101 protein-coding genes, 6 pseudogenes and 1 other annotated feature (2 of these 108 only partly in view) are annotated in these 115,343 nt (G+C 43.6%); of the genes and pseudogenes, 78 read left to right on the top strand and 29 right to left on the bottom strand.

All coding sequences use genetic code 11. From position 1 onward, the window contains the following. The 5 genes and pseudogenes from MKX30_RS01820 to MKX30_RS01800 form a co-directional block, all read left to right on the top strand. Positions 1-319, top strand: the final stretch of a protein-coding gene (locus MKX30_RS01820) for a tyrosine-type recombinase/integrase (protein ID WP_341062377.1). It extends 638 nt beyond the left edge of the window; the window shows 319 of its 957 coding nt (coding positions 639-957); its start codon lies beyond the left edge, outside the window; its stop codon occupies positions 317-319. Positions 320-774: 455 nt separating this feature from the next. After that, complete coding sequence (locus MKX30_RS01815; protein ID WP_341062375.1) at positions 775-1,776, top strand: ROK family protein; 1,002 nt, start codon at positions 775-777, stop codon at positions 1,774-1,776. 11 nt (positions 1,777-1,787) lie between these two features. After that, positions 1,788-2,071, top strand: a pseudogene (locus MKX30_RS01810) (MFS transporter); the annotation flags it as partial. Positions 2,072-2,540: 469 nt separating this feature from the next. Then, positions 2,541-3,347 (top strand): HAD-IIB family hydrolase, encoded by an 807-nt coding sequence (locus tag MKX30_RS01805; protein WP_341062374.1) that lies wholly within the window; start codon positions 2,541-2,543, stop codon positions 3,345-3,347. 60 nt (positions 3,348-3,407) lie between these two features. After that, the gene (locus tag MKX30_RS01800) at positions 3,408-4,310 is read left to right on the top strand and encodes an ROK family protein (protein WP_023988912.1); all 903 of its coding nucleotides are present in this window, start codon (positions 3,408-3,410) and stop codon (positions 4,308-4,310) included. Between the two features lie 359 nt (positions 4,311-4,669). Here the strand turns inward: MKX30_RS01800 and MKX30_RS01795 are convergent, their stop codons facing one another. Next, entirely contained in the window at positions 4,670-6,631 is a 1,962-nt protein-coding gene (locus MKX30_RS01795; protein WP_076295087.1) for an endonuclease MutS2, read from the bottom strand. Between the two features lie 694 nt (positions 6,632-7,325). Continuing rightward, positions 7,326-8,510: pseudogene (locus MKX30_RS01790) on the bottom strand (IS1380 family transposase); the annotation flags it as partial. Positions 8,511-8,615: 105 nt separating this feature from the next. Here MKX30_RS01790 and MKX30_RS27375 point away from each other — a divergent pair. The 10 genes and pseudogenes from MKX30_RS27375 to MKX30_RS01745 all read left to right on the top strand — a co-directional run bounded on the left by MKX30_RS27375 (position 8,616) and on the right by MKX30_RS01745 (position 16,044). Continuing rightward, entirely contained in the window at positions 8,616-8,801 is a 186-nt protein-coding gene (locus tag MKX30_RS27375; protein ID WP_444850690.1) for a competence protein CoiA family protein, read from the top strand. A 351-nt stretch (positions 8,802-9,152) separates the two neighbouring features. Further along, positions 9,153-9,422, top strand: coding sequence for a hypothetical protein (locus tag MKX30_RS01785; protein WP_340958618.1), 270 nt, complete (start codon positions 9,153-9,155; stop codon positions 9,420-9,422). Between the two features lie 182 nt (positions 9,423-9,604). After that, a complete protein-coding gene (locus tag MKX30_RS01780) occupies positions 9,605-9,775 on the top strand; it encodes a hypothetical protein (RefSeq protein WP_341062373.1) in 171 nt (56 codons plus the stop codon). 368 nt (positions 9,776-10,143) lie between these two features. Further along, on the top strand, positions 10,144-10,839 hold the full coding sequence (locus MKX30_RS01775; RefSeq protein ID WP_013310135.1) for a response regulator transcription factor: 696 nt from the start codon (positions 10,144-10,146) through the stop codon (positions 10,837-10,839). A 1-nt stretch (position 10,840) separates the two neighbouring features. Beyond that, positions 10,841-11,896 (top strand): HAMP domain-containing sensor histidine kinase, encoded by a 1,056-nt coding sequence (locus tag MKX30_RS01770; RefSeq protein WP_341062372.1) that lies wholly within the window; start codon positions 10,841-10,843, stop codon positions 11,894-11,896. Positions 11,897-12,117: 221 nt separating this feature from the next. Next, positions 12,118-13,299, top strand: coding sequence for an alpha/beta hydrolase family protein (locus MKX30_RS01765; RefSeq protein WP_023988906.1), 1,182 nt, complete (start codon positions 12,118-12,120; stop codon positions 13,297-13,299). Between the two features lie 90 nt (positions 13,300-13,389). Then, positions 13,390-14,340: an ABC transporter ATP-binding protein gene (locus MKX30_RS01760; RefSeq protein ID WP_254347406.1), complete on the top strand. Its 951-nt coding sequence runs from the start codon at positions 13,390-13,392 to the stop codon at positions 14,338-14,340. Then, positions 14,340-15,056, top strand: coding sequence for an ABC transporter permease (locus MKX30_RS01755; RefSeq protein WP_316243771.1), 717 nt, complete (start codon positions 14,340-14,342; stop codon positions 15,054-15,056). Before MKX30_RS01760 ends, MKX30_RS01755 begins: the two co-directional genes overlap by 1 nt. Positions 15,057-15,430: 374 nt before the next feature. Then, positions 15,431-15,678, top strand: a pseudogene (locus tag MKX30_RS01750) (YdeI/OmpD-associated family protein); the annotation flags it as partial. A 72-nt stretch (positions 15,679-15,750) separates the two neighbouring features. Then, positions 15,751-16,044, top strand: coding sequence for an ROK family protein (locus tag MKX30_RS01745; RefSeq protein WP_023988903.1), 294 nt, complete (start codon positions 15,751-15,753; stop codon positions 16,042-16,044). 159 nt (positions 16,045-16,203) lie between these two features. Here MKX30_RS01745 and MKX30_RS01740 read toward each other — a convergent pair whose 3' ends face one another. The 4 genes from MKX30_RS01740 to MKX30_RS01725 form a co-directional block, all read right to left on the bottom strand. Beyond that, positions 16,204-17,592: a sigma-54 interaction domain-containing protein gene (locus tag MKX30_RS01740; RefSeq protein ID WP_069080625.1), complete on the bottom strand. Its 1,389-nt coding sequence runs from the start codon at positions 17,590-17,592 to the stop codon at positions 16,204-16,206. 190 nt (positions 17,593-17,782) lie between these two features. After that, positions 17,783-18,742, bottom strand: a complete 960-nt coding sequence (locus tag MKX30_RS01735) for a DUF561 domain-containing protein (RefSeq protein ID WP_023988901.1) — start codon at positions 18,740-18,742, stop codon at positions 17,783-17,785. Between the two features lie 83 nt (positions 18,743-18,825). Continuing rightward, the gene (locus tag MKX30_RS01730) at positions 18,826-20,070 is read right to left on the bottom strand and encodes an L-lactate MFS transporter (RefSeq protein WP_023988900.1); all 1,245 of its coding nucleotides are present in this window, start codon (positions 20,068-20,070) and stop codon (positions 18,826-18,828) included. A gap of 117 nt (positions 20,071-20,187) precedes the next feature. Next, positions 20,188-21,795, bottom strand: coding sequence for an acyl CoA:acetate/3-ketoacid CoA transferase (locus MKX30_RS01725; RefSeq protein WP_023988899.1), 1,608 nt, complete (start codon positions 21,793-21,795; stop codon positions 20,188-20,190). Between the two features lie 832 nt (positions 21,796-22,627). Between MKX30_RS01725 and MKX30_RS01720 the strand changes: the two genes are divergently transcribed. After that, a complete protein-coding gene (locus MKX30_RS01720) occupies positions 22,628-22,924 on the top strand; it encodes a PTS sugar transporter subunit IIB (protein WP_023988898.1) in 297 nt (98 codons plus the stop codon). A 101-nt stretch (positions 22,925-23,025) separates the two neighbouring features. Here MKX30_RS01720 and MKX30_RS01715 read toward each other — a convergent pair. Then, a protein-coding gene (locus MKX30_RS01715) for an IS3 family transposase (RefSeq protein ID WP_110455586.1) occupies positions 23,026-24,170 on the bottom strand; the annotation gives its coding sequence in 2 pieces (ribosomal slippage) (positions 23,026-23,897 and positions 23,897-24,170; 1,146 coding nt in all). Positions 24,171-24,572: 402 nt separating this feature from the next. Between MKX30_RS01715 and MKX30_RS01710 the strand changes: the two genes are divergently transcribed. The 4 genes and pseudogenes from MKX30_RS01710 to MKX30_RS01695 all read left to right on the top strand — a co-directional run. Further along, positions 24,573-25,247, top strand: a complete 675-nt coding sequence (locus tag MKX30_RS01710) for a response regulator transcription factor (RefSeq protein WP_023988895.1) — start codon at positions 24,573-24,575, stop codon at positions 25,245-25,247. Next, on the top strand, positions 25,244-26,611 hold the full coding sequence (locus MKX30_RS01705) for a sensor histidine kinase (protein WP_341062371.1): 1,368 nt from the start codon (positions 25,244-25,246) through the stop codon (positions 26,609-26,611). Before MKX30_RS01710 ends, MKX30_RS01705 begins: the two co-directional genes overlap by 4 nt. Positions 26,612-26,839: 228 nt before the next feature. After that, the gene (locus MKX30_RS01700; protein WP_202404184.1) at positions 26,840-27,802 is read left to right on the top strand and encodes an alpha/beta fold hydrolase; all 963 of its coding nucleotides are present in this window, start codon (positions 26,840-26,842) and stop codon (positions 27,800-27,802) included. Positions 27,803-27,991: 189 nt separating this feature from the next. Further along, positions 27,992-28,196: pseudogene (locus tag MKX30_RS01695) on the top strand (ABC transporter ATP-binding protein); the annotation flags it as partial. A gap of 134 nt (positions 28,197-28,330) precedes the next feature. Here the strand turns inward: MKX30_RS01695 and MKX30_RS01690 are convergent. Beyond that, positions 28,331-29,548, bottom strand: a complete 1,218-nt coding sequence (locus tag MKX30_RS01690; protein WP_028541653.1) for an MFS transporter — start codon at positions 29,546-29,548, stop codon at positions 28,331-28,333. A gap of 389 nt (positions 29,549-29,937) precedes the next feature. On the opposite strand from MKX30_RS01690, the gene MKX30_RS01685 reads away from it, so the two are divergent. Continuing rightward, positions 29,938-31,041, top strand: a complete 1,104-nt coding sequence (locus MKX30_RS01685) for a DUF3900 domain-containing protein (RefSeq protein WP_028541652.1) — start codon at positions 29,938-29,940, stop codon at positions 31,039-31,041. A gap of 118 nt (positions 31,042-31,159) precedes the next feature. Here MKX30_RS01685 and MKX30_RS01680 read toward each other — a convergent pair whose 3' ends face one another. Further along, a complete protein-coding gene (locus tag MKX30_RS01680; RefSeq protein WP_053325554.1) occupies positions 31,160-32,089 on the bottom strand; it encodes an L-lactate dehydrogenase in 930 nt (309 codons plus the stop codon). 232 nt (positions 32,090-32,321) lie between these two features. On the opposite strand from MKX30_RS01680, the gene MKX30_RS01675 reads away from it, so the two are divergent. The 11 genes from MKX30_RS01675 (at position 32,322) to MKX30_RS01625 (ending at position 42,689) form a co-directional block, all read left to right on the top strand. Continuing rightward, positions 32,322-33,713, top strand: coding sequence for an amino acid permease (locus MKX30_RS01675; RefSeq protein WP_023988889.1), 1,392 nt, complete (start codon positions 32,322-32,324; stop codon positions 33,711-33,713). A gap of 164 nt (positions 33,714-33,877) precedes the next feature. Next, a complete protein-coding gene (locus MKX30_RS01670; RefSeq protein ID WP_341062370.1) occupies positions 33,878-35,128 on the top strand; it encodes a WD40/YVTN/BNR-like repeat-containing protein in 1,251 nt (416 codons plus the stop codon). Positions 35,129-35,281: 153 nt separating this feature from the next. Then, entirely contained in the window at positions 35,282-35,464 is a 183-nt protein-coding gene (locus tag MKX30_RS01665; RefSeq protein ID WP_028541651.1) for a hypothetical protein, read from the top strand. 188 nt (positions 35,465-35,652) lie between these two features. After that, positions 35,653-36,048: a DUF2500 domain-containing protein gene (locus tag MKX30_RS01660; RefSeq protein WP_013371386.1), complete on the top strand. Its 396-nt coding sequence runs from the start codon at positions 35,653-35,655 to the stop codon at positions 36,046-36,048. 134 nt (positions 36,049-36,182) lie between these two features. After that, on the top strand, positions 36,183-36,932 hold the full coding sequence (locus MKX30_RS01655) for an SDR family NAD(P)-dependent oxidoreductase (RefSeq protein ID WP_341062369.1): 750 nt from the start codon (positions 36,183-36,185) through the stop codon (positions 36,930-36,932). Positions 36,933-37,052: 120 nt separating this feature from the next. Continuing rightward, the gene (locus MKX30_RS01650) at positions 37,053-37,475 is read left to right on the top strand and encodes a cell wall hydrolase (protein WP_023988885.1); all 423 of its coding nucleotides are present in this window, start codon (positions 37,053-37,055) and stop codon (positions 37,473-37,475) included. 56 nt (positions 37,476-37,531) lie between these two features. Beyond that, positions 37,532-37,987, top strand: coding sequence for a spore coat protein GerQ (gene gerQ, locus MKX30_RS01645; protein ID WP_023988884.1), 456 nt, complete (start codon positions 37,532-37,534; stop codon positions 37,985-37,987). Between the two features lie 388 nt (positions 37,988-38,375). Then, the gene (locus MKX30_RS01640) at positions 38,376-39,677 is read left to right on the top strand and encodes a hemolysin family protein (RefSeq protein WP_175405309.1); all 1,302 of its coding nucleotides are present in this window, start codon (positions 38,376-38,378) and stop codon (positions 39,675-39,677) included. A gap of 203 nt (positions 39,678-39,880) precedes the next feature. Further along, complete coding sequence (bioB, locus tag MKX30_RS01635) at positions 39,881-40,888, top strand: biotin synthase BioB (RefSeq protein WP_023988882.1); 1,008 nt, start codon at positions 39,881-39,883, stop codon at positions 40,886-40,888. A gap of 36 nt (positions 40,889-40,924) precedes the next feature. Then, positions 40,925-42,043, top strand: a complete 1,119-nt coding sequence (locus MKX30_RS01630; protein ID WP_023988881.1) for a glycerol dehydrogenase — start codon at positions 40,925-40,927, stop codon at positions 42,041-42,043. A 154-nt stretch (positions 42,044-42,197) separates the two neighbouring features. After that, positions 42,198-42,689, top strand: coding sequence for a hypothetical protein (locus MKX30_RS01625; RefSeq protein ID WP_028541648.1), 492 nt, complete (start codon positions 42,198-42,200; stop codon positions 42,687-42,689). 76 nt (positions 42,690-42,765) lie between these two features. On the opposite strand, the gene MKX30_RS01620 is transcribed toward MKX30_RS01625, so the two are convergent. Next, on the bottom strand, positions 42,766-43,998 hold the full coding sequence (locus tag MKX30_RS01620; protein WP_025722749.1) for an aminopeptidase: 1,233 nt from the start codon (positions 43,996-43,998) through the stop codon (positions 42,766-42,768). A 162-nt stretch (positions 43,999-44,160) separates the two neighbouring features. On the opposite strand from MKX30_RS01620, the gene MKX30_RS01615 reads away from it, so the two are divergent. The 9 genes from MKX30_RS01615 to MKX30_RS01575 all read left to right on the top strand — a co-directional run bounded on the left by MKX30_RS01615 (position 44,161) and on the right by MKX30_RS01575 (position 54,664). Next, a complete protein-coding gene (locus tag MKX30_RS01615; protein WP_028541647.1) occupies positions 44,161-44,457 on the top strand; it encodes a hypothetical protein in 297 nt (98 codons plus the stop codon). 126 nt (positions 44,458-44,583) lie between these two features. Next, positions 44,584-45,387, top strand: a complete 804-nt coding sequence (locus MKX30_RS01610) for an MBL fold metallo-hydrolase (RefSeq protein ID WP_053325550.1) — start codon at positions 44,584-44,586, stop codon at positions 45,385-45,387. Positions 45,388-45,524: 137 nt separating this feature from the next. Continuing rightward, positions 45,525-46,544, top strand: coding sequence for an aldose 1-epimerase (locus MKX30_RS01605; protein ID WP_028541645.1), 1,020 nt, complete (start codon positions 45,525-45,527; stop codon positions 46,542-46,544). A 154-nt stretch (positions 46,545-46,698) separates the two neighbouring features. Beyond that, positions 46,699-47,400 carry a FadR/GntR family transcriptional regulator gene (locus MKX30_RS01600; protein WP_053325549.1) on the top strand — a complete coding sequence of 234 codons (702 nt, stop codon included), beginning with the start codon at positions 46,699-46,701 and terminating at the stop codon, positions 47,398-47,400. A 102-nt stretch (positions 47,401-47,502) separates the two neighbouring features. Further along, positions 47,503-49,050 carry a 2-isopropylmalate synthase gene (locus tag MKX30_RS01595; protein ID WP_053325548.1) on the top strand — a complete coding sequence of 516 codons (1,548 nt, stop codon included), beginning with the start codon at positions 47,503-47,505 and terminating at the stop codon, positions 49,048-49,050. A 165-nt stretch (positions 49,051-49,215) separates the two neighbouring features. Beyond that, positions 49,216-50,604, top strand: coding sequence for a class II fumarate hydratase (fumC, locus tag MKX30_RS01590; protein WP_341062366.1), 1,389 nt, complete (start codon positions 49,216-49,218; stop codon positions 50,602-50,604). Between the two features lie 198 nt (positions 50,605-50,802). Next, positions 50,803-52,269 carry a potassium/proton antiporter gene (locus tag MKX30_RS01585; protein ID WP_341062364.1) on the top strand — a complete coding sequence of 489 codons (1,467 nt, stop codon included), beginning with the start codon at positions 50,803-50,805 and terminating at the stop codon, positions 52,267-52,269. Between the two features lie 221 nt (positions 52,270-52,490). After that, positions 52,491-53,612 carry a phosphodiester glycosidase family protein gene (locus MKX30_RS01580; RefSeq protein ID WP_023988872.1) on the top strand — a complete coding sequence of 374 codons (1,122 nt, stop codon included), beginning with the start codon at positions 52,491-52,493 and terminating at the stop codon, positions 53,610-53,612. A gap of 38 nt (positions 53,613-53,650) precedes the next feature. Continuing rightward, a complete protein-coding gene (locus tag MKX30_RS01575) occupies positions 53,651-54,664 on the top strand; it encodes a copper amine oxidase N-terminal domain-containing protein (RefSeq protein WP_341062363.1) in 1,014 nt (337 codons plus the stop codon). Between the two features lie 212 nt (positions 54,665-54,876). Here MKX30_RS01575 and MKX30_RS01570 read toward each other — a convergent pair whose 3' ends face one another. After that, positions 54,877-55,440: a recombinase family protein gene (locus tag MKX30_RS01570; RefSeq protein WP_034095184.1), complete on the bottom strand. Its 564-nt coding sequence runs from the start codon at positions 55,438-55,440 to the stop codon at positions 54,877-54,879. Between the two features lie 318 nt (positions 55,441-55,758). Between MKX30_RS01570 and MKX30_RS01565 the strand changes: the two genes are divergently transcribed. The 6 genes from MKX30_RS01565 (at position 55,759) to MKX30_RS01540 (ending at position 61,393) form a co-directional block, all read left to right on the top strand. After that, complete coding sequence (locus tag MKX30_RS01565) at positions 55,759-56,181, top strand: MarR family winged helix-turn-helix transcriptional regulator (protein WP_023988869.1); 423 nt, start codon at positions 55,759-55,761, stop codon at positions 56,179-56,181. Positions 56,182-56,307: 126 nt separating this feature from the next. Further along, positions 56,308-57,336, top strand: coding sequence for an NADH:flavin oxidoreductase/NADH oxidase (locus MKX30_RS01560; RefSeq protein WP_341062361.1), 1,029 nt, complete (start codon positions 56,308-56,310; stop codon positions 57,334-57,336). A 44-nt stretch (positions 57,337-57,380) separates the two neighbouring features. Next, positions 57,381-58,124: an SDR family oxidoreductase gene (locus MKX30_RS01555; protein WP_023988867.1), complete on the top strand. Its 744-nt coding sequence runs from the start codon at positions 57,381-57,383 to the stop codon at positions 58,122-58,124. Between the two features lie 221 nt (positions 58,125-58,345). After that, entirely contained in the window at positions 58,346-58,981 is a 636-nt protein-coding gene (locus MKX30_RS01550) for an NAD(P)H-binding protein (protein ID WP_071558682.1), read from the top strand. Positions 58,982-59,082: 101 nt separating this feature from the next. Beyond that, positions 59,083-59,457 (top strand): nuclear transport factor 2 family protein, encoded by a 375-nt coding sequence (locus MKX30_RS01545; RefSeq protein WP_023988865.1) that lies wholly within the window; start codon positions 59,083-59,085, stop codon positions 59,455-59,457. Positions 59,458-60,247: 790 nt separating this feature from the next. After that, positions 60,248-60,500 (top strand) — a binding site (T-box leader). A gap of 68 nt (positions 60,501-60,568) precedes the next feature. Further along, complete coding sequence (locus MKX30_RS01540; protein WP_023988864.1) at positions 60,569-61,393, top strand: hypothetical protein; 825 nt, start codon at positions 60,569-60,571, stop codon at positions 61,391-61,393. A gap of 246 nt (positions 61,394-61,639) precedes the next feature. Here MKX30_RS01540 and MKX30_RS01535 read toward each other — a convergent pair whose 3' ends face one another. Together MKX30_RS01535 and MKX30_RS01530 are read right to left on the bottom strand one after the other, a co-directional pair. After that, positions 61,640-64,609, bottom strand: coding sequence for a Tn3 family transposase (locus MKX30_RS01535; protein WP_341062360.1), 2,970 nt, complete (start codon positions 64,607-64,609; stop codon positions 61,640-61,642). A 146-nt stretch (positions 64,610-64,755) separates the two neighbouring features. Further along, positions 64,756-65,295, bottom strand: coding sequence for a helix-turn-helix domain-containing protein (locus tag MKX30_RS01530; RefSeq protein ID WP_023988862.1), 540 nt, complete (start codon positions 65,293-65,295; stop codon positions 64,756-64,758). Between the two features lie 269 nt (positions 65,296-65,564). Between MKX30_RS01530 and MKX30_RS01525 the strand changes: the two genes are divergently transcribed. Both MKX30_RS01525 and MKX30_RS01520 read left to right on the top strand, forming a co-directional pair. After that, entirely contained in the window at positions 65,565-65,978 is a 414-nt protein-coding gene (locus tag MKX30_RS01525; RefSeq protein WP_013310427.1) for a DoxX family protein, read from the top strand. A gap of 49 nt (positions 65,979-66,027) precedes the next feature. After that, positions 66,028-66,894: a VOC family protein gene (locus MKX30_RS01520; RefSeq protein ID WP_341062358.1), complete on the top strand. Its 867-nt coding sequence runs from the start codon at positions 66,028-66,030 to the stop codon at positions 66,892-66,894. A 73-nt stretch (positions 66,895-66,967) separates the two neighbouring features. Here the strand turns inward: MKX30_RS01520 and glsA are convergent, their stop codons facing one another. Continuing rightward, a complete protein-coding gene (gene glsA, locus MKX30_RS01515) occupies positions 66,968-67,906 on the bottom strand; it encodes a glutaminase A (RefSeq protein WP_339200196.1) in 939 nt (312 codons plus the stop codon). 135 nt (positions 67,907-68,041) lie between these two features. Between glsA and MKX30_RS01510 the strand changes: the two genes are divergently transcribed. Further along, entirely contained in the window at positions 68,042-69,100 is a 1,059-nt protein-coding gene (locus MKX30_RS01510; RefSeq protein WP_341057666.1) for a DUF1835 domain-containing protein, read from the top strand. Between the two features lie 110 nt (positions 69,101-69,210). Here the strand turns inward: MKX30_RS01510 and MKX30_RS01505 are convergent, their stop codons facing one another. Continuing rightward, on the bottom strand, positions 69,211-69,513 hold the full coding sequence (locus MKX30_RS01505; protein ID WP_023988858.1) for a hypothetical protein: 303 nt from the start codon (positions 69,511-69,513) through the stop codon (positions 69,211-69,213). A gap of 292 nt (positions 69,514-69,805) precedes the next feature. Here MKX30_RS01505 and MKX30_RS01500 point away from each other — a divergent pair, with 292 nt between their 5' ends. From MKX30_RS01500 to katA, 5 genes are all read left to right on the top strand, one after another. Continuing rightward, positions 69,806-70,711: an NUDIX hydrolase gene (locus MKX30_RS01500; protein ID WP_341062357.1), complete on the top strand. Its 906-nt coding sequence runs from the start codon at positions 69,806-69,808 to the stop codon at positions 70,709-70,711. A 28-nt stretch (positions 70,712-70,739) separates the two neighbouring features. Then, positions 70,740-71,222, top strand: a complete 483-nt coding sequence (locus tag MKX30_RS01495; protein WP_023988856.1) for an NADAR family protein — start codon at positions 70,740-70,742, stop codon at positions 71,220-71,222. Between the two features lie 5 nt (positions 71,223-71,227). Further along, entirely contained in the window at positions 71,228-72,127 is a 900-nt protein-coding gene (locus MKX30_RS01490) for a TIGR02452 family protein (protein WP_028541637.1), read from the top strand. Positions 72,128-72,187: 60 nt separating this feature from the next. Then, the gene (gene cysC, locus MKX30_RS01485; protein WP_209942420.1) at positions 72,188-72,790 is read left to right on the top strand and encodes an adenylyl-sulfate kinase; all 603 of its coding nucleotides are present in this window, start codon (positions 72,188-72,190) and stop codon (positions 72,788-72,790) included. A gap of 290 nt (positions 72,791-73,080) precedes the next feature. Beyond that, a complete protein-coding gene (gene katA / locus MKX30_RS01480; RefSeq protein WP_028541635.1) occupies positions 73,081-74,538 on the top strand; it encodes a catalase KatA in 1,458 nt (485 codons plus the stop codon). Between the two features lie 119 nt (positions 74,539-74,657). Here the strand turns inward: katA and MKX30_RS01475 are convergent, their stop codons facing one another. The 7 genes and pseudogenes from MKX30_RS01475 to MKX30_RS01445 all read right to left on the bottom strand — a co-directional run bounded on the left by MKX30_RS01475 (position 74,658) and on the right by MKX30_RS01445 (position 82,626). Beyond that, on the bottom strand, positions 74,658-75,968 hold the full coding sequence (locus MKX30_RS01475; protein ID WP_023988853.1) for an MATE family efflux transporter: 1,311 nt from the start codon (positions 75,966-75,968) through the stop codon (positions 74,658-74,660). Next, a complete protein-coding gene (locus MKX30_RS01470; RefSeq protein ID WP_068938778.1) occupies positions 75,935-76,777 on the bottom strand; it encodes an ABC transporter ATP-binding protein in 843 nt (280 codons plus the stop codon). Before MKX30_RS01470 ends, MKX30_RS01475 begins: the two co-directional genes overlap by 34 nt. Continuing rightward, positions 76,770-77,604, bottom strand: a pseudogene (locus MKX30_RS01465) (ABC transporter ATP-binding protein). Before MKX30_RS01465 ends, MKX30_RS01470 begins: the two are co-directional and overlap by 8 nt. A gap of 7 nt (positions 77,605-77,611) precedes the next feature. After that, entirely contained in the window at positions 77,612-78,466 is an 855-nt protein-coding gene (gene nikC, locus MKX30_RS01460; protein WP_076295099.1) for a nickel transporter permease, read from the bottom strand. Next, positions 78,463-79,407 carry a nickel ABC transporter permease gene (nikB, locus tag MKX30_RS01455; RefSeq protein WP_068938781.1) on the bottom strand — a complete coding sequence of 315 codons (945 nt, stop codon included), beginning with the start codon at positions 79,405-79,407 and terminating at the stop codon, positions 78,463-78,465. Before nikB ends, nikC begins: the two co-directional genes overlap by 4 nt. A gap of 1 nt (position 79,408) precedes the next feature. After that, positions 79,409-80,944 carry a nickel ABC transporter substrate-binding protein gene (gene nikA, locus MKX30_RS01450; RefSeq protein ID WP_341062356.1) on the bottom strand — a complete coding sequence of 512 codons (1,536 nt, stop codon included), beginning with the start codon at positions 80,942-80,944 and terminating at the stop codon, positions 79,409-79,411. Between the two features lie 209 nt (positions 80,945-81,153). After that, on the bottom strand, positions 81,154-82,626 hold the full coding sequence (locus MKX30_RS01445; RefSeq protein WP_071558684.1) for a DHA2 family efflux MFS transporter permease subunit: 1,473 nt from the start codon (positions 82,624-82,626) through the stop codon (positions 81,154-81,156). Between the two features lie 126 nt (positions 82,627-82,752). Between MKX30_RS01445 and MKX30_RS01440 the strand changes: the two genes are divergently transcribed. Both MKX30_RS01440 and MKX30_RS01435 read left to right on the top strand, forming a co-directional pair. Further along, positions 82,753-83,322: a TetR/AcrR family transcriptional regulator gene (locus tag MKX30_RS01440; protein WP_023988846.1), complete on the top strand. Its 570-nt coding sequence runs from the start codon at positions 82,753-82,755 to the stop codon at positions 83,320-83,322. Between the two features lie 202 nt (positions 83,323-83,524). Then, positions 83,525-83,776, top strand: a complete 252-nt coding sequence (locus MKX30_RS01435) for a YolD-like family protein (RefSeq protein ID WP_023988845.1) — start codon at positions 83,525-83,527, stop codon at positions 83,774-83,776. A gap of 207 nt (positions 83,777-83,983) precedes the next feature. Here MKX30_RS01435 and MKX30_RS01430 read toward each other — a convergent pair whose 3' ends face one another. After that, a complete protein-coding gene (locus tag MKX30_RS01430) occupies positions 83,984-84,313 on the bottom strand; it encodes a DUF3817 domain-containing protein (protein WP_023988844.1) in 330 nt (109 codons plus the stop codon). A 626-nt stretch (positions 84,314-84,939) separates the two neighbouring features. Between MKX30_RS01430 and MKX30_RS01425 the strand changes: the two genes are divergently transcribed. Beyond that, entirely contained in the window at positions 84,940-86,991 is a 2,052-nt protein-coding gene (locus tag MKX30_RS01425; protein ID WP_076265290.1) for a stalk domain-containing protein, read from the top strand. Between the two features lie 86 nt (positions 86,992-87,077). Here the strand turns inward: MKX30_RS01425 and MKX30_RS01420 are convergent. Beyond that, positions 87,078-88,041 (bottom strand): annotated as a pseudogene (locus MKX30_RS01420) (aldo/keto reductase). 113 nt (positions 88,042-88,154) lie between these two features. Next, positions 88,155-88,550 carry a MerR family transcriptional regulator gene (locus MKX30_RS01415; RefSeq protein WP_076265291.1) on the bottom strand — a complete coding sequence of 132 codons (396 nt, stop codon included), beginning with the start codon at positions 88,548-88,550 and terminating at the stop codon, positions 88,155-88,157. Between the two features lie 269 nt (positions 88,551-88,819). Between MKX30_RS01415 and MKX30_RS01405 the strand changes: the two genes are divergently transcribed. From MKX30_RS01405 to MKX30_RS01385, 5 genes are all read left to right on the top strand, one after another. After that, a complete protein-coding gene (locus MKX30_RS01405; RefSeq protein ID WP_335582797.1) occupies positions 88,820-89,929 on the top strand; it encodes an MFS transporter in 1,110 nt (369 codons plus the stop codon). Positions 89,930-90,271: 342 nt separating this feature from the next. Further along, a complete protein-coding gene (locus tag MKX30_RS01400; RefSeq protein WP_028541627.1) occupies positions 90,272-90,877 on the top strand; it encodes a pentapeptide repeat-containing protein in 606 nt (201 codons plus the stop codon). Between the two features lie 18 nt (positions 90,878-90,895). Next, entirely contained in the window at positions 90,896-91,390 is a 495-nt protein-coding gene (locus tag MKX30_RS01395; protein WP_028541626.1) for a hypothetical protein, read from the top strand. Between the two features lie 12 nt (positions 91,391-91,402). Then, a complete protein-coding gene (gene uvrA / locus MKX30_RS01390) occupies positions 91,403-94,240 on the top strand; it encodes an excinuclease ABC subunit UvrA (RefSeq protein ID WP_028541625.1) in 2,838 nt (945 codons plus the stop codon). 89 nt (positions 94,241-94,329) lie between these two features. Beyond that, positions 94,330-95,457: an NAD(P)/FAD-dependent oxidoreductase gene (locus tag MKX30_RS01385; protein WP_053325533.1), complete on the top strand. Its 1,128-nt coding sequence runs from the start codon at positions 94,330-94,332 to the stop codon at positions 95,455-95,457. A 78-nt stretch (positions 95,458-95,535) separates the two neighbouring features. On the opposite strand, the gene MKX30_RS01380 is transcribed toward MKX30_RS01385, so the two are convergent. Then, positions 95,536-96,402 (bottom strand): MurR/RpiR family transcriptional regulator, encoded by an 867-nt coding sequence (locus MKX30_RS01380; protein WP_053325532.1) that lies wholly within the window; start codon positions 96,400-96,402, stop codon positions 95,536-95,538. A gap of 181 nt (positions 96,403-96,583) precedes the next feature. Here MKX30_RS01380 and MKX30_RS01375 point away from each other — a divergent pair, with 181 nt between their 5' ends. Both MKX30_RS01375 and MKX30_RS01370 read left to right on the top strand, forming a co-directional pair. Further along, the gene (locus tag MKX30_RS01375) at positions 96,584-97,603 is read left to right on the top strand and encodes a Gfo/Idh/MocA family oxidoreductase (RefSeq protein WP_028541623.1); all 1,020 of its coding nucleotides are present in this window, start codon (positions 96,584-96,586) and stop codon (positions 97,601-97,603) included. A 1-nt stretch (position 97,604) separates the two neighbouring features. Beyond that, positions 97,605-98,597 carry a Gfo/Idh/MocA family protein gene (locus tag MKX30_RS01370; protein WP_068938806.1) on the top strand — a complete coding sequence of 331 codons (993 nt, stop codon included), beginning with the start codon at positions 97,605-97,607 and terminating at the stop codon, positions 98,595-98,597. A 39-nt stretch (positions 98,598-98,636) separates the two neighbouring features. On the opposite strand, the gene MKX30_RS01365 is transcribed toward MKX30_RS01370, so the two are convergent. After that, positions 98,637-99,179 (bottom strand): TetR/AcrR family transcriptional regulator, encoded by a 543-nt coding sequence (locus MKX30_RS01365; protein WP_233903720.1) that lies wholly within the window; start codon positions 99,177-99,179, stop codon positions 98,637-98,639. A 198-nt stretch (positions 99,180-99,377) separates the two neighbouring features. On the opposite strand from MKX30_RS01365, the gene MKX30_RS01360 reads away from it, so the two are divergent. The 3 genes from MKX30_RS01360 to MKX30_RS01350 are packed head-to-tail and all read left to right on the top strand — an operon-like array spanning position 99,378 to position 101,484. Beyond that, positions 99,378-99,707, top strand: coding sequence for a carboxymuconolactone decarboxylase family protein (locus tag MKX30_RS01360; RefSeq protein ID WP_023988831.1), 330 nt, complete (start codon positions 99,378-99,380; stop codon positions 99,705-99,707). 24 nt (positions 99,708-99,731) lie between these two features. Next, on the top strand, positions 99,732-100,478 hold the full coding sequence (locus MKX30_RS01355; protein ID WP_068938807.1) for an SDR family oxidoreductase: 747 nt from the start codon (positions 99,732-99,734) through the stop codon (positions 100,476-100,478). Positions 100,479-100,500: 22 nt separating this feature from the next. Next, a complete protein-coding gene (locus tag MKX30_RS01350) occupies positions 100,501-101,484 on the top strand; it encodes an aldo/keto reductase (protein ID WP_023988829.1) in 984 nt (327 codons plus the stop codon). 145 nt (positions 101,485-101,629) lie between these two features. Here the strand turns inward: MKX30_RS01350 and MKX30_RS01345 are convergent, their stop codons facing one another. Then, entirely contained in the window at positions 101,630-102,547 is a 918-nt protein-coding gene (locus tag MKX30_RS01345) for an AraC family transcriptional regulator (protein ID WP_341062354.1), read from the bottom strand. Positions 102,548-103,052: 505 nt separating this feature from the next. Between MKX30_RS01345 and MKX30_RS01340 the strand changes: the two genes are divergently transcribed. The 10 genes from MKX30_RS01340 to MKX30_RS01295 all read left to right on the top strand — a co-directional run bounded on the left by MKX30_RS01340 (position 103,053) and on the right by MKX30_RS01295 (position 114,715). Continuing rightward, the gene (locus MKX30_RS01340; RefSeq protein ID WP_341062788.1) at positions 103,053-104,039 is read left to right on the top strand and encodes an aldo/keto reductase; all 987 of its coding nucleotides are present in this window, start codon (positions 103,053-103,055) and stop codon (positions 104,037-104,039) included. A 461-nt stretch (positions 104,040-104,500) separates the two neighbouring features. Then, on the top strand, positions 104,501-105,556 hold the full coding sequence (locus tag MKX30_RS01335; RefSeq protein WP_179085483.1) for a LacI family DNA-binding transcriptional regulator: 1,056 nt from the start codon (positions 104,501-104,503) through the stop codon (positions 105,554-105,556). A 52-nt stretch (positions 105,557-105,608) separates the two neighbouring features. Beyond that, entirely contained in the window at positions 105,609-106,781 is a 1,173-nt protein-coding gene (locus tag MKX30_RS01330; RefSeq protein ID WP_028541615.1) for a Gfo/Idh/MocA family protein, read from the top strand. Between the two features lie 35 nt (positions 106,782-106,816). After that, complete coding sequence (locus tag MKX30_RS01325; protein ID WP_341062353.1) at positions 106,817-107,545, top strand: ThuA domain-containing protein; 729 nt, start codon at positions 106,817-106,819, stop codon at positions 107,543-107,545. Between the two features lie 237 nt (positions 107,546-107,782). Then, the gene (locus MKX30_RS01320) at positions 107,783-108,889 is read left to right on the top strand and encodes a Gfo/Idh/MocA family protein (protein ID WP_341062352.1); all 1,107 of its coding nucleotides are present in this window, start codon (positions 107,783-107,785) and stop codon (positions 108,887-108,889) included. Positions 108,890-109,636: 747 nt separating this feature from the next. Continuing rightward, complete coding sequence (locus MKX30_RS01315; protein WP_023988822.1) at positions 109,637-110,674, top strand: aldo/keto reductase; 1,038 nt, start codon at positions 109,637-109,639, stop codon at positions 110,672-110,674. A 101-nt stretch (positions 110,675-110,775) separates the two neighbouring features. Then, positions 110,776-111,348, top strand: coding sequence for a TetR/AcrR family transcriptional regulator (locus MKX30_RS01310; protein ID WP_341062351.1), 573 nt, complete (start codon positions 110,776-110,778; stop codon positions 111,346-111,348). A 310-nt stretch (positions 111,349-111,658) separates the two neighbouring features. Further along, positions 111,659-112,411: an SDR family NAD(P)-dependent oxidoreductase gene (locus tag MKX30_RS01305; RefSeq protein ID WP_053325521.1), complete on the top strand. Its 753-nt coding sequence runs from the start codon at positions 111,659-111,661 to the stop codon at positions 112,409-112,411. A 47-nt stretch (positions 112,412-112,458) separates the two neighbouring features. After that, positions 112,459-113,538 carry an alkene reductase gene (locus MKX30_RS01300; RefSeq protein WP_075154238.1) on the top strand — a complete coding sequence of 360 codons (1,080 nt, stop codon included), beginning with the start codon at positions 112,459-112,461 and terminating at the stop codon, positions 113,536-113,538. A 178-nt stretch (positions 113,539-113,716) separates the two neighbouring features. Further along, positions 113,717-114,715: an NADP-dependent oxidoreductase gene (locus MKX30_RS01295; RefSeq protein ID WP_075154237.1), complete on the top strand. Its 999-nt coding sequence runs from the start codon at positions 113,717-113,719 to the stop codon at positions 114,713-114,715. A 302-nt stretch (positions 114,716-115,017) separates the two neighbouring features. Here MKX30_RS01295 and MKX30_RS01290 read toward each other — a convergent pair whose 3' ends face one another. Next, on the bottom strand, positions 115,018-115,343 hold the 3' end of the coding sequence (locus tag MKX30_RS01290; protein ID WP_053325519.1) for a mannitol dehydrogenase family protein. It continues 1,282 nt past the right edge of the window; only the last 326 of its 1,608 coding nucleotides appear in the window; its start codon lies off the right edge, out of view; the stop codon is at positions 115,018-115,020.

Genomic DNA, 115,343 nt, shown 5'->3' with positions numbered 1-115,343 from the left:
AGGTAAAGAGGATGCGATGTTCATATCCCAAAAAGGCCGCCGTCTGGCAGTGCGCACCATTCAACAGATCGCTACAGAAACGTTCGAACGATTCCAGCAAGATAAAAGTATAGAACGCCGGGAGGCTTATTCCAGCCATAAGCTGAGACATACATTTGCGACAATGCTATTACGTAAGGGAGCAGATCTGCGTACTGTACAGGAGCTACTGGGGCATTCATCCATTCAGACAACCACAGTATATACACATGTCACTGATCGGGAAAAAGAAAAAGCAATGGATAAGCTGGATATTCAGATACCGATATCAGGATTGTAAGTATAGCATGAAAGTTGAGATTAAATGAAAAATAGTTTACATAATAATCATTATGTAAACTCGTCAGAGGAAATTACATCCTGACTTGAAAATCACATCAACGGCTTTAGGTCATTATGATCATGAACGTAGTATTCTTTTTCATAGCGTTAGTTTTGTTTTTGATTGATTTGCTCCAACCTGATACTGATTAGCTGCCACCCAATCATTTTGCGCATACGATTCGATTTTGGTTCTTCAACAGCATTCTTCAATAGATTAGCCTCCTTATTTTAGCGATCATCTTATGTTAAGCATGAGAATAATTCAGAATAAGCTGGAAAGCAATAGTGAATTAAAGGTTAGTACGATATTACCTTGACAAAGGTAATATTTTACTGCAAAATTAGTGAAACAAATTTATAAATATGGTTTATAAAGTTGTTTTATGATGTTATAAAAAGAAGGTGCTATGTATGGAAAAAGCTAATACAAATTTAATTAAAGAAATAAATCTGAACCTGGTTCGCAAAGTATTGAAACAGATCAGTAAGACAACAAAACCCCAACTAGCCGCATTGACTGATTTAAGTGTGGTAACTATCAATACCCTTATGCAGGAATTGCTTAATAATGGAGAGATCTTTGAAGATGAAATCGTCCCTTCAAACGGAGGCAGGCATGCGTTAACCTATCGTTTTAATTATGAGTATAGTCTAGCACTGATTATACATATTAACGAAAAACAAGGGACAGATGTAGTGTCTACTACGGTAGTGAATTTAAATGAGGATGCTCTGATGAAAGAAGAGCATCCCTTTCAAATTTTTAATGCTACACAATTTTATTCCACGATTCAAGACATCATTTCCCTCTATCCTTCCATTAAAGTTATTGGAATAGGAATCCCGGGACAATCTGTAAATGGAGAAATTACAGTCAGCAGTCATGAAAGATTAAATGGAATTCGGTTGGCAGAGGATGTGCAAAGCAAATTTGGTTTGCCGGTTATTGTGGAGAATGACGTAAATGCCGCTGTATGTGGTTACGTCTATAGAGAACAAATAGATGAAGATCAATGTGTACTGGCTATTTATTTTCCTGAGAATTCTCCACCAGGAATGGGGATTTATTTGCGAAATGGGGTTTTAAAAGGCAAACATGGATTAGCTGGTGAAATCAAATTCCTTCCGTCGATAGTTTGGGATGAGAGCAAGGGAACGGAAGTTTTCTTCAATAGTATATGTGAAATTATTCAAATATTACAATCTGTATTTGATCCTGATCGAATTGTGATCTATAGAGAGAATATAGAAGAAGTGTCTTTCTTTCGTTTTTTAGAATCCTACAAATCTAAACATAAGATGCCTTTGTACCCTGAGGTTATTTTCTCAGATTTATTTTATGAAGATTTTAAAACAGGTTTGAGAGGGTTAACTCTAAAAGAATTGGAACGTCCAATCATTGTCTTTAAATAATGTATATATGATTACCTGGGTTTATTCTTATTGGTTAGGACTTGCGCCGATTTACCCTGGACTTCTTCATGAAACGCCAACTCGGTTTGGTAAAGAGAATTCTTCCAAACTCATGAGATATCAAATGGCAGTTGCTTATACAGGAACGACATTACTTCCTCCCATTTTTGGGGTTATAGCTTCTCAGACAAGTATTCATTTTTTCCCGATTGCCGTCATTGTTTTCCTTCTTTTTATGCTGTTCAGTTCAGAACAAGTGAATCGTACATTGAAAAAGAGAACTTTGAACGGTTAACCCAAGATTATATCTTAAATCATAAACATCCATGACAAAAATGTGCTTTTCTATAAATTATCGCTTGACCTGAAACGCGTTTCATCAGCTAAAGTAAACGTGTAACCTAAAAGAGAAAGCGAGGGCACTCTATGATCTCACTGATTTTACTTTGCTCAGTCATATGGATTGGTACTTATTGGTGCTTAACATTATCCGGGCAGCCTAAGGAAGTAAAACCTTACCGCTCCATCGATGATTTTTTTGAATAACTTTGTATGTCCACTTAATAAAGAAACTTTTTTTACTCACTTTATTAATATGTTTAATTAAATGGTTTAATAAGTGTACAGGGTATGTAATGCACCTATTAAATGAATGTTTGAAGATTTTAATAGAGATTTTGATGTTGATCCATGGAAAGAAAATGAAAAGCCGTAAATTAAACTTGGCTAATAAAGATCTTTATATATTAAGGGAGGATTTATATATGTTTAAACTGGTAGTAAGTGATCTGGATGGTACTTTTCTGAATAATAGTAGCACTTTCGATGTCGAATTATTTAATCAGGTGTATGGAGAAATGCAAGAAAATAATATTTCCTTTGTAGCCTGTACAGGCAAGCAGTGTGAAAGAGTAGAAGAATTATTTGGCGAGCACGGAAAAGGGATCTGGATCTTAGGGGACAGTGCTACGCGGATTAAAAAGGATGGAGTCGTCGTCAAAGAGTTTACGATTGAACGCAATTTAGCTTTACAAGCGATAAGAGATATCGAAAGTTTTTCCAATGATTTCATTATCATAGCATGTACAACGGAAGCAGCATTTGTTCATTCTTATATTCAAGACGAATACTATAAAATTGTGAAAGGCTCGTATAAAGAAGTGATTAAAATTGATTCATTTGATCAAATCAACAGTAGCTTTCTTAAAATAACTGTATATGATCCAACTGGAAGAAGTTCCTTATTAAGAAAACATGTTGAAAAGACTCTAATGGATCAAATTTATATCGTTGATTCTGAAGCAAATTGGCTGGATATTACAGCCCTTCATACCCATAAAGGGGAGACGGTAAGAAAACTCCAAGAGATATTGGGGATTACTGAGGATGAGACCCTGTCTTTTGGAGATGGTGAAAATGATGTGGAACTTATGAGTATAGCAAAATATAGTTTTGCTATGAAAAACGCATGTGATAATACTAAAAATGCAGCCAGTTTTATCACTAAATCCAACGAAGAAAACGGTGTCTTATTAACGATAAAAAAAATGATGGATTTACAAAAGCAATAATATTAATTATCGTTATGGAGAGAAGACCCCAAATTGCCTCATGAAAGGACTATACGTAGCATGAAAAATAAAATACTGGTTTTTGATATTGGTGGCTCTTTTATTAAATTTAGTTTGTATTTTCAAGGTGAATTTATGTGCAAGGGGAAAGTTAAAACTCCATTGGACTCACTTGAGAATCTGCTTGTAGCTTTGAAGCAAATTCATAATCAGTTTATGGATGAATGTGAAGGTATAGCCGTCAGCATGCCAGGTATTGTGAATTCGGAAAGCGGTCACATGGTGCATGGCGGTTCATTAAGATATATAAATGATATAAATATGCTTGACGTTTTTAAGAAAGCGTTTCACAAACCTGTAGCGATTGAAAATGATGGAAAGTGTGCTGCTCTTGGAGAAGCATGGCGTGGTTCATTACAAGGGATTACCGATGGTGTCGTTCTGGTCGTTGGAACAGGGATGGGCGGTGGAATCATCTCTCAAGGGAAATTGTTGAAGGGCCATCATTTATCAGCTGGGGAGTTCTCCTTCATTAGAACGAACAACGAAAATGCAGACAATGATGATTATCTGCTTGGTATGCAAGGGAGTAGTTTTGTTTTAACTAAAACCGTTGCGAAAGCCAAAGACCTTCCTGCAGATTCTATGACAGGTGAAAAGATATTCAAGTTCATTGAAGAAGGTGATGGCACGGTCCAAACGATTTTTCGAGAATACTGTAGGAACATCGCAACACAAATCATTAATTTGCAATCCATACTTGATCCTGAAAAGTTTGTAATTGGGGGAGGCATATCTGAAAATCCTTTACTGGTTATTACCATTAGGGAAGAGCTAGAAAAGCTTTATAAGGATTCTTTCTATAATTTTGTGCGTGCAGATATTGAACAAAGTAGATTAGGCAATGAAGCGAATTTGCAAGGTGCTATATATAACTACAAACAATCCTATCATCTTGAATGATAACAAAAGTTATATTTCGATGAGCGCGGGATTGAGTATTACAAACAAATAAAATAACAATAAAAGAGCGTGCCTTAACTTTGGACACGCCTTTTTTGCATTACAGACGTTTGATATAGGAGCTTTATATAATGAAGCTGGATTGAAGGTTAGAAGCCGAGTTTTACATGAACTTGGATGTCTGATTTATCTTGTCCTATCTAGTAAGGAATCATTAAGTTTACATAATATATATTATGTTTTTTTGTGTGGTAAAATCTGCAAGTGGATCACTCTTATCAAGTGTCCGCTTGCAGATTCAAGTTTCACTGACAATATAAAAGTAACTTATTTTTTATATTGAGAATATACGCATGTGTCTATATTTCATTTTCCGGGGGAGATTCAATCATCACTCCTTCGACATGCTTGCGTCCCAGCAGTTTTCGTTTTTTGCGGTTTTCCTTGGTTTCTAAAACAATATCCAGATCATAGTCGTCAGGATACAATTCAGTAGCAGCGATGTGAAGGGCGAGCCTCTTTTTGTTTATGGTTAGCTTCTGTCCTTGGATTAAAATCCCGACATTCCCCCGTTCATCCTCGGTTTTGTATACAATTCCAGTTCGATCCAGGTAGCCTACGTAAACACTATCACCAAGGGCAAATGGCTTGGTTTTGAGAGGAATTTCTTGTTTCCCCCGTTTTGTGACTGTACCGTCTAAAGCTGCTTTTTTAGGGAGAGGCTTATTTGCATCATCAGACTTTTCATCATCTACAGAAGGGGGAATAACAAACGATTCCTGTGTTTTCCGAGACACTCTGCCTGCAGAAATGGCCTCAGAACGCTCGATAATACGTGTCCACATGCCCAGCTTCAAGGCAATCGCATATGCATAGCTTTCTCCGGCCTCTCCAATGCGAAGTCGGTACAATGGTTGCAGCGTTTCGGTATCAAACTCCATACGAGCATTCTGAAATCCCGGTGTGTTTTCAGCAAAATGCTTGATTTCGCTAAAGTGGGTTGTAGCCACTACTGTCGCCCGGCGACGGTGGAATTCTTCTAGCAACGCGATAGAGAGCCCTACCCCTTCTCCCGGATCGGTACCAGATGCCATCTCGTCAATCAGGATCAGAGTAGAGTTGCCCGTCGTTTCTAAAATGCTAATCATGTTGCGGATGTGTGCAGAAAAGGTGCTCAAAGCATGTTCAATGCTTTGTCCATCCCCGATGTCAACCACAATTTCCTCGAATACAGCCATTCGGCTGCCATGCAAAACAGGTACCAGTAGCCCAGATTGCACCATTAATGTTAATAGACCGACGCTTTTGAGGGCCATCGTTTTTCCGCCTGTGTTCGGTCCGGTGATGATGAGTGAGGAATATCCTTCACCAATTGAGAAATCAAGCGGCACCATGGTATTGGACATCAACGGGTGACGTGCACCTCGGATGTCTATAATCCCGTCAAGGTTAAGTTCGACAGGGACAGCATCCAGAGTCATGGCGTATTTGGCTTTTGCCAATAAAAAATCCAGTACACCTACCGTCTCTGTATTGATGCTTAGTTCCCGATTGTATAACTCAGCCATTGCCGTCAGGTCTCCCAGTACTTTCATTTCTTCTTTTGATTCTTCTGCCATGTTCGCGCTCTGATCGAATTGCAGATTCGTGATCTCGGCAGGTTCAACGTAAACCGTTTGACCACTTCCCGATTCATCCAGTACATTGCCTTTCACTTGTTTACGGAATTCTTTTTTGATTGGAAGCACGTAACGGCCATTGCGCTGACTAATCATATTTTCCTGCATAATGGATCGGTGACGGCTGGTGAGAGAGTCAAGTTTTCTCTTGATACGTTCTTCAGTAACCGCAATTTTTTTGCGAATTTTAGCTAGTTCTTTACTGGCGATATCCGTCACACGTCCCGAATGAATACATCTTTCGATTTCGGATAGAAGTGGCTCCATGCTATACATGGAAGATGCATAAGCGCTGACGGTTGGAGCAGCGTCCGCCTTGGAATGCATATATTTTATTAGTTGAATGCAGCTTCTAATGAATTGAGCCATATGAGAAAAATCGAGCTCGCTGAACATATACCCGGTTCCGAGCAGATGAAGAATGTGCTCCATTCCTTCCAACGAAGGAACAGGGACGCTTGCTCCATGGCGAATGATCTGTAAGGCTTCGTTCGTTTCGTCAAGACGAATCTTAATTGTACGGATATCAGCAATTGGCCGCATAGAAGCAGCGTGACGCTTACCCAGGTAAGAAAAAGCACATTCGGAAACTCTTGTTTTAATTTGATCATATTCCAAACGCAGCATTGTAGTTTCGTTCATGAATAAATCGCTCCTTTAGTTGTGTAGTGTCAGGATTTTGGAAACCTTGCTGTTAAAATAAAAAAGGGCGGAGAATGAACAAAACGTTCATTCTCCGCCCTTAAAGAAAGAGGGAATTTATCATCAAATAAGCCTGTTATGCAGCTTTTGTAGTTCCGAGTTCCGTGTTTCCAATTTATTCACGCAACAGCTCTTTTCTAAGCTATTTGGATCGAATGGAAGACGTTTAAAGGGAAGTTACAAAATCTGAAAACAAAAAAACCGCGCTGAACACAGCACGGAATAGGGCCTGGATGAAGATAATCCCGAAGGCGATTTATGATATCCGCATGTTCTTAACTAATATCAGGGTAACAACAAAGCAACAAACAAACCTGTCCCCGAAGGGTACAAGCGCCTGATGATACTCCCTGAATATGCAATTGCTTAGTTAAGAACGTTCACCGACATCAAAATCTCTCCCTTAATTGAAGATATAACCATACTATACGATTGGACAGGCGTTGAAGTCAAGGTCGACTTCTTTAATTCGATACAATGGTGATCATAAAAATAACATAATATATATTATCCTGAATTTCGAAAGCCCGTAAGATCAAAGAAGCCAGAGACTCACCGCTCAAAAAACCTGTAAGAATCAGGGTGTATTAACAGGGGGAATATTCCAAAACGGCTTACCAGCACGTAGATTCCGGAAGAATTCCAGACGAAACCTTGCAAACGTGTAGCCCCTATGAACCGGTTCGCAGCAATCTTGTTTGAATCGCTCGTACAGGTTATAGGCCAGTAATTTGACGAGCAGGTCAATTTCATTGGCTTCAAAAGAGCCCGTGGCGATTTTATCGATGGCAAATCCGCACTTGGCTTCCTGGATGTAGTTTTCCATACAACACCGCTGGTTGTAAAAGCGCCACAAATCGATGGATTCCCACTCCAGGCTCGTGACGATCGCTTCATACTCCCAATCGGTATCCAGCAGGAGACAAGCTTGGTCGTCCTGAACGACTTTCGCCTTGCGGATGACGGCGACCCGCCGTGGTTTCTTCCAAGACGTGGCTTGGTACCAAAGGGCGATGCCTTCAATGATCCAGTCTTCGTCCACGTAACGTTTCCAATACCGACAAGCGGCCACTTCAGCCGCCAAACGTTTGGTCCATTTCATTTTGCCCACATAGCCGATCTGCCGTCCTTTCCAGAGCGAATAGAAGTCTTCGCCGCCAAAGCCCTTGTCAAACCGGGCGTATTGGACCGGGTGCTGACCTAAGAGGTCAAAGGTCTCTTTCAGAAAAGGGGCGGCCTCGGTGGACGAGTGAACGTTTCCTGCCCGTAGCACGGCATTCAGGCAAAGGCGGGACTGTCCTTCAAAAGCGAGCAAGGGATGATAGCTTTTGCGCCCCGGCTTATGGGCATTCACGCCTTTCGCCGCTTGGGCCTGATTGCCGTAGACCGTCTCCACGGTCGAATCCAAATCGAGAATGAGCTTGGAGGGCAGACAAGGCCGGATCACTTCGAGGTTCACTTGCCGGAGTTCCATTCGTACATTAGGATTCGTTTTTCCCAGCCGATCCAGTTCCTTGTACAGAAGCGAGTGGTGTGGACAGCGTCCACCGAGAAACCGCTGAAGGAGGGAGTCCTTTTGCCATCGGCGAAAGTGAAACAGACGCTCACAGCCCAGTATCCAGCCGACGATGAGGTATAGCAGAATGCGGTGCACTGGGAACAGTGCATTGTGAGCTTTGCCTCCGGATAAGGTTTGGAGCACCTGGCTCAGTTTAATTTTTTCGAGATAATCGAGGAAGATCTTGCTTCCTCCGATGTTTGTGGACTGGTTTAGGGGAAATTAGGTCTTGATTTTATGGATGGGTGTGGTAGACTTCACCTAAAAGGTGCTCCTCTCTTTGGGTGATTTTGTTCTCGACAAACACCATTCTACCAAAGATTTGAGCCCTTTTTTTATTTTTTATAGAAGGTTACTTTCAGGATAATGTACAATTGGTTAAAAGGTAAATTTCCTAATGCAATTGTGGAATTTGAAGTGTATATCCCCACTACAAGGCAAATAGCAGATATTTATGTTGAGCATCAAGATGGAGAGTATGAGGGAATGAAATGGGCTTTTGAATTTCAGCATAGCCCCTCTTACCATTGCCCAATGGGAAGAACGTCATAATTTATTTGAGTCCGTTAGTATTCAAGATTTCTGGATCTTTGATAAGTCCAAATTCATAAAATTTTCTTCGGCTAGAGACTATACAGATGCTAGAAAAAGAGTGGATTTCGATGAATACATTTATAAAAAAACAGGTTTGGTATATTTCTCGATGTCGAAGAAGCCAACTTAACCATTGAGTTCAATTACTCTTTAACATCAAGAACGACCAATGTAAACGGCCACGATAGAAAACAATATTTTACTTATCATAATCCTGAAGATATTTCGGTTCCAATATCTAATGTGAGAGTAAGAAAATGCAAAACATACGATTATTGTGTTTTGGTTTCGGATAGTTTAGAACCATTCATGGAAGATCGATTGAGATATATCCTGAATCTTCTTTTACAAAAAAGTTTACAAGAGCGGGAAGAACTTTTTCTAAAAAAACTGCAAGAAATGGTTAGCTTTGCTAGCGCTATCTATGGAGAAAAGTTTATGAATCGCTTAAAGGTAATTATTGGGGATAGTGATAGGGAATTTTCTTATTATCAAACTTCAGTAGGTTCATTTGATGACGGATCTTATGATAAAGAGAGAACTTCAATAAATTTAAAGATAGCGAAGATATTTCATTAAGAGCATTAACAAAGCTTATTTCCCCTAGTGATTTTGTGCTGATTGGTGCTTTAAAGAGACAGGGGGACATGACTCTACGAGAGTATGTAACAAGTAAACACAAAAATGAGATCTCGTTAGTGGAGTATGTGTATACAGAGCACAGAGACACTCTGGATAGATTAACAAGGAGAAATAAAATCTTGGTAAATAAAATGCTGGAAGAGGTTAGTATCAAGCTTTGTGTTCATGGTGGTGCACGTACTTCTACGGACTATGCAATTCAATATTTATACCTTGATTCTATTTACGAAGTGGAGAATTGCATCAACAAGATTAAGGAATTATTATTTATATCAGATCCGTTTGCGTAATTCTGATCATCAATTGTTTAAAAATAGCCTACAATAGCCGGTACCAAAGAATCCTGAATCATGAAATTCATGAACACCGCATAAGAAGAAAGATTTTGCGCTGGTTGTTGATATTATTTATCCGAAAGGAATAAATGTTCGTATATTTATCTGTTCTAAATTGACACTGACGCCCATAACTCGACCGCTATTGAAGGGCATACCAGCTTGTTAAATCCAGAATTCCCCAAGGCGTTGCTCAAGCTCTTATTCCAGCGTATCCGGAACTGGAGAGGCGCTTTGAGCGCGACTTTTTTTGTCAATTCGAGTCCATGCGGTTCTTGTGTTATATAAATGCAGTCCATTTAAAGAGGTTGGGAGGTATAAAGATGCCGAAAACGATATTAGTTGTAGACGACGATGAAGAAATCGTAAAACTCATCACAAAGAGTTTAAGGTACGAGCAATTTGCAATAATTTCGGCATGTTCCGGGAAAGAAGCCTTATCTGCATTGGAAGAAAATCACATTGATTTCATCGTTCTTGATATAGTGATGCCTGATATGGATGGACTTGATGTCTGCAGAAGTATCCGAAATTCTTATAATGTCCCAATTCTGTTTTTAAGTGCGCGTGATAAGGACATTGATAAAATCGTCGGGCTCGAAATAGGAGCAGACGATTACATGACCAAACCTTTCAGTATTCAGGAGCTTGTCTCCAGGATAAAGGCTCACTTCAGAAAAGTGGACAGGCTTTTTAAAGAGTGGGATGAACTTAGTCCCAGTAACGAAAAGGCGGATGCTCCGCTCATTTTGAACGATAAGACGTTTGAAGCATTTCTGAATAGCAGGAAGCTCGACTTATCAACGAAGGAATTTCAGATTCTGTCTATCCTCATGCGCCACCCGAATCATGTATTGACTCGTGAGCAGATATATGAAAACGTCTGGGGAGACGAATACGGAGAAATAAATACCGTAACGGTTCATATAAAAAATATCCGTAAGAAACTTGGTTCTGAATATGACTTTATTAAAACAATATGGGGCATAGGATATAAATACACGGAAAGAGAGCAATAGTATGAAACTGAAAATAAAGCTTCCTCTTTTGTTCCTGCTGATGTTTATAATATTCATGTTTTCGATTGGAATGTATCTGAAGCTTGTCTTTGCAATATATTCCCCTATACGCAGTTCATTGCTGGACTCGCGATATATAGTATTGCTCCTGCCCATATTTGCAATTGCCTGTTTCATATTTATTATTCTGATTATCTATATTCATTTTTGCATAGAGAAACCCATTCAGCTTCTGAATACCAGGCTTGAGGAAGTAAATATTGTACATCCACTGCCTCCGCTAGCTCTGAGAAGTAATGATGAGATCGGAGAACTTTATAAGCACTTCAATAAGATGGAGCATCGGCTTCAACTCGCGCACAAAGAGCAGATCGATATGATCGCGGCAATTGCCCACGACTTGAAAACACCCTTGACATCTATTAATGGTTTTACTGAACTGCTGGCTACACACAAGGATTTACCAGAAACTGAAAAGCAGGAATATTATGATTTGATTCAAAAGAAGTCAGGATATATGGTCGAACTCATCAATGATTTCTCCAGCTTCACCAAAGAAAAACTGGAGTTGGAATCTATGGTAGCTAAACCTGTAAAAGCATCAAAATTATTTGAAAACATTGCCCTTGAATATGAGTATGAGTTGGCGGGACTTGACAACGAGCTTACTTGCCGCCATTCATTCACGGAAAATATATTGCTGATGGTCAATGAACCGATGATCCGTCGGGTTTTCGGTAACCTCTTTAGCAATGCTGTAAGATATGGAGGGAAAAATAAACTGAAAGTGTATATGACCGGATACCCGCTAGGACAGTATGCCTTTTTTCAAATCGAGGATAATGGAATTGGAGTGCCAGATAAGGATATATCTTCTCTGTTCCTCAAATTTTTCACTGTGGATAAATCGCGGCAAATCCAAAAGGGCGGGCTGGGTCTGGGTCTTGCAAGCTGTAAATCCATTATTGAACATCATAGGGGCGAAATTTGCGCCTACCCTTCCGAATATGGCGGTTTGGGGATAAGATTCAGCCTTCCCTTGGCCGCACAACACTGATTTTATTTTTGCACATTTTCTTTTACTACAGGAGTTAAAGGCTGCTGCCAGGTGTGAACACCCAGGCAGCAGCCTTTTTTGTTTTTTCAGCGGTTTATAGTTTTTTATATTCTCTTTATAAACATTTATTTTTCTTTTAAAGAAGCTTTATCTTTGTGTTGTAAAAATTACTTGTAGTAAAAAAACTACAATCACTAGAACTGGAAAAGGAGGATGTTGCAATGTCAATTGAGTTCAGCCGTTGGCCCAATAACTACATGATGTCATACCAAGTCACCAAAGCTTTAGGTATGGCAAGCCTCGGTGCTACGGACGTCACCGAGATCTACGAGGCCTGCAAAAAAATCGACCCCGATGACAAGGACACGTGGCACAGGGAATGGCTCATAACGGCTCAGGCATTGGAAAGACACGGCAAGGAGGCCGAAACGGCTGGAAACTGGTATACAGCACGAAACTGCTACATTCGTGCCTGCAATTACTACAGAATTGCGGAATATGTGGTGATGGATGATGACACCGAGAAAATCCGTATATTTAAGAAAGTAAATGAACTCTTCGAAGCTGCCGGAAAGTACTTCGATGTCCAACCGGAGAAGATCCAAGTCGATTACGAAGATGTCAAGTTGGATGGTTACTTCTTCTCCCCTTCCTGGATAAAAGGTCCGAAGCCGACCCTTTTTGCTCTCAACGGTGGCGACGAGTGGTCAATTGAAAACTATTTCTGGCTAGGTCCCGCTTTTATTTCGTGTGGATATAACTTTCTGGTCTATGACCAGCCTGGCACCGGCCTCTCGCTGTACGAAAAGGGAAAAGGAAGACGAGCGGACAGTGAGGCTTTCCATTCCCGAGCAATCGACTTTCTTCTAACGCGGCCGGAAGTCGATCCCGATAAGATTATCGTGCACGGGGAGAGTTTTGCGGCTTACGACTCGCTGCGATTCGCTTCGTTCGATCACAGGATTGCTGCCGTCATCTCCGACGGCGGTACGCACGCCTTCGACTGGGATGCCATGCTTAAATGGATGCCGCCGAGTCTGGCCGCACACGGCATGAGAATTCTGGGGGCAAAAAGCTTGGAGGATTTTGCGGGGAATCCGCGTTTTGCCTATGATCTTGAGGGCGTGCTCCACCAGATAGAATGTCCGCTTCTTGTAATGCACGGAGCGGAAGAGATATTGGTTCAGCCAAATCCGCTGACACAAGCCTTGAAGAATTACGAGCAAGCGGGTTCGAAAAACAAGACGTTCTACCCGATAGAGGATAGACGACTTGGCGGATTAGAACACTGTCAGGTAGACAACATCAACGTGCTGCATGAGGTAGTGCTGAATTGGCTCTGCTCAATTGGGCTTGGGCCAGCCTCGCCTCGCTTAAGCGATTGCCAGGACATCATAAAGTAGATTTATTGAAAAATTTCTGATTGAGCTTGTTCAGGAGTGTCGTACTTAGAATCCTGAATAAGCTCTCTCTTTATGGAGGAGTTGAAGGCTATGAGTATTTTATCAAAGGAAAAAAATGGAGGAACGCCCGCCATACAAATTGAGGGAGTGCACAAAAAATTTGACGACTATATCGCATTGAACAATCTTTCGCTGGAGGTGAGCCGAGGAGAGATATTTGGATTTTTGGGACTGAATGGCGCTGGAAAGACAACGACCATAAAGATGCTCTTGGCGATGCTCAAGCCAACCTCCGGCAAGCTCTATATGTTAGGTGAAAAGGTCGATGCCGGAAACTATAAATTATGGGACAAGGTTGGATATTTGGAGAAGGCTACTTTTTATCCCGATTTAACTGTAGTTGAAAATCTTGACATAGCACGACGCATGCAAGGGGTGCCTGACAAAGATTCCGTAAATCGGGTTATCTATAAGTTGGGGCTTGAGCCGCACAAACAGAAAAAGGCAAAGAATCTTTCTTTAGGAAACAAACAGCGCCTGGGACTTGCGAAGGCAATGATTCACAATCCGGAAATTCTAATATTGGATGAGCCGATAAATGGCCTCGATCCCGCAGGCGTGGCGGAGATACGGAATATGTTATATGGCCTAGCGAAAAATTTCGGCGTAACTGTTTTTATATCCAGCCATCTGTTAGAGGAGCTCTCGAAAGTTTCCACACGCATTGGGATTATTCACAATGGCCATCTTGTTAAAGAAGTCGCAATGGATAAGCTGGAGCAATCGTTACAGAAAAACTTAGTGGTGAATGGCCGCGACAAACATGCCTTAAAGGAGGTGCTTGAAGAGCATGGATATGAATTTGAGGAGACAATAGACGGCTATATTAAACTAACCGATGACCACGCAGCGGATAGTCCTGAACGACTGGCCGAACTGCTGGTTAAATCCAATCAACCGCCAACATTGCTTCGAGTGATTACGGAGGATTTGGAAGGATATTTTCTCCGCACAATTGGTATGACAAGGGGGAATATATAATGAATATTTTTTCTGTCTTACATTGTGAGATTCGCAAGATTATCCGCGCCAATGTGTTTTGGTTGGTATTTCTTATTTTTGCATTTGGGCCAATCATGATGGGTGTCGGAATTATTTTATCCAGTGACGCCGGCGGCATCAATTGGAAAATGTATTTAACCGAATTGCTTGATAGTCTTGCCCCGCTGGGACTTATCGGGTACACCTTTATCGCGGCATGGGTATTTGGACGAGAGTTTTCGGATAAAACAATTAAAGATTTGCTTGCAAAGCCCGTTTCCAGATCGAAAATTGTACTTTCCAAATTTATTGTAATTTTAGCATGGAGCCTATTACTTTCCATGTATATGTTTGCCATAGGTTTTGCCGTGGGGGGTATTCTAGGAGTTGCGGGCGGGTCAGCTTCTTTTATTTGGAATATCTTCTTTAAATTCATTATAACATCGCTATTGTTTATTATTGTTACCACACCAGGCACTCTTCTGGCCAATGTGAGCAAGGGATACTTGGCACCATTAGGACTCATCCTGATAATCGTCATTCTCTCAAATGTTTTGGCCTCTTTTGGATTCGCCCCCTATTTTCCGTGGACCATCCCGTCGATATTTCAAAGCACCGGGTTTTTAAAGTTGAGTAGTATAATCATTCTTGCGTCTACGGGAATAGCCGGAATAGTCGGAACATTTGCCTGGTGGAGATTTGCCGAGCAGCAATAAACGCGCTACATGCACTGAGTTGTAGATATATCAATTATGAAAAGGAACAACAATCTCTCCGCTGCTCGCACGTTCATGCTTGACGATAAACTAAGCGCTGGATTGGAGAGTGTACCACCATATCTATCAAAGCGGCCGTAAACTTATAAAACTGCCAGTGACAAAGGGCATAAATATAACGATCAGAGCAAGTTTTCGAGAATTATTGAATCCAACGGCTCGCATTATTTCATTACATTAAATTATCCCGGTATTGTTAAATTGAATATGGAAGATCACCGTATAGAAATTATAGACGAGCGGATAGAACCCGTTCAAAAGATGATCTTTGACCCTGAGCGCGGCTATTTGTCCAACAGTGTTTAGGAGGAGGCGCTGTTTGGATGGAGGAAGCCGGTCTTGCAGTGGAACTGAAAAACATGCCGAGTATACGGTTCCCGAAGAACTGCGGCTTAAATTCGAGGAGCGACCGGTCCTAAAAACGGCGTTTGAAGCGTTGACGCTCGGACGCCAGAGAGCGTATCTGCTGTATTTTTCAGAACCGAAGCAGTTCAAAACGCGCGTTTCAAGGGTTGAAAAATACACACAGCCCGTTCTGGAGGGCAAAGGGTTGAACGATTAGAACGGACAAATGGATCGGATAGTCTCAAGAAATACGAAAGGGGAGGAACATCTGCCGAAGAGCAGGTGTTTTTTGCTTAGAATTACAGAGGGAGCAGCAACGATTTTTCAAGAATACTGTAGAAACATTGCAACTCAGATTATTAATTTACAAACAATTCTTGACCCTGAAAAGTTTGTAATTGGGGGAGGTATATCTGCGAATCCTTTACTCGTAGTTACCATTAAAGAAGAGCTAGAGAAGCTATATCTAGATTCGATCTTAAATTTTGTGCGTGCAGATATTGAGCAAAGTAAATTAGGCAATGAAGCCAATCTGCTAGGCGCTATATATAACTACAAGCAAACACATGATCTTGAAGTATGACATTCATTTTATTTTGACGGGTGCATAATTGAGAAAAATAAACCGTTACAAAAAAGAGTGCCTTTAACCTGAGACACGCTTTTTTGTATGAAAGCCACTAGTATAGGTGACTTCTATGAAAATGGGAAGGATAGGCCCTGTGTGCTCTGTACTTCGTAGTTAAACCTTCAGCTTTGCAAGAATGTCCTCCATCTTCTTCAGCTTACGATAAACAGCGGAGCGATCAATTCCTAGCTGTCTGGCTGCTTCGGCACTATTGCCACCACAGACCTGCAGCATCTGCTGAATGTATCGTCCCTCGGTTAACGCCGTATATTCCTTCAGCCCGCTCAGTTGACTGCGATTGGCCTGAATGAAATGGTCCAATGTGAACCAGTCTGTAACTTGTTCGACCGGCTGCTGCTGGCGCAGCACGGTCTGATCAGTTACGATCAATCGTTCGATGTAATTACGAAGCTCACGCGCATTCCCATGCCATGGCTCGGCTAGCATTCTTTGAAATTCGTCCGCTGGCAATACATACTTTTTATCATATACCTTATTGAAATGAGCAATAAAGCTGGAAATCAGTCCGACGAGATCCAGTCTGCGACTACGTAGCGGCGGGATATGGATCGGAATGACATTGATTCGATAGTACAAGTCCTCGCGAAACAATCCTTTTTTCACCATACTCCATAGATCACGATTGGTAGCAAATATCATCCGGCATTGAATGAGAATGGCTTCGGTGCTCCCCACACGCCGGAATTCACCACGCTCAAGCACATCAAGCAGTTTGGCCTGTATTTCCAGTGGAAGCTCGGCGACCTCATCAAAGAACAAAATGCCTCCTCTGGCCACCTCAAACAAGCCTTGCTTCTCGTCCATTAAGCCGGGCATAGCCCCCTGAACATATCCGAACAGCTCATATTCGAATAATGCGGCTGGAATAGCGGCACTATTAATCGGAATGAAAGGTCCGTTCCACTTCGCGCTCTGGCGGTGAATGTATTTGGCAATTACTGATTTGCCTGTCCCTGATTCGCCCAAAATCAGTACTTTGCTATCGTAAGAAGCGATCTGGTCACACACCTGAATAATTTGCTTCATCGCCAGGCTCTCAGCAATGATCCCGTTATTCTTAAGTACAGAGGCTGAAGTGACTGAACGTTTGCTGTTCTCATACGCATGTGGCAGCGTAGGGGCAGCTATGATGGATAATCCACCTTTATAGTTGTTAGTACTGGTAACAACGAGCTGCACCTCATCTGTACTATCAAGTATTGGAAGAGCAGTGGACTTGAGCTTAAAGCCACGTACAGTGTTGATATACTGAGTTACCTTTTGTTTGGACTGTATTGCTTTCATTGTTATTGATTCCTTGTAGTAGCCGGCTTTCACCAGGTCCTGTACATTGTAGCGCAACAGCTCCTCCAACGGAATGCCGATAGTCAAGGCAGTGAATTCATTGGAGATTAAAATATTACCTTTGGAATCCGTGACAAACAGAGGGGCAGGGGACTGATCGCTCTCATCGGTGGAACGTTTATCTATACGTCGGGTCATGATCGATCAACTCACTTTTGGATTATCGAGGCTATGCTGAAGTGATTGTTTCATTTTTATTATATCTGCTTTACGCTACGAACAACAGAGGTTACCCAGATAAAAATTAGCACGCAAATCTAATCAAAAAACGGACCGTTTCCTATTAAATATGGATATGGTCCGTTTTTTTCTTTGTTTACAAGTTATATTATACTGATGCTATCTGCTCACCGGTAATCTGTGTCTGTCCAAGACGATTTAGCAGTGCCTGCGCTTCGCTGAACATTGTCGTAATCATCTGCTCAACTGTCGTAATCTCGTCGCACAGGCCGCATATTTGTCCTGCCATGACCGAACCGCGATCTGTATCACCTTCGAAGACGGCTTTGCGCAGGGAGCCAAGGCTGATCTTCTCCAATTCGTCACGGGAGGCATGCTCTTGCTCCAGCTTGAGGTATTCGGCGATCATGCTGTTCTTGATGCTGCGGACGGGTCCACCGATGCTGCGTCCAGTAACCGTAGTGCTGGTATCGTCGGCGTCAATGACGGCTTGCTTGAAATTGTCATGCGTCGGGCATTCGACGGTGGTGAGGAAGCGCGTTCCGACCTGAACTCCCTGTGCGCCGAGTGCAAAGGCTGCTGCAATTCCGCGTCCATCGGCAATGCCGCCTGCGGCAACGACAGGGATGGATACGTTGCTAACAACCTGTGGAACGAGTGCCATGGTGGTTGTTTCACCGACATGGCCGCCTGCTTCTGTACCTTCGGCCACGAGGGCATGTACGCCGATAGCCTCCATTTTTTTGGCAATCTTGACGGAAGGGATGACGGCGATCACCTTAATGCCATGCTCCTTGAAGATTGGCATATACGGAGCTGGTGTGCCCGCGCCCGTCGTAACAATGTTGACTTTTTCCTCGACGATAACCTCGATCAATTCGGGAATATTATGCATCATCAGCATCAGATTTACGGCAAACGGCTTGTTGGTGGCTGCGCGAACCTTGCGAATTTCTTCACGAAGTACCTCAGCCGACATGCCGCCAGAGCCAATAATGCCCAGCCCGCCAGCATTGGATACAGCACTTACGAGTGGTTCACGGGCAATTTGGGCCATAGCACCTTGGAAAATAGGGTACTGGATACCGAGCAGTTCTGTAATATTCATGGTTAATTCCTCCAATATAAATTTATAGGTTGTACTATACTTAATACTAAAAATAGTGATTTGCTAATATAGCAACGGATTGATCAAACGGTTTCAACAGCAGCTGGTGCAGGGTTCTTACCATTTTCCAAGGCCTTATACAGGAATGTCAGCGCGAACCCGACCAAGGCAATAACGAGCGCAATGTAAAAGGCGTTGGTGAATATGCCGTTATTGGCGGCAGCTACCGAGTTCGCAATTCGCGGTCCAAAGAATGCGGCACCGGAATAGCCTATAAAGGTTATTCCGTAGTTGACACCATAGTATTTCATGCCAAATTTCTGTCCGACGATTGAAGGGAAGACGCCCATCGTACCACCAAAGCACAGGCCGATGCCAATAATGGCAATAGCAAATCCAACTATGGAGCCGGATAATGCAAGTGTCAGCATCATGGTGGCAATGACCAGATAGATCATCATCAGACAACGCAGATGGCCAATCTTGTCTGATATGGCTCCCCAGAAAATGCGTCCCAGACAGTTGCTAAGCGAATAAAGACTCACGAACAAGGCTGCTATACTGGCCGATAGACCGAACATCGTCTGGCCAATGACGGAAGCATTGGATGTAACCATCATGCCAGATAAAGCGCCGATCAGGAACAGGCAAGCAATGACGTAGAACAGGGGTTGCTTGATCATCTGCCGCCAGTTCAAGTTCACGGCAACCGGACGTAAACCTGACGTCTGCGGTGGTGTCCAACCAGCAGGGATATATCCTGCCGGACAAGCTTGAGTAAATAGCCCACCTGCCAAAATGACGATCAGAAAGGAGGTGCCAAGGATCATCATAGTGGTCTGAACTCCTGAGTGGGTAATCATCGCGTTTGCAAGTGGGGCAATGATTACTGTTCCACCGCCATAACCTGCGGTCACGATTCCAGCCGCGAGTCCGCGTTTGTCTGGGAAGAACTTGATGGTGTTACCGATTGTTGCCGCATAGACGACACCTTGTCCAAGACCAGAAATGATGCCATACGTCAGATATAGCATCCAAGGTGCAGTCGCAAGGCCAGTCAAGATGAAGCCAAGTCCAAACATGGTACCGCCAATGAAGATGGCAATTCTGGCACCTCCCCGGTCTACGAGCTTTCCGCCAAGAATCGCCGGAATCGGTGCAATTGCGCCGTTAATCGTAAAGGCCATCATAATTTCAGGCATGCTCACTGCAAGCATTTTACTCAGTGGCAGTGCAAAAATGCTGAAGGCGTAAATAGAGCCGACGCAAATATTGATCAGGGTCGCGGCGATTAGAATGCGCCAGCGATTCAGTTGTACATTTTCCATTTCGTGTTGGTCCTTTCTGATGCAGGATCAGTGCGCGTGGGATGAAGCATTACTCCGCAATTCCATAATTCGTGTCTGGTAGTCCGTTTGACAGCTACCGGTATCTCCTGAGCTGTACTATACAGTAGTCAAAGCGACATCCTCATGCTTCGCTTGCTCGCTACCCTTGATCGTAATCACGTCATGCAGCTTACCCCAATGTTCACAGAACATGCCGGCGTCCATTTCCTTCAGTTCTGGTGAGATGACAGGCATGAAGTCCATCTGATCGAGAATCTGGGTCTGCAAATCAATGCCAGGCGCGATCTCTGTCAGTGTCATTTTTCCATCTTGCAGCTGGAATACCGCACGTTCCGTCACATAGACGACCCGCTGCTTGACCTTGGTCGCATAAGAGCCACTGAAGGTAATTTGCTGGACCTCCTTCAGGAATTTCTTAGTTTTACCCTCCTGTACAATCCGAAGCTTGCCGTCCTCAACAGCAATTTGCAGGCCTCCTGCTGTGAAAGTTCCGGCAAAGACGAGCTTTTTGGCTGATTGGGAAATGTTGATAAAGCCGCCACAGCCCGTAACACGGGTACCGAACTTGCTGACATTCACATTCCCGGATTCGTCGGTCTGAGCCAGCCCTAGCACGGATAGATCAATACCACCACCGTCGTAAAAGTCGAACTGGGACACATGATCTACGATGGCCTCAGAGTTGTACGCATGCCCAAAATCCTTGATGCCTGCTGGTACGCCGCCGACTGAGCCTGCTTCGGTTGTCAGAATCAATTGGTCGCTGACGCCTTCCTCTGCCGCAACCGTAGCCACACATACCGGAATACCCACGCCAAGATTCAGAACGGTATTTGGTACTAGCTCAGCTGCGGAACGACGGGAGATAATTTTACGCTCGTCGAGCGGAATCACTTCCATGGCGTCCATCGGTACCTTCACATGTCCTGCGAAGGCAGGGCTGTATTGTGTGTTTTCAGTCTGGAAATGATTTTTCGGTTCGGAGATAATTAGATGATCGATCAGAATGCCTGGCACTCTAACATCCTTCGGATGCAGGGTCCCGTTCTTGGCCACAGTCTCTACCTGAGCAATTACGATACCGCCAGAATTGCGCACTGCCTGAGCAATCTGTAGAACCTCCATATGCAGGCCTTCCTTTTCCAGCGTCAAATTCCCGTTCTCGTCAGCTATGGTACCGCGGATCAATGCGACCTGAATCGGGAAGCTCTTATAGAACAGCCATTCTTCGCCTTCCAGTTCAATCAGCTTGACGATCTCCTCCGTTGTGCAGGCTGACATTTTGCCGCCTTCCACACGAGGGTCGACGAAGGTCTCCATGCCTATCTTGGTAATGACACCTGGGCGCTTGGCAGCAATTTCACGGAACAGCTGTGTGATTACGCCTTGCGGCAAATTGTAGGCTTCACATTTATTGTCTTCAATTAATTTAGCCATAGCAGGTGAAGCAAGGGCGATCCCGCCGATCCAGCGTTTGATCAGACCTTCATGACCTAGATGGCTCATTCCCTTGGTCCGGCGGTCGCCAACCGCACTGGCATGAACAACTGTTAGGTTGCGAGGATGACCAGATTCCAAGAATCGTTCTTCGATGGCGATACCCATCTCCTCGGCCCAACAGGAGAGCCCAAAGCCGCTTGCGGCAATGGTGACTCCATCCGGGATAAGTGCTGCTGCTTCACTCGCTGAAATGATTTTGGACATAGAGTGCTCACTCCTTCAATAAAATGGATTGAAATTATATGGATATAAGTACATAGATTAGAAGTTCACATTACGTGCGGGCAAGCTGCCGAGTGTCATGTGCAAGCTAATTGCCGTCATCACGGAATAAGTAGAAAAATAGAAAAGCGGATATTCTGTTTATTGTGTGAAAACATTCGCTTTCACTCCGGAATGAATTGTGAATATTTTCACTTGAATCATAATGCGTGTTTTTTTTCTCGTCAACGGGGGGCCAACGACTCGGGATAGAGGTGAGGAAGTGTAGCAAAATTGCGAATATGATGAGGGGTGAAAGGTTAGAAAAGCATGCAAATAAGGAAGAAAAATTGTTTATGGCAAGGGGCCTGAGCATAATAGAGCCTTGGAACACGGGATATAAAAGGAACGATGCCTTGTTTCAATAAGAAGAATCAAGGGGAGCCGAGGGAAAGTCTGGGGAAGTTATTATGCGTTGGCAAAAATGCAACACTTTCTTGATCTTGTGAGAATGGACGATGGGCAGAGGAGCCATTAAACCTTGAGGGTACTGGGGATATTCAGCAAGTAAGCACTATGTAAGTCCAATACATAACAATTCATATACCCAGGGTGAAGGGAGAATTCTGCATGAACAGTTTAAGGAGTTCAAAAATAATGAAAAAATTTATGTTGTCTGTCGAGGTAGATTTTTTCGCAATTTTGCTACGATAGACTTTTTCGGAAATGGAAATACTTGACTGTAGAAACTTGGTATTACTTAGCTATCACAGTCCGTCCCGAGCTAAGAGCTACGTTTCGAGCCCTGTCCTCGAAGGAAGCAAACGCCTGATAAATGAAAAAGATATTGCTGGCTTGCGCAGGAGGATTTTCTACAAGTATGCTGGTGGAGAGAATGAAAGAGGCGGCTCGTGCACAAAATGTGGAAATTGTAATCGAAGCTTGTAGTGAGAGTAGCATAAGAGAGCATATGCCGGTCAATATTGTTATGCTGGGCCCCCAAATGGGACACGCGGAAGATGACGTGAAGAAAGAAGTGGGCAACGAGATTCCAGTCACTGTAATCAATATGATGAATTATGGAATGATGAATGGAGCGAATGTGCTGAAAACAGCGCTGGATATGATTTAAATCGCCAACTTTATAAAGCGTTATCATTCCTCACATTTAAACCTTTAAGACTACGGGACTGACCCCCGTTTGTGAGACAGGGATCAAAACACCTTGCAAGTTTAAGCAGCCAGTCGCCTGTAATCCACCGGCGACTGGTTATTTAGTTTCGCTTGAATCCGAATTGAGTTATAGTAGGTGATGTAGTCTCGAACGGTCTGTTCAACGATTGCAGTCGTTGTACACATGAGATCTTCGAGGTAGAACGTTTCAGACTTTAATGTGGAATGAAACGATTCGATGGGGGCATTATCAGCGGGCGTTCCTTTACGGGACATGCTCATGGTAATGCCTTTTCCCTTTACTGCAGCTTGATAAGCCTGTGACGTATATACGCTTCCCTGGTCGCTATGGAGCAGCATACTTGTCCGTTTTGGAAGTTGATTCAGCGTATCCAAAACCAAGGACGTATCTTGCTTGTCCGCTATACTGTAAGCCACAATCTCCCCGTTGTACAGATCTAGAATGCTGGAGAAGTACAACATCTTTCCGCCAAATGGTAAATAGGTGATGTCCGTGACGAGCTTTTGCAGGGGCGCCTCTGCATGGAATTGCCGCTTCAACAGATTTTCTGCTGGATGAGCGGGCTGCCCAGTGGCCTTTCGTTTCTTCATCCTCACGCGGCACTGTAGCCCCTCACGCTGCATCATCCGCTGAACTCGTTTGTGATTCGTTCTTTGCTCTCTCCGAAGGAGTGCGGCGATTTTCCGGTAACCATACCGAAATTTATGACGGATGCAAAGCTGCCGGATTTTCTCTACCGTAGCATCTGTACGCTCTGTCTCCACGCTTGCTTTCCAGCGGTAGTAGGTAGCTCTTGCGATCCCGAGCCATGCACAAGCCTCAGACACCGTCACTTCTTCTCGAATGGACTCGACCCAGGCAATGACGACTTGAGGTTCCACCTCCTTTCCAGTTCCTTGTACTTTTTTAGCAGGTCCAGTTGCTGCTTCAGGAACCGGTTCTCCGCTTTTAATTTTTCGAGCTCCGAAGAGTGTTCCGGACCTTTTCCGTAGCTGTACTGTTTACCCACAGGTTGCTCCAGACGATGCACTTCGCCTTTTCGATACCACCTCATCCATGTTTTTAGCTGTGTCTTATTCCGTATTCCCAATTGCTCCATAACCTCTCTTACTGGAACTCCTGCCAATCTCATTTCAATAGCTTTCATCTTTATTTCTAAGGGGTAACTCACTCTCGTTGCCAACGTAAAAACACCTCCAAGGTTATCTCCATATCTTACGACATGGCTCGATTCTCTTGAAGGTGTTTTGATTTGTCTCACGTTATGGGGTCAGTCCCCCCCATCCCCATTAATGCTAGTAGGGTGTTTTTAATTAACAGGAGTGTCCTTATGACAAATGATAAGCATTCCTGGTTACAAGAAGCAAAAAAAGTATAACCAAGGCAGGGATTTAAGACGTCCAGCATTGCCCGCCCTTTGGGTATTGGTAAATCAGGACAACAGGGCCATGATGAGGGCTCTGAGACCTGCGGAAACCGGGAGGAATAACACTGTAAAATTATAGGAAGAATAGGAGCGATTCAATTTTATTTATAGTATAATGGTTACTTCAATATGGGATGAAAACAGGGAAAGAGGAAACGAATGCCTACTATACTGGTTGCTGACGATGATGCGAACATTCGCGAACTCGTCTGTTTATTTCTACGCAACGACGGATTCGCAACAGCCGAAGCCGCAGACGGCAAGGAAGCACTGACCGTCTACGCTACAACGCATGTCGATCTTGTCGTGCTCGATATTATGATGCCGATAATGGATGGTTGGACGTTATGCAAGGAGCTCAGAAGAGCCAATCCTGATCTTCCCTTACTTATGCTGACTGCGAGAGGCGAAACATGGGAGAAAGTGAAAGGTTTCGAACTTGGAACAGATGATTATTTGACGAAACCGTTTGATCCACTGGAATTGACAGTTCGGGTCAGAGCACTGCTGAAACGCTATCGGATTGGCACCACGCAGATGATCCAGTTCGGCAACGTCATCCTTGATCGGCAGACCTATAAGGTGATGAGAGGGACGGAGTCGCTCACGTTGCCGCTCAAGGAGTTCGAATTGCTGTATAAGCTCGCTGGAACACCTGGACAAGTGTATACGCGCGAGCAGTTGATCGATCAAATTTGGGGGATCGATTATACTGGAGATGATCGAACGATAGACGTACATATTAAACGCCTGCGCGAACGGTTCGCTACAACACCCGATTTTCGTATCGAGACGGTGCGTGGACTTGGCTACCGGCTTGAGGTTTACGAATGATCAGATCCTTATATACACGTGTTGTCCTGACATTTCTGGTCTCCGTCCTCGCGGGCACGATCATTTCTTTTTTTGTAACATTTTGGGTGTTTGAAGAGAAATTGAACGAAAATTTGCAAACCACCTTATTTAACTTTGGTCAGGACATTGTCCGGGTTTACGAAACCATTCCGTTACGTGAAGCGGACTTATTCGTAAGTGGAATGAAACAACTCGATTCCTATTATATTCGAATTTTTGATGAAACGGGGCAGTTCCAGTCTTACGGAACGCTTAACGGACAAAAACCTGTTACTGTGACGATGGATCAAGTAAGGAAAGTATTGGGTGGAGAAGTTGTTCAAGTTAATCCGAGTAGTGTTTCAATGAACCTCTTGGGACTGAGGTTGAAAACGGAAATGGGAATGAAAGCGATGTTTGTGGAGCCGCTTATGTATCCTTCCGTCTCTTTTGCCCAAAAATGGTTATTTACTTTTTTGACCTATTCGTTGGTAACAGGAAGTCTATTGATTTTGGTTGCCTCTATATTCCTAGTCAGACCGATCAAAAAACTGACAAAAGCGACCAGACGTATAGCAGTTGGAGATTTCAACGTCAAGCTGAATATTAAGCAAAAGGGTGAGCTAGGTACTTTGGCTCGCAGCTTTGAAGAAATGATGCATGATCTACAGCAACTTGAGCAGATGCGTAGGGAGTTCGTCACGAATGTGTCGCATGAAGTTCAGTCGCCGCTCACCTCGATATCCGGTTATGCTATAGCACTCAAGCAAGTAGACATAGCAGATAACGAGCGAAGCCGTTATCTCGATATCATCATCGCGGAAGCAGATCGGATGTCCAAAATGAGCGATAGCCTGCTAAAGCTGAGTTTGCTTGAATCGCAGTCACAGCAGATGCGGCTGGTCACGTTCAGCCTTGATGAACAGATCAGACGAGTCATCGTCGCGATCCAGCCGCAATGGTCGGCTCGCAACATCCGTTTCGAGCTCAATTTGAAGACCGTTCGCCTATTGGCGGATCAAGATCAATTAAACCAGGTATGGACGAACATACTCGGTAATAGCATCAAATTTTCCAAGGATGGCAGCGTTATTAACGTCAGCATCAAGCAAGATATCAAAAGCGTAACAGTCCGAATATCCGATACGGGCATTGGTATTTCCCTTGAGGACCAGAAGCGTATATTCGAGCGATTTTTTAAAGCTGATCGTTCCCACAGTCGTAAATATGGCGGTAGCGGTATGGGACTCGCCATCGTTAAACAGATCGTATCGCTTCATCAAGGCGACATTCGAGTGGAAAGTGAACCCGGCCAAGGAACGACCGTCATTGTCACCTTGCCAATCACAACGCCACCAGATTAGTTAGATTCATAGGGTATCATTCGGATTATCTAAACCGCATTTTCCATGATACAGCATAATGTGCAGTTTCCTTGGACAACGTAGCATTTTTTTGCTTGTTCATACTCCGTTCATATTGTCGTCATAGGGAGTACATCTTCTTTCGTTAAGCTTTCATTAGCGGCTCGTTAAGGTAGCCCAACAAACAGAATGGGACAGGAGAAGTTGAGCGTGAAACGAAGAGAGGTAATGAAAATGAGGAATGGAACGAGAACAAATAAAGTACGAAGCATTTTGCTTAAAATAATAGGAACAATAATTATAGCAATCGTGCTTTTTCTAGCCGTTGTCTATACAGTTAATATTATCAGCAGCAAATCAGAGCAAGGAAAAATACAATCCTATGGTCAGTTCGTACCTGTAGATGGGAAAAAAATGAATGTTTTGATTCAAGGAAAAGGCGAAGAGACCGTCGTGTTACTACCAGGTTATGGAACAGCAGCACCAGCACTTGATTTTAAACCGCTAGTAGAAGAGCTATCTCCATTTTACAAAGTCATCGTTATTGAGCCTTTTGGTTATGGATTAAGTGATCTAACCGAAAAGGAACGAAACACAGAGAATATTGTAAGTGAAATTCATGAAGCTTTACAGAGTCTTAAAATTGACCGATATATTCTAATGGGTCATTCCATTGCAGGCATTTACGGACTGGATTATGTGAACAAATATGAAAACGAAGTGAGTGCTTTTGTCGGGATTGATAGCAGTGTTCCAACGCAAGGTGGTATGGATGCTGAATTACCAATAAAAACGTTTAAATTTCTCAAAAAATCAGGTTTAGCCAGATTGGTAATGAAACTAACTGGTGACCCATATGCTGGACTACCCTATGATGATGAAACAAAAGAACAAATGAGAATTCTTTCTCTAAAAAACATGTATAATTCCAGCACCTCAAACGAAATGGAAAATATTTATCCTAATTTTAAAGCAGCTAAAAATTTAACATTCCCAAAAAATCTGCCCCTTATTTTCTTTATACAAGCGAATAATACAGATGTGGAAAGATGGATACCACTACATGAAGAGCAAGTCAAAAATTCTGTTCATGGAAAAGTAATGACACTTGAAGGAGAACATTATTTACACCATACCAAATCAAAGGAAATCGTTGAAAACTTCAGGAGCTTTATGAAAGAAATAAAATAAGTGCACTGAAAAAGACACCTTCACTATTTTCTACAAATGTATAAGTGATATAAAAAACCGTCCTTTGGTCATATCCCTGTCAAGTAGACAGATGAAAGAAGCTATGCAGCCAGCGCGTGCGGATACTCAATCGGTGCGCGCTGTTTGAGTTAAGACTGAAATCACTCGTAGTTATAAAAGTAGAGACAACAACAGGCAGGTGAGCGTATCGTCCAATTGCTGAACGAGCCAGTGATGCTGGGTGACCAGCTGCCTTCGGAAAGACACGACATTGAGCTGAGGCGCATAAGTTTTGGGTATGGTGACCAGCCTGTACTGCGGGATGGTGAGCATGTTTATGCCATTCCGTTCTTTCACAGCGCTTGTAGGGCCTTCTGGTAGCGGAAAAAGTACGGCCTGTATGCACGATTATGGAAAAGACAGCATGAAGGAAGAGAGTCATAATCTGTATGAAATCATGATACAAACATTAAGAAACCGCCCCCGGAGGATGCCATATCATATCTCCAGGGGCGGTTTCTTGTGCTGTTATTTAGAATCATCGGCTATGACAGCTTGTACGGGCTGCCTGTCACGAAGCAATGGTAACAATAGCATCGCTCCGACCAAAAACAAGCCGGCGCTCACGGTATATACGGTGTTCAGGGAGGATTCGTGTTTGAGTGTTCCGCCGATACTCATACCGACGACCATCATCCCAGAGAACAGGGGAGAGAGGGCACCACCGACGCGGCCGATAAAAGCAGCTTCGGCGTTTTTCATCATCATTGTGTTGATACCGATATGAATGCAAGGATAAAATAGGCCGCTGAAAACTTGTAGTGCCATTGTCAGCACAATATTGTGTGACCATCCGACACCAAAGGTTGTCAGTGTGCTGACCAAAAGTCCGGCCACCAGCAGCAATTGCGGCTGTGCTTTTTTGGCAACCCCCATAATCAGGCCGCCTCCCACCAGCATAGCCGCTCCGTTCGCCATTAACGGCCATTGCAGGAATTCCTTGTTTTGTCCAAGGTTCTCGATGGCGACAAAAACCATTAATGGTTGAATAAGTCCGACCGCCAGCCCAATTACGGTAAATGTTCCCCCAAGCGTGCGAAGTGTGCGGTTATTCCATACATAACGTATTCCTTCTTTAAGCTCTTGAATGAAATGAGTTGGTTGATCATCTATCTCAAGTGATTGTTCATCTTGTGGAATGCGAGTCAGAACAAGCGCCGAGATGAGAAACAATATTCCGGTTATAGACATTGAAGTGAAAATTCCAAAGTGTTGATAAATAAATGTACCGATAACAGGGCCGATAACCATAAATAATGCCATGAGAGATTGAAAAAGGGCCATCACTCCCTGTAGCTGTTCTGGTGCTACATGCTGCTTAAATATCTTCATCGCAGACGGCTGAGAAAATTGAGATAGAATGGCTGAAAAGAAAGTGGACAGCAAAAGCACCTGCCATGACCCGTACCATAATGCCAACAAAACAATAAAAATAGAGGCCGCGGATAGCAAATCGCAACTAATCATGGTCCGTTTGGGCCGCCAACGGTCCGCGAATGTTCCTCCAATGATAGCGAACAGAAAAATAGGCATGAATTCAGCAACCGAAATGAGCGATACGTATACGGGATCATTATTAGTCAAATCTGTTACATACAACAGTATGGCAAAGTTGCGCACCCAAATGCCCAAATTTAGCAGCGCATTGGAGGCGATAATGGTCCTTATATATGGATTTTTAAACAACAACAAACTCTCCTTTCCTGTTTTCAGGGCGCAAACCCCTTGAAATATCATTTTTATAAACAAAATATATTTTTGTCTATATAATAATAGATAATATAATAAATTAACTACTGATTAGTCAAATGTGTTTTGAAATCATGAAGAAAGTAGAGCATGGAAAATAAAGAGGTCAATGATACTTAAGGACGTGAATTAGAATAGTGGTAAAAGTACTCACTTTAAACTTGTGAATTGGGAATGATAACTAAACGAAAAAAAAGATCAACATAATAAGTATTATGTTAACTAAAATGTTTATCTAGTAATAGGGATCTGAATCCGATGTACCTTTTAAAATCATAGTGATATAATTACGCGTACATGCCTGAAAAGGAGCGAATGGAACGTAAATGAACTTTCAAGTAGATTTTTTATCTTTTTTTGTAATTCAGGTAGATGGAAAAGAAGGACAGGGTGGTAAGTCCTATAAGCATTACGCTACAATGGACGACTACGATTATGACGAAAGCGATGTTAAAAAATTTCTGGACGGGGAATTTGCTCGTATTAGCAAGCGTAAGGTTGAAAAAAACCCCAGCACAGAGCAGGCACCGACCAAAATCGGCCGCTTTATCGTCGAACCGGAGCATGAATTGAGCAGTAATCCGAATTTCAATATGTTCGCCCGACTGCGGGCAGCAGAGGATAAGGAAGATTTTAAAAATGCTTGTGACGATCTGGTGCGGATGTATCTGGATACGAGCGCAGTACGCGGCGGAGCGCTAATCATTGTACAGGCTACCTTGAATACACACTCGGATGATCCGTTTATTTTTGTGCTTAAATGTGATTTTGAACCTAAAATTGCCAGAATTACTGAAAGCAGTCTGGTGAGTGAGGTCGAAATGGCTATTTCTGCCCGTAATATGAAATCCATCATGTATCCTTACATGCTTGAGGAAGGGATGAACGATGAGTGGGAGCTTAAAATTCACCAGTCTTCGCATGCCCGGTATTTTGAAGATTTTTTGAAATTCGTGACCTATGAGCAATCCATGCCGGAAATCGTCAATGAGCATGTCATGGGCTTCGTTCAGAACTATGTAGAAACCAAATGGCCGGATGCATCTAATGAGGAAAGACAGCAGGAAGAGCGCGATCTGGAATTGTGGGCGGCTAGCGAAAAACGGGATCTGCAAGGGAAATGGGAACCCCTTCAGGTCGTAGAGGCTGCACAGCATATTGTCGAGCTGAAACCAGAAATTGAAGTTCGTTTCAAACTAGATGATACTGCCGTGCGTGGGCTACTGTCCGACTTTGGCGCCAAACTGCATATCACGAAACTTCATGATAGATATGCACTTATTATTGAAGGTGATGCATTTACGTTTGAAAAGGGATTTTCACCGATTGAGTTGCTCCAACCTGAATCGTTTGAAACGGTGGCTGAGCGGCTAAAAGAGAAACGCCAGCATGAAAATGAGGACGTGGATGGCGATACGCCACCTTGGTAATTCGAATGCATAGCAGGACGACAAACTGAACTTTTACATTATAATGACTAAAAAACTGGCCTCTCAACGGATATTACCGCTGTGGAGGCCAGTTTTGTTTAGTATTTATGTTCGCGATCTACATATGAACTTTGCTAATTTGATCCTTCAGCTTGTCCGCAGATTGAAGCAATCTTGCACGTTCCTCGTCATTGAGCGGAAGATCCAAAATTTCACGTACCCCATTGTGATCTACGATACTTGGAACACCTAAATATACGTCAGATACTCCGTTATAATTTTCCAGCAAGGTGGACACATTAAGTACCGACCCCTCGTCCCCGAGAATGGCGGCTACGATTCGGTCGAGAGCCAGCCCGATAGCATAAGAAGTTGCGCCTTTAGCATCTATAATTTCATAGGCAGCATTCTTGGTATTTTCAAAAATTTCATTTTTCGTTTCTTCACCCAGTTCCAGTGGAGTTCCAGCTACGTTGGCTGTGCTCCATACAGGTAACTCGGAGTCACCGTGTTCTCCAATAATATGGGCGTGGATGCTTCGTGGATCGATGCCCTTTTGCTTCCCGATCAAATAACGGAAGCGTGCGCTGTCCAGCAACGTACCTGACCCAATGACTCTGCTTGAAGGCCAACCACTGCGTTTCCAAGAGATGTAGGAGAGAATGTCCACTGGATTGGTAGCGATCAGCAAAATGCCATGTGTATTGACCTTGACGATATTATCAATAATACTTTCAAAAATTTCGGCATTACGCTTCAGCAAATCAATGCGCGTTTCTCCCGGCTTTTGTGAAGCACCTGCTGTAACAATAATGATATCTGCATCACGGCAGTCTTCATAATCACCTGCCCACACTTTGACACCACCGAGAAAGGGAAGCCCATGATTCATATCGAGCATTTCCCCCTTCGCCTTTTTGACGTTGACATCAATAAAGACAAGTTCTGACATGCGTTGGCGCAGCAGTAGGGTATAGCCGGTTGTTGTACCAACCGCTCCCATGCCGACAATGGCCACTCTACTTCGTTTGTAAGGTTTTAAGCTCATAAAATCCTCATCTCCTTCTCGGGTTGAATACCTTTTCATTTTGGGGTATTTCTTAAAAATTTATCTTTCCAACTTAGTGTACCGTATATATTTACCCACCGCAAAGAAATATGACATTTTTCCTTGACTTCAAAGACGAGCTCGCTAATAATTAATCGAATGATAAGAACACGCACTAAAGCGTTGCAGCACCGATATTGACGCATGAAATTATGGAAAGAGGATTCGGCATATGGACTTATTTCGAAAAAAAACAGGACTGCTCCCGCATGAGGAAAGCGGATCTACAGGTCACTTAAAGAGAACAATGGGTGCCTTTGATCTCACCATGCTAGGTGTAGGATGTATTATCGGTACTGGGATTTTTGTTATTACTGGCAAGGCAGCAGCAGAAAATGCAGGTCCTGGATTGATGCTCTCCTTTGTTATTGCAGGTATTGCCTGCGTACTAGCAGCCTTGTGTTATGCGGAGCTTTCATCTACAGTTCCCGCAGCTGGGAGCGCTTATGCGTATAGTTATATTGTATTTGGAGAAATTTTGGCCTGGGTACTGGGTTGGGACCTGATTCTGGAATACGGAGTGGCGGCCGCCTCTGTGAGTAGTGGATGGTCTGCTTACTTTCAAGGCTTGCTGGCTGGATTTGATGTACATTTACCGCTGGCTTTAACCGCAGCCTTCGATTCAACTAAGGGAACCATTATTGATCTACCAGCCGTGTGCATCATTATGCTCATCACACTGTTACTGAGTCTCGGAGCCAAGGAGACGGTCCGATTCAATTTAATAATGGTTTGTGTTAAAGTCGGAGTTGTATTGCTATTTATTGGGATCGGTATCTTTTATGTTAAGCCTGACAACTGGACACCATTTTTGCCTTATGGTTTTTCTGGTGTTTTGAGTGCTGCGGCAATCGTATTTTTTGCTTATCTGGGTTTTGATGCCATCTCAACTGCAGCCGAAGAGGTTCGCAATCCGCAGCGGAATATGCCCATCGGCATTATTTCTTCTCTAGCGATCTGCACGGTACTGTATATTGCGGTTTCAGTTGTACTAACAGGAATGGTACCTTATACGCAGTTGGGGGTAAGTGATCCTGTTGCGTTTGCTCTCCGCTTTATTCATCAGGATTTTGTTGCCGGATTGATTTCAGTCGGTGCGATTGCGGGGATGACCACCGTTTTACTGGTGCTGTTGTTTGGTCAAACGCGGTTAATTTTCTCTATGTCACGTGATGGCCTTTTACCCGTTTTTTTATCCAAAATAAATGCCAAAACTCAAACACCGATACGAAGCACTTGGCTGGTGGGCAGCATTATCGCATTGGCTAGTGGATTGTTTCCATTACATGCACTGACCAATTTGACGAGTATTGGAACCCTGTTCGCTTTTGCTGTGGTATCGGTAGGGGTTATCGTGTTGCGCAAGAAACGCCCTGATTTGAAAAGAGGCTTTACCGTGCCGTGGGTGCCGTTGCTCCCGCTTTTAAGTGCTTTGGTTTGCATCGGTCTGATGCTTCAGCTTCATATTAGCACCTGGATTGGATTTATTGTGTGGCTCCTGCTTGGATTGCTGATCTATTTCTTCTATGGATACCACAAAAGTTTGTTGAACCGTAAATCTTAATAAATTCTAGTATAAAAAAAGCCGGCATCCTGCACTTTTGTGAAGGGTCCGGTTTTTTTTGACATTACGCGAAAAGTGTCACATAGAGGCGTTTATGGTATAATTCTGTTTCAGATAAGCTTTTGGCACGTGATTACAGCATGCCATCGAGGGAGGATTTTTATATGAAACTGCGCTGGCGTGCGCTCTTAGGGGGAGTACTGCTACTGACGGGCACTCTACTGACTGCCTGTTCTGCTGAAGCCCCAGAAACGTTAACTAAACCTCCGATTGAGGAACCTGATGACCAGGGTCAGACGATTACTATTAATCCACCAGTGACTCCAAAGGTGGGCGATCCCAACGCCAAATATGTAGTTCAGACGCGAATAGCGGATTTTCATTTAATTGATAACAATAAAGGGTTAGTTTGGGGAGTTACCCATAATGAGCTCCGGCTTTATGATACTCATGATGGCGGAAAGACATGGAATAATATTTCCCCCTCCGAAAATGTCCAATTTCAAGACAAACTTGAATATGGAAAGGACATCAGTTTCACTGATTCTCGTCACGGTTGGGTTGTCCGTCAAAATTTGGACAAAACAGCAACCGTCATTCTGAGAACAGCAGATGGAGGACAGAGCTGGGATGTTTCAGCGCTTCCAAGCGGGGATCATGTGAGCTCGATTCAATATGTAAATCCAACTACTGGCTGGATCATGGCATATGTAAAACTGAATGAGCAGGATCAACAAAAACTGTTGTATCACACCACTGACGGGGGAGCCACGTGGAATAAAGTTGCGCAAAGTTCTGGTACGACATCCAACAAAACAGGCTCAGGTTTACCCGATCGGGGCAGTCTGGCAGGAATGAGCTTTTCTTCCAACAATCAGGGATTTGTAGCGATCAATCTGGATAGCAGTGTTAAGTTATACAAGACTTCGAATCAAGGGAAAACCTGGACTCCGGTAGCTAACAGAATACAAGGCTGCCCTCAGGCCAAAGCAGAAGCTCAGCAGTCTCTGAAAGGGAGCAGTTCCTCGTATTGGATTCCGGTTCTTTGCTATGGGGCTAACGGCACAAAATATAATGGACTGTTTACAAATGATACAGGGGCCCAATGGAGCGGTGTGCCTTTGGGTCTGAGTAGCAACATTAATTCTATTATCCCTGGACGTACGTTTCTAAACGAAAAGGAAGGGTGGATCATAACTGAAACCGGAATGAGCCGTACATTGGATGGGGGAAAGACGTGGACAAGTCTCACAGGCAACAAAGTGCTACCTTTGAAGCTAAAAGACTACCCACGATCGGTCAAGCTCCGTTTCGCTTCTTCTTCGGTGGGTTGGCTCCTTTTGGAACGCCTTGATGATAAGAAGTCACTGCTGCTGAAGACGACGGACGGCGGTGCGAACTGGAGAATTTTATAATCGCTATAAAGCTGATTGCCCTGGGGTGTTTTTCCCAGGGCGTTTTATTTTTAAAAAATTTAAATTTTATACGACTATATGTGAAAAAAATCACAAACCAACGAATAAGCCGCTGTTATACTAAACCTGTAAACAACGATAGGAGTGATAATCATGACAGCGAATCAGGATCATATGTTAACCCAATACTACCTTCAATTTTGTTATACTTGCCAGGATGCCTATGGTTGCACGACTGAAGAGGACTGCAAGCAGTGTGCAGAGCGTTACGCTGAAGACGAAGATCATGAAGTTCTGGATGAAACACAACGTTATCTCCAGCTTGTACATGTGTAAATTGATGCATCATTCTGATATCGCCATATCTTGAGCCTCCCGGACTATTCCGTGGGGGCTCTTGGCGTTCTTGAGAGTTGCTATCAAATTTGGGCAGGAACATACATATACTGTTATAGAAAGCTTAGGTCAGGTCAGGATGCCCGGTAGTTTCCCTGTGGAATGCCTGGCGGAGAGGAGTGCGGTGCATGGGATTTGAGTCATTATGGATGTTCGATTGGCTGGGCACGGTACTGCCCGTATTTTTCGTTGTCGTGTTGGGAATTGTCGTGTTGTCTGCAGGTAGGGAAGTCATGGAATGGAGTCGGAATAAAAGACAGCCTGTATTGACGGTCGGTTCCCGAATTACAGCCAGAAGGACACATCTCCAACAGAGGCGGCAGGAGGAACAAGGGACTCGTACCTATACTTTCTATTACGTAACCTTCGAGGTGGAGAGTGGCGACCGGATGGAGTTCAAGGTATCTGGGGAAGAATATGGTCAATGCGCTGAAGGTGATGAGGGACGGCTTACTTTTCAGGGTACAAGGTATATCGGGTTTCAGCGTCTTAATCGCTATAGCTTGGAACAGGTTAAAATGTAGATTTCAGTCTAATGTTCTTGGATTCATTTACAGCCTTCTGCGAGAAATCAGGGTAGGGGGCTGTAGATGTTTCTTGTACAGCACATTTTGGTACATATATACTAGAACAGAGTAGTTCAGAGGAGGAATGATTTGTGTCATTTGAGGGACAAGTTGTTATTGTAACAGGAGCGGCGCATGGCATCGGGAAAGAGGTCGCTTTTGCCTACGCTGCTCAGGGTGCCCATGTTGTATTTGCGGACCACAATGAGGAAGAGGGTGCCGCAGCCGCTGCAGCAGCCCGGAACGAGGGCTATCAGGCCATTTTTATTCCTTGTGATGTGCGGAAGGAAGAGGATATTGTAGCGCTAATCCGTGCCACGGAAGAAGAATACGGTACGATTCATACGCTAATTAACAACGCTGGCGTGTCCAAATGGAAATCTCCATATGAGTTAACGATAGAAGAATGGGATGACATTTTGAATACAAACGTACGCAGCTGTTTTATTGCCACTAGGGAAGCGGCTAAGGTAATGAAACGAAACGTAGAAGGTGGCTCTGTGGTCAATATGACCTCTACACGAGCTTTCATGTCAGAGCCGGATACAGAAGCCTACGCGGCATCCAAAGGAGCCATTGCGGCCCTTACACACGCGATGGCTATGTCGCTAGGAAAGGACGGGATTCAGGTCAATTGCATCAGTCCAGGGTGGATTGAAACCGGGGATTATGAGCAACTGCGTGCAGAAGACCATCAACAGCATCCGTCTGGGCGAGTAGGAACCCCTAAAGACATCGCACGGGCCTGTCTGTATTTGACACAACCCGGCAATGATTTTGTAACAGGCACGAATCTGGTAGTAGATGGTGGCATGACGCGCAAAATGATTTATGAGCCATAATAAAAGCCTAAATGAGTAGTCCCAGTCTTGGGGCTATTTTTTTGTTTTTCTGGACTGTCACCCATTGGGCATTTGTACCATACGATAGGGTATGTGATGGAGAAGCGAGGAGGGGACGCGGTGGCTGTAATCAAGACCAACTCAGAGGATGTAAGGACCCTCGCCCGACTGATGCGGGCTGAGGCCGAAGGCGAAGGAGAGCAGGGAATGCTCATGGTCGGTAATGTTGGGGTGAACCGGATTTTATCCAATTGCCTGGATTTCCAGGGCATACGTATGATGAATGACATGGTGTTTCAAAGCCCCGGCGGGTTTGAGGCTACTCAGAAGGGGTATTTTTATCAGAAAGCCCGTGATCGGGACATTCGACTTGCCCAGCGTGTAATCAATGGAGAGAAAATACGTCCGGCATCCAATTCATTATGGTTTTTCAGACCTGCCGGAGACTGCCCAGATACCTGGTATAGCCAGGTCAATACCGGACGTTTTAAAGCCCACTGCTTTTTTAGCCCGACTGTACAGGATTGTCCTAATGTATATTAGACAATTTACAGAATGGCTTGAAGAATTAAATTTAAACCATTTTAGGAGGAATTTACATGATTTCACAGCAAGCTTACCGTCCCGTATCTTATGCTTCCGGCAATGGGTATCCCGAATGGCCAAGAGGGATGACTCCAATCGGAACCATGCAGCCTATGACTGGCTTTCCACCTCAAGTAAGTAGTGGCAGCCCTATGACACCAACGGGTACCGTAGTGCAGGTTCAGACTCCGCAATACGAGCAATCATACATCGAAAATATTTTACGCTTGAACTTAGGAAAAACGGGAACCTTTTATATGACCTATGAAAATAACCGGGAATGGAATGCGAAAATATTCAAAGGCATTCTGGAAGCAGCAGGTCGGGACCACATTATTATTAGTGATCCGGCGACGGGCAAACGGACCATTCTACTAATGCTAAACCTGGACTATGCAACATTTGATGAGCCGTTGTTGTACCAATATCCCGGCGTCATCGGGAACCCGGGTGCATCCCCGGTTCGCTGATGCCTTCATATATATGAGTCTACATCCTCTGCCAGACGGCAGGGGATGTATTTTGTTTATAATCTTTCTCAAATATAGTAGCTTTCTTGATGGTAAGCGGCGAAAACGAGAGCTTTACAACCTAAATGATAGAGGAGCTGTTTTTTCTGACATTGCTTGTGGTTTGACTGTATAGAGTATAGTTATATAATTAAATATAAGCTGATGAATGATCTAATCATTTATGCGGAATATGGCTTTGGAAGCCGGAAGGAGTGAATGTGTTGGGAAGTTGACGCTGCTTATGATGTGTTATCGTTCTGTCTATGATGAAACTATCCGAAGGAGGTGCGCCTGTCTGCCGTAATGACGGCTGATGGGGAGCATATTGAGTGACCCTTTACCGAGTATGTTTAACTTATTTATTGTTTTTGCATTAGTACTATTGAATGGTTTTTTTGTATCTGCGGAATTTGCCATGGTGAAGGTCAGAGGCAGCCGTATTGAAACATTGGTGGAAGCGGGCAATAAAAAGGCCGTGTACGCCGCCAATATGTTACACAACTTGGACGCTTATTTGTCTGCCTGCCAGTTGGGTATTACACTAGCATCGTTGGGACTAGGATGGATCGGAGAGCCGGCCATCGCACATTTGATCGAACCTGTATTTACAGCCGCCGGATTAGGAGCGGTATATGTGCACGGTACTGCCGTGGTTATTGCATTTATTGTCATTACGATTCTGCATATTGTCTTGGGTGAATTGGCGCCCAAAACGATAGCTATTCGTAAATCTGAGACCATTACGCTGTATTCAGCCATGCTGATGACTTGGTTTTACAAGTTGATGTATCCATTCATATGGGCGTTGAATGGAATGGCGAACAGCCTGCTGCGTTTATTCCGTCTGGAGCCGGTATCCGAGAATGACGATTCCGCGCATACCGGAGATGAAATACGCATTCTGATGAAAGAAAGCAATAAGAGCGGACTAATTGATAATACGGAATTGGCGCTTGTTGATAATATATTTGATTTTACCGACACGACCGCCAGGGAAATCATGATTCCGCGAACTGAGATGATCTGCTTATACAGTAATGAGTCCACAGAAGAAAATCTCGCGATTGCGACGGAAAGCATGAGAACCCGTTATCCAATCTGCGCCGAAGATAAGGACCATATTATCGGCTTTATCCATATTAAGGACCTTCTACGGGCGAACACACTGGATACCCGTACGATGATTCGACCGATTCTTGCTGTCCCTGAATCTACGCAAATTAGTGATCTGCTCAAACGTATGCAGCGTAGCAAGACGCAAATCGCAATTTTGATTGATGAATATGGCGGTACATCGGGTATGGTAACACTGGAAGATATTATGGAAGAAATCGTTGGTGAAATTCAGGATGAGTTCGATCAGGAGCGTCCAAGTTGTGAGCAGATTAATGACGAGGAATTTTCCATTGACGGCATGTTATTAATTGATGAAGTGAACGATCGCTTTGGACTGGATCTTGATCATGAGGATTATGATACGGTAGGGGGCTGGCTATACTCACATGTCGAGGTTATTCCCCCACTGCCTGGCCAGTCTGTAGTGTTTGAGGGATGTATGTTCACGGTAGAAGAAGTTGAAAACAAGCGGATTTCACGTATTCGGCTGATAAAACAGCCTATCATCGTGGAAGAAGCAGGAGTCTCATAACGGAATAAATCTAGAGAGCGACCTTGAACGATGTGGGGTCGCTTTTTATTTTGTCTTCTTTACAGAATGGACATGAATTGATATGATGTTCGTGTAATTGTCAACCTTATTATAATTCTTTAGGTTGACAATAAAAAAAGAACTTCTCTACGCTGAAAATCTTATCCATTTACCTGATCATTAAATTTTGGGAGGCAAGAAGTATGAATTTACTAAACAAGGTTATAGAATGGGACTCGTTGGCTGAAAAAGCAATACACGGCAGCCGTGTATTGCTGGAAGAAGGCATAGCGGTACTGGAAGCCGACGATGAAGAATTATTACCGATTATGCAAGCTTCATTTCGGGTGCGGCATCATTTCTATGAAAAAAAAGTAAAGCTCAACATGATCATCAATGCCAAAAGTGGCCTATGCCCGGAGGATTGCGGTTATTGCTCACAATCTATCGTATCCACGGCGCCTGTGAGCAAGTACAGTATGTTGGACAAGGAATCACTATTGGCTGGAGCTAGGGAAGCAGTAGCGCGGAGAGCAGGGACCTATTGCATCGTAGCTTCCGGCAAAGGTCCAACAGATCGAGAACTGGATCAGGTGATTGAGGCAGTACAAGAAATTAATCGCACGATGCCGCTCAAAATTTGCGCCTGCTTAGGGATTCTCAAGGGAGATCAGGCACGGCGGTTGGCAAAGGCTGGGGTACATCGATACAATCATAATTTAAATACAAGTAAGGCCAACTATCCCTCGATTACAACCACACATACATACGATCAACGCGTCGAAACTGTGAAAATGGCTCAATCTCACGGAATGTCTCCATGCTCTGGCGTTATTATCGGGATGGGGGAAACGAATGAGGAAATCGTTCAAATGGCTTATGCCTTACGGGAGTTAGATGCTGACTCTATTCCGGTTAACTTCTTGAATCCAGTCCCTGGAACCCCGTTGGAGGGAGCAAAGCGAATATCACCTATCCAAGCTTTGAAGGTGCTGGCACTGTTCCGCTTCATCTGTCCATCCAAAGAAATACGCGTTGCAGGTGGACGAGAGTTGAATTTACGCTCGTTACAACCGCTATGCCTGTATGCAGCGAATTCAATTTTTGTAGGAGATTATTTAACGACAGAAGGCCAAGAGGTCACATTTGATCATCAAATGATTGAAGATCTTGGTTTCGAAATTGAGATGTGTGCCCTTTCAGCCGTATAATAGAAATTGTACAAACTTGGAAGGGAGAGTTAAACGATGAGCGAAAAAGTATTTATTAGTCCAGGTAAATATGTGCAAGGGAAAAATGTGATTGATAAAGCTGGTGAGTATGTTAAGCCATTTGGTCATACTGCCTTGGTTATTGCGGACAAGCTGGTTTGGGAGATTGCAGCCGACCGCGTGGTAAAAAGTCTGGAACAGACTGATATTACGGCGGTTAAAATTGAGTTTCAAGGGGAAGCATCCAAAAATGAAGTCAACCGCATTGCGGATCAGGGACGAAGCGCCCAGGTCGACATTGTCATTGGTGTAGGTGGTGGTAAAACGCTGGATACTGCCAAAGCCGTTAATGAACTACTCGGTTCCTCGGTTGTGATTATTCCAACAACCGCTTCTACAGATGCCCCTACTAGTGCACTATCTGTTTTGTACACTGATGAGGGTGCATTTGATACGTATACCTTTTTCAGTAAAAATCCGAGCCTGATCCTGGTGGACACGAAAGTCATTTCTCAAGCGCCGCCCTTGTTTCTCTCCTCAGGTATTGCAGATGCCATGGCGACGTGGATTGAAGCCCGTGCGGTCATTGAAGCTCGCGCAACGACAATGGCTGGTGGTTTGCCAACCTTGGCGGCAGAAGCCATTGCGTCCAAGTGTGAGGAAGTTCTTTTCGATTACGGACTGCAGGCTTACGAATCCGTGAAACGCAAAGTCGTCACACCTGCGCTTGAAGCGGTAGTGGAAGCCAATACGTTGCTAAGCGGTTTGGGCTTTGAAAGCGGCGGTTTGGCAGGCGCACATGCGATTCACAATGGTTTTACCGTTCTGGAAGGAGACATTCATCACCTGACACATGGTCAGAAGGTAGCTTTTGGCACCTTAGTCCAGCTTGCCTTGGAAAAAAGACCTTTGTCCGAGGTGGAGCGGTATATTGACTTTTATCTAAAACTCGATCTGCCTGTCACGCTGGAAGACATTAAGCTCCAGGAAGCTTCCCGAGAGGATTTGTATCGGGTAGCTCAGGCTGCTACCAAAGAAGGCGAAACTGCTCACAATCTACCATTTGCTGTCACAGCGGATGATGTGCTTGATGCGATTTTAGCGGCTGACCAGTATTCACTTGCCTACAAGGCTAAAATTGGATATAGAAACTAACCCCATACGAAATAAAGTAGAATCAAAGGTCGCTGATCAGCGGCCTTTTTCCCATTATTTAACTTGCAGCTTATGTTATGATTTTTATGGTACATAATCAGGAAATGCCGGGAGTATATTTATGGCTCCCCTAAAATTTGAGAGGGGTTTAGCGATGGCAAAATGGAATGTAGAAGATCAAGGTACTCAATATAGTATTGAGTACAAGCGTAGCTTAACTGGCGGAAAAATTATTGTAAATGGAAGCGAGCAGAAGGTTAAAAGCCAGAACGCATTTTTGAACTTGATTGATTTTCCAATTAGATTGAAAGAAAAAGCTGTAAATGTTGTTGTCATTGGCAACAAAGCAGATTTAGCCGTGGACGGTGTGTATCTTGGGTCCAATCAACCTTATGTTCCTGTGAGTAAAGTTCCCGGCTGGAGTTGGGCTTTTGTCGTGGTCAGTTTGGTTATAGGATGGCTATTTGCTGGCATCTTTGGTCTGTGTTTGGGGATATTAGGCAGTATGTTTTATGTGAAATCATCTTTATCCATGCATCAAACCACCAATCGAAGAGTTGTAAATTGTCTTATTGTCTTTTTTATCATCAGCGTGGTACAAATTGTTTTTGGAATTGCAGCGAATTCTTGGATTAACACGTTGTAAAATAGATCTAACATAGCCTATAGGATGAAGCAAGAAGGCTCTCACGCATGAAGCGGTGAGAGCCTTTTTTGCCGTGTTAGATCGCCCAATTTCCTTTACGGAAGATAGGTTCCTCAGTACCGTCCTCGGTAACGCCGTTGATGTCCATTTCACCTGAACCGATCATAAAGTCGACGTGTGTCAGGCTGGAATTCAGGCCGTTGGCAGCCAACTGCTCTTGAGTCATATCCTTGCCGCCTTTAAGGTTAAATGCATAGGCATTACCGATAGCCAAATGGTTAGAGGCATTTTCGTCAAACAACGTATTATAAAATAAAATATTTTTATCAGAGATAGGTGACTTATGAGGTACGAGAGCAACCTCGCCCAGATAGTGTGAACCTTCATCCATTTCTACGAGATGCTGAAGAGTTTCCAAACCGGTCTCTGCCTGTACATCGACAATACGTCCATTTTCAAAAGTCAGTGAAAAGTTGTCGATGATATTTCCGCTGTAGCTAAGTGGCTTGGTGCTGCTGACCTTACCGTTCACTCCCGTTTTGAGCGGAGCTGTAAACACTTCCTCAGTAGGCATATTGGCTACAAAAGTATGTCCCTGTTGGTTGACGCTTTCGGCTGCTACCCACAGATGATCTTTTGCCAATTCGATGGTGAGGTCTGTGCCTGGAGCCAGATAATGCAGCTTTTTATAGCGTTTGGCATTTAAAATATCAGATTTGCTGGAAAGGGTTTTCAAATGCTCTTTCCACGCCTCCACGGGGTTATCCAGATCCACACGCACGGTGCTGAAAATGGCATCCCACAGTTTATCCATTTGCTCTGAAGCTGGCAGATCAGGGAATACTTTGGCAGCCCACTCTGCTGAAGGATAAGCAATCAGAGACCAACTGAATTTGTCGGCCATTTGATATTCGCGGTATTGACGTAATTCATGTGACCGCACGCGCTGGGCAGCAGTAATTCGGCTGGACGGAATCCCTTTAAGCAAATCCGGATTTTCTGCAATGACATGCAGTACAGCTGCGCCATTTTCGACCTCTTCAGTCATTTCGGCTGCATACCATTTGGGAGCAATATTAAAAGTTTCATCAGGAGCTAGTTCATACTGTAATCGAGTAATGGTCTCATCACTCCATTTTACTGTAACCAGCTTGGCTCCGGCAGTATACGCTGATTTGACGATAAGTCTCACGAGTTCGGCGGACAAGATTGGCGCATGAACGATGAGTGTCTGCCCAGGATGTACATTGGCGCCGACCCGAACGGCTAACTCGGCATATTTTTGCAATTTTTGTTGAAAATCTGACATGTAACTTTCCTCCATTTCACGAAAAGCCTTAAACAAGGCTTGGGTAACTTGCACAGTTTTTTTGCAAATTCCACACATAGCTTATATATTGTACAATGTAACGAAAAGGTTCACAAATCAGTTTTGGTACTATTTAGTGAAAATGAAAGGGCGGATAGATGAATGACAGAGCAAAATTCACCTCAGGAAGTGAAAGAAGTACATATTCAACAGGCACAAATGACAAAAGATGAGAATGGTGCTTATCTGGGCCAAGTGGTATTTGGAGTAGACGGACAGAGTTCTGTATATGAAATCACATTCCACAGTAAAAGGGGAAAGGAATGGGATTACAGTCTCCATTTTGCAGGAGAGCCACGGGTGGAGGAAGAGATGCTGCAAATGGATAGCTGGATTGAAGAGAACGATGATTTGTTCGATTATTTACTAGATACGGCATGGAGCAAATTACCCGAGTAATGTAAACATGGTCTATTTTCGTGACAAGCGGATTATATTTAGCAGTGTCCGCATAATCTGCTGACATGGGGGAAGCCTAAAGGTCGATATTAACAGGAAATTCCATGTGAATAGGAGGGTGAAGCTTTGGCAAATCATCTGTTCACCGAAGGAATGACGGCAAATGAAGAGGCTGCTCCCGATCTCCTGAGCTTACGGACGCTGTTTGTAAATATGTGTTTTATTGGAGAGCCGGGAAGCCGCTCCTGGGTGCTGGTGGATACGGGGATGACAGGATTTACAGACTCGATTATACGCCTGGCAGAGGAACGGTTCGCTGGCCCTCCGATCGCTATTGTGCTTACACATGGTCATTTTGATCATGTAGGTTCGGTTATTGAGTTGGTACAGCATTGGGGTACACCTGTTTATGCACATCCTTTGGAATTACCTTATTTGACGGGAATGAAGGATTATCAAAAACCTGACCCTAGTGTAGGGGGAGGTTTAATGTCGGGCATTTCCTTCTTATACCCCAATGATGCTATAGATCTCGATGATCGCATCACATCCCTGCCCCAAGATGGCAGTGTCCCCGGTGCCCCTGGTTGGAAGTGGCTGCATACGCCAGGACATACACCTGGTCATGTATCGCTTTTTCATGAGCGAAGAAGGTTAATGGTGGCCGGTGACGCTTTTATTACGGTGAAACAGGAATCGGCACTGGCCGTTATTTTACAGGAAAAAGAAATACATGGACCTCCTGCGTATTTTACAACAGATTGGCAAGCTGCGCAGCGTTCGGTGGAAATGCTGGCCAAGTTAAAGCCTGAGATTGCAGTCACAGGACATGGTCATTACATGCGTGGTGCTGAGCTGACAGATCAGCTGGAGCGACTGGCGGGAGATTTTGAGCACATGGCTGTACCCAAACAGGGACGTTATGTGTAGTGATGTGTGAAGGACGATGCCTTGCGGGGCATCGTTTTTTGTGTGGACGTGGAATTTTTTTGCTCAGCATGGTATAGTCAAGCCAAAAGCTAAACGCTTTCATTAAACATCGTCATTTCATCAAGGAGGATTTTTTGATGACACAACAACATGCTGCAATTGGTGATCTTTATTATGGAATACCGGCGATTCGTCTTAAATTTGGACGATATGAAGCGGTTGCCCTGCCGGGAAACGGCGCAAATCTGATTTCTTTTCGTGACAATGAAACGGGATATTCTTTTCTGCGTGAGCCAGATGCTGAGAGCATAGAGGCTTTTAAGCAAAGCCCGTCCGTTTACGGAATTCCTTTCCTGTTCCCTCCGAATCGGTATGAGGATGGAAAATTCCTGTGGAATGGTGTTACATATGAGCTGCCGATAAATGAAGAGGCGACCCACAACCATTTGCACGGCTTTTTACACACTGTTCGGTGGGAGGTTGAGGACTACGGTTCCGGGGAGCAAGGTAGCTATGTGGTAATGAATCAGCATGTAAGGGAAGGACATCCCATGTTCCGCTATTTACCCTTCACCTTTACCATGAAGTTAACGTACAGCCTGGACGAATTTGGCCTGCATCAGCGTTATGTGATCCATAACGAGGGCGATCAACCGATCCCCAACTTATTTGCCTTTCACACAGCGATTCGCGTTCCGTTCGTACCCGATAGCTCGCCTGAGGATTACAAGATTAAGGTCACAATCGGTGAGCGTCGTGAGCTGACGGAACGGTTGTTGGCCACAGGTCAGTTCCAGCCTTTATCTCTGGAAGAGGAACTGCTGAAGACGACGGGAGTTAGTCCTTATTTTGCCTCTATGGATAATCATTACACGGCAGCTCCGCAAAATGGACGCAACTACATGGAACTGACACACAGTAAGACAGGGGCTACCCTCGTATACGATGTAGGTACAGCTTATAAGCATTGGATGATCTGGAATAACAAAGCGAACAAGGAATTCATCTGTCCTGAACCGCAAATGAACATGATCAATGCACCGAATCGTCCGGACCTACCAGCTGAGGAGATCGGATTGATTGCACTGGCTCCAGGCCATATTTTTGAGGCAACCAGCCGTTTGTATTGTATAACACCTAATAAATCGAAATCCTAGCATTTAATTTATCCTTATAAGCCTGTATCGTGTCCAACGGTGCAGGCTTTATTTGGGTATGTAAAGCACAGGTAAGGGACAATGGGGAAGGAGGACGAAAAAGGTTGCAGAATGCCAAGCAGTCATAGTATGATACGAAACAGGAGATGATCAGATGAATTTTCCTTTTCAAGCCGTCAAACGCAAGCAAATCGCCGATGAAGTAGCTGAACAGCTGCAACGAAAAATTGCTGCTGGTGAATGGAATGTGGGCACAAAGATTCCAACCGAGCCTGAGCTCATGAAGCTATTCGGAGTCGGGCGGTCTACAGTGCGTGAAGCGGTTAGCGTTCTGGTACATGCCGGTCTATTAGAGAAAAAGCAAGGACACGGAACTTTTGTCTGCCAACCGACGACTTCTCAAGAGCCATTGGATTACCGTCTAAGCCGTGCTGAAATTATTGAAGTTTATGAAGTACGGAGTGTATTGGAACTAGAGATTGCCAGATTGGCTGCATTACGTCGTAATGACGAGGATTTACACTTAATGCGTGCGGCGCTGGACCGTCGTGCTGCAACTTTGGCCGCTGGAGATTTGTCTGGGTACTTAGATGCGGATATCATTTTTCACTTGGCTGTTGCCGGAGCTACACGCAACAAGGTGCTTACAGACGTATATGGCAGCTTTGTAGAGGCCATTCGCAAGGCATTGAACAATCTCATTACCGATCCAGCGATGCAAAATCATTTTACTTTGCAGCATGAAAAAATATATGAAGCAATCCGGGATCAGGATGGCAAGGCTGCCGAGCTGTATAGCATTCAACATTTGGACGGCACCAAGCTGGAGCTGCAAAAGCATATGGGAAGTTCATAAATTTTTTTACTCTTAAACATCAGATGATCAGATGAATGATAAAACGGATTTTAAGTCTTCTACTCGAACATCTCCTAAAATCAATCCAAAGGTGGTATCTGTATGCGTAAAATATGGGTGTTGGACACAACGTTAAGAGATGGAGAGCAATCACCAGGAGTTAGCTTAACCAGCACAGAAAAGGTGGAAATTGCTCTTCAGCTGCAAAAGTTAGGCGTAGATCGGATTGAGACTGGCTTTCCAGCAACCTCGCCTGGTGAGATTATCAGCATGCAGGAGATTGCCAAACAGGTTACCCAAGCAACACTGGTTGGTTTTGCACGCTCGAAGGAACAGGATATTGATGCAGTCAGAGAGGCGCTACAAGGAGCTGAGGATGCCTGTCTTCATTTGTTCCTGGCTACCTCGCCCATTCACCGCCAACATAAGCTGCGAATGGATAAAGCGAAAGTATTAGAGACCGCTGCAGCTGCCATTCGTTATGGACGCAAGTATTTCAGCAAGGTAGAATTTTCAGCAGAGGACGCCAGTCGTACCGAGCTGGACTTTATTTGTGAGGTCGTGGATATGGCGATTCGTGCTGGAGCGACAGTCGTCAATTTACCGGATACGGTGGGATATGCCTCGCCGGACCAGTTCGGTGAAATGTTTAGAATTGTAAAACAACAAGTGCCCGGTATCGAAAAAATACAACTTAGCACACATTGTCATGATGATCTTGGTATGGCAACAGCTAACACGCTGGCGGCTATCCGTAATGGTGTAGACCAATTTGAAGGTACCATCAATGGCATCGGTGAGCGAGCCGGAAATACACCTATCGAGGAAGTTGCACTGGCCCTTGACACTAGAACCGAGCTCTATGGTGCACAAACGAGTCTGGTTTTGGAGGAGTTGTATGCCACCAGTCGCCTGGTGAGCAAACGTACGGGGATGTCGGTACCGGGAAACAAGGCCATTGTTGGAGCCAATGCGTTTGCGCACGAGTCTGGTATACATCAGGACGGAATGCTTAAAGAGCGTACAACGTATGAGATCGTGTCCCCTGAGCGTATTGGTCTGAAGACAAGTAAACTTGTATTGGGCAAGCACTCGGGTAGACATGCATTTAAAGAAAAACTGGCGGACATGGGGTTTGAAGCTTTGACGGAGGAACAGCTGCAAGAGGCGTTCCGCAAATTCAAGGACTTGACGGATAAGAAAAAACAGGTGTTGGATGAAGATTTGCTCGTCCTGATGGATGAAAGCCGCAATGCCTCGCCTCAAATTTACACACTGGATTCCATTCAGGTGTCCTATGGCAATCAGTCGGTTCCAGTCGCATCCATTCGGTTGAGTAAACAAGATGGGACAGCAATTGATGAAGTAGCAATGGGTAACGGTTCTGTAGATGCGATTTTCCATGCTATAGACAAGGCCAGTGGTGAAGAAGAGGTGGAGTTGGAGGATTATTCGATCCAATCTGTAACATATGGCAAAGATGCGTTGGGGGAAGTACACGCCATTTTGAGGCAAGGTGAGTACACAGCACTGGGAAGAGGCACAAGTACTGATATTTTGGAAGCTAGCGCCAAAGCTTACATCGATGCGCTGAACAAGCTACTGAGTAGAAAAGAAGTCCATGGCAAAAGAAATATCACCATTAGCTGAACTTAGTGACCCAGGATAGTAGCCGAAATCTCCTTTTGCCTCCTCTGGCCTCATCGTAAAAAAGCGCTTGCAAAATAAATGATAACATTTGAAATTTAATGTATAATAGGCAAGAGAGATCACCATATTTTGTCTGAATTACATAGGCCAAGAGGAGGAAATGAGTTGAACTACCGCATCGAAAAGGATACGTTGGGCGAAATCAAAGTACCGGCAGACCGTCTGTGGGGAGCGCAAACACAGCGCAGTAAGGAAAATTTCCCGATTGGTTCGGAGAAAATGCCATTAGAGGTCATACAGGCGTTCGCGGTGCTTAAAAAGAGCGCGGCGATCAGTAACTATAAGCTGGGTAAGCTATCACAGGAGAAGCAGGATGCCATTATTTATGCAGCAGACGAAATTCTCGCAGGGCGAGTTGATGACCATTTCCCATTGGTTGTATGGCAGACAGGGAGCGGTACGCAGTCCAATATGAATGTAAATGAAGTGATTGCTCATCTGGGAAGCCAATGGTTACAAGAGCAGGGAAAAGATACGAAGCTGCATCCCAATGACGATGTGAACATGTCGCAAAGCTCAAACGATACGTTTCCTACAGCGCTTCATGTAGCGGGTGTCATTGCAGTGGAGGATCGTTTGTTGCCTGCCATCGATAAGCTGAAAGAGACTTTTCAACAGAAGTCAGAGCAATTCAAGGATATTATAAAAATTGGACGAACCCATTTACAAGATGCGACACCGCTTACGCTGGGCCAGGAAATAAGCGGCTGGTATGCCATGCTGGACAAGAGCAAGCGAATTATCATCGACACGGTTCAATACATGAAGGAGCTGGCGATTGGCGGTACAGCGGTGGGGACAGGAATTAATGCTCATCCAGAGTTTGGCTCCCGAACCTCTGCGGAAATTTCCAGTTTCACTGGCAAAACGTTCACTTCCGCACCCAATAAATTTCATGCATTGACCAGCCACGATGAAGTGGTGGCCGTACATGGAGCAGTCAAAGCGCTCGCTGCCGATTTGATGAAAATCGCCAATGATGTTCGTTGGCTGGCAAGTGGTCCGCGTAGCGGTTTGGGGGAAATTACGATCCCTGCTAAAGAGCCAGGTAGCTCTATCATGCCCGGTAAGGTGAATCCGACCCAGAGCGAAGCACTGACGATGGTCGTTACTCAAGTAATGGGTAATGATGCAGCTATCGGCTTTGCTGCGAGTCAGGGTAATTTTGAACTGAACGTGTTTAAGCCAGTAATCATCTACAATTTTTTGCAGTCTGTTCAACTGCTGGCCGATTCCATGATTGCTTTTAATGACAACTGTGCGATCGGCATTGAGCCTGATCTCGTTAAAATTGAGCACAATTTGAATAATTCGCTGATGCTGGTGACGGCATTGAATCCACATATCGGATATGAAAATGCCGCTAAAATCGCCAAACTTGCACATGCAGAAGGACTGTCTCTAAAAGAAGCGGCACTCCGCAGCGGACTGTTGACTGAAGAACAGTTCGATCAATATGTTGTACCTGCGCATATGATTCATCCTAAAGCCTAAAGCACGACGATTGTCTCTGCTTAAGCCTTATAAAAAATATACAAACCAGCTCATCGAGTGCGATTTAGCACAGACCATGAGCTGGATTTTTTGTTTTCTCATATATTTTTTTACTTAAGATTAGTATTCTGTGTGATTTGAGGGTATATAGATAGAAGGCGAAAAATTGAACATCCATTTTCAAGATAGGAGAAGCGTATGGAACAGACAACCCTTATAAATTTGATTGTGCTTTTGCTGTCCAGCTTGCTGCTGGTCGGTGTGCTGACTACCAAATTTTCCAGCCGTTTCGGTATGCCTGCGCTTGTTTTGTTTATTGCCGTAGGTATGGTGCTTAGTCAGTTTATTTATTTTGATAATGCCTTTATCACACAGCTGGTGGGCATTCTCGCGCTCATTGTAATCTTGTTTGAAGGCGGGATGCAGACAAAGTTTGCAGACGTTAAGCCAGTTATTCGACCTGCGTTATCATTATCAACGTTAGGGGTCATCATTACGACCGTAGCCATTGGCGTATGCGCCAAGTTTATTTTAGGCGTAAGCTGGATGGAATCCATGCTGTTTGGCGCTATTGTCGGATCGACGGATGCGGCAGCCGTGTTTTCCGTTCTAGGAGGTAAAAACATCAAAAAACGAATTACCTCGACGCTCGAAGCGGAATCCGGCAGTAATGACCCGATGGCTGTATTTCTCACGGTAACATTGATTGAGCTGATACATCACCCTGAGCAATCCATTTGGATACATATCTTGTTGTTTTTATGGGAAATGGGTTTTGGTTTAGTCGTTGGTTTTGTACTTGGACGTATAGGTGTATATGCGATTAATAAAATGAATTTTGATTCATCCGGTTTGTATCCTGTAATGGCGCTGGCATTTGCAGTCTTGACGTATGCAGCGGCATCGTTACTGGAGGCAAGCGGATTGCTGGCGGTTTATGTCATGGCCATTGTCTTGGGAAATTCCGACTTGACCTACAAGCGATCCATTATTCATTTTAACAATGGTTTCGCCTGGATGGTGCAGATTATGATGTTTGTCCTGCTCGGCCTATTGGTCTTTCCTGATCAATTGCTGGGCATTGCGTGGCAAAGCTTGGCGCTCTCCTTCATCCTCATGCTCGTGGCTCGTCCAATAGGCGTGTTCCTAAGCTTGCTTTTTTCCAGGTACTCTGTGCGCGAGAAGACACTGTTATCCTGGGCAGGACTGCGGGGGGCGGTACCTATTGTACTAGCAACCTATCCTTTACTGGATGAGATGGATGTAGGACCCTTGTTTTTTAATGTTGTATTTTTCGTCGTGCTCACCTCTGCGATCATTCAAGGTACAACTATTTCGTGGCTAGCGGTGAAGCTTGGCTTGATGGACCCTAACGAAACATCGTCTCCTTCATTGCTGGAATTAGTTTCTCTGGGGAAAACCACTTCGGAAATCAACCACATTCAGGTACAAAAGGGGATGTCGATAGCGGGCAAAGCGATTCAGGATATACAGTTGCCTGAAGATATTTTATTCACAGCCATAATTCGGAACGAGCAAATTATTGCCCCTAGAGGCACTACTGTAATTGAACCGGGCGATACATTGTATGTGCTTAGTCCCAAACTCAAGCGACAGCAGATGAAAGAACTGTTCATGCTACTCGAACCAGAGGCTGCTCCGTAAAAAGCGTAGAGTACCCTTAATTACAGTCCTTCACATTCATGTGGAGGACTTTTTCCTGTGTTTTTTTCAGAGTGGATGAATCTGTTAAAAAATTGACACTATCATTCTACAAAATTAGTTTATGATATTGTCGTTAGATGTCGCTGCCTATCATTACGGATCATTTGATGGGCAATAGTGATGAATAAGATAGAAGTCACCAATAACAGGAGAGATGATAAATGAAACCGGAAGTCTTGCCACAGCGTGCAGCAGCTCGCAGGCAGAAAAATAGAAAAAAGAAACGAAAAGGAAAATTCGGTCGCTTTATACTGCGACTTTTTATTGTATTCCTGTTAGCAGGAATAGGGGGTGGTGCGTGGTTGTTCCTAACGTCATCTGGCAAGGACATGCGCTATTTGGCTGCCGATACGCTGATCACAACCCAACATCGTCACTGGGCGAAGTACTTTATCGGTGAAGCAGAGGCAAAAAAACGTGTGGCTGAATATTCGGCCCGTTTTGAAGCGATGGGTGAAGAGAAGGACAGACATACAATCAATCTACCCGATCTGATACCGACCAAAGTACAACAAACGCCGCTGGTTGAAGTGGAAGAGGTATCGGGCCGTAACTATCATGGCTATGTTATGACGGTGCATGACCCCACTAAAATCCGGCTCGGGGTTCCTTCCAAGGTCGGCCGGGGAGAAAGGGTATCTAGTATGGTCGAGCGTTTAGGGGCTGTTGCTGGCGTAAATGGCGGTGGCTTTGCCGATCCCAACTGGAATGGGAATGGTTTTAAACCGATTGGCGTTGTCATTTCCCAGGGTGAGATATACTACAATGATATGGGTAAAAATGCCTCTGTTCAAATCGTAGGTATTGATAAGCAGGGAAAAATGATAGCCGGTCACTATTCGTTGTCCGAGTTGTCCAAAATGAATGTGCAAGAAGCGGTTACTTTTCAACCACGCCTAATCGTGAATGGGAAAGGTCTGATTCGCAATGCAAGCGAGGGGTGGGGAATTGCTCCTCGTACCGCAATGGGGCAAAGAGCAGACGGGGCCATTATATTCGTGACCATCGACGGTCGTCAGCCTGGGTACAGTATTGGGGCCAACTTGTATGATATGCAAAATATTTTGCTTAAACACGGAGCGGTTATCGGTGCTAATCTGGATGGAGGTTCTTCAACGGTGCTAGTCAAGGATAATGCCATTGTGAACAAGCCTTCTTCTGAATACGGAGAGCGGTATTTGCCGACTGCGTTTCTCGTATTTGAGCATCCAGAGACCGTTAGTATCCCGAACATATGGGAAGGTCTGAATCCTGGAGACATTGACGCAGCCAAAAAGAGATAGATTAGGGATGAATAAGTTCATTAAGTGAACGGAGACTGATGATGAAGCTAAAACGAGCAGGATTTCAGCGATTGTTTGTCGCCTTGTTAAGGCTATCCTTACTCTTGACCACAATGCATCAAGCGGTTGCCGAAGCTGCTGAACGGGGTGCCATAGCGTCTCAATCAATGCAGTTCATAGATATTGTTATAAACGGACAGCCTATAGACAGCAAGGCTAAACCTCTATTGATCGACGGAAAGCTCATGGTTCCGCTTAAACCTTTAGCCGAAGCTGTAGGTGCAACCTACCACTGGGATGTCAAAAAGAAGCAGGTCACGCTACAAAAGTGGGCAGAACCCTTGGTTCTTAAGGAGCGATCACGTAAGAACCAGCAGCAACTTACCTTTGAAGTTGTAAGTAAAGAAGTATATATACCTCTGAGAGATGTTTCGCTTGATTTAGGTTATACGTTGGAGAAGACAAATGCACAGATTCAGATTCAGCCGCCGATTCACGGTAAACTAAAAGAACAAATATATGAGGGAGATCTCGTGGCAGCACGTGAAGCGTTAATCCGCATAAACAGAAGTTCTGTCCATCCTTATATAGAAGCACACCGTCCTAACACTGAGCTTCTGTCCAGTGTCTACATGTTCCCCCAAGGTGAAGCATTACGGTATTTTACAGTGAACGGGGATGTGCTGAGTCTGGTTGAAGTGAAGGACGGTTTTCCGATTGTCACCTATCAAGGGTATGTGGGAGCTCCCTTTGATAAAACATTTACAATGGAATACGACCCGCTGGGGCGTTTTTTGGAGAATAAAGCCAAAAATCAGTGGGGTACTTATCCGAAAATAAATAAGCCGCTGATCTACGAGTTTACTACAGGATGGGGAGACAGCAGCACTACTTATTATGGACGGATTACCACGCTAAATAAAGAAGAACTGCTGGGTACTACGGGTGATCCCGTAACTGGGCTCCCGGCTAATACCAAACAAATTATGAAAACCTTCAAGCTGCCGTGGGAATCGCGTACAGATGCCCCAGCAGGCGATGGAATAAGTTAAGAGCAGCAATAGTAAGGAAAATTTAAAAAGCGCGTATCGTTGAAGTAAAGATACTTCCCGGTACGCGCTTTTTTAGATGGAATTTGTACTTTTGTTGCTTCATGCTTGCTTAAGTATCTATTAGGCCTAGTCACAGGGTTGCTGTCATAGACCGCAAAGTAGCAGATAAGTGGAGAGATGATATGAGAAAACAGGAGCAAAGTGTATGCTCCTTATGTTGTTTCTAGGGTCCGCTTCTGAATAGCTCTGTATAAAGAACCTTGTGAAATACCAGTGCCTTCTATAATTTCTTTTACAGAGTATTCCTTACTGTCATACATTCGTAGGGCCAAGGCTATTTTATCCTTGTCGACTTTCGGTCTTCCAAGCTTTTTCCCACGCTTCTTACTTGCTTCCAATCCTTCTTTTACTCGTTCAGCGATGAGATTCCGTTCCAATTCAGCAATCACACACATCATTTGAAACATAGCCTTTCCTGTTGATGTTCGTGTGTCCATATTCTCTTTTAAGGAGACAAATTGTACTCCTATATCTTCAAATTCTTGAATGATACTTAAAATATCGAGCGTTTTACGACCCAGACGTGAAATACTCTCTACTACAACAATATCATTTGCCCTAATCACATTCATTAAATTCTGCAGACCTTGACGGTCTTTCACTGTACCAGTGAATTTTTCATCAATTATCTTTTCGCAGCCATATTCCTTTAGCATGCTAAGTTGTCTGTCTAGGTTCTGATCAATCGTGGAAACGCGGGCATGGTTTTTGGTAATGTAGTTGTAAAAAAAGAGATGTCGTATGTGCTTGAAGGTGATTAAATGACCTCTCAAACACGTTAGTTATTCAAGAAAAGGGCCAGATAATTGAATAACACTTGGTGGTTAAATTGGATATTTTACACATAGGTTGTTTTCTTTTGGATACCCATTTAGGTACCTAACATTCAGTAGTAGAAATTTGACTGTTTGCACTTCACTTTGGTAAAATTATATGTTAAAGAATTATTATGTAACATGGTTTAGATATCGTACCAGTTTGTGCATATATTCTGATTAGAACGCAATAATATAATGTAGAATAGGTGGAATATCATGAATACTAATCATGATTTTATGGATCATTGGTTAACCATAGACTCTATACAAAATAAAATAAAGAAAGAATTGGAGAATGTCCTGCAAGCGGAGTACAGCTTATCTTTAAAAGAATTCTACGTACTCTACTACCTTTCCAAAGCACCAGACAAAAAGCTCAGATTACAGCAATTGCAAGAGATGATCGGTTTAAGTCAGAGTGCGCTTTCTAGGCTAGTAGGTAATATGGAAGCGAACAGCTGTGGTGCATTAGAAAAGCATGTTTGTACAGATGACCGTAGAGGTTCCTATACTCGCCTAACTGACTTAGGTGAGAAGAAACTACAAAGAAGTTTAGTTTCTTTCCGAGAAATACTAAAATCATATCTCTCTACGGTTAATGTTGAAGGATTAATGAAACAGTTAATAGAAGAGTTATAAAAATTCCTAATCAGTCAAAGTACTCATTTTTCAGATGGAGTACTTTGACTTGACATGGAGAAAATTTAGCGTTAAATTATATGCATGTGTCATGCATTTAATTTAAATAAAAAGGAGTTTTTTATCATGGAACATTTATTTAGTTCTTATAAGATAAAAGGATTGGAGTTAAAAAACCGTATTGTGATGTCTCCAATGTGTCAATATTCGGTTGAAAATAAAGATGGGATCGCTACGGATTGGCATTACCTGCACTATGTAAATAGAGCGATCGGTGGAGCTGGATTTATTATGATTGAAATGACAGATGTTGAGCCTGATGGCCGTATTTCAGACTTTGACTTAGGATTATGGTCAGACGAGCAAATCCCTGCTTTAGCAAGAATTGTAGAAGCTTGCCACCGTTATGGAGCAAAAGTTGGTATTCAAATCGCTCACGCTGGACGTAAAGCAGAAGATGCTGCTGTGCCAGTTGCACCTTCTGCTATTCCATTTGATGAAAATTCAAAAACACCTAGAGCTCTTTCAACAGATGAAGTGAAAGAAATGGTAGAAAAGTTTCGCAAGGCCGTACAGCGCGCAGTAAAAGCAGGATTTGACACAATTGAAATCCATGGTGCTCATGGATATTTAATTCATCAATTCCACTCCCCTTTAACAAATAAAAGAAATGATGAGTATGGAAAGGATCTAACTAAGTTTGGCCGAGAAATTATTGAAGCAGCCAAAGCTGAGATACCAGAAGATATGCCGTTAATGATGCGTATATCTGCTAAAGAATATGTAGAAGGTGGATATGGAATTAACCAAAGTATAGAGTTTACAAAAGAATATCAAAAAGCAGGAGTAGATATCTTTGACATCTCTTCAGGTGGTGAAGGTCCTATTGCTGCTTGGGGAAAACCTGGTACGCATGCTGCTTATCAAGTACCACTAGCTCGAGAAATTAAAAAAGCTCTCAATGTTCCGGTCATTGCAGTTGGAAGATTGGATGCCCCTGCATTGGCAAACGCTGTTATCGGAAATGAGGAGGCAGACCTTGTAGCTGTTGGACGAGGAATGTTACGAAATCCTCATTGGGCATTAGAAGCTGCAGCTACATTAAAAAAAGAAACGACTGTGCCTACACAGTACGCAGATGGTTTTAGAAGATAAGTTGAAATGACAAAAGATAAAAACCTAAAGGAGGAGTATAAAAGATGTCATATATTCAAGACAAAGTAGTCATTATTACAGGATCTTCAAGTGGGATTGGAGAAGCAACAGCGATTCATCTTGCGAAGAATGGAGCTTCTGTCGTTCTAGCTGCCAGAAATGAAGAGAAACTAAAAAATCTAGCAGAGCGAATCAATAAAGAAGGGGGGAAGGCTTCTTACAAGGTGACAGATGTTACCGTCAAAGAAGACGTTCAATCTCTCGTAGACTTTACAGTAGATAAATTCGGAAGAGTTGATACGTTAATTAACAGTGCAGGGATGATGTTGTTCTCCATGTGGGATAACGCTCATGTAGACGAATGGGAAACGATGATTGACCTTAACGTAAAAGGTGTGCTGTATGGAGTAGCTGCGGTCCTACCTCATATGAAGAAACAAGGAAGTGGACAAATCATTAATGTAGGTTCTATTGCCGGTCATGCGATTGGTGAAGGTCATGGTGTGTATAGTTCTACGAAGTATGCAGTAAGAGCAATTACCGAAAGTCTACGTAAAGAGGTATCGGTCAAACATAATATTCAAGCTGTTTTAGTCTCACCAGGTGTCATTGCAACTAATTGGCAGGATACAGTGACAGATGAAGATGTAAAATCTGTACTGGGAGAATTAAATAAGGTAGCTATTGACGTAGACTATGTAGCTGAAACAATTGGATTTGTGGTTAATAAGCCTGCGAACGTCATGATTAATGATGTGATTGTCACACCTACAGCACAGGAATGGTAATGAGGTAATTTGAAAGAAAGACTTCTGATTACGAAAGAAAAGAGAGGTAATTTACCCCACTTGATTTTGTCTATAAGAATTAGACAATAAGTTTTTACACTTATAGTTTGTTTTAAATTGAATAGAGTAAAATAATATCAATATGGTCAGACCATGTTAATATCATTTTTATCACTATAAGATAAATACTCATTTAAATTCATTTTTGGGGAGGTTTTTTCATGAAGGTATTAGTAGTAGGAGCTAATGGTCGAGTAGGTTCACATCTTGTTGATAAACTAGTTGAGAACGGACATTTTGTTTACGCAGGAACTAGAAGGGATAACCTCACAAGCAGTTCGAACAATGTTCGCTATGTTCATATAGATTTATTAGCGAGCCCTGAAGCAATAGCTGAGAATATGTATGATGCAGAAGCTATTTTCTTTGTAGCTGGTTCTAAAGGAAAAGATTTATTGAAGATTGACTTAAATGGTGCTGTTAAAGTGATGCGCGCTGCTGAGCACAAGAAAATAAAAAGATTTATCATGCTTAGTTCAGTTTTTGCCCTAAATCAAGACAAGTGGAATCAGTCTTTTCTAAAAGATTTAACAAATTATAATATTGCTAAACATTTTGCTGATCATTGGCTAATTAATAATACCAAGCTAGACTATACAATATTACAGCCTGGTGTTTTAAAAGAGGAGCCTGGATCTGGAAAAATAGATGTCAATATTGATTATCCTGGTGAAAATTCTATAGAAAATGTAGTGGATACGTTAGTTCAGAGTTTGCAAGACCCTAATACCATCGAAAAAGTCATCACAATGAGCGATGGTAAAACTCCTATATCAGATGCTTTGCGGAATTTATAAGAATAGCTTTTATATGTGCTAATTAAATAAAACGAGCCTGGGTTAGAAAACTTTATTATCGTTAAACGGACTATTTATAACTTAAGGGGGATTTAGGAAAAATGAGCAAAACAGCAATAAAAGATTACGATGAGATTATTAAAGTGGTGAATAAGTATATAGAAGGTCTTATTTCAGGGAACAAAGAAGTAGCAAAGCAAGCTTTTCATAAAGATGCAACTATGTACGGTTACAATACAACTGATGGCTTTCTAGGAGGACCTATTCAAAACTTATGGGACTTTATGGATAAAGCTGGTCCTGCAATGGATCTTAAATCAAGGGTTGATATTCTAGATGTTGAAGGAACGATTGCTTCTGTTCGTATAAGTTTAGAGAATGATGCATATGGCGAATCATACACTGATTTTCAGCAATTACTTAAACTAGACGGTGAATGGATCATTATTTCGAAGTTATTCCATCTGCATTCGTAAAAAGTAATTTCCAAATAGAATCATAAGCCTGTCTCAAAAATAGAGGACTGTCCACTGTTTTTGAGACAGGAATTAAAACCTTTTAAACAGTCAGATCGGTGATAATTATGGGTAAAAAAGCAGGACAAAACCAATGTAATGCGAATCCTAGACAAGAAGAAGATTACGTATAACTACTATTCCTACGACAGTACAAAGCTTAATTTTATTGATGTCACCATTTAGATGATTATTGGCTTGTCTAGTTAGTGTTAGCTAAAAATTACGGGTAACTTTAAACGTGGTAACATTCGGAACTTTCGGTCTATTAGCCTTTATAAATGTAAGAGTTTTCATAAAGGGTCCAGAAATAAAAAAGCCTGATATACAAGAGGGGATGGTGAGATAATCCTCTTTTTTCTTTTTATTGAACTAAAAGAAGGAAATTTACGGTATTCAAAGGTTTTAGAATATCTTATAATTTAAAAAACAGGTGTAGATTTGAAACAAAGTACCGTTTGCAAAAAAGTTACGATGCTTTACCCCTTTGGATAAGATTATCTTAGGGGTGTTTTTTAGTGAATTGAAAAGTACATCTGAATTAAAAGGTGAATTAAGGAACTGTTGAGTGACAACATAGTTGTTCCGTTAAAGGGCCAGATTGTGGAGCAAAACTTTTAAAGGGAATTGGATATTTAAATTAAAGTGTAGAAGCAAATAATTGTATAAAGAAATCCAATTAACTTCCTTAAATAACCATTTGTTTTATTTTCGAATTAATATATAATAATGCTAATTAATCTAATTTTATTTAAATTCTATGAAGAGAAAGAGTACGTTATTGTTTCTGTTCCAAAGAGAGCTGGTGTTTTGCTGAAAACCAGTGTTCAGATAATAACCGAAAATCATCTCTGAGAAGTAAAGCCGAATGTTTAGTAAGCTTTATCGGTATCCACCGTTACAAGGGACAACGTATGATTGTACGTTTGTAAAGGGTAATAAAGTGTTATTCAAACATTTTATTAAACAAGAGTGGTACCGCGAGTTTCAATCTCGTCTCTTACTGAGACGGGATTTTTTTTTAGGATGTTTTTTTTACAATAAGAATTTAAGAAAAGCAGGTGAAGGCGTAATGAAGACGCTACTATTTGTAACAGATTTATATTATGAAGCAAAAGGAAGAAACTATTATGAAGAGGATTTATTTCTTACTTCTAAACTTAGAGAAGCCTTTAATTTGGTCATCTGTCATCCTGAAGATATCGAAGCATTTGAAGATCATGCTGATTTAATTGTTTTCCGAAATGCAGGTCCAGTCGCAAATTTTAAAGACAAATATGAAGCGTTCCGCAACCGAATTGTTTCTAAACATTTAAACACATATAATTCGTTTGATGGGAAGGCTGATATGAACGGAAAAGAATATTTAATAGAACTAACAAATGCTCATTTTCCCGTTATTCCAACGATTGATACGCTTGATTCCCTAAATAAACTCCCTAATGTAGACACGTATATCGTAAAGCCGAAAGATGGAGCAGATTCTATCGGGATGGAATTTGTTACGAAAGATGAATTGAGTGAAAAAGTTAATTCAGAATCGAAAAATACATTGGTACAACCATTTATCAATTTTGAATATGAAGTCTCATTTTATTTTATCAACAAAGAATTTCAGTATGCTCTTTATGCACCGGATAAAGATAAAAGATGGGAATTGAAAGAGTATGTACCTACGGAAGAAGATTTAGCTTTTGCTAAACGTTTCATCGACTGGAATAATCTTGACTGGGGGATTCAACGAGTTGATGCCTGTCGAAGCGAACAAGGGGAGCTTTTATTAGTCGAATTAGAAGATTTAAATCCCTATCTTTCCTTATTAGAATTATCTGAAGAGACACGTCAGAATTTTGTAGAAGCAATGAAAAAATCATTACAAAAAGCTCTTCAGGTTTAAATTTTTACTGTTCTTATAGAACTATACCAGCTAATATAAGCATCTTAGTTATTCCATTATAGGGCGCGATTGTGGAGTATCAAAGGTAGAAAATGATCAAACTTTTTTATAAAACCGAAACTTAAATCTGTAGAATAAGAATCCATTTTGATCAATCTTTTTTTCAAAGTGGATTCTTATTATTTACCGTAAAAAATACGAGTTTGTGAGGTGTTTTTGATCAAACTTTATTTCAAAGCAACACTTTTATGAAATTTTTAGATTGATTGGAATTCTCTTATTCATATTTAATTTAAATGTCCCATATGGATTCACATGGTTATAAAATAAAGGTGTTAATCCTCTAAAGTCTTCGGGAGTCATCCTCTTTAACCAATACTGATTGTTATTATAGAGAATCTCTTGAACCATTAAAGTATTGATATAAACTAAGCAGTTTTGAAGCAATTGGAGCGATAATGCAGATACTTCTTGGTCTTCTAGAGAAATGAACCGAATTTCGCTATTCTTTCCATAAAAAATGTAATTGTTAACAGAATTCCAATGTTCAACGGTATTTAGTCCTTCATGGATTTCTCTACGAACTTCCTCAAAATGCAGATAATCACATAAGAAAATGGTTTTTATCGCTTTCCCTAACTCACATAAAGCTTGGTAAGTCGGGTGCTTCGTATCTCTCGTAAATCGCTTTAAAATAGCTTCTGCTGATGCAGTTCCTAACCGTAAAGCAGTCGCAAACTTAATGATTTGCTCATACTGTTGACGGATGAGATCCCAGTTAATGGGCCTACTTAATACAGGTTGTAAGTGAGGATATTCCTCATTCATTCCGGCTTCAGGACGATATAATTTTTGAGAGCCAATATTTTTGAAGCGTGGCATCAGCTTAAAATCAAGCAAATGACAAAAGGCAAAAGCAACGACACTTTGTCCATGCGTGTCTACATAATTTCGGTCTATTTCCATGTCTGTACAATGACGAAGAACACCCTCCATCATGGCTGCAACTTCGGAGGAAAGACAAGTTTTAAGCTGAGAATAGATACATGCTGACTTGCGATCTGTATGCCAATATATCATGACTCCATGTCTTTTATAACGAGGATGCCATTCAGTAAGAAGGTTTTGATCCCACGATCCAAAATGTTTTGAATCGGAAGCGCAGGCGGTAGTAGCTTCCCCCCACACCTCTTTTATTCGATGGTAAATGATTTGCTTGGTAACCTCTGCATTGGCTTTTCGCAAGTGATCTTTATGAATAAATTTATTACGGATATACTGAAGTTCACGATAGCTATCTTGGTTATTTCCAGCAGAGACAGCTTTTAAACCTGTATTTGTTCCCAATCCAAATAGACTGAGAAGTAGCCGACGTTGAATCGTTTCCTCATCTAAAATAGACCGGTCCGCTGTAGTTTTAAAGTGCTTGGTGAATCCAGTATGAAAGTCTGTTTCTTTTAATAAATCTAAGAGGTTGATATTGGACCAACGGTTTCTGATCTCCTGTTTAATCATAGACAAATGTGGAGGTTCGGGCTGCTTTTCTAGCGGGGTAACACGAATCCATCCCTTGTTATTTCTGCTGGTAATCGCAACTTTATCGTTGCTCTTATCTTCAAAGCCTTGGTTCAGTAAATAGAGCTTATCTTTCATCAGTTGTATAATGTCCGAAATAAAAGGCTCTACATCGAGTGGCGCTTTTAGCGCTTGGAAATATTCTTCTTTGTGTTCTTCAAAATCTTGGGGCAGGTCTTCATCAGGATTTCGATATCGGTCAGCGCCCTCAATCCAGATTTCCTTACACCGAAATCGCGTGCGAAGGGATTGTAAAACAGCAATCTCATAATTAATTCGGTTAACTCTCTCTATCCCCTTGCTATCTTCCTCAATAATGATATCCTTCCACTTAGGCTGAATGACTCCTTCAATAGGAACTTCGTCCCCAACTGCAAAAAAACGCTGACCACTTTCACTGTATTCTTGAATAAGTTGAAGAGCTTCAATGATAGGTTGATGGGATAGATTATTAGACTTAAACGTAAGGTTTTTTAGGATATCACAGAGAGCTTTCCTATAGTGCCCTCGATAGGAAGAGTGCATCTTTATATAAATTTTTTCTTTGTATTCTCGGTTGTTTCTTGTCATGTCTTTAATAATATCCCGAATGGTGGAAGAGCTTACGATTGGATATAAAGTATCTTGAATGATTCCATCTGGATGATCAACTGTTGCTTTTAATAAGTTGAGAATGTGTTTATTTTTCCCCTGTACTTTTTCTAACTCTGCCACTGTTTCATTACGGGTTGTATTCTTTGCTTTATTTCCAAACTTAAGCGTGATTTCATCTAACAAATCAGCTAAATAATCGATGATTTCAGCTTGGCGATGCCAAAATAAAATAGCAAGTAAGGTGTAGCGAATAGGCATTGGGTGTGCACGCAATTCTGTTACTGTCTCAGTAGCTGCACGAAGCCGATATTTCTTTATTAATTTTGGAGTCAAATGATGAAATAAACCATCTGGAATTTGAAGGTGTCGAATAGCCAATAATTTCTTAACTTCCATCTCCATTGTATTGACACTTGGTTTACGAGGGGAAGAAAGTAGGTGCCGAAAAGCTAAAATGTCCCTTTCCTCTTCATCAGATTCCCCCTTATCATGGGAGTCTAATAAAGAATCTAATCGAGCGCATGTCTTAGAAGATAATTGCTGATAGGTTTCTTGGTAGAAACCCTTTTCAAAGGTATCAATAGCAGAATCAATTATTCGGTTCAATCTCCCGGCAGAAGGTGGTTCAACTTTCCACTTGCGAAAAAGACTATATGCTTGGTTTTTTAAATAGTCTGTATCATGTGTAAATGGAACCTGTTCTACTAACCATTGTTCTAAACGTTCATTATCTTTACGGGTAAGTTCCTGAAAACCGAAGAAGTCTCGAATTTGCTTTCTATGGTAGGTGTAATTCCTTTTTTCAGCTCCCCAACGATATTGGTCGAATAGATCAGGAGACAGCTCGAGTTGCTTTGCAATATACTCAACAACAGGCCTTGGTATGTCACTTCTTTTGGTTGGGAATCTAGCCTCATGCTGAAAATACTTTAATAACACCGTAAAACCAAGACGGCTCGCACCAGTTTTGTTACCGATTAATTTACGCTCGATGTTAACCAAAATAAAATGTTCTAACAGCTCGTCTTCTGTCCAACTCCTCTTCATGTCTGTCTCTCCCTATATATGTAATATTTTTACCTATACTGTTAGTTTAGGTAAAAATAAACATTAAAAAGCCTTATTCGGCCTATATATTTTACATATTAATATCTACTTTGCGGTCTATGACAAGAACCCTGTGATCAAGCCTATTAGGCGTCATTTTCTGCTTCGAGAAATACGGAAATCAGGATACGGGCGTTGTTTTCACCCACGTTTTTGGCATAATGGGGGATAGCTGCCCTCCAGCTAAAGGAATCTCCTGCTTCCAAAGTAGCTGAATCCTCGCCTTGCTCCACGTATACCGTGCCCTCCAAGATAAAATGAATCTCATCCCCCGCATGAGCATGCTCCTCTTCTGTAGATGAGCCTGGCGGCATGTCCACCAGCATCATTTTAACGTTTCCTTGTCCCCCCAAATGATCAACCTGGAGGTTGTTTTTACCATATAAGGTTTTACGGCGCTCGTCCTTGCGAATCACTTGCATCCGTTCCTCTTCTTTAAGAAGCAGAAAAGCAAGAGGGACCTTAAGCGCATTTGCGATACTGTCCAATGTAGCGATGGAAGGGGAGGTTTTATTATTTTCTACTTGACTCATAAAACCTTGCGATAGTCCGGTTCGTTCACATATTTGCTGGATGGATAAATTTTTACGTTTACGAGCGGCGCGTATGTTGCATCCTATACCCATAGAGCGTTCCTCCTTTAAGGGAATATAATGTATACTAATTTAATATTTATCATACCAAATAATCTGTTGACAGACTACAGTTTCTTATGATAAATTCACATTACAAAATAATTATTTCTATTACTAATAATTCAAGTTTGATTCACACTAATGTGGTGCGGCAGAGATTCAGACAGTATTATTTTTTTAACCAAATTATTAGTAATATAAATTAATTATTCATATGCACTTGTATGAGTGTAATAAACAAACAGAATGGAGAGATAAACATGAGTTCAGCAAGCAAAAACATTTCTACAATTATGCGGGTGGCGCTGGGAATTTTGTTTTTGGCACACGGAATTGCTAAATTCCAAATGGGGTTGGGTAATGTAGCAGGCTGGTTTTCCAGCATTGGCGTTCCAGGATTTTTAGGTTATGTCGTTGCGGTGATTGAGTTGGTCGGTGGGATTGCATTGATTCTTGGATTGCTCACTCGCTATGTATCTGGGCTTTTGGTTATTGTTTTGATCGGCGCCATTTTTACAGCAAAATTGTCCGGCGGGTTGATGGGGAATGGTCAAGGCGCTGGCTATGAGCTGGATATTGCTTTTATTCTGGTAGCTCTTCATCTGGTATTTGCTCCAACGACTCGATTGTCTCTGGATTCTTTGTTCAGCCGTCGTGAGTCAACCAAACAATAATTTTTGATTAGCTTTAGTCCTCCAATCCATGTAGAAAGAGGGAAATCTCATGACAGCACATATTCATGACAACACCAAAATCGGGCAGGTTTCATTAAAGGTTAGTAACTTGGCGCGTTCTATTCAATTTTATACAGAGGTCGTTGGCTTTCAGCTGCTGCGTCAAACGGCGGATACCGCTGAATTGACTGTCGATGGGAAGCATGCGCTACTGATCCTTAACTATATTGAAAATGCAGTTATTCTGCCGCGTCAATCTGCTGCCGGGTTATATCACTTTGCTATTCTTCTCCCAAACCGTGTAGCTCTGGGCCTGTCTTTACGTAATCTGCTGGCTCATGAGATTGAAATCGGACAGGGAGACCATGATGTAAGTGAAGCCCTATATATCCATGACCCTGATAATAACGGAATTGAAATCTATGCAGATCGTCCCCGTGATCAATGGAAAAAGGATGCTAATGGATTTTACATGATGGGAACAGATCCCGTGGATGCAGAAGACTTGGTTGCGATTTCCGAAAATCTACCTTGGCAGGGACTACCTCAGGGAACGGCAATCGGGCACGTCCACTTCCATGTGTCTAATTTGCTCAAAGCACAGCAATTTTATTGCGATGTGCTTGGCTTTGACATTACGTGCCGGTATGGCTCTTCAGCCTTGTTCGTTTCCGCAGGTGGTTACCACCACCATATGGGCTTGAATATATGGGCAGGTGAAGGAGCACCACCAGCTCCAGAGCACGCTGCCGGATTGGATTATTTTGAATTGATCGTACCAGATCAGAAGGAACTGGATGCCATTGTCGCTCGTTTAGAGGCAGCAGGCTATGGAGTGCAAGAACGCGAGGGCGCCAAGTATGTAGCTGATCCGTTCCGAATTCAAATTAAACTGATTAACGGTCAAATCTCGTAACAAAGAAGGCACGTAACAAAAAAGGGTATTCCTATTAAGCCGTAAAGGCTGAGAATACCCTTTTTTCGTATACTTAGAACAAGCTCCAGTCCAAATCCCGAGACATCTTCTCCAGCAAGTGTACACCAGCTGTACTGTTGCCCATACGGTTCAGAGAAGGTCCAACCAGTCCAATGCCATATCGTCCGGGTACCATCGTCATAATACTGCCTGATACGCCGCTTTTGGCAGGTAGTCCGACTTGAATGGCGAATTCCCCTGAGGCGTCATACATGCCACATGTCGTCATAAATGTTTTGGCGATCTGTACATAGCGGCGGGGAATCAGCGGTATACCTGTCACTGGATCTCGACCATTGTAAGCTAATACAAGTCCCATACGAGCTAAATCAGCACAGTTCAATTTGACAGCACAATGTCTGAAATAAACTTCAAGCACATCCTCCACATGACCTCTTAAAATTCCTTTTTCCATTAGAAAATAAGCAAGGGAACGGTTCAAATGGCCTGTAGCTGATTCTGAATCGTAGACATCCTGATCATATTCCAATGTGTCATTGTGGGTAAGCAGGCGGAAAAATTGGAGAACACGGGCAAATCTCTCTTCTGGACTGTTCCCGCGAATCAGAGAGGAGACTGCGATTGCTCCGGCGTTAATCAGTGGGTTAAACGGAATGCCCGGCTCAACTAGTTCTAGCTTTAGCATGGAATTAAAACGGTCTCCGGTAGGCTCCATACCCACCTTAGAGAAGACAACGTCCTCTCCATTATCCATCAAGGCCAGAATGAGCGTAAATACCTTTGAGATACTTTGCATCGTAAATTGGATTTCCGTATCCCCGGCCACTACGGTTTCACCCGCACCGTTCATTACAACAACACCCAGCGCGTCGGCTGGTGCTTTAGACAGTTCGGGAATATATGCTGCTACCTTGCCATGAATATACTCATGACGGCTTTGTTCTACCCATTCCGGCAGTTTGGTCTGTAATCTCTGCCACTCCGATGTCATTTCTTTTCCTCCAGTCGAGTAAGCAATCTGTGGTATTTTATTGTAGAGTAAGAAGTGATAGCTATACGCCTATTCTAAAGATATTTCTGGTCGAAAGACAAGTTTGAATTGAATTAGATAAAAGGAGGCAGTGACTTGTTGTTATCTCATAATGAACCGAATTTTGATGAAGACTACGATGAGGTTATTAAGGGTCGAAGACTTAGAGGTTTTGTACATAGTGTACTGGAGCAGGTTGCAGCCTTATCAGACAAAAATCCTGAATGGGCTAATCCTATATTAGAGCAGTGGGCAAATGATGTGGAAACGAGCCGAAATGAGCGTCTGGAGCATGAGCGCACCCGGGAGAGGCATGTGCATCTATTGTTTTCTCAGTCTGCCGCAGGCTCGATGAAGGGAGGACTTTCAGGTGCAGGATTGCGGCTTGAGAGTATCGTGCTGTCTTTTAATGATCAGTTTTCCATAGGACCATTGTGGAGGCTGGAAACATTAGAAGGACAAGAAAACCGTCACGGCTGGTTGGCTGAACGGATGATGCATTATGAGTTTTTCCATTACGCCAATTGGGAGCACCGTATTGAACAGATGATGGTTACCCTAAGTGAAATTCCAGATGAGAAGTCGATCACGATTTGGTGTGGCTCTAATGCTGACGAGCAGGTCGGATTACGCTTTGTATTATATCTCTTGCGCAAAAGAGCTACACCTATTCGGGTCATTAATGTCACGGATACCTTGGAGCGGGAGCCGGATGATCATTTATATAATGAGAGTCCATTCCCTTTATCCATGGGCGTGGTGCATTCGAAAGAAATCGAACGGTTCATTAAGCGAAGTGAAGATGAACTTTATGTGGTGTGTATGGAAGACCGACGTCGATACGAACGGGAGTGGTTGGAGCTTAGCGAGCAAGATAGTGTCCTGAGATTATGGGACAATGACCGTATTGTCCATGTGCCGGAGGATTATTTGGATCAGGCCTTGCTGGATATGATTAGCAAGATACGGTTAGCGGATAATCTGGGATTTGTGAACACCGGAAAAATAATAGGTCAAGCTTTAACGCAGTGGTCGCAGCCAAGAAGCGATACTTTTTTGGAATACCGGATTCAATATTTGATCGCCCATGGCAAACTTGATTTTCAGGGGATGCCGGGAATGATGAATCGTTATGCTGTGAGAATAAAGGAGTAAAGCAAAAAGTGATCAAATAAAAACTGCCGATGGGATCGGCAGTTTAGTTTAAAGACCTTCTGATGTATCAGGTTGATTCATCAGAAGGTTATTTTGCTATGTACTTGGAATCAATAGTAGCTGCTTGAATTCAATGAACTTATGATAGCAGGCAACAGAGCAACAGCCATAATGATATAGATCACGATTACAATAGCGGCCCAAAGAAGGCCTGCTTTAGCATAGTTAGCTTTGCTCGGATTAGTCGAGCCGCTAAATGCCCACACAAACAGCATAATAAGTCCAACTACCGGTATAGCCATCAAAAGTAAACTGATCATCCACTCCTTGAATGATACAGGAGGCGGGTAAACAGGGGCTGGCCTGGAGGGTGCTCCTTGCTGATTGTTTTGCGGGTTAAACTGGTTAGTCAATTAGATCTTCTCCCTACGTGTTTAGTATGTTGTATTTCCTATATTGACCAAAACATCATACATGATATGACAATAAGCAACAAGTAAAATTCAGTAAACAGTCTAATAGTACTATCAAACGATTGAAAATAGGTCTATACACCCTATTGACGAAGCACTTTTTATATATTATGGTATTGATATTAACATTTTGTTTTTATCAAATTATTCAAAATAAAAATTACATAAAGCATTCGTCACTTTTGAATCAAAAGCGACAAATGACCCATATATGAACAGGTAGGTGACGCAAGTGACAGATGGATCGAAACATAATCACAGTGGCTTGACGGAAGAGGAGTTCTTGGCCCTGTATGATGCGAATGTATATGAGCGCCCATCCGTAACGGTAGATATGCTGCTATTTACGGTAATGGATCAGCTCCAACAAAATTACCGGAAGCTGCCGGAGAAGACCCTCCAGCTTCTTTTGATCCAAAGAGGGGAGCATCCCTATATAGGGCAATGGGCGTTGCCGGGTGGTTTTGTAGGCATAGATGAAAGTCTGGAAGAGGCTGCACGACGCGAGCTTAAAACGGAAACGAATGTGGATCAGATTTATATGGAGCAGCTATATACTTGGGGAGATGTGGCACGTGATCCGCGTATGCGGGTAATCAGCTGCGCTTACATGGCATTGGTGGACCACGATTCCTTGGAGTTACAGGCGGGGGATGATGCCGCTGATGCCCAATGGTTTGAGCTAGATTACAGCGTAGCTCAGGAGACGCGGACGAATCAGCCGGAAGGTTACACATGGGAACAAGACATTGACATCACATTGAAGCATGGGGACATCCATCTATCAGCCAAAGTAAAAATAACTGAAATTCTTAAGGGAAGAACCATTGAAATCAAGCGAGAGGTGCTGGAGTCACAAGGAATTGCTTTTGATCATGCCAAAATTATTGCGTACGGTATAGAGCGTCTGCGCAGCAAAATAGAATACACAGATATCGCGTTTCACCTGATGCCAGCTCTATTTACACTGAGTGAGCTTCAGCAGGTGTATGAAATTATTCTAGGTAAGGAGCTGTTGGCCGCAGCTTTTCGTCGCAAAATAGCTGATCTCGTGGAAGAAACCAATGAGTATAGAAAGGCGGCTGGACATCGTCCGTCCAAGTTATACCGATTTAAGCCTCGGTCGCGTTTTATGTAGCATAAGGAATATGAAATGAGGAATCTTCATGGAAAAGTTTACATTTTTTTATCGCAGTCATTCGCCATTTTCGCAATGGTATCCTTCTGATTTTGTCGTGGATGGATTGGAGTTTAACTGTGCCGAGCAATATATGATGTTGAAAAAAGCACAGCTTTTTGGGGATGAAGAGGCGGCCTTGAAAATTATGCAAGCCCCTACCCCAAGGGAGCAAAAAGCCCGGGGCCGCAGTGTGCGCGGATTTGACCAATCCTTGTGGGAGGCCAATTGCCGGCAATTTGTATATGACGGTAATTACGCCAAGTTTACACAAAATCCGAATTTGCTCAAGCACCTGCTTAAAACGAAAGGAACCACTCTGGTTGAGGCTAGTCCGACCGACACCATTTGGGGTGTAGGCTTAGCTGAGAGCGATGCTCGTATACGGAACCGCAAGCTATGGCGTGGCACGAACTGGCTAGGAGAAATATTGACAAATTTACGTGAGGATGTATTGCAAAAGGAGGAATAGTCATCATGAAAAATACAATGAATTCCCGGAGCAACCGGGATGCCCGATCGCATATGGCGCAGGAAACACTATCCATTTTGGAACATGGGAATTATACGAATATCAAACTGGTTCAAGTAAATATGACAAAAGAGATAGGAAATGCGGTCACAGGCTCGAAGTTATATACACCTTCTCAGCTGGTAGCTGTAAAACAAGAGGCAGAGCAAAGAATAAAAAGTATATTGGGGCCTTCTTCCCGTATAGACGAACAGACGATCATTGCAAAATTGGAAATTACGGGAGAAAGCACGTTACAGGCGGCATACAGACTCCAGGTAGAGGAGAAGCTGACCCACGTAGCGTGTTTGAATTTTGCATCAGCCAAAAACCCGGGAGGTGGATTTCTCGGAGGTAGCCAGGCTCAAGAAGAAAGCTTGGCTCGTTCGTCAGCGTTGTATCCTTGCATTTCACAAATGGAAGAGATGTATGGACATAATCGGAAGCTGCGGAGCTGTTTTTATTCAGATTATATGATTTATTCGCCTGAAGTTCCGGTATTTCGGGATGATCAGGGGACATTGTTGGAGAAGCCGTATCAAGTCGATTTCCTGACCGCACCTGCTGTAAATGCTGGAGTTGTGCGAGAACGGGAACCAGAGCAGGTGAATCGGATTGGTGAAGTGATGCTGGAGCGGATTCGTTACATTCTTGGAATGGCTAAGCAAAACGGCGTAGAACATCTTGTGCTGGGAGCCTATGGTTGCGGAGTATTCCGCAATAAGCCGGAAGAGGTTGCCCTCTGGTTCAAGCAAGTACTTGTAGATGAAGGATATGGCTTGTTGTTTGACCGGATTGTTTTTGCAGTGTTGGATCATAAAGCAGAGCAGCGTACTTTAAACAGCTTTAAAAATGCTCTATCCTGAAGCTTGAGCTGTGCATAAAAACAGTTTACTATAATATCTCATGAAAAAGGAAGGTGCTGAATGAATCCATCTTCGAATATAACCTGGCATGTGTCCGATGTTGATAAGCAAGCGCGTCAGCTTTTGAATGGACATAAAAGTCCGGTGCTTTGGTTTACTGGCCTGTCTGGTTCGGGAAAATCAACGGTATCCTCCACACTTGAAAAAGCGTTATACGCACAAGGCATACACACGTTTATTTTGGATGGGGATAATGTTCGGCACGGTTTAAATCGGAATCTAGGTTTCCTGCCCGCTGACCGTAAAGAAAATATCCGCCGTATTGCTGAAGTTGCAAAGCTAATGGCACATGCGGGTGTTCTAACGATTTGCGCCACCATTTCCCCTTATCGTGAAGATCGTGAAATGGTAAAGGACATTTTACAGCAGGAAGGTTGCTATGAGATTTATATACAGTGCAGCTTGGAGGAATGTGAGCGACGCGATCCAAAAGGAATGTACAAGAAAGCACGTGCCGGAGAAATTCATCATTTTACGGGGATTGATGCTCCCTATGAAGTACCGCTGGAACCGGATTTAATCGTATCGACTGAAGGTCGGGAGGTAATTCAGTCGGTTCAGGACATCTTGGATTTTCTTGATAGGAAGCAGCTGCTTTTATGATTTTATGATGAATTCTACATGAATATTGTCTGAAAGCCTCCATGGCAAAACTTCGAGAAGCGATCAAAGTAATCATTACAGAACGTGAAAATTGAAGCATACCTATTAGTAAATAAATACAATACTGCATATACGGCAAGCCTTATGGGGCTTGCTTTTTTGTTTATGATTTTAAACTAATTCTAAATCCTAGATTGTAATAATTATAAAAAAGTATTGATTTTTGTTTGTGTACAATTTATAGTGAAAGGCACATAGTCAACCAATTCATTCAAGAGGTGATTTCAATCATGAGTAACCAACCAACGAACCTGACTACAAGCTGGGGCGCTCCTGTTGGAGATAATCAAAATTCGATCACAGCAGGCTCACGGGGTCCCGCACTAATTCAGGATGTGCATCTGCTGGAGAAATTGGCGCATTTTAACCGGGAGCGTGTGCCGGAACGTGTCGTTCATGCAAAAGGTGCAGGGGCGCACGGATATTTTGAAGTCACTAATGATTTGTCTGCATTTACAAAAGCAAGCTTCTTGTCTGAGGTGGGCAAGCGTACACCGATGTTTATTCGCTTTTCGACTGTGGCGGGTGAGCTGGGCTCGTCCGATACTGTACGCGACCCGCGTGGTTTTGCGGTGAAGTTTTATACAGAAGAAGGCAACTATGATCTCGTGGGCAATAATACACCTGTGTTTTTTATTCGGGATGCCATTAAATTTCCTGACTTTATTCATACGCAAAAACGTCATCCCCAAACTCATCTGAAAAACCCGAATGCGGTCTGGGATTTCTGGTCCTTATCTCCTGAATCGCTGCATCAGGTAAGTATCCTTATGTCTGACCGCGGTATTCCAGCTACACTTAGACATATGCATGGTTTCGGTAGTCACACGTTCAAGTGGGTCAACGCCGAAGGACAGGCAGTATGGGTGAAATATCATTTTAAAACGGAGCAAGGTGTGCAAAATCTTGATGTGGATTTGGCTGCGAAAATTGCCGGTGAAAATCCGGATTATCATACAGAAGACTTGTTTAATGCCATCAAAAAAGGTGATTTTCCTGCATGGAAACTTCATGTGCAGATTATGCCGGTAGAAGATGCAGATACGTACCGCTTTGATCCATTTGATGTGACAAAAGTATGGTCTCAAAAGGATTATCCGCTGATTGAGGTTGGGCGCATGGTGCTGAATCGCAATCCTGAGAACTACTTTGCTGAGGTAGAGCAGGCGACATTCTCTCCGGGTTCATTTGTTCCTGGAATTGAAGCATCCCCGGATAAAATGCTGCAAGGACGCCTGTTTGCCTACGGCGACGCACATCGCTACCGTGTAGGTGCAAATCATAATTCGTTGCCGATCAACCGTCCGCATGCAGAAGTACACAACTACCAACGCGATGGTGCATTACGCAGTGACAGCAATGGCGGAGGATCTGTTTATTACGAGCCTAATAGTCTCGGTGGACCCAAAGAATCACCTGCGCACAAAATTGCTCCTTTTGAAGTGTCTGGCGAAGCTCAAAGTGTAGCCTACGATCATCATGATCACTACACACAGCCAGGCGACCTGTACCGCTTGCTCAGTGAAGAAGAGCGTGCACGTCTGGTCCGAAACATCGTAAATGCGATGAAGCCCGTAGAAAGTGATGAAATCAAACTGCGTCAGATCGGTCATTTTTATAAAGCTGATCCTGAATATGGACGTCGTGTAGCCGAAGGTTTGGGCTTGACCGTTCCTCAAGGCGAGTAGAGGTATCTGCAAACTCTAACCTGAAAGCCGTATGAATATATAATAAAAGGATGTCCCAACACCACGTACATGGTGGATGGGACATCCTTTGTTTTGAGAGCGATGTAAATCAGGTGCTGCTATATCCTCTGCAAGCGAGGTAAATAGATTACAAGAAACAGCGACCGTCCTAGGGCAAATACAATAAAGGACAGCCAAAGTCCGTGATTCCCGTAATGGGGAACGCACCAGAAGAGAGCGATCAAAAAGCAGAGCAATGAGATCAGCATCGAATTACGGATCGGATACGTTACCGTCATCCCCGTAAACACACCGTAGAATACCAGTCCCAGTCCGGCTGCCAGCGGAAAGACCACAAGCCATCCATTATAAGGGCCTGTAAGGTTAATCACTGTAGCATTATCCGTAAATAGCGAGATAAGCGGCTCTTTCAGTGCGAAATACAATCCTCCCGTCACTACGCTGGTCACCAGTGTCCAGAACCAGGACAAGTGAATAACCCTTTGCAGCATTTTACGATCCCCGGCACCCCTAGCCTGACCCGTCATAATGCTACTGGCGTTGGCGAACCCATCAAAAAAGTAAGCCATAATATAATGGATCTGCAACAAAATAGCGTTCGCCGCCAACTGATCGGTTCCAAAGCTCGCACTGCGTGCCGTAAACAGATTAAACATTGTCAGCAGACAGGCTGTGCGAATCATGAGATCAAGGTTTGTCGCCATGACATTTTTCAACTCTGAAGCTCCAAACCAACCTCGCCAATTCATCTGTCCGCTTTGCTTCCATTCCCTCCAAATCGATGAGCGGAACACCAGCGCCAGACCCAATACACATGCAAGAATTTCCGCAATCAGAGTAGCGCTTGCCACACCCGTGACATTCCAATGCATCATCTGTGTAAATACAATAGCTAATACCATATTGATTACGTTCATTGAAATTTGCAAAAACAATGTAGCCTTCACACGGGACAATCCCATCAGCCAGCCGAGCAGCACATAGTTCACCAATGTTAGAGGGGCTCCCCAAATACGAATGTTAAAATAAATCGCTGCCTGCGCCGCCACATCCTGCGCCGGATGGATTAGCTGAAGAGAAGCCAGCAGAATTGGCTTTTGCAACACAATGAATACCGCACCAATGAGTAAAGCAATGGCCAGTGGGCGCATGAGAGCAGCTATGCCCTGGTCGTTATTTTGTGCCCCTGCGGCTTGTGCCGTGAAAGCTGATGTGCTGACTCGCAGAAAGCCAAACAACCAATATAAAGTATTAAAAATAAGAGTGCCCACCGCTACACCGCCTAAATACGCGGAATGGCTTAAATGACCGATTACAGCTGTATCCACCGCACCGAGCAGCGGGGTTGTAATCGTCGAAATAATTAAAGGGATAGCTAAAGCAAGATAGGCTCGGTGGGAAGGCAACATGTTGAAAAAACCTCCAGTAATGATTGTGTATAGGGATGGCGATCCGAATGAAATAATGCTTCTTTGGGAAAATGCTCAAGCACACTGCCTTCTTTCATGACCATGATTCGATCACTCATAAAGTGCACAGCCGCCAGATCATGTGAGATAAACAGATAAGCCAGTCCTAGCTCATCCTGCAAATCTTTGAGCAGATTCAAAATGGTGGCTTGTGTGGTCACATCCAGACTTGCTGTTGGCTCGTCCAATACGATAAAATCCGGCTCTGTGCTGATGGCACGTGCGATGGTTACACGCTGCTTTTCCCCACCGCTGAGCTGATGTGGAAACTTGTCCAGATAGCTGGCTGGAAGCTTTACCATCTCAAGCAAATGTTCTGCTGTATCCCGACGTTCTGAGGACTTACCCGCCATAAAGGAAGGAACATAGTACTTAAGCTGGTCCAGTGGCTCCAGCAGGGATTGCAGGATGGTTAGTCTGGGATTCAAAGCCGCGGATGGATGTTGAAATACTGCACCCAGCCTGCTGCGAATCCGTTTTAATTCGCTCCGCTTTAGCCCTCGAATAGACTGTCCATCCAGTCTAAGCTCACCTTGATCAAACGGGTCCAATGTCAAAATACAGCGAGCGAGTGTGCTTTTCCCACTGCCGCTTTCCCCGACGATACCCAGACATTCTCGGGGGGAGATCGACAGAGCAACATCTTGCAGCACCGTTTTACCTCCAGCGTAAGCCTTCGTCAAACCGGAGACGGTCACGACAGCATTAGACGTGTCTTGCTGCTGAGCGTAGGCGGCTTGATTATTCATGTAAAGCGCTCCTTTCCAATGCGTTCTGTTTCAGTGCTGTTGTAAGGCAAACGTGCTGGAGCGCCCGGAGACAGGGGCGGAATAGCCGCCAGTAGACGACGAGTATACGGGTGGGCCGGATGGTTCAGCACCGCTTGCGTTTCACCAGTTTCAACCAGTGAACCTTCGTGCATCACTGCGATTCGATCTGCATACTTGCGTACATGACGCAGGTCATGAGTGATCCACAAGACGGAAATACCCGTCTCCGTCCGGATTTGGTCAATGAGCTGAAGCACCCGATGAGCTGTGAGCGTATCCAGCGCAGTTGTAGGCTCGTCGGCAATAAGCAACTTCGGCTCCAGTAGTAGTGCAGCCGCAATAGCTGCCCGTTGCAATTGACCGCCGCTGAGCTGAAACGGATAGCTGCGGTACACGCGCTCGGCGGGAAGCTGTACGCGCTCCAGCACCTCGATACAGCGTTGCTTACGTGCCTTGCGATCTTGTTTGCCATGGGCGCGCATCAGCTCGTCCAGTTGGCTGCCCACACGCAGAAAGGGGGTGAAAGCCCCGTGGTAGTCTTGAAAAATGTAAGATATTTCACTACCAAGCAAAGAACGTCGTTGTTTAGCGGATAAATCCAGCAAATTATTGTCCTTCCACGCAATAATTCCTTCCGCTGTAACAGAAGAGGGGAGAAGGCCGCCGATAGCAAATGCCGTCATGCTTTTGCCACTACCGCTTTCGCCGGCTAGAGCACACCATTCCCCCGGACGAACGGCAAGCTTCAGTTGCTCTACAATCGTTTTTATATTTGTCCGAATCGTTAAGCCTTCAATAGTCAGCATGTACAGCTCACTCCTCTGTCCGGGTTTTAACATCATAACGGTCGCGCAGTTTGTCTCCCAATACGTTCGCCAGTAGCACTGTTAGCACGACAGCTATCCCTGGAACCAGCATCAGGTGGGGAGCCATTTGAAAATACGCTCGTCCTTCATTCAACATCGTACCCCATTCGGGAATTGGCGGCTGTGGACCTAAGCCCAAAAAAGATAGGGAGGCAATCATTAAAATGATTTTGCCGATATCCAGCGTAGCTAGCACAAGAACATTCCCAATTGCATGGGGGAGAATATGCCGCATGACAATCCGCAGGGAGGAGGTACCCGCCAGTATGGATAACGAAATGTAATCCTTTTGCTTTTCAGCCAGAACGGTACTACGCACCAGGCGCGCATAACCAACCCATTTTACCGCAGTCACCGCGAAAATAAGATTTACTAAGCCTGGTCCGAGCAAACCGCTCAGTACAATGGCAAAAATATAATCAGGTAATGTCATGAAGGCATCGACCACCCGTTTGAATACACGATCCATCCAGCCTCCAATAAACCCTGAAAGCAGACCAAGAGGGACCCCAACAACCAGCGAAACGGCCAAAATCAATAAACTGGTTCCGACAGTCATCCGAAGTCCAGCTATCACTCTCGATAGTACATCTCTGCCCAAATGATCTGTTCCCAGCCAGTGTGTAGCGCTGATCGATTGTAGTCGATTCCCCATCTGGATACGATACGGATCTTGCGGAGCAAGAAACGGAACGACTGTAATTGCTGCAAGAATGAGCAGGATGGAGAGCGACACGATCCATGTATTGGACAATCGCGTTCTGGTGAGCTGCCTGTTTTCCGCATGTACGGATTTTATCATGATAAACGTTTCTCCTTCAAAGCGATTTCAGGATTGACCCAACGGTAGGACAGCTCTACCAAAATATTGATACATACAATGAATGCAGCCATAAATACGGTATAGCCCTGAATAATGGGGTAATCCCTTGCAGCAATGGCATCCACAATCCATTTGCCCAGCCCTGGATAGGCGAATAGCACTTCAATCACGACTGTGCCTCCCAGTAGGCTGCCTATACTCTCACTGAATACCGTAATGAGTGGAACAAGACTGTGACGGAGCATATGTCTGAAAAAAATGCGGATGGGGCTGATTCCACGCGCTTGCGCCGCTTTGATAAAGTCTTGCCCCGAGCTTTCAATCAGACTTGCGCGGATCATTCGTACATAAACGGCCGCCATTGCCAATCCCAAGGTAAGAGAAGGGAGTACCAAATGAAAAGCGGTTCCTTCACCCATAGACGGCAAAATACGTAATTTAACTGCAAACCATTCGATAAACAAAAGCCCCAGCCAAAAGCTGGGAATCGAGGAGCCGATTAAGGCAAACACACGACTGGCTCTGTCAATCCAGCGGGTACGGTAGAGCGCCGCCATCGTTCCCAACGGGAGAGCTATCAGCAGCATAATGAACAGAGACCCTCCGGTAAGCAGCAGTGTATAAGGCAGTTTTTCCATAAACTCTGTGAATACTGGACGATGGGTTAAATAAGATTGTCCAAAATCAAACTGAAGCAACTGAACCAACCACTTACCATATTGCACAGGTAATGGTTGATCCAGCCCCAGTTGGCTGCGCATATCCATAATTTGCTGATTGGACACAGCTACATCGTCGACTCGGAGAATGCTCCGGACGGGATCGCCCGGAACAAGCTTAAGCAGACAGAAGCTCACAAAGGAAAGAATAAGAAAGAACAAGACCAGTTCAAGAAACTTTTTGGCGATGGATTTAAACATGCTAGTTCACATCCAGGTCCTGGGTCAGCAAGTAGTATTCACTTTGGCTAGTTACCCAGTTATGTACGTAATCGCGATAGGCCACTACGTTGTTTGGATGGACCAGAAAGGATTGCAGATTTTCTTGGTCAATCAGCGTGACAGCCTTCAGCGCCAGCTTGTTGCGTTCTTCCTCATTCACGGTGGTGTTCAGTTGTGAAATCATACCCGTGAGTTCCGGTACATGCACACGCCCATAATTCAGTGCTCCTTCAGGCATGTAAGCCGCATTCAGAAAATAGCTTGCATCGCCGCGCGGGGCTGTAATGCTACTATAAGTCGCTAAATCCCAATCCTGATGAGCGGCAAGATATTCGTCAATATTATCAACCTGACGGATATCAATCGTAATGCCAAGTTCTTTAGCGTTAGCCTGAATAAGCTGAGAGATGAGTGGAAGCTCCGCTCTCGACTGGTAAGTTAGCAATGTAAGATGAAGCGGCTTGCCGTCGGGGTTCGCAACTTTACCGTTCTGTACTGTATATCCAGCTTGCTTGAAGCCTTCTCGGGCAGCATTCAAATCAAACTGTTTCGTAATATATTCCGGTGAAAAAGGAAAGTCGGACAAGAACGGGCCTTGAGCAGGGGTTCCCTGACCAGACATGATACCACTGGCGATCTCATCCCGGTTGATCAGGTTATCAAATGCTTTACGAACAGCCGTCTTTTTCAGATCGTTATTGTTCATATTGTAAATAAGCTGATGCGTTCGCAAACTAGGAAGTGAGTCAACCTTAACGGTAGAATCAGCTTTCAATAGCTCCAGGCTTTCAATTGGCGGGCGATACACAATATCAGCAGTTTTGGCTTGAAAAGCAAGCTGACGTGCATTGGCGTCTTCGTTAAACATTAATTTAGCATGTTTCAACTTTACTTCACCGTTCCAATATTGTTCATTGCGATCTAAATTCAGTTCACTTCCAGCACGGAAACTGGCAACCTTGAACGGTCCCGTTCCTGATGGGAGTTCACCTGTAGCTGTTGTGTCTATAATAGCCGTATTCGGATGAACCAGCTCGGACACAAATTCCGGGAAAGGCTTGTCTGTCGTAATGGTCAAAATCTGTCCATCCGCATGAATATCACGGATATGTAGCGCATTTTTGACCGATGGATTGAGCTTTAGCGCTCTTTCCAAGGAGGCTTTGACAGCAGGGGCATTGACGACTTTACCGCTGTGGAAGTTCACACCTGGTCGGATGTTGAAGGTCCAGTGCTGTCCGTCCTTGCTGTCCCATTTGTCTGCAAGCCAAGCTTCCAGCTTAAGATCCTTGTTCACTTTGATCAGTGTTTCACTTACTCCAGCACGAACAGCTGTGTAATTTACATCTGAATGAGGATCTATAGAAGGGCTTTGCACATTGAACAATAAGGTGACACTTTTATCTTGTGGTGCAGCAGATGGAGAGGGTGAAGCTGACGGAGATGAAGCGCAGGCTGCCATCATCACCGCAATTACCGCAGGTATAAATAGTTTAAAATACGAACGCTTAAACAACAGGGAGTCCTCCTTAATAGTAATCGTAATTTTTACGCTTTAATACATAAATCATATCGTAACCAAATGAAGGAGCTTTGTAAATATGTAATTGATGAATGTGTATTTAAATTCATATGAAAAAAGGCTGCATAACCAATAGTGAGATGGTTAGCAGCCTTTAAGTGTATTTAGAAATGTTTAATTTGGAATGGCTAAAAATTTATGAATTAATGCATGGGTGCTTTGGCAGTGCCATGTTCAACATGAACTCTGCGGATGAAAAACGCAAGGATCAAACCGACCACACTGATGATCATCGCAAAGAAAAATGAATTTTGTGATCCGATTGCCATGGCATTAGCCATTTCATTTACGGATTCAGGCATACTGGATTGGCTCAAATAGCTGTCCATGCCTTTCGAGAGAATGCTTACCGCTACGGCTGTACCGATAGCACCAGCAACTTGTTGGAGCGTGCTCATAATGGCCGTTCCGTCTGGGTATAGATCCATAGGGAGCTGGTTTAGGCCGTTTGTCTGAGCTGGCATCATAATCATGGAAATGCCGATCATCAAGCAACTATGAAGCACAATAATGAGTACGAGAGTTGAAGTTGTTGTAATGCCGGACAGGAAAAACAAAACAGCGGCCACAATCACAAGGCCTGGAATAACAAGCCATTTGGGACCAAATTTATCGAATAGGGAGCCCATAATGGGAGACAAGAGACCGTTGATAATTCCACCAGGCAGAAGTACCAAACCTGCTGTTAGAGCAGACAGAGCCAGCCCTTTTTGCAAAAAGAGTGGAAGAATCAGCATCGTAGAAAGGATCGTCATCATACATAGGAACACCATAATAACGCCGATAACGAACATTGGATATTTAAACACACGCAAATTCAACATTGGCTGCTTCATTTTCAATTGACGTACAGAGAACAGTATCAACGATACCAGACCGACGATCACTGGAAGCAGAACCATCGGGCTAGCCCAACCTTCGCCACCTTCTCCAGATTTACTGAAACCAAACACGACACCACCGAAGCCAATGGAAGACAGGAGGATAGATAAAAGATCAATTTTGGGCTTGGTCGTTTTTGAAACGTTTTGCATAAATAAAATACCGCAAATTAGCGAGAGAACTAAAAACGGAAGAGAAATCCAGAAAATCCAGTGCCAAGACAGATTTTGCAGTACCAGTCCTGCAATGGTAGGTCCCACCGCAGGTGCAAACATAATTACCAATCCGATGATCCCCATAGCCGCGCCTCTCTTTTCAGCCGGGAAAATGATCAAGATGGTGTTAAACATCAACGGCAATAACAGCGCTGTACCAATGGCCTGAAGAATACGAGCGATCAATAGCACTGAAAAAGTAGGTGAAAGTGCAGCAACGAGGCAACCAGCTATTGAGAACAGCAACGATGTAACAAACAGCTGTCTTGTCGTAAAGGTTTGAATCAGCAATCCCGATACAGGTACTAAAATACCGAGTGTCAGCAGATAAGCGGTCGTCAGCCATTGGGCTGTTGCAGTTGTAATATGCAAAATCTGCATCAAATCATTCAGTGCAATGTTAAGTGCCGTTTCACTGAACATTCCAATAAAGCCACTAAGGAGCAGGGCAATCATAATAGGTAGCACCTTGAACGTTTTGGGTTCAGAGGGTGAACTCGTTTGACTCTTTGTACTCATGTTGTTTTTGTTCCTCCAATAAATTAATGGGTATTGAATTATAGCGATCGGTCTATATATAATAAACATGTTGTTATTTTTTTGTCAAAGTAAATTATAAATAATATATAATGAAGGATGCTGTATATGGCTGCTAAACCTGAATCATACGAGAATATCGTACAAACCGCATCGAAGCTCTTTTTTCATCAGGGGTATCACGCAACTGGACTGAATCAGATTCTTGCGGAGAGTGGATCACCGAAGGGCTCACTTTATTATTATTTTCCGCGTGGTAAAGAAGAATTAGCTCTGGAGTGCATAAGAAGAGGGAATGAATTTATTAAGCAAAAATTAAAACAGACACTGGACGAAAACGATAATCCTGTACTAGCCATTCAGAATTTTATTCGTAATACAGCTGAGGAGGCAGACCGTACCGGCTTTAACGACTTCATGCCGATTGGCTTCTGGGCTGCTGCGGAAACTTCCTGTATTAGCGAATCGCTACGTCATGCTTGTGTGAATACATTTGCAGATTGGCAGCGCATTTATATGGAACGTCTTCAGAAATCGGGCTGGACAGAGGAAAAGGCACACAGTCTGGCGGTACTTATCATTTCGATGCTCGAAGGTGCATTAATTTTGGCTGTTACGCAACAGAGCAGTGCTCCTATTTATAATATCGTGGATTACATTCCACAGTTGGTCAAATAATCCTGTCTCTTCGATTTTCAATTGCTCGTAATGAGCTCCAACAAGCAACTTTAAAAAGCCGATGTTCTCGTTTTTGAGAACTTGGCTTTTTAGTGGTTCTGAGACGTAATTTTACTCACATTACCAGCACCAAATGATGAAAAGTATGGTAAAATGGAATGAATTTGATTTTGATTTTGCACGAAAGGAAGGGTGATAGCAAATGGCAAAAGCGAAGGTAGCCAAACGGCCTACTCGGGATGAATTTGTACTGGAGGAAATCGGGAATCAGCTTGTAGAAGCACAACGTGAGCAATCCGAAATCGTATTGACCGTATGGGGACGCCAAGAAACAACCCGCGGACAGATCGTTAAAATGGACCCGAGAACGGGAAAGGTTCATGTGGAGAGTAATGGAGAAACAGAAAAAGTTCCTTTTATGGATATTATGAGTGTAAATTACCCGAGAGATTAGTTGTTGTGATTACATAAATATAGCAGAAAGGGACGAAAAGAATGACAAAGTTAGGGTCTCCCTTACTGCTGTGGGAAAGTAACAATTTACAATTCGCGTATACAAAAACAACCGAGTGGTTTAGAGCCATCGGTTGTTTTTGTATACTGCTGCATGAGTGGGAAGAGAAAGCCGCGTTATTGTGTTGGCACTTTCCCTTGTACATGCTTATGTAGCTTTTATCGGGCTGGTATGACTGGCACGTGCTTCGGCTTTCTTAAGCACCTTACGATCAAAAATGAAGGGGCCAAACGGCAACAGCGATGCAATCAAGGCTGCAAGACTTTGCAGTAGCGTTATTTTCCGCAGAATCAGCATGACCACAGTAGCTATGACATAAGCCACGAACAGTACCCCATGGATCATACCCACCCAGCTTACCATTTGCGGCATTCCAGCTGCGTATTTAAGCGGCATAGCGATACACACAAGCAGTAGATATGAAATCGCTTCAATATTACCAATGACACCAAACATCTTAAAGGCATTTTTGAACATAATACACCTCCTTCTCCTATTGCTTAAAATTTAATATATCCTATAATGCAATGTTATTAAACGGTAGAAAGTTACGATATATCGAATATTTACAGCTGAACCCCAAGGTTATGTCAGAGCTTTCACATGACTGAAGTATCTCACATCAATGCTTCATTTCGCTGATTCCAACGTACCACAGCTTAGCGTGCCCGGAAACGATGATCGTAATTTCGTTTATCTTGTCAAAATATGTATCTATATTCACTGGTTGCATGATCTAATCTATTAAAGCAAAAATATAAAATATAAAGTCACTCTGATATTAACACGCTATCGAGAAGCCGAGCAAAAAGTGATGAAATTGAAACAAACAATAGGGCTTAAAAAGATGGCTTGAAGTAAGAAAAAACACTAAGCTGATCAAGTTCGAAGGCTTAGCACAAGTTGTTTGCGCGACCCTATCAGTAAAAATGCTAGTGTGAAGCCTAAACATTTTGTATGCAAATTCCGATAACAGTTAAATGAACGTGTGTACATTATAGTGTGAATTTTAAAAGCTGGATGGCAGCAGAAGGGTTTGTAAGCTTAACTTATTAGTTTTGACAAATAAAATTTCCATACTGGTATCAAGGAGAGCATAGATCATGAATAAAAAACGTTTGCGTCAATGGATGGCTCCGTTCGCAACGGCTACACTGATTTTGAATACGGGATATGGCATTTTGGCCCCCGATGCAGTGGCTAGCGCGTTGCCGACTGAGAGGCATAACTCAAATCTGACAGGACTGAATACAGCACAGTTACATACCAAATTAGCAACCGCTCAAGGTCGTCATGTGCCGGTTACTTCAGGCACGAAAGTGACTACGTTAACAAAAGGTTATGGTCAGAACACCTATCTCAACCAAATGCTAAAAGTAATGTCGAGCCAAATGGTTACTGCGAATATCGCGCCGGCAGAGGTAAGCAATCTGACAGCGGTTCCTACAGAAACAACAAAAGTAAATTTGTCCTGGACCAATCCGTCGGACCTTAATTTCGACCATGTAAAAGTGGTTGGTGTCACTAACGATGTGTATGTAGATAATATTAGAAGTAACTCTTATATGTTGAGCGGTTTACAGCCGAATACGACTTATACCTTTCGAGTGAAGACGGTGAATAAGAGCGGAGATGAATCACAAGGTACGACAGTACAGGCCAAAACGGCTTCCATTGATGTCCCTGTAGATAAGACACCTCCAGGAGAGGTAAGCGGGCTGACAGCGACAAATGTCGGATATAACGCTTTTACCGTAAATTACATATTGCCTAAGGATGCTGACCTGAGCCAAGCGATCATCTATTTAAATGGTAAGGAAGTGCAGCGAACTACAGGGACGTCCTATACGTTCAGTGGATTGATTGCCTCCACAAATTATACAGTTCTGGTCAAGACTATTGACAAATCCGGCAACATCTCTGGAGGAATCAGTATTCCGGTTACGACCTCAGCGCTCAGCGTTGATACCGTGCCCGAAGTGACAGGAGCTTCAGTTACATCAGTTAATAACTATAGCGTCACTGTTTCCTGGACGAGACCCAGCGGAATTAGTACAGTCAGTCTGTATAAGGACGGGCAACTGGTAACCGATTCATCAGGAACATCCTATACATTCAACAATCTTTCTTCAGGGCAGGCCTATTCGTTCACGATTAGGTCCAAGCGAAGCACAGGTGCATTGTCCTCCGGTGTGAGACTGACTGCCACAACGGACAGTACGTCCTCCAATTCGTCAGAAGTGTCCAATCTTGAAGTAGATAGCAAAAGTGATACCTGGATCAAAATCACCTACGATATGCCGAGTAAAGCCGACAAGGTGAAGATATATGTTGATGGAGATTATGAGGGAACTACAAGCTCTGAGTCCTATAAAATCACGGATTTGCGAGAAGGACGCTGGTATGAGATTAAGGTCGTGACTGTCAATAGTAATGGAAGAGAATCTAGCGGTGTAAAGATATCAGAACGCACGGATTCGGATGGTTACTATTCTTCTTCGTCATCTAGTTCATCGAATTATGAGAAAGCGAGAGATTTGATGCGAATTGCAGAAAACAGTCTGAATGCCTCGGACTGGCGTTCTGCCAGAGATGCAATCAGTGATCTGCCGAGCGGAACCCGTAAAAGCGATTTGCTGGATCGGTTAGAAGCTATTCGCAATAGAGCGATTGGTACCAGCAGTTCATCATCCGGGACGAGTTCTACAACAACAACTTCTGGTACAACGTCCTCATATCCTAACAATGCGGTTTCCTCATATTCAACTTCGTTCACCCTGACACCAGGAGCTAAATCAGCTTATGTCGATGGTCGTGCTACGACGATGGCTCAGGCTCCGCGAATCATAAATGGGGCGACGATGGTCCCGCTGCGCTTTATCAGTGAACGGATAGGTTACGAGGTAAATTATGAAAAGGCGACCAAAAAGATCATTCTGACTCGACCTACAGACGGCAAACAAGTAGTGCTTCAAGTCAAGAATTCGACCCTTGCCGTGTATGAGTTAAACAACTCACGGAGTTATTCGACGAACATCACAGCTCCGGTTATTGTTAACGGCTACACACTGGTTCCATTACGAGTGATTAGCGAGCTTTCGGGGTATCAGGTGAACTATAATACTGCATCCAAACAAATTACGATTACAAAATAAATGCTTCTGCAAAAAAAGGTTCTAGAGTTTTCACTTTAGAACCCTTTTTGTGTATTAGGAAGTGTATGTAAAACAATGACAATCTGTTACTCTGTAAACAAGTTATCTTGATTGAAAAGAATATCGAGTTGCTTAAGCTCGTCACTTGTTAGTCGAACACCCAGAGTTTGAAGATTGGACTCGATTTGATCAGGCTTGGTTGCACCTGGAATAATTAGATCAACGGCTGGACGCGTTAATAGCCAAGCTAGCGCAATCTGTGCAGGATCTGCACCCTTGTCTTTCGCGAATGCTTTGAAGCGATCCACGCGTTCCAAATTTGCGAGAAATGCTTCTTTTTGAAATAAAGGATTATTCATTCGTGAAGTGTCATTAAAAACATCATCCTTCTTATATTTACCGGCCAACAGACCTGATGCGAGCGGGAAAAAAGGAATCAGTGAAATTTCGTGCTCTAGACAATAAGGAATAACGTCGGCTTCTGCATGACGAACCAGTAGTGAGTATTCAGCTTGAAGAACATCCAAGTGCTTATCAGCATTAAAAGCCTGAAGCTGCTCAAAGCTTAAATTTGAAGCGCCAATGGCTTTGATTTTCCCCTGACTTCTTCAGCTCTGCAAGTGTGTCAGCAGCTTCAGCCAGCGGGGTCCGGCTATCGGGAAAATGAAGAAAGAAAATGTCAACATAGTCTGTCTGTAATCTCATCAGGCTGTCATCCACAGCCTTACGTAATGCAGCTGGACTGTTGTCGACTTCCAGATGGCCTTGATTAAATTGGGGATTAGAAGAAGCTTTGGTAGAGATTACAAGATGTTCACGGCCACCATAATCCCGGATGGCTTCACCGATTAACTCCTCAGAGTGGCCCATTCCATACAGAAATGCGGTATCAATGAAATTGATCCCTTTTTCAAGGGCAGTCCTAATTAATTGTCGGCTTAGAGTATCATCGACTTTTGGATACATCATTGAATTACCTACCACACCTGCTCCAAAACCAAGTTTAAATGCTTTTAATCCTGTTTTTCCTATTGCTATTGTATTGTTCATGTTTTTAAGCTCCTCTTTTGTATGATGTGGAATCCTAGGAAGGACTCTAATGCACATCTTACAACCTGGTGTAAACACTAGGTCAAGTAGAGTGATCAGGAATCGAAAACAGATTAAGTTTGGGTCTCAAGTGGCAAAAAGTTATGGCCAAATTTTTGCCCGGTTTGCAATTTCAATTCAATCATATCCTTAATTTCCTGAAGTTCTTTCAGTTGCTGATCTATCTTTTTTTGGTAATCGTAAAGCCTATCGTACCATTCAATATTTGATATGTTGCTCTCATCTAATTGAAGCTGGATCATAGGTCTTAACTCCTGCAGAGACATTCCAGCTTTTTTTAAACACTTGATCATAAGAAGTGCCTCTTTGTGTGAATTGTTATATATCCTGTGTCCATTATTTTTTCGGGCCACGGGAGGAAGAAGACCCATTTTCTCATAATACCGTAAGGTATCCTCACTAACTTGGAATTGATCCATAAGTTCCTTCATTTTAAAATTTGTTGTCATCTCTCGTCACCTTCGTAAGGGATCATTTAACGATCGTATACTGAATGGGATCCGTTATGACTGGCTTGGAAACATGAGCTACTTGTATCACATGACTGAAGCTTCCAATAGAGCAGACATTGTATTCCTTCAAGATGTTGTTAAATGGGGAGTGTATAACTTGCCTGAAGGGAGCCATAATCCGAGAAGCGCAGCCCCTTATGTTCTGGAAAATGGAGAGGGAGACCGATTACTCACTGGAGATCAGCTCCACAGAATTCTAGCCACTCCTGATTACCTTTGGATTATGTTGTTTTGCGCTAGGATCTATTGTCGGCTTTTTTTCTTCTAATTATTGGATGGTTATTGTGAGCAGAATCTTCCAATCCATAGGGGCGTCTGTTGTCCCGGCATCATCCATGTTGATCCCGATTCGCTATATATCTATCGAAAATCGTGGCAAAGCTTTGGGGATTACCTCTGCAGGAATGGCCTTAGGGACGGCAATAGGCCCAATTATTGCTGGATTTGTTATTGGATTTGCAAGCTGGCGCTACCTATTTTTAATTTCATTTCTAGTCATTATTACAATCCCTCTTTTCAGGAGGTATTTAATAAATGAAACACTTTCAAAAGGAAAAGCTGATCTCATAGGAGGTATTTTGCTTGCAGCTTCAATTACGCTGCTGCTACTCTCCATTACTGGACACAGCTGGAGTTATTTTACGGCTACTATCCTAATATTCATATTATTCATCATTCGCATTAACAAAACGGATGAACCCTTTATTGAACCGACACTTTTTAAAAATACAAGGTATACGATAGGGTTGATTATCGCTTGTATGATTCTTACACTTAATTTATGTGTTCCGTATTTGATCCCGCAGGTGTTAAGCTCAATACATCACTTATCTTCTGTGAACACAGGACTCGTGATGTTTCCCGGTGCTTTGATTGCTGCATTGCTTGGGTTGGTGGGTGGAAGAATTGCAGATGCAAAGGGCAATCGCTTTGTATTCTCGTTGGCATTCTTGTTCCAAGTGATGGCATACCTCATATTGGGTATTTTTATGGACGCGGTTCCTGCCGTGATTGCGATTATCTTAATTCTAGCGAATACTGGATTAACATTTGCTCAGATTACAATGGCAAACACCATTTCTCGAACATTAAGCGGCAACCAAACCGGAGTTGGTATGGGTATCTATATGATGGGAAGCTTTATGGCGGGGGCTATCGGAACGTCTATTCTTGGATCCGTACTTAATCAAGGAGCACAAAGCAAAATTATGTTCAGCACTATTTTTTTGATTTTGGGCATATGGATTATAGGCTTTGCTATTTTCTATTTTACAGTTTTTCGTAAAGAAGCATCACCCGTTCAGCAAGACACATAGCAATCAATTATACTAAACGATCCTTATTAATAACCGACAGGTGTCTTAGTTACGACCTGTCGGTTAAACCTTACTAAAACACTCCTGACATCAGTATGTCAGGAGTGTTTTCATTTCGATGCAGCAGACAGAGGAACTCAATGTCTATTTGCATTAAGCGAAAATGAAGACTGAACCTCTGAATATTGGTTTCAAAAAAAATGGACTTGACTTTCTAACCATTTTAGACAGGTACTTGACAGGTATATGATATATTAAAAAAAGTTGAGATTTACTTATAGACTTTCAACATGATTGTCTACTCATAAGAATTAAAAATCAATTAAATGGCGGGGATATACAGTGTATCAATACAAAGATCAGGATTATGAAGCTGTTCATTTTGATGGACAAGATTTGCGGTATGGAGAACTCGTACGCTGCACTTTTAAAAAGTGTACATTCATGAATACTTCATTGGATGAGATCGAGACAAGCCATTGTCGTTTTATTGAATGTGACTTTAAAGGTGCTGCTCTATGTGGATCTGTGCATACGGAATCAGCTTTTGAAAATTGTTCTTTCAATGGTGCCAACCTTTTTGTTTCCAAATTCAGCTCTTGTAAAATGACAGGATCGGACTTTGCAGGTGCTCAAATGGACGGTGTCACTTTGAGTCAAGGAGACTGGTCCTACACTAATCTAAAGCATACCAAGCTGGGGAAACAGGATTTGAGAGGAATTCGTTTTTATGAAGCAGATTTTTCTGATACCGATTTGACGAAAGCTGACCTGAGAGACTCTGACCTAACGAGAGTAACTTTGAGCAGAGCGAACTTGCAGGGAGCCGATCTACGTGGTGCCAATCTTGAAGGAATTGATTTGAAAACTTTGAATATTAAAGGCGCGCGAATGGATAGAGAGCAGGCGATTCTGTTTATACGCTCTTATGGAGCAAAGGTAGACTGAAGAACAGTGGAGGTTTTCATGGAACAGTCTAAAAAACTTCTTTTTTATCCAATGTATGGTGTATGTATTCTCGAATCTGTAGAGAAAGAAGATGACTTGGAAAACCTACAAAGTTCCTATAACTTGTATTTTCCTAAACAAGGACTTCGCATGTTTATTCCGCAACATAGAGCACTGCAAAAATGTATCCGACCTTTGTCCAATGTGGATTACTTTTTGAGTTCCAGAGCTCAATTTTTTGGAGAATATGCTCAACTTCCTTTGAACCCTTCTGAACGTCGCTGCTTTTTGCAGGCCAAGATCGAGTCAGGGCTTCTTCATGATCATTTTGGCATCATCAGGGATATAATTTGTTCCAAAGCCTACAATTTGAAAATGAATTCTCATGATAGGTCCATTCTGAGTATGGCTCGAGAGATGCTGGTAAGTGAACTAATGTATGTTTTGAATCTTTCAGCAGACGATGCAGGCAGGTATTTGAAAGAGGATATTGAAAAGCGTCAGCTTGGGTAGGAGGAGCAGTACATGCAAAATTTTATTAACGTTCATGGAGCACGGGAAAATAATCTGAAAAATATTGATATTCAAATTCCTCGTGACCAAATCGTTGTGATCACCGGGGTGAGCGGCTCGGGAAAATCCAGCCTGGCATTCGATACGCTATATGCTGAGGGACAAATGCGTTATGTTGAATCACTATCTTCCTATGCAAGACAATTTCTCGGGCAGATCAATAAACCAGATGTCGACTCGATCGAAGGACTTTCACCCGCAATTGCCATTGAACAAAAAACGACATCTAACAATCCACGTTCCACAGTGGGCACTGTAACTGAGATTTACGATTTTTTGAGGTTATTGTGGGCAAGGGTTGGAACGCCGCATTGTCCATCCTGTAAAAGTGAAGTTACGCGCCAGTCTGTCGATCAAATTGTAGATCAAATATATAGGCTTCCTCAAGGAACGAAATATATGGTGCTCGCACCTTTAGTACAAGATAAAAAAGGGGAGCACCAGCACATTTTTGAACAAGCGAGAACCAATGGCTATGCACGTGTGCGAGTAGACGGTATCGTTAAGAACCTATCGGAAGAGATCCAACTTGATAAAAACAGGAAACATACTATCGCTATTGTAGTGGACCGTCTGGTAGTCAAAGAGGGGGAAACTCAGAGACTGACAGACTCTATTGAAACAGCCATTACTTTGTCCGGCGATACTGTATTGGTTCACCGGATGGATAGCGGTGAGGACATGCTGTTCTCCCAAAGTTTTGCTTGTGCCCGTTGCGGATTTTCCATGCAGGAGCTGTCTCCTCGCATGTTCTCTTTTAATAATCAGTACGGCGCCTGTCCGACTTGCTCGGGACTTGGGTTTCATCTTGAGGTTGACCCGATCAAAGTCGCACCTGATCGCAGTCAATCGTTGAACTCGGGCGCAATTAAAGCTACCGGATGGGGAAATGTCGAAACCAACTCCTATTGCAAAATGTATTTTGAAGCGATTGGAAAAAAGGCTGGATTTGATCTGGATACTCCTCTTGATCAGATTTCACAGCAAGCATTGGACATGCTCCTGTATGGAACACAGGGTGAAAAACTTGAACTTAGATGGGAAAGCAATCATCGGGAGAGGCTGCTGCACCAGGCATTCGAAGGGATTGTCAACAATCTGGATCGACGCTACCGGGAAACCCAGTCCGATACAATGCGGAAAGAACTTGAAAGCTATATGTCCGCCTTGCCTTGCCACGACTGTCACGGTGATCGGCTGGCACCGATGCTTCTTGCTGTAACCGTCTGTGATATGAACATCTCAGATTTCTGCAAGCTGTCTGTTACCGAGGCCATTCATTTTATCGAAAATATGCATCTGTCCCCGGTTAAGGCTATGATTGCCGCCCCGATTACGACGGAGATTGTTGACCGACTTGTATTTTTGAAAAATGTCGGGCTGGAATATTTGACGTTATACCGAACTGCCGGAACACTTTCAGGCGGGGAGAGTCAGCGCATTCGTTTGGCCACCCAGATAGGATCGCGCTTAACAGGAGTGCTGTACATTCTCGACGAGCCCTCGATCGGTTTGCACCAGCGAGACAATAAACGGCTTATTTCCGCTTTGAAGGAAATGCGTGATTTGGGCAACACCGTCATTGTGGTGGAGCATGACGAAGAGACGATCCGCCAAGCAGACTGGATTGTGGACATTGGTCCGGGTGCGGGTAAACATGGAGGAGAAGTGGTTGCTCAGGGAGAACTTGACCAAATTACCGCTGAAAAACGTTCGATAACAGGCCAATATTTGTCGCATCAAAGATGGATTCCCGTGCCTGAGAACCGTCGACCAGGCAATGGACATCATCTGACTATTGTGGGAGCAGCGGAAAACAATCTGAAAGACATCAATGTATCCATCCCATTAGGAACGATCACGTGTGTTACGGGCGTTTCCGGGTCAGGTAAGTCCAGCCTTGTTAACGAGATACTTTATAAAAAGCTGGCGGCGACGCTAAATCGAGCTCATACTCGCTCAGGAAAACATTTACAAATTGATGGCATAGAGCATTTGGATAAGATTATTAATATGGATCAAAGCCCGATCGGACGGACTCCTCGTTCCAACCCGGCCACATACACCGGTCTTTTTGATAATATTCGCTCCCTATTTGCCATGACAAACGAAGCCAAGGTGCGTGCTTATGGCCCGGGTCGCTTTTCGTTTAATATTAAGGGCGGACGCTGTGAAGCCTGTACGGGTGATGGATTGATGAGAATCGAAATGCATTTCCTGCCCGATGTGTATGTGCCTTGTGACGTCTGTAAAGGGAAGCGATACAATCGCGAAACTCTGGAAGTTCACTATAAAGGGAAAAGCATTGCAGATATCTTGGAGATGACTGCGGACGAAGCTGTTGTATTTTTTGAGTATGTTCCAAAAATACGGAAGAAAATCGAGGCGCTCTGTAAAGTGGGGTTGGGTTATGTGAAGCTGGGTCAGTCTTCTACAACGCTATCAGGCGGAGAAGCGCAACGAGTGAAACTTGCATCAGAACTGCTGAAGCCCGCTACGGGTTCAACGCTATATGTTATGGATGAACCCACTACAGGACTTCACGTTGCGGATGTGCAGCAATTGATCAATATACTTCATGTGCTGACCGAGGAGGGGAATACCATTGTTGTTATCGAGCATAATCTGGATGTGATCAAGAATGCAGACTATATTATTGATCTGGGACCCGAAGGTGGTAGCAACGGAGGGAATGTCGTATGTACCGGGACCCCGGAACAAGTGGCCGACTTTAAGCTGAGCTACACGGGGCAATATTTACGAAAAGAACTTAGAGACATACATTCATAGATAATCATCCTAATCTCGAATTTCAAACTCTATGCATTCATGCAGTATTCGCTATAATGGATACAGTGATTTAGGAAAGGGATGTAATCATGAAGAAGGTCATCGTAATTGGATCAGGAATTCTGGGGGCATCGACAGCATACCAGTTAGCAAAAATGGGTGCTAATGTCATTATTGTAGACCGCAAAGATAAAGGACAGGCTACTGATGCCGCCGCTGGCATTATCTGTCCCTGGCTATCACAGCGACGTAATCAGGCTTGGTACCAGCTGGCAAAGGCAGGCGCACGCTTTTATCCTGGGTTGATTGAAGAACTCAAAAGCGAGGGAGAAACAGAAACAGGCTATGCTCAAGTGGGTGCTCTCAGTATTCATGATGATTTGGAGAAAATCAAAAAAATGGAGGAGCGGGCACACTTACGACAAGCGGATGCACCGGAAATCGGTGAAATTACCCGGCTAAATGAAAAAGAAACCCATGAACGGTTTCCTTTGTTAGTAGAAGGTTATCATTCTGTTCATATTAGCGGTGCCGCCCGTATAGATGGTCGTGCGCTACGGGATGCGTTGGTCCGATCAGCACAGAGACATGGAGCGACCCTTATACATGGGGATGCTGCACTTCAATATGAGTCCGACCAAGTAACTGGAGTAGCGGTCGGTGCAAAAAGCTTCTCGTCCGACAAGGTCATTGTTTGTGCAGGTGCATGGGCAAATCAATTACTGTTGCCTTTGGGCATTCATTTTAAGGTTAGTTATCAAAAAGCACAAATTATGCATTTGCAGGTTCCTAATAGGCAAGACACAGGCACCTGGCCTGTAATCATACCGCCTTCTGATCAATACCTGCTGGCTTTCGATAAACAGAAGATCGTAATAGGGGCGACTCACGAAAATGAAATCGAGGGTTACGATACGAGGGTAACAGCAGGTGGGATGCAGGAAATTCTGCACAAAGGTTTAGAGTTGGCCCCTGATTTAGCAAACAGCACTTTTCAGGAGGTAAGAGTTGGTTTCCGTCCTTTTACACCCGGTTTTCTACCGGTGATCGGAGCTGTTCCAGGCTGGGATGGTCTTATAGCGGCAAATGGGCTTGGAGCATCCGGGTTGACCATGGGCCCCTTTATTGGAAATCAGCTGGCAAAGTTGGCACTTGGAATGGATTTAGATATCGATATCAATGATTATGATATTCGAAAAGCAATAGATGAAAGTTGATCCTTGACCGGAGACAACAATATATATGCTTATGAAGTCGCCATACTGGCGACTTTTTGTTTTAGTGCTATATTCATTCTATACGTCATTCATCATGTCATTGAGATGCGAATTTTTTAACGATTGTGTTGTGGTTTGCATGTTTTTCAAGTAGTCGATTTTATAGATACAGGAATAGATCACATTTAATACATAGTCAAAGGCAATCTGCGATGAAAATGTACCAATCTTGGCATGTTTTACTTCGTCATTAGGCACCTGGATACAGATATTACTGAGTTTGGCCAATTCGCTTTGATTGGTTGCTGTAATTGTGATAAAAGGGATATTTTCATGTGCGAAATGCCGTGCTGCTTTTAAAAAAATCGGCGACTTTCCGTGATAAGTTAAAAAAACAGCGCAATCCTGTGTCGTAAGATTAGCCGTATGGTAAGCCCACTCAGACAGCTCCGTGGCTATAACCACATACTTGTTTATTTTCACCAATTTATTTTGGAAACTTTTCGCACGGATTTGTGAATCACCTAACGCATATATAAAGATTCTTTTCGCTTGATCCAGCAGTAGGGCTGTTTGCGACAATAAATCATCATCCATGAATGTAAAGTTTTTTTCAATCGTTTCTTTCATTAATTCTGCAATTTCTTTCGCTACTTGAAGTGGGGATTCATCAAAACCGAAAGGATAGTTGGGGTCTACATTGGAAATGTTCTGGGTATTCTGCTGAAATTCCCGAGCAAGTTTGATTATGAACTCCTTGAAACCAGATAGCCCAAGTTTATGTGTTAATCGATTAATCGCGGAATGCGAAGTATATGTTGCCTTTGCAAGCTCCTGAATGTTTAAGTGCAGGATACTTTCTTTATGAAGCAAAATATAGGATGCAATGCTTTTTTCGTTTGGTGTAAAGTTTTGCATTTCGGATAATTGCATCAGTATTTTCAACAGGTTCACTCCGGTTCAATTGAAATAACGTTTGATAAAGGATATAAAGTAAACATTTTGTTTAAAAACAACCCGCCATGTTGACAAATAATCGGTTGAATGTACCATTTTGGCGGCAAATCCTTTACGATCAACATTCTTCTTCTATAATAAATGAAAAAGAGCCTAAGGGGGAAATAATATGCTTACCATCGGTTATATTGGAAATGGGAAAAGCACGAACCGTTATCATCTTCCTTTTTCATTGAACAGAGCTGATTTGAAAGTGAAGACGATATACGCACGTAATCCAGATAAAGGGGAGTGGAAAAAAGTCCCTGACGTGCAGTATACAGATAATATTGAATCTCTAATGAACGATAAGGAGATTCAGTTGATTGTTATCTGTACACCTGTAGAATCCCACTACGACTATGCGAAAATGGCGCTTGACCACGGGAAAAATGTACTTGTTGAGAAACCTTTTATGTTAACCAAAGAAGAAGCCATGTCGATCTTCCAATATGCTAAAGAGAAAAATCTGGTTGTACAATGCTATCAGAATAGACGTTACGACTCGGATTTCCTCACTACCCAGAAGGTTATTGAATCAGGAAAACTTGGAGATTTGCTGGAAGTGGAGATGCATTACGATTATTATCGCCCTGAGATCCCAAATTCTACCTCTCATTTTTCCAAGTATAACAGTTACCTATATGGACATGGCGTTCATACCACTGACCAGGTTCTTTCCTATTTTGGGAAGCCGGACACAATCCATTACGATGTTCGTCAATTGCTGGGTGCTGGGAGAATGAATGATTACTTTGATCTGGATTTTTATTATCCCTCGCTCAAGGTATCCATCAAATCCAGCTTTTTTCGCTTAAAAGAGCGGCCGAGTTTTGTTGTATACGGCAAAAAAGGCGTTTTTATAAAGCAAACGAAGGATCGTCAGGAGGAGCATCTGAAATTATACTATCTGCCTAAGGGACACGCCGATTTCGGCATCGACCTGCCCGAGCATTACGGCATCTTAACATATTTGGATGATAAAGGCGAGTATCATGAAGAAAAAGTCGTTTCTGAAAAGGGAGACTATGCCCGAGTGTATGACGATATTTATCAGTCGATCGTATTTGGTAAAGAAAAAGTGATTAAAGACGAAGAAACGATAATTTGTATGGAAATACTTGAAAAAGGTATAGAGGAGTGCAACTAAAATGAAGTTGGGAATTGTCGGAGCAGGGATGATCGTAGGGGATCTATTGAGCTTTATTCAGGAAATCCCGACCATTTTATTAAAGGGCATTTGTTCTAGACCTAGCCACCAGGAGAAATTACTGGATTTGAAAAATAAATATGGAATAGCTCAGATTTATTCGGATTACAGCGAGATGCTGATGAACCGTGATGTGGATACAGTTTATATCGGGTTGCCTAATCATCTTCATTATTCATATGCCAAAGAAGCATTATTGAGTGGTAAACATGTCATTTGTGAGAAGCCGTTTACTTCCAATTTGCAAGAATTTCTAGAGCTAAAAGAAATTGCTCAGCAAAGAAAACTGGTATTGGTGGAAGCCATAACGAATCAATATTTGAAAAATTATTTGTCAATGAAGGAGTATCTACCTAAACTTGGTGAGATCAAAATAGTTGAATGCAACTATTCTCAATACTCATCTCGATATGAAGCTTTCAAAGCGGGAATAATCCAGCCTGCGTTTAATCCGGAAATGTCTGGTGGAGCCTTGATGGATATTAATTTATATAATATTCATTTTGTTGTTGGATTCTTCGGTAGCCCAAAGAAAGTGGAGTATTGGGCGAACATGGAGCGTGGAATTGATACTTCAGGTATGCTGCTGCTTGATTACGGTGATTTCAAGTGTGTCTGCATAGGTTCAAAAGATAGTACGGCCCCCAATGCCGTGAACATTCAAGGCAATAAGGGCTATTTACACATGGCAAGTTCAGCTAATATATGCGACTGCTTTGATTACACTGCGAATAAGGAAACGCCAATTCGTGTGGATCTAAAAGATCATTCGCATCGAATGTATGACGAATTCGTTGAGTTTGATCGTATCATCGAAGAAAAAGATTTTGGAAAAGTCTCGAATATGCTTGAACATAGCGAGAAGGTCATGAATGTCATTGAGAAAGCCAAGCAGTCCGCCAATCTTGTATTTGGCCCTGATAAACCATTTTGAGAGTAGCAGACATATGTCTGCTACTCTTTTTTATCAGATTCACAATTTCCGGTCCAACAGCATGCCTATTTGCTCTGCCATCTCGACAGGAGAGAGAGGTTTATCATTCAAAAACCACCACTCCATAATCCCTACCACAGCGGACGCTGCATAACGGACAACCACTTCTTCGTTTAGTCCCCGATTTCTTGCTTCATTCATGTCGACCTCTTCCCGAAGTTCATCGATCATAAATTCAAGAAACTGAGTGCGGAAGTAAGGGGCGCCTTTGCTCACCAGCATCGTGGAGAAAAATAAATAGTTAGCCTCTAAATATTCAAACCAAACAATTTCGGCCTCTGTAAAGCTCAAATGAGCCGATTCAATACATAATCTTCGAAGTTCATTGATGTGTGCGGCGATCAGCTTATCCAGCAAATCATATTTGTCCACGTAATGAAGATAGATGGTTCCCCGGCTTACATTCGCTTTGTCGGATAGATCCTGAATCGTAATATGGTCGAAACTCTTTTCGGCCATCAACTCCGTTAATGCTTTTTTCAAGGCTTCCTGTGTTTTGAGTATTCTCCTGTCCACTTTCACTGTGTTCAACCCCTAAACTTCTAAATGATAATTGACTGTTTTAACTTATATGTCTATTAATGAACAAATCAAGCGTATTTAACAATTGCAAGCATTCTGTATCAGCTTATAATAATAGACACAAGTTCAATAATGTATCTTTTTCAATTATAGATGCATTTATATGAAGGATCAATGCAAAGAAAGAGGAGATATCACATGTCAGATACTCAAAAACTTACGGCTGCACAGCGAACGATTGGGGACTTCTCACCAAAGATTGTCGAGCTGACCGACAAGGTGCTTTTTGGGGACGTTTGGGAACGCAAAGAGCTGGCCCCACGCGACCGCAGCCTCATTACCGTAGCAAGCTTGATCACCGGAGGGAATTCCGAACAACTGGGCTTTCATTTGGGTAAAGCCAAAGACAACGGCCTGACGGAAGAGGAACTGATCGAAGTCATTACCCATCTTGCCTTTTATGCGGGCTGGCCGAAGGCGATGTCCGCTATTACAGTGGCCAAAGAACTATTCGCAAAAGAAAACTAAGTCTCGAAAGGATGTTCATTCTCTATGTCCAATATTCAAGATAAAGTCGTTATTATTACAGGTGCTTCCAGCGGAATCGGAGAGGCAGCGGCCAAAGAACTGGCATCTAAAGGTGCGAAGCTTGTGCTGGCGGCTCGCCGTGAAGACCGTTTACAAAAGCTGCAAGAAGAAGTTGAACAAAGCGGGGGTACAGCCATCTACAAAGTAACCGATGTGACATCGCATGAACAAGTGGAGGAGTTGGCTTCGTATGCACTTCAAGAGTTTGGGAAAATCGACGTACTTATCAATAATGCCGGAGTCATGCCGCAATCGTTTCTCTTTAAGAAGAAAATTAATGAATGGGATATGATGATTGATATTAATATCAAGGGCCTTTTGTACGGGATTGCTGCTGTTCTGCCTGCGATGCGGAAACAGAAATCTGGCCATATCATTAATCTGTCTTCTATTGCCGGACATAATGTCTATCCCGGCGGCACTGTATATTGCGCGACCAAACATGCCGTAAGGGCGATTACGGAAGGTTTACGTCAAGAAGAGGCGATCAGTGGTACCCAGATTCGTACAACGAATATCTCTCCAGGAGCTGTCAGCACTGAATTGACGGAGGGAATCACGGATGCAGAGTTAAAACAAGCCTACGATGAGTTATATCAAGGAGCGATTAAAGCGGAAAGTATCGCACGTGCGATTGCTTTTGCGATTGAAGAGCCCGGAGACGTTGCGATCAATGAAATGATTATTCGCCCAACCACACAACAGGCGTAAGTCAACAGCAGGAGGAATGACGATGAATTATCGTACAGTAGGAAAAACAGGAATCAAGGTTTCAAATTTATGTTTTGGCACGATGTCCTTCGGCGGAAATGCCGATGAAGAAACATCCAAAAAAATGTTCAACCGCTCCCGCGAAGCTGGCATTAACTTTTTCGATACAGCAAACGTGTACAGCCAGGGTCGCTCCGAAGAAATTCTAGGCGAGTGCATCGAGGACTGTCGGAATGAGATTGTACTGAGCACCAAAGTTTTCTATCCGATGGGACAGGACGTGAATGCTAGGGGGCTTTCCCGTCGTCATATCATGCTTGAAGTGGAAAACAGTCTGCGACGCCTGAAGACGGACCGCATCGACTTCTACTTCGTGCATATGTTCGACGAAAATACTCCAATGGAGGAGACGCTTCGTGCACTCGACGATCTTCAAGCGCAGGGCAAAATCCTTTACCCAGCGGTGAGCAACTGGTCGGCCTGGCAGATTGCCAAAGCGGTCGGCATCTCTGCCAGGGAGGAGCTGGCGCGCTTTGAATTGATCCAGCCGATGTACAACCTGGTCAAACGTCAGGCTGAGGTAGAAATCCTGCCTCTTGCCGCTTCCGAGCAGATTGGGGTCATTTCGTACAGCCCTCTGGGAGCCGGGATTCTTACGGGCAAATACGGAACGAACAAACGACCGGAGCAAGGACGGCTGGTCGAAGAGCAGCGGTATACGGACCGCTATGCGGATGAAATGAATTTTGCCGTCGCCGACCGCTTTACTGCACATGCAGCAGAACGAGGCGTGAAGCCCTCGACGCTTGCGGTAGCCTGGGCGATGTCCAATCCTATGATCACGGCGCCAATTATTGGCGCAAGAAACCTCGCGCAGCTGGAAGACTCACTGGGCGCTGTCGATGTAGAGATGACTCCAGAGTGGCGCGATGAGATTTCCAGACTTTCGGTGACTCCCGCGCCTTCTACAGACCGGGGCGAGACGCTACTGCCGAACTGGGCTTGAAGACCGAAGACCGCCTAAATGATGTTGGGGAAGTCGGTGGTGTCCTCGTTTTATAGGAAATGACGCTGGAAGTTAAACGTATCATACCGAAAAAGAGACGGCCTAAGGTCGTCCTTTTTGCTTCTTCGCCGATCAGTCTAGATACTTAGTCATTCATGACCTGGTCGTATTTTTCCTTCAATCGCTTGATGTCCGCTCTCGGAGGAGCACCGAACATGCGGGAGTATTCGCGGCTGAATTGGGAGGAACTCTCGTAACCGACCCTGAAAGCGACGTCTGCGGCGTCCGCCGATTCAGCCAATAAGATGCGGCGAGCTTCCTGAAGTCTCAGCTGTTTTTGGAACTGAATTGGGCTCATGGCGGTTACCTCTTTAAAATGCCGATGGAACGAAGAAACACTCATGCTGGCGGTGTCTGCAAGATCTTCGATCCGAAAAGACTGGTCCCAATTTCGGACAATATGGTCGATAGCTTCCCGGATCCGATAGGTGCTGCTTCCTTCGACTGCAATCTGAGCCAATTCGACTCCATAGGGCCCCTGCAGCAGCCTGTACAGAATCTCCCTCGTGTAAAGCGGGGCGAGAAATGGGATTTCTCCCGGGGTGTCCAGCAGACGGGCAAGCCTGAGCACGGCGTCCTGAATGGACGATTCCATCCGGCCGACGAACAGGGCACGCTTGGCATTATCTTTTGACGTGACCTTAATATCACAATCGTTCAGCACTTCAAGGATCTGGTTCTGTGTAAATTCGAGCTTGAGACTCAGGTAAGGAGAGTCAGCAGACGCTTTTATAATTTGACCGATCACAGGCAGATTCATGGAAGCGATCAGATAATTGGACGGTCCATATTCAAATCTCTCCTGTGCCAGCAAAATTTCTTTCAGACCTTGAACGACAACACAAAAAGAAGGCTTGTAAACCCGATAAGCGGGCTCAGTTATGCTGGAATGCTGATAGAAAAATAGGGAAGGGACCGCCGTTTCCTTGGTGCTATTCTGAAGCGAGTGACGCTCGATTAATTCGGTAAGCTCCTGTTGCTGTTGAATAAGGTTCTCGGACATTCAAATCCTCCTTGCAGGTTTGTCTGGTCCCATTATAAGACTTATCCGCCTGTAGCAACAGTAGCCGTAATAGGATTGGGCAATCATTTAAGACGAATGAGATATCGCTTCGCTTTTTCTGTTCGGCATAATAAGACTAAGCTCACAGAATCAAGCAAGGGGGGGAACAACGGAATAGCTGAAGCGGCTGAATAAGAAGAGAGAACGGGTGCTCTGTCGGTGGAGGGAGTGACAGAAGCCACTACCGCAAGCAAACGACATTATCAAAGAACAAGTTTAAAAAAGGGAGGAGATGAATTATTTGAATCGTTGGTTTAGGAACTTATTGGTTCAAAGGCTTATCACATTAATAGAGTTTGAAGAGCATGAATGTTTCAAAAAATTATATAATAGTTCTCTTGATAGGATCGTAAGCCAATTAACTAAAGAAAAATAATGAACATTTATCATACCCACCCTCCTACTGGATAAAGAATAAAATGATATTAAGAAAGGAAGATGTATGTTGGAAAAGCGTAAATTGGGAAATAGCGGTCTGGAAGTTTCCGCAATCGGACTTGGATGCATGGGAATGAGTTACGGTTATGGGCCGGCTTCGGACCAAAAGGAAATGATCTCGGTCATTCGGGAAGCGGTCGAGCGCGGCGTGACTTTCTTTGATACCGCCGAAGTATACGGACCCTACACGAATGAAGAACTCTTGGGCGAAGCTCTTCTTCCTGTTCGAGATCAAGTCGTGATTGCCACGAAGTTCGGCTTCAATATCCAGGATGGCAAGCAGTCCGGAATGAACAGTCGCCCTGAGCATATCAAGAAAGTTGCCGAAGAATCGCTTAGACGGCTCAAGATTGAAGCCATCGACCTGTACTATCAGCACCGAGTCGATCCAGATGTGCCGATCGAAGAGGTAGCGGGAGCTGTGCAAGATCTGATCCGGGAAGGAAAGGTGAAGCACTGGGGATTGTCTGAAGCAGGAGTGAAGACCATTCGTCGTGCACACGCGGTTCAGCCACTCACTGCAATTCAGAGCGAATATTCCCTGTGGTGGAGACGCCCCGAAGAGGAACTCCTCCCTGCCCTAGAAGAGCTCGGTATTGGCTTCGTTCCGTTCAGTCCTTTGAGCAAGGGCTACCTGACGGGAAGTTTTAACGCAAACACGACATTCAACCATGACGATTTGCGCAGTATTCTTCCACGTTTTACTCCAGAAGCGCTGGAGGCCAATCAGGTGTTGGTCGACCTGCTTAAAGAGATGGCTGAGCAGTTAAAAGCAACGCCAGCCCAAATCGCACTCGCCTGGCTGCTAGCCCAGAAGTCGTGGATCGTTCCGATCCCGGGCACACGGAAATTAAGCCGTCTGGAAGAAAATCTAGGCGCAGTGGACATTAAGCTCACATCCGAAGATGTGCGCAATATTAACAGCGCAGCCTCGCAGATCACTTTGATGGGCGCCAGATATACGGAGGAACTGGAGAGAAGAACGGGTCTTTGATCTAATTCTTCAAGTCATATCCCAATCATGAGGAAATCTCTTTTGTTAAAGTAAATAATTAGATGAGAAATCGTATTTCTCCGCAATATTAAAATTCTGTCCTGCCTTATGAGGCGGGGTGAGTATAAGTCCAATGTTCATTAACTCGCTGCTGGTAAAATAGCATTAAAATCATCCCAAAAATCGAAATAGCGGCAGTCATGGACGAGGAAATAAAGTCCTAGAACTGCCGCTATTTTATTGAACTTTCGTATCCGTTAGCGCAATAGTTAATAAACATTTATTTGTTCGCGGCACCGACTGCTGGGGCTGGGATATTCCGTTCAATCTGCTGGCAAGCAGGAATCGCGAGACAATGTCCTTTTAGTAGAGAAATGAGCTTATTCATCTTTGAAGCACGCTTTTTGGGATTGACAGAGGTATGGCTGCATGAGAAAATGTACGCGCGTACATAAAATGATTTGGAGGTGGGTAATATCGTTTCGCGCAAGGAAGTAGCAGAACTTTCCGGCGTGTCTGAAGCGACGGTATCCCGGGTCTTAAATGCAGTAGGTCCTATCAAAGAGGATACGCGGAGAAGGGTTCTGGACGCAGCTAATCAGCTTGGATATGTTCCTAGTGCGCTGGCCCGTAACTTTGCCCGAAGCAAGAGTGGCCATCTTGGTGTGGTTATGCCTTATGTCCCGAAGGCGCACCTGTTCTCAGCCTATTTTTTCTCTGAGATGCTGAGCGGTATCGGAAACAAGGCCAGAGACAGCGGACTCGATCTGCTTCTATTGTTTCGGAAGCCGGGGGAACGGATTGATTACAGTAGTCTTTTCCGCCAGCAAAGGATCGATACCTGTATCATCCTTGGAGCCAGGGATGACCACGATGAGGTGGAAGCTCTAAAGAGACTTCAGGAAGAAGGGCGTCCATTCTGCGTCATGAATCACCATTTTGAAGGGCAATCGTTCTGTGAAGTGGATGCAGACCATGTAGAAGGCAGCCGAGCGGCTGTAAGTCACCTCATCGAGCAGGGATACAAACGGATTGCCTTTCTCAACGGCCCGGATATCTATTCCAATAGTACTGAGCGAATGAAGGGTTACCGTACCGCGCTTCAGGAGGCCGGTATTGAATATGACCACGATCTGCTTCTGGAAGGTAACTACAGCCGTCGAAGCGGGCTCGAAGCCTCAGCCACAATAGCAGACAAATTGAATGATATTGATGCCGTATTTGCGGCGAACGACCGGATGGCCCTCGGGGTAATGCAGGGTCTCCGTGAGCGCGGACTGCCAGTTGACCGGTTCCCAGCGTTTGTAGGCTATGACGATTCGGATGCGGCTGAGATGGCTGTTCCGCCGCTAAGCAGTGTCCGCGTTCCTTTTTATGAGATGGGAGAGCTTGCAGCCTCGAAGCTTATACCCGATTCTCTGGACCTTATTCCAGCCCTGGAACTGACCGGGTCCGACTCGATAAGAGAACTCCTGTCCACAGAGCTGATTATCAGGGCGTCATCCATTCGTCCATAACACCAATCGTCAAAAACTCGTTGAAACTCAGACCCATAAGGAGGATCACGACATGTCTAATCGTCTTCGTATCGGAATGGTTGGCTACAAATTTATGGGCAAGGCTCACAGCAACGCTTACCGTAGTCTACCCATGTTCTTCCCAGATGCCCCGCTGCAGCCAGAGATGTCCGTTATCTGTGGACGCAACGCGCAGGGGGTTCAGGCGGCTGCCCGCCAGTTCGGCTGGACCGAAAGTGTTACGGATTGGCGTGATCTAGTGAAACGTAACGATATTGATCTCATTGATATTAACGCCCCGAGTAATGCCCATAAGGAAATTGTCGTTGAGGCTGCCCTCCAGGGCAAGCATCTGTTCTGTGAGAAGCCGCTTGCGCTCTCGCTGGCGGATTCCCGTGACATGCTGCAGGTAGCAGAGGAAGCAGGGGTCAGACATATGGTAGGCTTCAACTACCGCTTTTCTCCGGCTGTCCAGCTGGCAAAGCAGCTAGTCGAGAGCGGTCGCCTAGGCAAAATTTATCATTTCCGTGCTTTCTTCCTTCAAGACTGGATCATGGACCCGTCCTTCCCGCTGGTATGGCGGCTGCAAAAAGAAGTGGCCGGTTCTGGCTCTCATGGTGATCTTGGCGCCCATCTGATTGATCTCGCTCGCTTCTTGGTCGGCGAGTTCCATGAAGTGATCGGCATGAGCGAGACATTCATCAAACAGCGCCCGTTGGCTTTGGAGATGAGCGGGTTGAGCTCCAAAAGGAGCGCAGAGGCAAATGCACCGATGGGAGAAGTGACAGTCGATGATGCCACGCTGTTCCTGGCACGCTTCGCCGGAGGTGCGCTGGGCAGCTTCGAGGCCACACGTTTTGCTGCCGGACATCGGAGCACAAATTCATTCGAGATCAACGGTAGCCTAGGCAGCGTGCGGTTTGATTTTGAACGAATGAACGAACTGGAAGTGTATTTCACACAGGATAAGGAGGACGTTCAGGGCTTTCGCCGCGTACTCGCCACCGATCCGGCACATAAGTACTCTGAAGCCTGGTGGCCTGCAGGACATACAATTGGATTTGAGCATACCTTCACCCACGAGATGCTTGAGATGTTGAGGGCCATCTCCGAAGGACGACAACCTTCGCCGAACTTCCACGACGGTGTCGCTTGTCAGGCTGTGCTTGAAGCGGTAGAACGCTCCATAGAGGAACGCCGCTGGGTATCCATTGAAGAAATGTAGTATAACAATACATTCCGAAAGGTGAGTGGTTACAGATGCGCAAGGCACTGATTGTATGGGGTGGATGGAACGGACATGAGCCGGAGCAGGTGGCGGCCATTTTTGAACGCATTTTGAAGGAAGAGCAGTTCGAGGTGGAGGTGTCTAATACCCTTGAAGCCTACCAGGATGCAGAGAAACTGCTTGACCTGGACTTAATCGTTCCAATGTGGACCATGGGACAGATTGAGCAGGAACTAGTCAATAATGTCTCAGCAGCCGTTCAAAGCGGCGTAGGTCTCACAGGCTGCCATGGCGGCATGTGTGATGCCTTCCGGAACAACGTGGATTGGCAGTTCATGACAGGCGGGCAATGGGTTGCGCATCCCGGCAATGACGGGGTGGAGTACATGGTGAACATGAAGCGCGGCTCCAGCCCACTTCTAGAGCACATTGAGGATTTTCAGGTCAAAAGCGAGCAGTATTACCTCCACGTAGACCCGGCAGTTGAAGTGTTGGCAACCACACGCTTCCCGGTCGTACCAGGTCCCCATTCAGCCAATGGGCCAGTGGATATGCCTGTTGTATGGACGAAGCGCTGGGGGAACGGACGCGTCTTCTACAATTCGCTGGGCCATCACGCAGATATCATAGATATGCCTCAAGTGACCGAGATGATGCGCAGCGGGTTTCTGTGGGCAGCCTCAGGCAAACAGGCGGTGGCCACCCAGGGCAGCTCGCTGGCAGAGGCTTATACAGGCATGACAGACAACCAGCAGCGTTAGCGTGGATCGGATGAATTGGTAGTACCTCTGGCAAAGAGTTTGACCACCTGAACTCACCATGGTCAGAAAGGGACAGAGCACAGAAGGAGAACAGACAACACGGACAGTAATACCGTTAGGCGTGTGCCCTTATGCAATGATGTCCTGATTGAATTCGTATTGCCAGTCTCTAATAGTATCCGATGAAATAAAAGAATGCCATTATCCATTTTTTCTGAAGAAGAAGGGAGTCCAGGCATGAACAAAATGAAAGTAGGCATTATCGGGTGTGGTAAAATTAGCGGAATTTACATGGAAAATTGCCATCGTTTCGACATTCTGGAGCTGTACGCAGTAGCGGATCTGGACCAAGGTCGGGCAGAGGAGCAGGCGGTAGCGTTTAACGTTCCGAATGTATATTCGGTAGATGAGATTTTGGCTGATCCGGAGATCGAACTCATTATTAATTTGACCATTCCGGGCGTTCACGCTGACGTTTGTCTCAGAGCTCTTGAGGCAGGCAAGCATGTTTATGTGGAGAAGCCACTTGCCGTCACCCGTGAGCAAGGGCAGGCTGTCTTGGATCTTGCTCATCAAAAGGGACTGCTTGTCGGCTGCGCACCGGAGACCTTCTTCGGTTCCGGTATACAGACATCATTGAAGCTGATTGAAGACGGAGCCATTGGGAGTCCGGTAGCCGCTACGGCTTTCATGATGAGCCGTGGACATGAACATTGGCATCCTGATCCTGAATTTTATTATGCAGTCGGCGGCGGTCCAATGTTTGATATGGGCCCCTATTATTTGACGGCTCTGGTGCAATTGCTGGGTCCGATTGCTACCATTTCGGGCATGACAAGCAAGGCGATGGATCAACGAATGATTACGAGCGAGAAAAAGAGAGGCCAGACCATCCCGGTCGATATACCGACCCATGTGGCCGGATTGCTGCGCTTCAAGCAGGGGGCTGTCGGCACGCTAATTACCAGCTTTGACATCTTTGGTGGAAGCACTCTGCCACCGATCGAGGTATACGGCACTCATGGCACGTTACAGGTGCCTGACCCGAACACGTTCGGAGGGCCAGTTCGCTATAGGGTGCTAGGCGGGCAAGAATGGACAGACGTTCCGCTGTTGTCGGGCTACCAGGAGAACACAAGGGGCATCGGTGTTGCCGATATGGCCTACGCTATCCGCAGCGGACGGCCTCACCGCGCCAGTGGTGAATTGGCCTATCATGTGCTAGAGGCGATGTGGGCGTTCCACGATTCCTCCGATCAGCAGACCTTCTATCCAATGCAAAGCACATGTCTGCGTCCGGCGGCTTTACCGGAAAACCTGCCTTCGTACACGTTAGATACGTAAACAAAGGTCGGCCTAGTGCTAGTCAGCAGCATTCAAAAATTACAAGACTGGAGGGCATGTCCCAAAAGTCAGTTTTTGTTTTTTTACATTCCGCTTTGAATGTTCATTTCTATTGAAAAGAAGACTCCAGCTCCGTTTTGACCGCGGCTTTGGAGTCTTCTCAGTTCAATTTTCGGGAAATTTGACAGAGCGAGAAGTTGTGGAAGTCCTTTCATAAAGGATTATAGAGCAAAGACTAAAAGAGGAAAGACAAAGCAAAGTAACCGTCATAGGTACGTCGGATAAGAAAAGCTCACGTGTGCATTCAATCGGTAATGAGAGGGTTCACTTGGTAACCTAGCTTTAAACTGACGAGGAGTCATTAATCGAAAATATGATGAACTGAAACGGATTTTCTTTACGCACAATTGGGACTACCTTAGTGCCGAACAGTTAGATCGAACGAAGAACATTTTCTCCGCTACATTTTCCGGATCGCCGTCATACAGACAGCCATTCAATTTGCATTCTTCATCGATCATCTCTGGCGTGGTCGGTTTATGCTCCCAAAAGACCTGATCTTAATTTCGGTCATAAAATCATTCTTTACCGATCGTTCTAAATATGTTATATTGTTGGCGTGGGAGGAATACACGGATAAGAAGCCAAGAGTTATGAGGAGTGGTGTGAGATCTTGCCGTGGAGTTCTTCTACGCATATTAGAATGATCATTCTAATTATAGCAGATTGAGAAGGGATGGATTGAACATGGAATATCGTGTATTAGGAAATACAGGCCTTAAAATAAGCAGTTTTGTATTAGGTACAGGTACTTTTGGTTTTTGGGGGAACAATACGGAGAAAGAAGCTGCAGTCATGTTGGATGAGGCTTTGGCTGGAGGCATTAATCTGATCGATACAGCGGATGTCTATTCAAGTGGTCAATCCGAAGAAATTCTGGGTCACATCCTAAAAGGACGCAGACAGGATGTTATTCTGGCCACGAAAGGCGGAATGCCCATGGGCAGTGGGCTTAATCAATCCGGTAACTCGAAATATTGGATTAAGCGTGCAGTAGAGGGTAGCTTGAGAAGGTTGCAAACGGACTATATCGATTTGTATCAACTACATCAGCCGGATCTCCATACTGACATTGAAGAGAGTCTTGACGCACTTACGGACCTGGTTCGTGAAGGGAAGATTCGCTATATTGGTACATCCAATTTTCAGGCATGGCAAGTGACCGAAGCACAATGGACTAGCGAACGCAAAAATACCGCACGCTTTGTATCCGAGCAAGCCCCGTATTCCATATTGAATCGAAGTATCGAATTCGATTTGCTTGCTGCAACCGCAAAATACGGAATGGGTGTAATGGTTTGGAGCCCACTTTCGGGTGGTCTACTAACGGGAAAATACCGCTCGGGAGAAGCTGTTGCCCCAGATTCAAGAGCAGCAAGTTCTCTAGGGAAACTTTCAACTGTTGTAGATCCGAATCGAGAAGAAAATCGCATCAAGTTCGAAGCCGTTGCTAAGCTCCAAACCCTTGCAGGTGAAGCAGGATTAACTTTGCCTCATCTTGCCATGGCATTTACACAAGCTCATTCGTCAATTACTTCTGCTATAGTGGGGGCAAGAACAATTGAGCAACTTCGTGAAACGTTAAAAGGCAGCGACATCCGATTAAGCACTGATATCCTGGATGCGATAGATGCTATCGTTCCGCCAGGAGTAACCCTGGATGCCCTGGAAAAAGGCTGGACGCCTGATTGGTTACAAGCAGACAAACGAAGAATCCTGGGTTAAATATGTAAGACAGACCTCATACCTGTAATGTATTCACTTATTTTAAATCTAGTTTGCCGATCCTTCACTAAATTGTATAATGATTATTCGAGGTGATGACGATGGCAAGATCAAAAGAATTTGAAGTTAATGAAGTATTAGATAAAGCAATACACCTATTTTGGGCACAAGGATATGAGAAAACTTCAATGCAAGATTTGGTTGAGTTTATGGGCATTCACCGAAGAAGTATCTATGATACCTTTGGGGATAAGCATGCCTTATTTATGAAAGCTCTCGAACGATATGAAACGAAGCAGACCAGCAAAATGAGGTTTCTGATTGAAAAACAAAAACCGATCAAAGAATTAATTCGGGAGTTGTTTGAGGCGACAGTAAGAAATGAAGGAGAACCTCTAGGGTGTTTTCTCGTGAATTCAGGCGTGGAACTCGGCGTGTTGGATCCAGAAGTTGCATCCTTAGTTGATGAGAGTTATTCGCGAACTGAGGAACTCTTGACTAACCTTGTTCTGAAGGGTCAACAATCGGGTGAGTTCAAGAATGACTTGGATCCTGTAGTTATTTCTCATTATTTAATGAATGCGTGGTTGGGGCTACGTACGTTGGTTAAGACAACAACGGATCAGCAAAAATTAAAGAATATTATTGTTATGACACTGACCGCTTTGGATTAAAAGTGGAATTACAGCATGACAGGCAAAAGGAGTCACCTAAATGGAGGACTGTTTGTTTCCTTGATACAAGTTTTTTCTTGTCCCTCTAACGAAAGAAAGAACTTGTATCTCATGCCTCACACAAGTCAAAGAATACCGCTCCAAAATTAAAATCTTAGTCATAAAAAAATTCTTTACTGTTCGTTCTAAAATTGATATGCTAATAGCAAGTTAGATCTAACTGTTTTTTCACCCTAATAAGAATGATCGTTCTAAAATCGTCTTTAAAACTCATTTACACTAATCTGCATGTTATGAAGGAGAGAATATTATGAAGTATACAGTTATTACAGGAGCAAGCTCAGGGATTGGATATGAAACGGCATTGGCGTTTGCTGCACGTGGCAAAAACTTAATCTTGGTAGCTAGAAGATTGGATAAATTAGAAGAACTTAAATCAGCAATTCAGGATATTGATCCTACTATAAATGTTATTGTTCATACAAGTGATCTGTCTGTTACAGATCAGGCCTACACACTATATAACAATTTAAAGGAATACCAAATTGAGACCTGGATTAACAATGCGGGGCTCGGTGAAGCTTCTTTTGTAGCAGAACAGAATTTAGATAAAGTTGAAACTATGCTACGTGTTAACATTGAAACCTTGACGATCCTTTCTACACTATATGTACGAGATTATGCTGATGTAGAAGGAACTCAGCTAATTAACGTCTCATCTGCACTCGGATATGCCATTGCTGTTGGGAGTGTTGCTTATTCTGCATCTAAATATTACGTTAGTGCCTTCACAGAAGGGCTTGCAAAAGAACTAGAAATGAAAGGTGCAAAACTAAAAGCTAAGGTTTTAGCACCAGCTATAACAGAAACGGAATTCGTTAAGAAATCATTAGATACTGAAGAATTTGATTACAAAACAAACATGCCTAAGTACCACACTGCCAAACAAATGGCGGGCTTCATGTTGGATCTTTATGATAGCAACGAGGTGGTAGGGATTGTAGACCAGAACTATGATTTCAACCTGAGAGGCCAAATCTATCCAATCATTTCAGAATTTTAAATTCAATTCATATATCCTTGAATACATTAAAAGAGGAGAGTATCCGAATGAAAAAATTGTGGAGTAAAACAAACATTGGAACAATGGAATTACCTCATCGTTTAGCAATGGCACCAATGACACGTAGTAGATCGCAAGAAGATGGTACACCGGGAGAGCTAACTTCCCTTTATTATGCTCAACGAGCGTCAATGGGACTCATTATTACTGAGGGTGTACAGCCTTCTGATGATGGGCAAGGTTACTTATGGTCACCTGGGATCTATACGGATAAACATATCGAAGGATGGAAAAAGGTTACAGATGCAGTGCATAAAGCAGGTGGATATATGTATATCCAATTAATGCATGCTGGTCGCATGTCGCACCCTGATAATACACCACATCATCGCCAACCTGTTGCGCCATCTGCAATCGCGCCCGGTGTAGAAATGTTTACTGCTAAAGGTATGCAGGATATCCCCGTTCCTCGTGAGTTAAGTGAAGAGGACATTCAAACGACCATTGCTGATTTCCGGAAAGCAGCAGTAGCGGCTATTAAAGCAGGTGCGGATGGCGTTGAAATTCATGGAGCAAATGGCTATCTGATTAATCAATTTATTGGAGAAAATTCGAATACACGGACGGATGAATATGGGGGATCTATAGAAAATCGTGCTCGCTTCGCGATTGAAGTAACGAAAGCCATAGTCGAAGAAATTGGAGCAGAAAGAACAGGCTTCCGTATCTCGCCAGGGACACCTCTTGGTGGGATTCAAGATGGTGAACAAGGTCCTGAACTTTATCGTTATCTTGTAAAAGAATTAGCTAAATTGGATTTAGCTTACCTTCATGTCATGCATCTTGGAAATGAAAAACTGCTCCAAGACATTCGTTCAATCTGGACGAATCCTTTGTTAGTCAATCGTGCTGGACGAGCTCTGGAGGATCTTAGCGTGGATATAGATCGTGGCCTTGCTGATCTGGTGCCTGTTGGTGTGTGGTCATTAGCCAATCCGGATTTAGTGGAACGACTTCAAAAAGGTGCGCCGTTGAACGAAGCAGATCCGACAACATTCTTTGGTCTGGGAAGCAAAGGTTACACGGATTATCCTACGATGGAAGAATTAGAATCCCAAGAGGGGTAACAATAGTGAATATGGTAAATCATGGCGTGCGACTGAAAGTTGTACGCCATGATTTATCTACTCTACCTTGATTTTATTAGCCAAGAACTAAATATTTATTTTGATCCACCTACACTCGTAACTAGTGATTGCATTCATGGTGTGCTACCCCAAAATTAGCAAAGGAAGAGGATGAATCATGAGAGCAGCACAAATACAGAAATATTCAAAAAAAATCCAAGTGGAATTAAATGATGTTAACATACCACAGATCAATAGCCATGAGGTTCTTGTCAAAGTAAAAGCTGCAGGTGTAAATCCACTGGACATTCTTAATCTGAATGGCAGTGTTCGGATGATTGCTGACTATAAGTTGCCATTAACTTTAGGGAATGAACTATCGGGCATTATTGAAGCCGTTGGTGATGATGTTTTGAATTTTAAGGTTGGTGACCCTGTTTATACGAGGTTGCCGCTTAATAAAATCGGTGCTTTTGCTGAGTATGCGGCCGTAAATGAAGAGGCTTTATCCATCATACCTGAAAATCTATCTTTTATTGAAGCTGCTGCGGTACCCCTTACTGCCTTGACTGCTTATCAAGCATTGCACGATGTACTCCATGCCCAGCCGAATAGAAAGCTATTCATTCCTGGAGGAACCGGAGGATTTGGCGCTATGGCAATTCCCATTGCCAAATCAATGGGATTACATGTTATTACAAGTGGAAGTGAAAGAGGCAGATCACGTACACTGTCGATCGGGGCTGATCAATTCATAAATTATAAGGCAGAGAATTATGCTAACATACTGTCCGATATCGATTATGTGATCGACACCTTGGGTGCCAAAGAGATCAAAGCTGAACTGGGCATTTTAAAACCACAAGGGAAATTGGTATCATTGAAAGCCGGACCTAATTATCGCTTTGCGGTTGACAATCATTTTCCGTTGTGGAAAAAAGCATTGTTTGGTCTAGTGGGTGCTCGCTTAGATTCTTTAGCACGTAAGAATCAAAATGAATATCGCTTTTTATTTGTGCAAGCCAATGGAAGTCAATTACAAGAAATCACTAAACTTGTTGAAAAAGAAAATATAAAGCCCTCTATAGATTCAACTTATACGTTTGGTGACATTAACAAGGCGCTGATTAAAGTGTCGACGGGCCACTCCCAAGGCAAAGTAATTGTGACCTTCTAAATAATAAGCAACTTATGTGATGTTGCTTGCGTGTTCTGAGAATAAACAAATTATACTGTAGGCCGAAGTAAGCACATCTAATATTACAAACGCCGTTCCGAGATGACCTAAATAAACGATTATTGCTGGAAACGTAACAACAGGTGAAGCGACACGGGATTTAATATTACTTTGTGAATCCAAAAAAGGGGAGAAGAACAGATACTTAGTCATGTGGATGTTGATTATTTAAAGAATTGGTTCTCATTAACGCAATCCCCCTGACCAAAGTTTCTGGCAGGGGGATTGCATTAATGTAAGTTCTAGTTCACATACTTCTCTATCGTGCTTCGGACTGCACCAGGACCTGCCAGCATCTCATGAAACATGGCTTCAATCTTGTCGCCCAGACCAATCTCATATAATCGGACACCGAACAGTTTGTCATCCTCGAGGAGGCAGCGAATCTCGGAGGTCTGATCGCCCAGCTTCGTGTTCTGCAAATATCCCTGCAATGAATCCAGTAATGGGTCCGGGCTGAGTGTGAAGGGTGCTCCTTGATCATCCACTCCCAGCAAATAGCGACACCAGATCGCAATGGTCAAGGGAATAGCAGTCAAGTTCGCAGGATCAAGTCCTGCTGTGCTAG

Source organism: Paenibacillus sp. FSL P2-0173 (genome assembly GCF_038008045.1).
Lineage (GTDB): Bacteria > Bacillota > Bacilli > Paenibacillales > Paenibacillaceae > Paenibacillus > Paenibacillus polymyxa_B.
The sequence above is the reverse complement of the archived record's forward strand: the minus strand, read 5'-3'. Positions and strand labels throughout refer to the sequence as shown.

Excerpts from the sequence above, each read along its gene's own strand:
- MKX30_RS01730 (WP_023988900.1), bottom strand. The coding sequence starts at position 20,070 with ATGGAAAATGTACAACTGAATCGCTGGCGCATTCTAATCGCCGCGACC.
- MKX30_RS01795 (WP_076295087.1), bottom strand. The coding sequence starts at position 6,631 with ATGAACGAAACTACAATGCTGCGTTTGGAATATGATCAAATTAAAACA.
- MKX30_RS01665 (WP_028541651.1), top strand. The coding sequence starts at position 35,282 with ATGACAGCGAATCAGGATCATATGTTAACCCAATACTACCTTCAATTT.
- MKX30_RS01415 (WP_076265291.1), bottom strand. The coding sequence starts at position 88,550 with ATGACAACAAATTTTAAAATGAAGGAACTTATGGATCAATTCCAAGTT.
- MKX30_RS01555 (WP_023988867.1), top strand. The coding sequence starts at position 57,381 with ATGTCATATATTCAAGACAAAGTAGTCATTATTACAGGATCTTCAAGT.
- glsA (WP_339200196.1), bottom strand. The coding sequence starts at position 67,906 with ATGACATCGGAGTGGCAGAGATTACAGACCAAACTGCCGGAATGGGTA.
- MKX30_RS01705 (WP_341062371.1), top strand. The coding sequence starts at position 25,244 with ATGATCAGATCCTTATATACACGTGTTGTCCTGACATTTCTGGTCTCC.
- MKX30_RS27375 (WP_444850690.1), top strand. The coding sequence starts at position 8,616 with ATGTACAATTGGTTAAAAGGTAAATTTCCTAATGCAATTGTGGAATTT.
- MKX30_RS01725 (WP_023988899.1), bottom strand. The coding sequence starts at position 21,795 with ATGTCCAAAATCATTTCAGCGAGTGAAGCAGCAGCACTTATCCCGGAT.
- MKX30_RS01605 (WP_028541645.1), top strand. The coding sequence starts at position 45,525 with ATGACACAACAACATGCTGCAATTGGTGATCTTTATTATGGAATACCG.
- MKX30_RS01520 (WP_341062358.1), top strand. The coding sequence starts at position 66,028 with ATGACAGCACATATTCATGACAACACCAAAATCGGGCAGGTTTCATTA.
- MKX30_RS01325 (WP_341062353.1), top strand. The coding sequence starts at position 106,817 with ATGCGCAAGGCACTGATTGTATGGGGTGGATGGAACGGACATGAGCCG.
- gerQ (WP_023988884.1), top strand. The coding sequence starts at position 37,532 with ATGATTTCACAGCAAGCTTACCGTCCCGTATCTTATGCTTCCGGCAAT.
- MKX30_RS01445 (WP_071558684.1), bottom strand. The coding sequence starts at position 82,626 with ATGAGTACAAAGAGTCAAACGAGTTCACCCTCTGAACCCAAAACGTTC.
- MKX30_RS01700 (WP_202404184.1), top strand. The coding sequence starts at position 26,840 with ATGAAAATGAGGAATGGAACGAGAACAAATAAAGTACGAAGCATTTTG.
- MKX30_RS01425 (WP_076265290.1), top strand. The coding sequence starts at position 84,940 with ATGAATAAAAAACGTTTGCGTCAATGGATGGCTCCGTTCGCAACGGCT.
- MKX30_RS01755 (WP_316243771.1), top strand. The coding sequence starts at position 14,340 with ATGAATATTTTTTCTGTCTTACATTGTGAGATTCGCAAGATTATCCGC.
- MKX30_RS01525 (WP_013310427.1), top strand. The coding sequence starts at position 65,565 with ATGAGTTCAGCAAGCAAAAACATTTCTACAATTATGCGGGTGGCGCTG.
- MKX30_RS01490 (WP_028541637.1), top strand. The coding sequence starts at position 71,228 with ATGAAAAATACAATGAATTCCCGGAGCAACCGGGATGCCCGATCGCAT.
- MKX30_RS01640 (WP_175405309.1), top strand. The coding sequence starts at position 38,376 with ATGTTTAACTTATTTATTGTTTTTGCATTAGTACTATTGAATGGTTTT.
- MKX30_RS01620 (WP_025722749.1), bottom strand. The coding sequence starts at position 43,998 with ATGTCAGATTTTCAACAAAAATTGCAAAAATATGCCGAGTTAGCCGTT.
- MKX30_RS01475 (WP_023988853.1), bottom strand. The coding sequence starts at position 75,968 with ATGTTGCCTTCCCACCGAGCCTATCTTGCTTTAGCTATCCCTTTAATT.
- bioB (WP_023988882.1), top strand. The coding sequence starts at position 39,881 with ATGAATTTACTAAACAAGGTTATAGAATGGGACTCGTTGGCTGAAAAA.
- MKX30_RS01310 (WP_341062351.1), top strand. The coding sequence starts at position 110,776 with ATGGCAAGATCAAAAGAATTTGAAGTTAATGAAGTATTAGATAAAGCA.
- MKX30_RS01760 (WP_254347406.1), top strand. The coding sequence starts at position 13,390 with ATGAGTATTTTATCAAAGGAAAAAAATGGAGGAACGCCCGCCATACAA.
- MKX30_RS01395 (WP_028541626.1), top strand. The coding sequence starts at position 90,896 with ATGGAACAGTCTAAAAAACTTCTTTTTTATCCAATGTATGGTGTATGT.
- katA (WP_028541635.1), top strand. The coding sequence starts at position 73,081 with ATGAGTAACCAACCAACGAACCTGACTACAAGCTGGGGCGCTCCTGTT.
- MKX30_RS01775 (WP_013310135.1), top strand. The coding sequence starts at position 10,144 with ATGCCGAAAACGATATTAGTTGTAGACGACGATGAAGAAATCGTAAAA.
- MKX30_RS01305 (WP_053325521.1), top strand. The coding sequence starts at position 111,659 with ATGAAGTATACAGTTATTACAGGAGCAAGCTCAGGGATTGGATATGAA.
- MKX30_RS01495 (WP_023988856.1), top strand. The coding sequence starts at position 70,740 with ATGGAAAAGTTTACATTTTTTTATCGCAGTCATTCGCCATTTTCGCAA.
- MKX30_RS01535 (WP_341062360.1), bottom strand. The coding sequence starts at position 64,609 with ATGAAGAGGAGTTGGACAGAAGACGAGCTGTTAGAACATTTTATTTTG.
- MKX30_RS01815 (WP_341062375.1), top strand. The coding sequence starts at position 775 with ATGGAAAAAGCTAATACAAATTTAATTAAAGAAATAAATCTGAACCTG.
- MKX30_RS01720 (WP_023988898.1), top strand. The coding sequence starts at position 22,628 with ATGAAAAAGATATTGCTGGCTTGCGCAGGAGGATTTTCTACAAGTATG.
- MKX30_RS01530 (WP_023988862.1), bottom strand. The coding sequence starts at position 65,295 with ATGGGTATAGGATGCAACATACGCGCCGCTCGTAAACGTAAAAATTTA.
- MKX30_RS01600 (WP_053325549.1), top strand. The coding sequence starts at position 46,699 with ATGAATTTTCCTTTTCAAGCCGTCAAACGCAAGCAAATCGCCGATGAA.
- MKX30_RS01540 (WP_023988864.1), top strand. The coding sequence starts at position 60,569 with ATGAAGACGCTACTATTTGTAACAGATTTATATTATGAAGCAAAAGGA.
- MKX30_RS01375 (WP_028541623.1), top strand. The coding sequence starts at position 96,584 with ATGCTTACCATCGGTTATATTGGAAATGGGAAAAGCACGAACCGTTAT.
- MKX30_RS01740 (WP_069080625.1), bottom strand. The coding sequence starts at position 17,592 with ATGACCCGACGTATAGATAAACGTTCCACCGATGAGAGCGATCAGTCC.
- MKX30_RS01470 (WP_068938778.1), bottom strand. The coding sequence starts at position 76,777 with ATGAATAATCAAGCCGCCTACGCTCAGCAGCAAGACACGTCTAATGCT.
- MKX30_RS01545 (WP_023988865.1), top strand. The coding sequence starts at position 59,083 with ATGAGCAAAACAGCAATAAAAGATTACGATGAGATTATTAAAGTGGTG.
- MKX30_RS01385 (WP_053325533.1), top strand. The coding sequence starts at position 94,330 with ATGAAGAAGGTCATCGTAATTGGATCAGGAATTCTGGGGGCATCGACA.
- MKX30_RS01430 (WP_023988844.1), bottom strand. The coding sequence starts at position 84,313 with ATGTTCAAAAATGCCTTTAAGATGTTTGGTGTCATTGGTAATATTGAA.
- MKX30_RS01550 (WP_071558682.1), top strand. The coding sequence starts at position 58,346 with ATGAAGGTATTAGTAGTAGGAGCTAATGGTCGAGTAGGTTCACATCTT.
- nikC (WP_076295099.1), bottom strand. The coding sequence starts at position 78,466 with ATGATAAAATCCGTACATGCGGAAAACAGGCAGCTCACCAGAACGCGA.
- MKX30_RS01710 (WP_023988895.1), top strand. The coding sequence starts at position 24,573 with ATGCCTACTATACTGGTTGCTGACGATGATGCGAACATTCGCGAACTC.
- MKX30_RS01580 (WP_023988872.1), top strand. The coding sequence starts at position 52,491 with ATGAAACCGGAAGTCTTGCCACAGCGTGCAGCAGCTCGCAGGCAGAAA.
- MKX30_RS01805 (WP_341062374.1), top strand. The coding sequence starts at position 2,541 with ATGTTTAAACTGGTAGTAAGTGATCTGGATGGTACTTTTCTGAATAAT.
- MKX30_RS01765 (WP_023988906.1), top strand. The coding sequence starts at position 12,118 with ATGTCAATTGAGTTCAGCCGTTGGCCCAATAACTACATGATGTCATAC.
- MKX30_RS01680 (WP_053325554.1), bottom strand. The coding sequence starts at position 32,089 with ATGAGCTTAAAACCTTACAAACGAAGTAGAGTGGCCATTGTCGGCATG.
- cysC (WP_209942420.1), top strand. The coding sequence starts at position 72,188 with ATGAATCCATCTTCGAATATAACCTGGCATGTGTCCGATGTTGATAAG.
- MKX30_RS01350 (WP_023988829.1), top strand. The coding sequence starts at position 100,501 with ATGAATTATCGTACAGTAGGAAAAACAGGAATCAAGGTTTCAAATTTA.
- MKX30_RS01300 (WP_075154238.1), top strand. The coding sequence starts at position 112,459 with ATGAAAAAATTGTGGAGTAAAACAAACATTGGAACAATGGAATTACCT.
- MKX30_RS01685 (WP_028541652.1), top strand. The coding sequence starts at position 29,938 with ATGAACTTTCAAGTAGATTTTTTATCTTTTTTTGTAATTCAGGTAGAT.
- MKX30_RS01770 (WP_341062372.1), top strand. The coding sequence starts at position 10,841 with ATGAAACTGAAAATAAAGCTTCCTCTTTTGTTCCTGCTGATGTTTATA.
- MKX30_RS01785 (WP_340958618.1), top strand. The coding sequence starts at position 9,153 with ATGGAAGATCGATTGAGATATATCCTGAATCTTCTTTTACAAAAAAGT.
- MKX30_RS01315 (WP_023988822.1), top strand. The coding sequence starts at position 109,637 with ATGGAATATCGTGTATTAGGAAATACAGGCCTTAAAATAAGCAGTTTT.
- MKX30_RS01370 (WP_068938806.1), top strand. The coding sequence starts at position 97,605 with ATGAAGTTGGGAATTGTCGGAGCAGGGATGATCGTAGGGGATCTATTG.
- nikB (WP_068938781.1), bottom strand. The coding sequence starts at position 79,407 with ATGTTTAAATCCATCGCCAAAAAGTTTCTTGAACTGGTCTTGTTCTTT.
- MKX30_RS01660 (WP_013371386.1), top strand. The coding sequence starts at position 35,653 with ATGGGATTTGAGTCATTATGGATGTTCGATTGGCTGGGCACGGTACTG.
- MKX30_RS01345 (WP_341062354.1), bottom strand. The coding sequence starts at position 102,547 with ATGTCCGAGAACCTTATTCAACAGCAACAGGAGCTTACCGAATTAATC.
- MKX30_RS01575 (WP_341062363.1), top strand. The coding sequence starts at position 53,651 with ATGATGAAGCTAAAACGAGCAGGATTTCAGCGATTGTTTGTCGCCTTG.
- MKX30_RS01800 (WP_023988912.1), top strand. The coding sequence starts at position 3,408 with ATGAAAAATAAAATACTGGTTTTTGATATTGGTGGCTCTTTTATTAAA.
- MKX30_RS01615 (WP_028541647.1), top strand. The coding sequence starts at position 44,161 with ATGACAGAGCAAAATTCACCTCAGGAAGTGAAAGAAGTACATATTCAA.
- MKX30_RS01670 (WP_341062370.1), top strand. The coding sequence starts at position 33,878 with ATGAAACTGCGCTGGCGTGCGCTCTTAGGGGGAGTACTGCTACTGACG.
- MKX30_RS01630 (WP_023988881.1), top strand. The coding sequence starts at position 40,925 with ATGAGCGAAAAAGTATTTATTAGTCCAGGTAAATATGTGCAAGGGAAA.
- MKX30_RS01625 (WP_028541648.1), top strand. The coding sequence starts at position 42,198 with ATGGCAAAATGGAATGTAGAAGATCAAGGTACTCAATATAGTATTGAG.
- MKX30_RS01330 (WP_028541615.1), top strand. The coding sequence starts at position 105,609 with ATGTCTAATCGTCTTCGTATCGGAATGGTTGGCTACAAATTTATGGGC.
- MKX30_RS01360 (WP_023988831.1), top strand. The coding sequence starts at position 99,378 with ATGTCAGATACTCAAAAACTTACGGCTGCACAGCGAACGATTGGGGAC.
- MKX30_RS01595 (WP_053325548.1), top strand. The coding sequence starts at position 47,503 with ATGCGTAAAATATGGGTGTTGGACACAACGTTAAGAGATGGAGAGCAA.
- MKX30_RS01585 (WP_341062364.1), top strand. The coding sequence starts at position 50,803 with ATGGAACAGACAACCCTTATAAATTTGATTGTGCTTTTGCTGTCCAGC.
- MKX30_RS01320 (WP_341062352.1), top strand. The coding sequence starts at position 107,783 with ATGAACAAAATGAAAGTAGGCATTATCGGGTGTGGTAAAATTAGCGGA.
- MKX30_RS01355 (WP_068938807.1), top strand. The coding sequence starts at position 99,732 with ATGTCCAATATTCAAGATAAAGTCGTTATTATTACAGGTGCTTCCAGC.
- MKX30_RS01295 (WP_075154237.1), top strand. The coding sequence starts at position 113,717 with ATGAGAGCAGCACAAATACAGAAATATTCAAAAAAAATCCAAGTGGAA.
- MKX30_RS01565 (WP_023988869.1), top strand. The coding sequence starts at position 55,759 with ATGAATACTAATCATGATTTTATGGATCATTGGTTAACCATAGACTCT.
- MKX30_RS01440 (WP_023988846.1), top strand. The coding sequence starts at position 82,753 with ATGGCTGCTAAACCTGAATCATACGAGAATATCGTACAAACCGCATCG.
- MKX30_RS01435 (WP_023988845.1), top strand. The coding sequence starts at position 83,525 with ATGGCAAAAGCGAAGGTAGCCAAACGGCCTACTCGGGATGAATTTGTA.
- MKX30_RS01735 (WP_023988901.1), bottom strand. The coding sequence starts at position 18,742 with ATGAATATTACAGAACTGCTCGGTATCCAGTACCCTATTTTCCAAGGT.
- MKX30_RS01560 (WP_341062361.1), top strand. The coding sequence starts at position 56,308 with ATGGAACATTTATTTAGTTCTTATAAGATAAAAGGATTGGAGTTAAAA.
- uvrA (WP_028541625.1), top strand. The coding sequence starts at position 91,403 with ATGCAAAATTTTATTAACGTTCATGGAGCACGGGAAAATAATCTGAAA.
- MKX30_RS01675 (WP_023988889.1), top strand. The coding sequence starts at position 32,322 with ATGGACTTATTTCGAAAAAAAACAGGACTGCTCCCGCATGAGGAAAGC.